98 protein-coding genes, 3 rRNA genes and 3 pseudogenes (2 of these 104 running past the window's edge) are annotated in these 115343 nt (G+C 54.7%); 47 read left to right on the forward strand and 57 right to left on the reverse strand.

The annotated features are described in order from the left end of the window. From QTO31_RS13880 to QTO31_RS13900, 5 genes are all read right to left on the reverse strand, one after another. Nucleotides 1-962: the 5' portion of an alpha-amylase family glycosyl hydrolase gene (locus QTO31_RS13880; RefSeq protein WP_301429651.1), read on the reverse strand. It extends 943 nt beyond the left edge of the window; 962 of the gene's 1905 nt are visible here — the first part of the coding sequence; its start codon is at nt 960-962; its stop codon lies off the left edge, out of view. 639 nt (nt 963-1601) lie between these two features. Beyond that, complete coding sequence (locus QTO31_RS13885) at nt 1602-2702, reverse strand: sugar ABC transporter permease (protein ID WP_301429652.1); 1101 nt, start codon at nt 2700-2702, stop codon at nt 1602-1604. After that, nucleotides 2695-3774, reverse strand: coding sequence for a carbohydrate ABC transporter permease (locus QTO31_RS13890; protein WP_301429653.1), 1080 nt, complete (start codon nt 3772-3774; stop codon nt 2695-2697). Before QTO31_RS13890 ends, QTO31_RS13885 begins: the two co-directional genes overlap by 8 nt. 290 nt (nt 3775-4064) lie before the next feature. Next, nucleotides 4065-5303 (reverse strand): extracellular solute-binding protein, encoded by a 1239-nt coding sequence (locus tag QTO31_RS13895; RefSeq protein ID WP_301429655.1) that lies wholly within the window; start codon nt 5301-5303, stop codon nt 4065-4067. Between the two features lie 58 nt (nt 5304-5361). Next, on the reverse strand, nt 5362-5805 hold the full coding sequence (locus QTO31_RS13900) for a MarR family winged helix-turn-helix transcriptional regulator (protein ID WP_301429656.1): 444 nt from the start codon (nt 5803-5805) through the stop codon (nt 5362-5364). Between the two features lie 195 nt (nt 5806-6000). Between QTO31_RS13900 and QTO31_RS13905 the strand changes: the two genes are divergently transcribed. From QTO31_RS13905 to QTO31_RS13920, 4 genes are all read left to right on the forward strand, one after another. Then, a complete protein-coding gene (locus tag QTO31_RS13905) occupies nt 6001-7554 on the forward strand; it encodes a PucR family transcriptional regulator (RefSeq protein ID WP_301429657.1) in 1554 nt (517 codons plus the stop codon). A 365-nt stretch (nt 7555-7919) separates the two neighbouring features. Next, complete coding sequence (locus QTO31_RS13910) at nt 7920-8873, forward strand: decaprenyl-phosphate phosphoribosyltransferase (protein ID WP_028459022.1); 954 nt, start codon at nt 7920-7922, stop codon at nt 8871-8873. Nucleotides 8874-8879: 6 nt separating this feature from the next. Then, nucleotides 8880-9689, forward strand: a complete 810-nt coding sequence (locus QTO31_RS13915) for an isopentenyl phosphate kinase (RefSeq protein ID WP_301429659.1) — start codon at nt 8880-8882, stop codon at nt 9687-9689. Further along, nucleotides 9683-10633: a stage II sporulation protein M gene (locus QTO31_RS13920; protein WP_301429660.1), complete on the forward strand. Its 951-nt coding sequence runs from the start codon at nt 9683-9685 to the stop codon at nt 10631-10633. The genes QTO31_RS13915 and QTO31_RS13920 overlap by 7 nt, the downstream gene beginning before the upstream one ends. 871 nt (nt 10634-11504) lie before the next feature. On the opposite strand, the gene QTO31_RS13925 is transcribed toward QTO31_RS13920, so the two are convergent. From QTO31_RS13925 to QTO31_RS13940, 4 genes are all read right to left on the reverse strand, one after another. Continuing rightward, nucleotides 11505-12254: an amino acid ABC transporter ATP-binding protein gene (locus QTO31_RS13925; protein ID WP_031459934.1), complete on the reverse strand. Its 750-nt coding sequence runs from the start codon at nt 12252-12254 to the stop codon at nt 11505-11507. Between the two features lie 75 nt (nt 12255-12329). After that, entirely contained in the window at nt 12330-13562 is a 1233-nt protein-coding gene (locus tag QTO31_RS13930) for an amino acid ABC transporter permease (RefSeq protein WP_301429661.1), read from the reverse strand. Nucleotides 13563-13572: 10 nt separating this feature from the next. After that, complete coding sequence (locus QTO31_RS13935) at nt 13573-14775, reverse strand: amino acid ABC transporter permease (protein WP_301429662.1); 1203 nt, start codon at nt 14773-14775, stop codon at nt 13573-13575. 160 nt (nt 14776-14935) lie between these two features. Beyond that, a complete protein-coding gene (locus QTO31_RS13940) occupies nt 14936-16096 on the reverse strand; it encodes an amino acid ABC transporter substrate-binding protein (protein WP_031459931.1) in 1161 nt (386 codons plus the stop codon). Nucleotides 16097-16863: 767 nt separating this feature from the next. Here QTO31_RS13940 and QTO31_RS13945 point away from each other — a divergent pair. The 6 genes from QTO31_RS13945 (at nt 16864) to QTO31_RS13970 (ending at nt 21486) form a co-directional block, all read left to right on the forward strand. Then, nucleotides 16864-17424, forward strand: coding sequence for a PadR family transcriptional regulator (locus QTO31_RS13945; RefSeq protein ID WP_301429664.1), 561 nt, complete (start codon nt 16864-16866; stop codon nt 17422-17424). Between the two features lie 9 nt (nt 17425-17433). Beyond that, nucleotides 17434-18213, forward strand: coding sequence for a molybdate ABC transporter substrate-binding protein (modA, locus tag QTO31_RS13950; protein ID WP_301429665.1), 780 nt, complete (start codon nt 17434-17436; stop codon nt 18211-18213). 9 nt (nt 18214-18222) lie between these two features. Continuing rightward, nucleotides 18223-18927, forward strand: a complete 705-nt coding sequence (modB, locus tag QTO31_RS13955; RefSeq protein WP_301429666.1) for a molybdate ABC transporter permease subunit — start codon at nt 18223-18225, stop codon at nt 18925-18927. Beyond that, on the forward strand, nt 18896-20059 hold the full coding sequence (locus tag QTO31_RS13960) for an ABC transporter ATP-binding protein (protein ID WP_301429668.1): 1164 nt from the start codon (nt 18896-18898) through the stop codon (nt 20057-20059). Before modB ends, QTO31_RS13960 begins: the two co-directional genes overlap by 32 nt. Beyond that, nucleotides 20056-20715: a cyclase family protein gene (locus QTO31_RS13965; protein WP_301429670.1), complete on the forward strand. Its 660-nt coding sequence runs from the start codon at nt 20056-20058 to the stop codon at nt 20713-20715. The genes QTO31_RS13960 and QTO31_RS13965 overlap by 4 nt, the downstream gene beginning before the upstream one ends. 141 nt (nt 20716-20856) lie before the next feature. Beyond that, complete coding sequence (locus QTO31_RS13970) at nt 20857-21486, forward strand: haloacid dehalogenase (RefSeq protein ID WP_031459923.1); 630 nt, start codon at nt 20857-20859, stop codon at nt 21484-21486. 232 nt (nt 21487-21718) lie between these two features. Here the strand turns inward: QTO31_RS13970 and QTO31_RS13975 are convergent, their stop codons facing one another. The 5 genes from QTO31_RS13975 to QTO31_RS13995 form a co-directional block, all read right to left on the reverse strand. Further along, entirely contained in the window at nt 21719-22879 is a 1161-nt protein-coding gene (locus QTO31_RS13975) for a histidine kinase dimerization/phosphoacceptor domain -containing protein (protein ID WP_301429672.1), read from the reverse strand. Nucleotides 22880-22997: 118 nt separating this feature from the next. Next, nucleotides 22998-23303, reverse strand: coding sequence for a circadian clock KaiB family protein (locus QTO31_RS13980; protein ID WP_031459921.1), 306 nt, complete (start codon nt 23301-23303; stop codon nt 22998-23000). 276 nt (nt 23304-23579) lie between these two features. Next, nucleotides 23580-24866, reverse strand: coding sequence for a response regulator (locus QTO31_RS13985; protein ID WP_035419389.1), 1287 nt, complete (start codon nt 24864-24866; stop codon nt 23580-23582). A 51-nt stretch (nt 24867-24917) separates the two neighbouring features. Next, the gene (locus QTO31_RS13990; RefSeq protein ID WP_301429673.1) at nt 24918-25652 is read right to left on the reverse strand and encodes a prolipoprotein diacylglyceryl transferase; all 735 of its coding nucleotides are present in this window, start codon (nt 25650-25652) and stop codon (nt 24918-24920) included. A 57-nt stretch (nt 25653-25709) separates the two neighbouring features. Beyond that, a complete protein-coding gene (locus tag QTO31_RS13995) occupies nt 25710-26252 on the reverse strand; it encodes a TlpA family protein disulfide reductase (protein WP_031459918.1) in 543 nt (180 codons plus the stop codon). A gap of 311 nt (nt 26253-26563) precedes the next feature. Between QTO31_RS13995 and QTO31_RS14000 the strand changes: the two genes are divergently transcribed. The 11 genes and pseudogenes from QTO31_RS14000 (at nt 26564) to QTO31_RS14045 (ending at nt 38021) form a co-directional block, all read left to right on the forward strand. Then, on the forward strand, nt 26564-27571 hold the full coding sequence (locus QTO31_RS14000) for a DNA-directed RNA polymerase subunit alpha (protein WP_031459917.1): 1008 nt from the start codon (nt 26564-26566) through the stop codon (nt 27569-27571). A gap of 11 nt (nt 27572-27582) precedes the next feature. Beyond that, entirely contained in the window at nt 27583-28845 is a 1263-nt protein-coding gene (rho, locus tag QTO31_RS14005) for a transcription termination factor Rho (RefSeq protein ID WP_031459916.1), read from the forward strand. 33 nt (nt 28846-28878) lie between these two features. Further along, nucleotides 28879-29646 (forward strand): molybdenum cofactor guanylyltransferase, encoded by a 768-nt coding sequence (locus QTO31_RS14010; protein ID WP_301429675.1) that lies wholly within the window; start codon nt 28879-28881, stop codon nt 29644-29646. 304 nt (nt 29647-29950) lie between these two features. Beyond that, the gene (locus QTO31_RS14015; protein WP_301429676.1) at nt 29951-31267 is read left to right on the forward strand and encodes a WD40 repeat domain-containing protein; all 1317 of its coding nucleotides are present in this window, start codon (nt 29951-29953) and stop codon (nt 31265-31267) included. A gap of 2 nt (nt 31268-31269) precedes the next feature. Beyond that, nucleotides 31270-32133 (forward strand): class I SAM-dependent methyltransferase, encoded by an 864-nt coding sequence (locus QTO31_RS14020; protein WP_301429678.1) that lies wholly within the window; start codon nt 31270-31272, stop codon nt 32131-32133. A 55-nt stretch (nt 32134-32188) separates the two neighbouring features. After that, nucleotides 32189-32731 (forward strand): acyl-CoA thioesterase, encoded by a 543-nt coding sequence (locus QTO31_RS14025; RefSeq protein WP_031459912.1) that lies wholly within the window; start codon nt 32189-32191, stop codon nt 32729-32731. A 406-nt stretch (nt 32732-33137) separates the two neighbouring features. After that, nucleotides 33138-33812 (forward strand): response regulator transcription factor, encoded by a 675-nt coding sequence (locus QTO31_RS14030; RefSeq protein WP_031459911.1) that lies wholly within the window; start codon nt 33138-33140, stop codon nt 33810-33812. A gap of 555 nt (nt 33813-34367) precedes the next feature. Next, nucleotides 34368-35093 carry a hypothetical protein gene (locus tag QTO31_RS14035; protein ID WP_301429681.1) on the forward strand — a complete coding sequence of 242 codons (726 nt, stop codon included), beginning with the start codon at nt 34368-34370 and terminating at the stop codon, nt 35091-35093. 34 nt (nt 35094-35127) lie between these two features. Beyond that, on the forward strand, nt 35128-35703 hold the full coding sequence (locus tag QTO31_RS14040) for a transposase (RefSeq protein WP_301429683.1): 576 nt from the start codon (nt 35128-35130) through the stop codon (nt 35701-35703). A 342-nt stretch (nt 35704-36045) separates the two neighbouring features. Further along, nucleotides 36046-36672, forward strand: a pseudogene (locus tag QTO31_RS19330) (IS607 family transposase); the annotation flags it as partial. A gap of 8 nt (nt 36673-36680) precedes the next feature. Then, complete coding sequence (locus QTO31_RS14045) at nt 36681-38021, forward strand: RNA-guided endonuclease InsQ/TnpB family protein (protein ID WP_301429685.1); 1341 nt, start codon at nt 36681-36683, stop codon at nt 38019-38021. 88 nt (nt 38022-38109) lie between these two features. Here QTO31_RS14045 and QTO31_RS14050 read toward each other — a convergent pair whose 3' ends face one another. From QTO31_RS14050 to QTO31_RS14080, 8 genes are all read right to left on the reverse strand, one after another. Then, nucleotides 38110-38700 carry a tubulin-like doman-containing protein gene (locus QTO31_RS14050; protein ID WP_160173283.1) on the reverse strand — a complete coding sequence of 197 codons (591 nt, stop codon included), beginning with the start codon at nt 38698-38700 and terminating at the stop codon, nt 38110-38112. A 75-nt stretch (nt 38701-38775) separates the two neighbouring features. Beyond that, on the reverse strand, nt 38776-39345 hold the full coding sequence (locus tag QTO31_RS14055; RefSeq protein ID WP_301429687.1) for a hypothetical protein: 570 nt from the start codon (nt 39343-39345) through the stop codon (nt 38776-38778). A gap of 29 nt (nt 39346-39374) precedes the next feature. Next, nucleotides 39375-40013: a hypothetical protein gene (locus QTO31_RS14060; RefSeq protein ID WP_301429688.1), complete on the reverse strand. Its 639-nt coding sequence runs from the start codon at nt 40011-40013 to the stop codon at nt 39375-39377. A gap of 641 nt (nt 40014-40654) precedes the next feature. Then, a complete protein-coding gene (locus QTO31_RS14065; RefSeq protein WP_301429690.1) occupies nt 40655-41221 on the reverse strand; it encodes a hypothetical protein in 567 nt (188 codons plus the stop codon). 16 nt (nt 41222-41237) lie between these two features. Further along, nucleotides 41238-41366 carry a hypothetical protein gene (locus QTO31_RS14070; protein ID WP_301429692.1) on the reverse strand — a complete coding sequence of 43 codons (129 nt, stop codon included), beginning with the start codon at nt 41364-41366 and terminating at the stop codon, nt 41238-41240. Between the two features lie 24 nt (nt 41367-41390). Continuing rightward, nucleotides 41391-41750, reverse strand: coding sequence for a nucleotidyltransferase domain-containing protein (locus QTO31_RS14075; RefSeq protein ID WP_301429694.1), 360 nt, complete (start codon nt 41748-41750; stop codon nt 41391-41393). Continuing rightward, a complete protein-coding gene (locus QTO31_RS19335) occupies nt 41729-41818 on the reverse strand; it encodes a hypothetical protein (RefSeq protein ID WP_367620641.1) in 90 nt (29 codons plus the stop codon). The genes QTO31_RS14075 and QTO31_RS19335 overlap by 22 nt, the downstream gene beginning before the upstream one ends. Before the next feature lie 65 nt (nt 41819-41883). Beyond that, nucleotides 41884-42120, reverse strand: a complete 237-nt coding sequence (locus QTO31_RS14080; protein WP_301429696.1) for a HEPN domain-containing protein — start codon at nt 42118-42120, stop codon at nt 41884-41886. 107 nt (nt 42121-42227) lie between these two features. On the opposite strand from QTO31_RS14080, the gene QTO31_RS14085 reads away from it, so the two are divergent. Continuing rightward, the gene (locus tag QTO31_RS14085; protein ID WP_301429698.1) at nt 42228-43523 is read left to right on the forward strand and encodes a hypothetical protein; all 1296 of its coding nucleotides are present in this window, start codon (nt 42228-42230) and stop codon (nt 43521-43523) included. A gap of 173 nt (nt 43524-43696) precedes the next feature. On the opposite strand, the gene QTO31_RS14090 is transcribed toward QTO31_RS14085, so the two are convergent. The 11 genes from QTO31_RS14090 to QTO31_RS14140 all read right to left on the reverse strand — a co-directional run bounded on the left by QTO31_RS14090 (nt 43697) and on the right by QTO31_RS14140 (nt 49718). Further along, nucleotides 43697-43918, reverse strand: coding sequence for a DUF2283 domain-containing protein (locus QTO31_RS14090; RefSeq protein ID WP_031460328.1), 222 nt, complete (start codon nt 43916-43918; stop codon nt 43697-43699). Between the two features lie 37 nt (nt 43919-43955). Next, on the reverse strand, nt 43956-44144 hold the full coding sequence (locus tag QTO31_RS14095) for a type II toxin-antitoxin system HicB family antitoxin (protein ID WP_035419501.1): 189 nt from the start codon (nt 44142-44144) through the stop codon (nt 43956-43958). After that, nucleotides 44116-44367 (reverse strand): hypothetical protein, encoded by a 252-nt coding sequence (locus QTO31_RS14100; protein ID WP_301429701.1) that lies wholly within the window; start codon nt 44365-44367, stop codon nt 44116-44118. Before QTO31_RS14100 ends, QTO31_RS14095 begins: the two co-directional genes overlap by 29 nt. An 11-nt stretch (nt 44368-44378) precedes the next feature. Continuing rightward, nucleotides 44379-44594 (reverse strand): hypothetical protein, encoded by a 216-nt coding sequence (locus tag QTO31_RS14105; protein WP_301429702.1) that lies wholly within the window; start codon nt 44592-44594, stop codon nt 44379-44381. 25 nt (nt 44595-44619) lie between these two features. Continuing rightward, nucleotides 44620-45810, reverse strand: coding sequence for a hypothetical protein (locus QTO31_RS14110; RefSeq protein ID WP_301429703.1), 1191 nt, complete (start codon nt 45808-45810; stop codon nt 44620-44622). A 144-nt stretch (nt 45811-45954) separates the two neighbouring features. Then, nucleotides 45955-46092, reverse strand: a complete 138-nt coding sequence (locus tag QTO31_RS14115; protein ID WP_301429705.1) for a hypothetical protein — start codon at nt 46090-46092, stop codon at nt 45955-45957. A gap of 167 nt (nt 46093-46259) precedes the next feature. Then, nucleotides 46260-47072, reverse strand: coding sequence for a hypothetical protein (locus QTO31_RS14120; RefSeq protein ID WP_301429706.1), 813 nt, complete (start codon nt 47070-47072; stop codon nt 46260-46262). 75 nt (nt 47073-47147) lie between these two features. Next, nucleotides 47148-47879: a carbon-nitrogen hydrolase family protein gene (locus tag QTO31_RS14125; RefSeq protein ID WP_301429707.1), complete on the reverse strand. Its 732-nt coding sequence runs from the start codon at nt 47877-47879 to the stop codon at nt 47148-47150. 96 nt (nt 47880-47975) lie between these two features. Beyond that, a complete protein-coding gene (locus QTO31_RS14130; RefSeq protein ID WP_301429709.1) occupies nt 47976-48221 on the reverse strand; it encodes a GlsB/YeaQ/YmgE family stress response membrane protein in 246 nt (81 codons plus the stop codon). A gap of 152 nt (nt 48222-48373) precedes the next feature. Continuing rightward, the gene (locus QTO31_RS14135) at nt 48374-49390 is read right to left on the reverse strand and encodes a hypothetical protein (protein ID WP_301429710.1); all 1017 of its coding nucleotides are present in this window, start codon (nt 49388-49390) and stop codon (nt 48374-48376) included. An 82-nt stretch (nt 49391-49472) separates the two neighbouring features. Continuing rightward, the gene (locus tag QTO31_RS14140; protein WP_301429709.1) at nt 49473-49718 is read right to left on the reverse strand and encodes a GlsB/YeaQ/YmgE family stress response membrane protein; all 246 of its coding nucleotides are present in this window, start codon (nt 49716-49718) and stop codon (nt 49473-49475) included. Nucleotides 49719-49945: 227 nt separating this feature from the next. Here QTO31_RS14140 and QTO31_RS14145 point away from each other — a divergent pair, with 227 nt between their 5' ends. The 3 genes and pseudogenes from QTO31_RS14145 to QTO31_RS14150 all read left to right on the forward strand — a co-directional run bounded on the left by QTO31_RS14145 (nt 49946) and on the right by QTO31_RS14150 (nt 52629). Continuing rightward, entirely contained in the window at nt 49946-50905 is a 960-nt protein-coding gene (locus tag QTO31_RS14145; protein WP_301429711.1) for an integron integrase, read from the forward strand. Nucleotides 50906-50959: 54 nt separating this feature from the next. After that, a pseudogene (locus QTO31_RS19340) lies at nt 50960-51253 on the forward strand (transposase); the annotation flags it as partial. Nucleotides 51254-52344: 1091 nt separating this feature from the next. Next, nucleotides 52345-52629, forward strand: coding sequence for a hypothetical protein (locus tag QTO31_RS14150; protein ID WP_301429712.1), 285 nt, complete (start codon nt 52345-52347; stop codon nt 52627-52629). On the opposite strand, the gene QTO31_RS14155 is transcribed toward QTO31_RS14150, so the two are convergent. The 5 genes and pseudogenes from QTO31_RS14155 to QTO31_RS14175 form a co-directional block, all read right to left on the reverse strand. After that, nucleotides 52626-53426 (reverse strand): HAD-IIA family hydrolase, encoded by an 801-nt coding sequence (locus tag QTO31_RS14155; protein WP_301429714.1) that lies wholly within the window; start codon nt 53424-53426, stop codon nt 52626-52628. The genes QTO31_RS14150 and QTO31_RS14155 overlap by 4 nt on opposite strands. A gap of 25 nt (nt 53427-53451) precedes the next feature. Further along, nucleotides 53452-54675 (reverse strand): MFS transporter, encoded by a 1224-nt coding sequence (locus QTO31_RS14160; RefSeq protein ID WP_301429716.1) that lies wholly within the window; start codon nt 54673-54675, stop codon nt 53452-53454. Beyond that, on the reverse strand, nt 54672-55835 hold the full coding sequence (locus QTO31_RS14165) for an amidohydrolase family protein (RefSeq protein WP_301430294.1): 1164 nt from the start codon (nt 55833-55835) through the stop codon (nt 54672-54674). Before QTO31_RS14165 ends, QTO31_RS14160 begins: the two co-directional genes overlap by 4 nt. A gap of 2 nt (nt 55836-55837) precedes the next feature. Beyond that, nucleotides 55838-56302, reverse strand: a complete 465-nt coding sequence (locus tag QTO31_RS14170) for a tetratricopeptide repeat protein (RefSeq protein WP_301430296.1) — start codon at nt 56300-56302, stop codon at nt 55838-55840. Between the two features lie 37 nt (nt 56303-56339). Then, nucleotides 56340-57683: pseudogene (locus QTO31_RS14175) on the reverse strand (tetratricopeptide repeat protein); the annotation flags it as partial. A 193-nt stretch (nt 57684-57876) separates the two neighbouring features. On the opposite strand from QTO31_RS14175, the gene QTO31_RS14180 reads away from it, so the two are divergent. Beyond that, nucleotides 57877-61071 carry a tetratricopeptide repeat protein gene (locus QTO31_RS14180; protein WP_301429718.1) on the forward strand — a complete coding sequence of 1065 codons (3195 nt, stop codon included), beginning with the start codon at nt 57877-57879 and terminating at the stop codon, nt 61069-61071. 23 nt (nt 61072-61094) lie between these two features. Beyond that, nucleotides 61095-62342, forward strand: coding sequence for an AAA-like domain-containing protein (locus tag QTO31_RS14185; RefSeq protein WP_301429719.1), 1248 nt, complete (start codon nt 61095-61097; stop codon nt 62340-62342). A gap of 604 nt (nt 62343-62946) precedes the next feature. On the opposite strand, the gene QTO31_RS14190 is transcribed toward QTO31_RS14185, so the two are convergent. The 3 genes from QTO31_RS14190 to QTO31_RS14200 all read right to left on the reverse strand — a co-directional run bounded on the left by QTO31_RS14190 (nt 62947) and on the right by QTO31_RS14200 (nt 64978). Next, the gene (locus QTO31_RS14190) at nt 62947-63624 is read right to left on the reverse strand and encodes a polysaccharide biosynthesis C-terminal domain-containing protein (protein ID WP_301429720.1); all 678 of its coding nucleotides are present in this window, start codon (nt 63622-63624) and stop codon (nt 62947-62949) included. Then, nucleotides 63621-64448, reverse strand: a complete 828-nt coding sequence (locus tag QTO31_RS14195; protein ID WP_301429722.1) for an oligosaccharide flippase family protein — start codon at nt 64446-64448, stop codon at nt 63621-63623. The genes QTO31_RS14190 and QTO31_RS14195 overlap by 4 nt, the downstream gene beginning before the upstream one ends. A 119-nt stretch (nt 64449-64567) precedes the next feature. Beyond that, the gene (locus QTO31_RS14200; RefSeq protein ID WP_301429723.1) at nt 64568-64978 is read right to left on the reverse strand and encodes a hypothetical protein; all 411 of its coding nucleotides are present in this window, start codon (nt 64976-64978) and stop codon (nt 64568-64570) included. A 654-nt stretch (nt 64979-65632) separates the two neighbouring features. Here QTO31_RS14200 and QTO31_RS14205 point away from each other — a divergent pair. Genes QTO31_RS14205 through QTO31_RS14215 form a run of 3 tightly spaced genes read left to right on the forward strand, consistent with a single transcriptional unit; the run spans nt 65633 to nt 67050 of the window. Further along, a complete protein-coding gene (locus QTO31_RS14205) occupies nt 65633-66016 on the forward strand; it encodes a hypothetical protein (RefSeq protein WP_301429725.1) in 384 nt (127 codons plus the stop codon). A gap of 57 nt (nt 66017-66073) precedes the next feature. Further along, complete coding sequence (locus QTO31_RS14210; protein WP_301429726.1) at nt 66074-66730, forward strand: class I SAM-dependent methyltransferase; 657 nt, start codon at nt 66074-66076, stop codon at nt 66728-66730. A gap of 29 nt (nt 66731-66759) precedes the next feature. Beyond that, nucleotides 66760-67050, forward strand: coding sequence for a YkoF family thiamine/hydroxymethylpyrimidine-binding protein (locus QTO31_RS14215; RefSeq protein WP_031460232.1), 291 nt, complete (start codon nt 66760-66762; stop codon nt 67048-67050). 484 nt (nt 67051-67534) lie between these two features. On the opposite strand, the gene meaB is transcribed toward QTO31_RS14215, so the two are convergent. The 5 genes from meaB to QTO31_RS14240 all read right to left on the reverse strand — a co-directional run bounded on the left by meaB (nt 67535) and on the right by QTO31_RS14240 (nt 77734). Then, nucleotides 67535-68671 (reverse strand): methylmalonyl Co-A mutase-associated GTPase MeaB, encoded by a 1137-nt coding sequence (gene meaB, locus QTO31_RS14220; protein ID WP_301429727.1) that lies wholly within the window; start codon nt 68669-68671, stop codon nt 67535-67537. Between the two features lie 19 nt (nt 68672-68690). Beyond that, entirely contained in the window at nt 68691-70892 is a 2202-nt protein-coding gene (scpA, locus tag QTO31_RS14225) for a methylmalonyl-CoA mutase (protein ID WP_301429728.1), read from the reverse strand. Beyond that, nucleotides 70889-73042 (reverse strand): methylmalonyl-CoA mutase family protein, encoded by a 2154-nt coding sequence (locus QTO31_RS14230; RefSeq protein WP_301429729.1) that lies wholly within the window; start codon nt 73040-73042, stop codon nt 70889-70891. Before QTO31_RS14230 ends, scpA begins: the two co-directional genes overlap by 4 nt. Nucleotides 73043-74019: 977 nt before the next feature. Beyond that, complete coding sequence (locus tag QTO31_RS14235; RefSeq protein ID WP_031460228.1) at nt 74020-75198, reverse strand: thiolase family protein; 1179 nt, start codon at nt 75196-75198, stop codon at nt 74020-74022. 115 nt (nt 75199-75313) lie between these two features. Next, complete coding sequence (locus tag QTO31_RS14240) at nt 75314-77734, reverse strand: 3-hydroxyacyl-CoA dehydrogenase/enoyl-CoA hydratase family protein (protein ID WP_031460227.1); 2421 nt, start codon at nt 77732-77734, stop codon at nt 75314-75316. Nucleotides 77735-78119: 385 nt separating this feature from the next. Here QTO31_RS14240 and QTO31_RS14245 point away from each other — a divergent pair, with 385 nt between their 5' ends. Next, the gene (locus QTO31_RS14245) at nt 78120-78560 is read left to right on the forward strand and encodes an RrF2 family transcriptional regulator (protein ID WP_031460226.1); all 441 of its coding nucleotides are present in this window, start codon (nt 78120-78122) and stop codon (nt 78558-78560) included. A gap of 38 nt (nt 78561-78598) precedes the next feature. Here QTO31_RS14245 and QTO31_RS14250 read toward each other — a convergent pair whose 3' ends face one another. From QTO31_RS14250 to QTO31_RS14265, 4 genes are all read right to left on the reverse strand, one after another. After that, the gene (locus QTO31_RS14250; protein WP_031460225.1) at nt 78599-79450 is read right to left on the reverse strand and encodes a DUF2085 domain-containing protein; all 852 of its coding nucleotides are present in this window, start codon (nt 79448-79450) and stop codon (nt 78599-78601) included. Next, a complete protein-coding gene (locus QTO31_RS14255) occupies nt 79447-80043 on the reverse strand; it encodes a TlpA family protein disulfide reductase (RefSeq protein WP_301429732.1) in 597 nt (198 codons plus the stop codon). Before QTO31_RS14255 ends, QTO31_RS14250 begins: the two co-directional genes overlap by 4 nt. A gap of 303 nt (nt 80044-80346) precedes the next feature. Then, nucleotides 80347-80748 carry a hypothetical protein gene (locus tag QTO31_RS14260; protein ID WP_301429734.1) on the reverse strand — a complete coding sequence of 134 codons (402 nt, stop codon included), beginning with the start codon at nt 80746-80748 and terminating at the stop codon, nt 80347-80349. Between the two features lie 94 nt (nt 80749-80842). Next, nucleotides 80843-81664 (reverse strand): type II CAAX endopeptidase family protein, encoded by an 822-nt coding sequence (locus QTO31_RS14265; RefSeq protein ID WP_301429735.1) that lies wholly within the window; start codon nt 81662-81664, stop codon nt 80843-80845. A 414-nt stretch (nt 81665-82078) separates the two neighbouring features. On the opposite strand from QTO31_RS14265, the gene QTO31_RS14270 reads away from it, so the two are divergent. The 7 genes from QTO31_RS14270 to QTO31_RS14300 all read left to right on the forward strand — a co-directional run bounded on the left by QTO31_RS14270 (nt 82079) and on the right by QTO31_RS14300 (nt 87637). Then, nucleotides 82079-83506, forward strand: a complete 1428-nt coding sequence (locus QTO31_RS14270) for an amidase (RefSeq protein WP_301429736.1) — start codon at nt 82079-82081, stop codon at nt 83504-83506. 18 nt (nt 83507-83524) lie between these two features. Further along, a complete protein-coding gene (locus QTO31_RS14275) occupies nt 83525-84613 on the forward strand; it encodes a hypothetical protein (protein WP_031460222.1) in 1089 nt (362 codons plus the stop codon). Further along, nucleotides 84603-85280, forward strand: coding sequence for a class II aldolase/adducin family protein (locus QTO31_RS14280; protein ID WP_031460221.1), 678 nt, complete (start codon nt 84603-84605; stop codon nt 85278-85280). The genes QTO31_RS14275 and QTO31_RS14280 overlap by 11 nt, the downstream gene beginning before the upstream one ends. Before the next feature lie 17 nt (nt 85281-85297). Then, nucleotides 85298-85579: a DUF507 family protein gene (locus QTO31_RS14285; protein WP_031460220.1), complete on the forward strand. Its 282-nt coding sequence runs from the start codon at nt 85298-85300 to the stop codon at nt 85577-85579. Between the two features lie 94 nt (nt 85580-85673). Then, the gene (locus QTO31_RS14290; protein ID WP_301429740.1) at nt 85674-86327 is read left to right on the forward strand and encodes a DUF6962 family protein; all 654 of its coding nucleotides are present in this window, start codon (nt 85674-85676) and stop codon (nt 86325-86327) included. Further along, a complete protein-coding gene (locus QTO31_RS14295; RefSeq protein WP_301429742.1) occupies nt 86324-86722 on the forward strand; it encodes a FixH family protein in 399 nt (132 codons plus the stop codon). Before QTO31_RS14290 ends, QTO31_RS14295 begins: the two co-directional genes overlap by 4 nt. Before the next feature lie 12 nt (nt 86723-86734). Continuing rightward, nucleotides 86735-87637, forward strand: a complete 903-nt coding sequence (locus tag QTO31_RS14300) for a TlpA family protein disulfide reductase (RefSeq protein ID WP_031460217.1) — start codon at nt 86735-86737, stop codon at nt 87635-87637. Here QTO31_RS14300 and QTO31_RS14305 read toward each other — a convergent pair. Next, the gene (locus QTO31_RS14305; protein WP_051871153.1) at nt 87621-88625 is read right to left on the reverse strand and encodes a CaiB/BaiF CoA transferase family protein; all 1005 of its coding nucleotides are present in this window, start codon (nt 88623-88625) and stop codon (nt 87621-87623) included. The two genes, QTO31_RS14300 and QTO31_RS14305, sit on opposite strands and share 17 nt — an antisense overlap. Nucleotides 88626-89056: 431 nt before the next feature. Here QTO31_RS14305 and QTO31_RS14310 point away from each other — a divergent pair. From QTO31_RS14310 to rrf, 3 genes are all read left to right on the forward strand, one after another. Then, nucleotides 89057-90544 (forward strand): 16S ribosomal RNA (locus QTO31_RS14310). A 177-nt stretch (nt 90545-90721) separates the two neighbouring features. Then, nucleotides 90722-93663 (forward strand): 23S ribosomal RNA (locus tag QTO31_RS14315). Nucleotides 93664-93753: 90 nt separating this feature from the next. Next, nucleotides 93754-93868: ribosomal RNA gene (rrf, locus tag QTO31_RS14320) — 5S ribosomal RNA — on the forward strand. The 16S, 23S and 5S rRNA genes sit together here, the layout of an rRNA operon. A 466-nt stretch (nt 93869-94334) precedes the next feature. Here rrf and QTO31_RS14325 read toward each other — a convergent pair. The 5 genes from QTO31_RS14325 to QTO31_RS14345 form a co-directional block, all read right to left on the reverse strand. After that, nucleotides 94335-97448 (reverse strand): PA14 domain-containing protein, encoded by a 3114-nt coding sequence (locus QTO31_RS14325; protein WP_301429745.1) that lies wholly within the window; start codon nt 97446-97448, stop codon nt 94335-94337. Between the two features lie 23 nt (nt 97449-97471). Next, nucleotides 97472-101698, reverse strand: coding sequence for a kelch repeat-containing protein (locus QTO31_RS14330; RefSeq protein ID WP_301429748.1), 4227 nt, complete (start codon nt 101696-101698; stop codon nt 97472-97474). 268 nt (nt 101699-101966) lie between these two features. Continuing rightward, the gene (locus QTO31_RS14335) at nt 101967-105236 is read right to left on the reverse strand and encodes a clostripain-related cysteine peptidase (RefSeq protein WP_301429750.1); all 3270 of its coding nucleotides are present in this window, start codon (nt 105234-105236) and stop codon (nt 101967-101969) included. A 906-nt stretch (nt 105237-106142) separates the two neighbouring features. Next, a complete protein-coding gene (locus QTO31_RS14340; protein ID WP_031461014.1) occupies nt 106143-107297 on the reverse strand; it encodes an MGDG synthase family glycosyltransferase in 1155 nt (384 codons plus the stop codon). A gap of 3 nt (nt 107298-107300) precedes the next feature. Then, on the reverse strand, nt 107301-108440 hold the full coding sequence (locus tag QTO31_RS14345; protein WP_031461013.1) for an MGDG synthase family glycosyltransferase: 1140 nt from the start codon (nt 108438-108440) through the stop codon (nt 107301-107303). Between the two features lie 417 nt (nt 108441-108857). Here QTO31_RS14345 and QTO31_RS14350 point away from each other — a divergent pair, with 417 nt between their 5' ends. From QTO31_RS14350 to QTO31_RS14375, 6 genes are all read left to right on the forward strand, one after another. Further along, nucleotides 108858-109484 carry a hypothetical protein gene (locus tag QTO31_RS14350; RefSeq protein ID WP_301429752.1) on the forward strand — a complete coding sequence of 209 codons (627 nt, stop codon included), beginning with the start codon at nt 108858-108860 and terminating at the stop codon, nt 109482-109484. A 1-nt stretch (nt 109485) separates the two neighbouring features. Beyond that, nucleotides 109486-110397 (forward strand): alpha/beta hydrolase, encoded by a 912-nt coding sequence (locus QTO31_RS14355; protein ID WP_301429753.1) that lies wholly within the window; start codon nt 109486-109488, stop codon nt 110395-110397. Next, entirely contained in the window at nt 110394-111782 is a 1389-nt protein-coding gene (locus tag QTO31_RS14360) for a sensor histidine kinase (RefSeq protein WP_301429754.1), read from the forward strand. Before QTO31_RS14355 ends, QTO31_RS14360 begins: the two co-directional genes overlap by 4 nt. A gap of 223 nt (nt 111783-112005) precedes the next feature. Further along, on the forward strand, nt 112006-112926 hold the full coding sequence (locus QTO31_RS14365; protein ID WP_301429755.1) for a DUF1338 domain-containing protein: 921 nt from the start codon (nt 112006-112008) through the stop codon (nt 112924-112926). 331 nt (nt 112927-113257) lie between these two features. Beyond that, nucleotides 113258-114112 (forward strand): DNA-methyltransferase, encoded by an 855-nt coding sequence (locus tag QTO31_RS14370; protein WP_411278404.1) that lies wholly within the window; start codon nt 113258-113260, stop codon nt 114110-114112. Then, nucleotides 114109-114903: a hypothetical protein gene (locus QTO31_RS14375; protein ID WP_301429759.1), complete on the forward strand. Its 795-nt coding sequence runs from the start codon at nt 114109-114111 to the stop codon at nt 114901-114903. The genes QTO31_RS14370 and QTO31_RS14375 overlap by 4 nt, the downstream gene beginning before the upstream one ends. Before the next feature lie 419 nt (nt 114904-115322). Here the strand turns inward: QTO31_RS14375 and QTO31_RS14380 are convergent, their stop codons facing one another. Further along, a protein-coding gene (locus tag QTO31_RS14380) for a hypothetical protein (protein ID WP_301429760.1) crosses the window boundary here: on the reverse strand, nt 115323-115343 show its 3' end. Its footprint extends 933 nt past the window's final position; only the last 21 of its 954 coding nucleotides appear in the window; the start codon falls outside the window, past its right edge; it ends in the stop codon at nt 115323-115325.

Consider the following 115343-nt stretch of genomic DNA (forward strand, 5'->3'; position numbering starts at 1 on the left):
CGTTCTGGACTGTGCGGGTCGCTAATAGCCCGACGGAAGATAGGATGCTGGTTTGAAAAGTGATTGGCCGTGTAATCCAGAATGACTCGCATCCCACGATCATGGGCTGCTGCGATTAGGTGCTTCAGGTCGGCCATTGTTCCCAGACGAGGTTCGACATCGTAGTAATCAGTCGCGTCATAGCCATGGTGTGAAGGTGAAGGGAACAGTGGCGATAGCCAGATCGCCGTAGTACCTAAACTGGCGATGTAGTCAAGATGAGAGGTGATCCCGGCCAGTGTACCGCCGTAGATACCCATCGGTGTCGGTGGACTGGCAAACTGACGACCAGGGCCAGGATGAAACCGATCGATAAAGATATGGTAGATCAATGTCTCACCGAGCCAGTCGGGTGCTCCCTCATCACCCACGCGATACGCGCACGTCCGAGGACGACGGAAGAAGGTCAGATGAAACTCTGCGCCCATCTCGTGAAGATAATGATCTCCTGGCCCAGGATGACCAACCACACTTCCATCGCCTTCGGTAGCACCGATCACTTCACTATACCAGACCGACTCGGTTCCTTCGCGCAACCAGGCTTCGATCCGGTAGCGAACAACGGCGCCGTTTGGTTGTGGTGGCAAATCAATCGCCCACTCTTCCGCATACCCCCAGAGCAGAGTGTCCCAATGACTGGCAATGCGCTGACCAACCGCTACCGCACTCCCCAGTGCTGGCTCACCACGTTTCCCATTTGGCTCACTCCCATCGGTGGTATAGTAAACGCATACCTGATCGGCGGTAATCGATGGCCCTAATGTAACCAGGAGCCGGACAGGATCACCAGCTTGTGGTACCGCCGGTATCATCCGATAGCGGTGAGAAATACCCGCTATCTCTGCCCGCACATACCCTAATCGACGACTATCGGTCGCCATTGTTCCGAAAATAAAGTCAGCCGAGACGTGTATCTGTTCCACGGTGAACAATCCTTTTGATTTCAACTTGCGGGAATTATACGATCCGTTGTTCCTACAGGAGTGATCGGTCTCAAACATTCCCTCACCAGAGAATGTCTCATTCATGCCGCTACCAGATTATGTCAAGTGCAAAAAAGCATGTGTCCGATGACACACCAGACGGTGTCAGAGCACAATAGTCCTGCGGCAAAGTTGTTTACCCGCCGTGCAGAGGAGTATAGAACATTTGCTCTGCTACATTTGTTTTGGTTTGTGCTTGTAATGCATCCATCTGCCTCCCTGGCAAGGCATTGGTAACATCGTGCGACGCACCCATCCCAATGCCATCCTGATGCTCGCGCGAACGGTGTATCGCAGATGTTTGCAACTTACCGCTGACAGGAGCGAGACCGGCGAAGTGATAACATCGTGTCCGCAGAGCACCCATCGTTGTGCAAACATTTTACCTATGCTGAATCTCTGCCTGGCGCGGCAGCAAAAAATCATCGCACGTCAGCGCGTATCTGCAAACGTCTCCCTTATTGCCTGCGCATGCATTGCTGACCGGCACACCAACGGGCACGGACAGCATCCGATCTGCACTGTTTCCTGACCGCATTCGGCAGCGCAAGATTTGCCGTTACCCCGGCCACCTCGCAACTATCCCTTCACACCACCTAACGTCAGGCCGCCAATGATATAGCGTTGCAGCAGAAGATAGACAATCGCGACCGGTAATGAAAGCAAGATCGAGAAAGCGGCAAATCGCGACCATGGAATCTGGCCTGCATACTGACCGGTCATATTGTAGAGTGACATCGCCAGCGTGAAATCTTTTGGATCGGTCAAGAATTGCCAAGACAGAAAGAACTCAGTCCAACCACCGGTAAAACCGAGAAAACCCGTAACGGCCAGTGCCGGTGTTGCGAGGGGCAAAACTATCTGGAAAAAGACTTGATTGGGTGAAGCACCATCAATAATGGCAGCCTCTTCCAGCTCCTTTGGAATTGTATCAAGATAGCCCTTCAAATTCCAGATCGCAAATGGGAGAGCACCGGACACCATCGCAATACCAACGCCGAGCAGCGAGTTCCGTAGCACGAAGACATCGCTGCGAGCTGGAGTAAGACCACTGACGATCAAGCCAATGCTGATCGTCAGCCCAACCGCACCGAAGAAATAATTGCCTGGCCCGGCAGAACCCATGCGAATTGCGGGAGCGACCGCAAAAATGGTCAGGCCGAGCAGCATCAACCCGGCAATAATCAACACAATGCTCATAATGGCACTACTGATACGTACACTGTTCAGTAGCGCGAAGAGAGGTGCGATGGTCGCTACACTCGGCAAGACAGTAATTGCCAAGACCGCAATCATCATAAACTGCCGACCGGGAAACTTAAAACGTGAGAAGGCATAGGCAGCACTGACACCGATCAGCAAAGCGAATGCCGAAACTCCACCAGCCAGCCGTAGACTGTTAAACGCTAGTTCGGTAAACGTCACCGGATTAGCAGTTGGGCGATCAAGTACTTGCAAATAGGCCTGAAATGATGCACCAGGGGGGATAAGGTTCAGCTCTGTCGGTCGCGAAATATTACGCGGATCGAGGGACATACTAACGATCCAAAGTACGGGGAAGAGCACAGTGGCTGCAATAAACAGACAGATGGCCTGTAATACAAGCTGCTGCCACCACTTCAAGCGGCGGCCAGCAGTTGTGCTGCCCGAACGGCGCGAGGGAACGGTGACACTAGACATCGTAGCTCTCCGTAGCACGTGAAATCTTGTTCGTTATCAAGAAGATCGGTATTAGGACCAGCGCAATAATCACTGAGAAAGCGGCTGCAACCCCGTAAAGCTGATTGACATTGATCAGTTTGAACGCTTGCGTCACCATAATCTCAGTCCGACCAAGTGGACCACCACCGCTCATAAAGTAGATAACATGGAATAAGTTGAAGGTGGTAACAATACCGACCATTGCTGCCGGTACCATTGCCGGACGGAGCAGTGGGAGGGTTATGCGCCAGAATTGCTGTAATCCGGTGGCGCCATCGATACTGGCCGCTTCATACATCTCTTTTGGAATCGATTGCAAAGCGCCGGTTGCCACAATCGTCATAAATGGCCATCCAAGCCAGATGTTCGCGATCAGCATTGCGTAATAGCTGAGTGGCAAACCAATGCCGGGAATCGGGTCTTGAATCTGGTTAAACCAGCGAATTTGAACCGGATCGAAGCCGAATGGTGTGATGAAAAGATTGATCAACTGATTTATCGAGCCATACTGATCATCAAACATATTGCGCCAGACAGTGGCAACGACGATATTCGGTAGCACCATGGGTAAAATATAAATGGCCCGATAAATCTTACGTCCCCACAACCCCTCAACATTTAACAACACGGCAATAATGACGCCTAAAGCGACGTGGAAACCGACGTTTGAAAACGTCCACCATAGATTAAAAGCCAGTAACCGCCAAAAATCAAAATTCCCCCCCAGACGAGCGACAAACTGAGGGTTGTTCGTAACAATATCAAGATAGTTTTTGAAACCGACATATTGAGCCGGTCGGTAATTTGGCGGTGTAGTGCCATTAGGGCCAAAGGGATTGAGCGTTTGCTTGCCCTCCTCTTTAATAACCCCATAATCGGTAAACGACATCCAGACCTGAAAAGCCAGCGGGTAAAAGGTGATGAGCATCATGATAACCAACGCTGGCAGCAAGTAGATCAATGGGGTGCGCAGTTGTTTCCACCCCTCGGACAGAGCTGAACGCGGTACCCGAACCGGTTGTGAGGTCAGCTCTGGATTTGTGGTTGCCATGCGGCTTCCTCCCCTTCGATTGGACTGAAAGGCATGAAGCAGTTTGTTGCCGTATCACTCAACGATACCACTGAATGCTGATGATGTTATATGGAGTGGTGACTGATCACTGGCGGGAGCATCAGAACCTGCCATGCTCCCGCCAGATGATCCCTGTCACTCCTGAAACCGCTGCTCATCCTCATTTCGCTCTGCACGTTGCCACTATCACAGAGACGCGCAGCAAAGGTTTATGTGACAGAGGGACAGGTTTGAAACCTACCCCAGCGTTTGGGCAACAGCGTTCAGGCTTACTTACCATTCGCCGTATTCATCAATGCACAAGCTTCGGTAACTGCTGCCGCCGGATCGGCCCCACCATCCAGCACTTTGGTCATCGCATCACCAAATGGCCCCCAATAGTTGTCTAGTTCAGGAATCTGGGGCCGCGGTACGCCGGTAGCAGAGGCTTGGGCAAAGGCCTGTACTAATGGGTCGCTAATCTCAACCTTCGTGCTGACAGGGACATGACCAGCTTCATCAACGTAGACCTTCATCGATTCGGGACTGGTCAAAAACATCGCCAACGCCACAGCACCTGCGACATTCTGGCTGTTAATGCTGACATAGAACCCATCAACACCAGTGAGCGGGCCAGCCGGCTTTACTGCACCTGGCATAGGCGCGACGCCGAGGTTATCACCGAGGACGGCACGGTAGTCACCCAAAACCCATGGGCCGTTGATGATCATATCGGCTTTGCCATCCTTGAAGAGCGAGTCAGCCTGACCTCCATCGGTGGAGAAAGTGACGGTCGGAACTTCTTTGAGTGCCTTCAGGTAAGCAAACCACTCGGCACCACCTGCCTGATCAGCGATGCACTTGCCGCTAGCATCCATCAATTGACCACCGAATGCCTGTAGCCAACCGAAATTGTGGTAGGCATTCTGGTTGAGTACGAGCGTATTACCTCCCTTCACCAGGGCTAGCAGCTCATCGGTCGTCGTCGGTGGGTTAGCAACTTTGCTCTTGTTGTAATAGAGAGCAACGGCCTTAAACGATTCGGGAATACCGTACAGCTTGCCGTTGAGCGACATCCCGGCAACACCGGTTGGGGCAACATCGGTTAGGCGACTTTGATATTCGCTCAGATCAGCTAACACACCGGCCCGAATCTGACTGCCCAGGCTGTCATTGGGAGCAACGAACATATCAGGTCCACCACCCGACGAAACTTCATTATTGAACTTGTTGAATATCTGATCAAACGGAATTTGTAGAACATTGATTGTAGCATTCGGGTAGGCAGCGCGTGCCCGGTCGATCAGAATGTTAATCGCTTTTTCCTCGGCACTTCCGGTACCATACGCATGCCAGAGGGTTATAGTACCGGTAATGGCCATTCCATCGGTTGTCGGTTGTGCAGGAGCAGCAGTAGGTGCGGCAGGGGCAGCCGTCGGTTGCGCAGCGGGGGTTGCCTGACCACAGGCGGATAGCAGGGTGGCAAACAAAGCCAGCAAAGCAATGAGCGAGAAGGTTAACCGCTTCACAAGAAACTCCTTTGTCTAGTGCATCAATGCTTCATACCAGATACGGGCATATGTGTTTTCAATCGCGGTTAGACAGTACGTCACCTCCTTTCGCTGTACCGTGTTGCAGTATCGTTAATTCGCGACGGAGCTTAAGGAGTAAGCGGGTTATCGTTTCGCGTTCGGTATGATCAAGGACAGCCCAACGTCGTGCGACCGATTCGCTAAACGCAGCCCGTACCAGCCCCAAATGCTCATAGCCACGCTTTGTCAACACAATCCGTTGCACCCGTCGATCATTGGGATCGGCCATGCGTTCAACAAATCCAAACGCACTGAGACGATCAACCAGGCGAGTGGTGCTACTCTTATCGATCAACAAATGCTCACTCAAATCTGACAACCGCACACCGTGATGCTCGGCCAGTAGCAACAGCGCCGCGTATTGGGTTGGATTAAGCTGGAATTGACGCAACAAGCGACGGTCGCCATCATCCAGCAAGACATACACTTCTTGGATCATACGGTATTGCCCTGGCCCAGATGGCGTCATAGAATTGCAAAACACTTCGTTGTTTCAAAAATAGTTGTATTTTAAACTATTGTGTCTGAGATTGTATCAGATGCGACGAAGTCTGTCAAGTACCTTACCCACTACAGACAAGAACAATGTATAATACTAACGGTTTTCGGTGATAAACGATTGTGATTCATCACTATGGTAACCATCACCGTTCGTGATGTCGTTCGTCTAGCACTGCCAGAAGGAACGACGATTGTAGCTGGCGCTGCCGGATTGGGGCGTCAGGTTAGCTGGATAGCCACACTGCGCGCCACATTACCGGCCTTTGCCGAACTGCGTGGTGGTGAGCTAGCCTTACTATCGGTTGAAGCCGCAATCGCCCTCGACCCACGACTAACGCTGGCAGTGCTGGTACGCCGCCTGGCTCAGGCACCGGTACCAATTGCCGGTGTCGCCGTTTTGGGCACTATTACTGCCGAAGATCAGCAAGCAGCCGAAGATGCGCGTCTGCCGTTGTTGAAGCTCCCGGAAGGGGTTGACTTACGTGAGGTCGAGCGGGAGATCACTCGGCTAATTACCGATTACGAAGCCCAATTCGAGCGGCGCGCCGCTCGCCTCTACGATCTCTTGACCCAGTGTTCATTGCAAGGGGGTGGAATCGGTGGCTTGCTCGACATTTTGTACGAGCGTACCGGGCAGAGCGTTGCTTGCTACGCACCGAACGGCGCGTTACGAGCCCAGCGTGGGCGTGGGCAGGCACGGCTGGCCTTACAAGCACTACGCCCAAGTGGGCGCGGTGAAATAACCCTACTCAATCAGCAGATTTGGGTAGAGCCAATCGGTAATCCAACCCTGCCGACCGGTTATGTCGCTATTGCCGGGACAATGCTTGACGCATGGGATCGTACCGCGGCGCAACGCGGTGCCCTGGCGCTGGCGCTCGAACTGGCAAAGGAGCAGGCAGTACAGGCGGCTGAAGAGCGATTACGCGGTGATTTTATTGCCGGTATTCTAGCCGGTTCAGCCGGTGATCTGGCAGCAGCAATTCAGCGTGGACAAGAATTAGGGTATACCCTCAATGTGCCCCACACCGCGATGCTGGTTCATATCGACGACGCCGGCCCAGCAACACTGGCACGTGCAGCGACGAATGTTCAGAACGAGTTGAAACGACTGGGCATTAACGCACCGATCTCCCGTCGCGAGAGCAATGTGCTCTGTATGCTACCAACCACAAGCGTAACGCGCATACGCGAACTGGCCGAACAATTGCGTGAACGATTACGGATTGATCACCCGAACGTAGTCATCGCCATTGGTATGCCAGCCGCGCAACTAAACGAGTGGCGGCGTTCGGTTGAAGAGGCTGAACAATCGTTGAGTCTCGGTCGGCAGATTTTTGGCGATGACCGGGTATTGGCGTTTGGTGATCTTGGAGTATATCGCCTCCTGATTCGTCTGCGTGAAACGCCGGAGTTGTGGTCGTTTTATCGGGAAACACTCGCAAACCTGGCTGAATACGACAAACGGCAACATTCCGATTTGATCAAAACCCTTGAAGCCTACTTCAACAACCTTGGGAATTTGCGTGCTACTTCAGAAGCCCTGCACGTGCACCGCAATACCCTGCTCTACCGTCTCGAACGGATTAAAGAGATCAGTGGTATGGACCTCGATAATGCCGAAGAGCATTTTGCGCTTTGGTTGGCTGTGCGGGTACATCGTATCCTGGCTACCCTGGAAGAGTAAACCTTTTCAACGTTTTATCCGCCTCGACAGCGGTGAGGAGAGAGGCTACTTCCTGTTCAACAGTGGTTTTACGTGTTCTCGTTGATCATGCCCTCAGCGCACAAGAGAGACCGGTTCCAAACCCGTTCCCGATGGTGTGCACATGCGCTAGCCGATGCCTTCGATGTTCACACCCAGGTTTATTGACAGCGGATGCGGGCGTTTTGTCGGTGTACCTCCACTGTGTATTGTCCGGTTATCAAAAGCGTCTTGAAACTGAGCACGCTGAAAAGCTCCACTTCCAACACCCTCGCATTGACGATTGGTACCGTTGTCGGGTACAATCAAGGCAGGTTTGCAATGGATGAGGACACAACAAACGAACAATGGATAATCTTTCACGTTCTCAACCCATCGAGCGTCTTGCCCCATTTAGTGCGCAATCATTACGCGCTCTGCTGCGCACCATGCGTCCACGGCAATGGATCAAGAATGTGTTCGTGTTTGCGGCGATTGCCTTTTCTGAAGGGCGGCTCTGGTATAACGAACCACTGCAATTATTGCGGGTGATTGGCGCATTCATTGCCTTCTGTATGGCTGCTAGTGCCATCTACTTGATTAACGATCTGGTTGACATGGAGAAAGATCGGGCCCACCCGAAAAAACGTCATCGGCCACTGGCTGCCGGTATTCTCAGCCCGACTCTGGCTGCAATCACTGCCGCAATATTGATCGTGAGCGTCTTTCCGCTGGCGCTATGGCTCGATGGTGATAGTGATTTTGCAATTGTTTTGGCCGTGTATGTCGTTGTACAAGGATTTTTGTACAGTTACTGGCTGAAAAATGTCGTCATTTTTGATATTCTGATCATTGCCGCCGGTTTCATTTTACGAGCGATTGCCGGGGCAGCGGTGATTGATATTGTTATCACACCATGGCTGATCGTTTGTATGGGATTACTGGCGCTTTTCCTCGGGATTGGGAAGCGCCGTCACGAGTTGAAATTGCTCGAAAATGGAGCCGGAAACCATCGCCGTATCCTGACCGAGTATTCGATACCGTTACTCGATCAGATGCAATCAATCGTTACTGCCAGTATTGTTATGGCATATAGCATGACAGCGTTTTCAGCACCGGTTGCCCCGCAAAAACCATTTCCGATGCTCATGATCACTGTTCCGTTTGTGGTGTATGCAATTTTCCGCTATCTGTATTTGATCTATCAGCGTGATGGCGGCGGCGCACCCGAAGACCTAGTCTTGCAAGATCGTCCGTTAGCGATCAGCATTGTATTGTGGGGTATCACTGTACTGGCTGTCTTGATGTTCTTTCCGTCATAAACGGCTGTGTATACCTTCATTAAATTTGGTGGTTCAGTTATCACCGACAAAACCGGTCGTGAGTCAGCTAATCTGGACGTTATTCAGCGGCTGGCACAGGCTGTTGCAGCGGCACGTGCCGCCAATCCGGCGCTGGCATTGGTGCTGGGGCACGGCAGCGGTTCCTTTGGTCACCACTATGCAGCACGTTACGGGGTACACCGTGGTATACCGCTCGATGCCGATCATACCGGCTTCGCCCTGACTGCCGCGGCAGCGCTACGACTCAATCGCATTGTTGTTGATACACTTCTAGAGGCTGATGTACCGGCTGTTAGCCTACAGCCATCGGCCTCACTCCGTAGTGCGAACGGTCAAATTACTCATTGGGAGACCACGCCGATATACGAAGCGTTACAGCGTCGGCTGATACCGGTCATTCACGGCGATGTTGCCTTTGATGAAACGCAAGGGACAGCGATTATTTCTACCGAAGCCCTGCTGAGCTTCCTCGCCCTACGGAGTCCGCTGCGTCCACAGCGAATCATTCTGGTGGGGGAGCAGGCGGTGTACACTGCTGATCCGCACCGAGATCCAACCGCCCAACCGATCCCGTTGATTACGCAGGAAAATATTGCCCAGGTATTATCACAGACCGGCGGTTCACGGGCAGCCGATGTGACCGGTGGTATGCGCAGTAAGATCGAGTTCATGTGGCAACTGGTTGAGGCCATCCCTGATCTGGAAGTCTGGCTGATCGGGCCGATACCCGAACGATTAACCGCCGTCCTGCTCGGTCAATCACCTGCGGTAGGAACCCTGATGAAGCAATGCTGAGACCTGACCAACACATTCAGCAACGTTCAGCGTCATGGAAGCGGCTTGAGGAGCTTATCAATCGCGGTAGTGGTGGTATTAGCCACTTATCAGCCGCTGAATTGCGTGAACTTGGGCAATTGTACCGTCAAGCCTGTACCGATCTGGCCATAGCTCGCCGGGATTATCCCGATCACATGGTCACCGATTACCTTAATCAGATTGTTGCCCGTGCGCATGGGATTATCTACCGCTATAACGAAACCCAACGCATCATCACCTTTTTTCAAACCACACTCCCACACACATTCCGAACAACCTGGCCGATGACGCTGATCGCCGCGTTGTTGTTCTTCTTACCGGCAATTGCCGCCTTCATCATAACGTTTCGCGATCCAACGCTCGGTGAGGCCCTTGTTCCCGACGTAGCGATGCTCACCGAACAGATTCGGGCCGGCGAAGAGTGGTGGCAGCAAATCAATGAAAGCCCGGCGGCAGCTTCTGCCGAAATTATGACCAATAACATTAATGTTACAATCAGAGCGTTTGCCGGTGGTGTAACATTAGGATTGTACACAGCGTACATCTTGATATTTAATGGATTACTTTTTGGTACAGTAACCGCTATTGCGCAACGTTTTGATTTTGCCGATAACCTCTGGAACTTTATCATTGGTCATATTACACTTGAGTTCAGTGCGATCTTTATTGCCGGTGGTGCCGGGTTGCAATTGGGCTGGGCGATCCTCCGCCCCGGCACGCTCAGTCGGCGTGGGGCACTGGTTGTAGCGGGTAAAAGGGCCGTTGTGCTGGTGATCGGCTGTGCCCTCATTCTGGTCGCCGCCGGTATGATCGAAAGTTTTATTTCGCCAACGAATCTGCCATTTCCGGTCAAAATGATAATCTCAATCGGTTCAGGGATGTTGTTGTACGCCTATTTGCTGCTCAGCGGGCGCAGAGCGTAGCTGACACCTGTCAGCAGTCGGCACCTTGCCCCCGTTCTCTCTGCCACCAGCCTGCTCTGTTGGGAAACCCGATACGATGATTCGAGGAGACGTACCAGAGTTTTCAGCGTTCTTCATCACACCTGGGTACGCGGGCCTCTGGCTCAACTCAGCAGTCGGCACCTTGCCCCCCATTCTCTCTGCCACCAGCCTGCTCTGTTGGGAAACCCGATACGATAATTCGAGGAGACGTACCAGAGTTTTCAGCGTTCTTCATCACACCTGGGTACGCGGGCCTCTGGCCCGCATTCTGTGACAGGACGTGCACGTGATCAGCATTGCCACAGGAGAGCCATCTCGGTATGCACATGCTGCCGGCCCCCATCCCATATGTTTGGCGCATCGGCGGCACCTAAGTGCACGCGCTGCTGGCCCGCGTCACATAATGGGGGAAGCATCGACTGGTGCATGCGCAAACTTTGCGGGGAAAAAGAAGCGAGAAGATAGGGCAGAGGAGTGAGAGGAACAGACTCTCTCCCCCTACTTCCTCACCATTTAACCACAAGCCAGAGAAAAGGGGTGGAATCCGCCGCTACACACGAGAACGAGTGTAATCGGTGCACAACTATAGCACCTGGTCGCTAATTACAGTTGGAACCGGAAACTGCCGCTTCTGCGTATACTGCTCAGCCCATTTCACGTTCCTCGCCGCGATCTTCTCATCGGGATAGGTATAGGTTCGGAAACGCTCCATTTCGCTTTCCTCACCTGCTGCCAGATTGGTTGAAAACGTTGCCAGACCCTATCCCACACCCGACAATATTGACGGGGCGACATATACATCGCCCCGCCACGATAGCAACTGACGCCCAGAATGCGCCTGATCAGGCGCTCACAGTATCTGGCTCAGGAACAGTCTGGTGCGCTCATTACGTGGATTACTAAAGAACTGATCAGGAGTGCCCTCTTCGACAATCTGGCCCTGATCCATAAACACAATCCGGTCGGCAACTTCACGAGCAAACCCCATCTCGTGAGTAACACACAGCATCGTCATTCCACTTCGCGCCAGCGTTTTCATCACGTCAAGGACTTCCTTAACCATTTCGGGATCGAGTGCCGATGTCGGCTCATCGAACAGCATAATTCGCGGCTCCATTGCCAATGCGCGAGCAATCGCGACTCGTTGTTGCTGACCACCGGAAAGCTGGCCGGGATATTTATGCGCCTGCTCTTTAATGCCTACCCGTTCGAGTAATTCGAGCGCCTTCGCTTCACTCTCCTTGCGCGTCTTTTTACGTACCCAAATCGGCGCCAACGTTATATTTTGCATCACCGTCAGATGTGGAAAAAGATTAAACTGCTGGAACACCATCCCCACTTCGCGTCGAATAGCATCGATGTTGCGAATATCGTTAGTCATTTCAATGCCATCGACAATAATACGACCTTCCTGATGTTCCTCAAGCCGATTAATGGTACGAATAAACGTACTCTTACCACTTCCCGATGGCCCACAGATCACCACAACCTCACCTCGCTTCACGCGCAAGCTGACATCTTTGAGCGCGTGAAAATCACCGTACCATTTATTAACATTTTCACAGATAATAATATAATCATTACTGCCATTCCCACTCATATAATGATCCTTTCACGAATCAGGTAGAACTTACTTGCCACACTATAACGGTATTTATGCAGAAATGAAGTAAAGCTAGTGACGACTCCGTGCAATCTGATCTTCGATCCGTTTGCTGATCCGCGACATTGTAAAGCTGAAAACCCAGTAAATAGCAGCAATGACCAAAAACGTCTCGCGCCAGACTCCACCGGGCGTACCGAGCCATTGGGGTTGACCAACGATATTCTGCGCAGCACCAAGCAGATCGACCAGACCGATAATCACGACGAGCGATGTATCTTTGAAGAGCGCAATAAATTGACCGACCAGCACCGGCACGACTGCTCGCAACGCCTGTGGCAGCGTAATCAATAAGGTCGTCTGAAAGACATTCAGACCCAACGCACGGGCGGCTTCTATCTGTCCTTTGGGAATCGACTGTAACCCACCCCGCACATTTTCGGCCAGGTAGGCGGCACTAAACAAGGTTATTGCGACAATTGCACGTACCAGCGCATCAATACTCTCACCACCGGGGAGGAAAAGGGGGAGCAAGAGTGCACCCATGAAGAGTACGGTCACCAGCGGCACACCACGGATCAACTCAATATAGAGCACACAGAACACACGAATAACCGGTAGCGTACTGCGGCGACCTAGAGCTAGTAGCACTCCTAGTGGGAATGAGAGCACAATTCCACTGATCGCCAGCAGCAGCGTCAGCATGAGACCGCCCCAAAGCTTCGTCTCAACGATTGGTAAACCAAAGCCGCCCCGCAGTATCACGATCGCAACCGGGTAAGAAAGCAGCCAGGCAATAATCAGCGGCCAGCGTAGGTGATTGCGCAACCGACGTGCTATTTGATCACCACCGATTAGTAACCCCACACAGAGGAAAAGAAAGAGCCAGCCGGGAAGTGACGTCTGACCGGGTAGGTCGGGGAACGTAAAGGCAACAATACCTAATCCGGCGTTGATTGCGGCCGCGCCAAACGTTACCATCCGAACGATTCCTCCCCATACCCCGCTACTCAGACCGAGGAGCAGAAAGACCAGTCCGGTTACTGCCTGTGGACGCCAGAGATGCTCGACCGGGTACGTCCAGGTCAGCAGCAGCTTGATGTTCGTAAACGCCGCCGGCCACCCTGGTGCAGTGATCATCCATGAAACAAAACTGGTAACTGCCTGGAAAATGACGTAAAGGAGAACAAGGGTAATAATAACGTTGTACCAGGTCGAAAAGAGATTTTTGCGCAACCACTCGATCAAACCAATTTGCTGACGTGGTGCGCGGCGCGAACTTGGACGACTCACTTCAGTTGCCACAGGCGTCTCCTTAACGCTCGACAAGTTGGATCCGGCGGTTATACCAGTTCATAAAGAGAGACGTCAGTAGACTAACCGAGAGATAGCTGGCCATCAACATCAAGATCACCGGTATCGCCTGACCCGTCTGATTGTTAATCGTGTTAGCGACATAGAAGAGATCGGGATAGGCAATGGCAATCGCCAGACTACTATTCTTGGTCAGGTTGAGATACTGACTGGTGAGCGGGGGAACAATAACGCGCAGTGCCTGGGGCAGAATGACAAGCCGCATCGTTTGACCAGGCGTGAGACCCAATGCCCGCGCAGCTTCACGCTGACCTTTACTAACTGCCAGGATTCCACTTCGTACAATTTCACCAATAAAAACAGCCGTATAGATCACTAATCCAATCAACAGAGCGGCAAAGCTATTCGTGATCGTTATTCCACCCTCAAAATTAAATCGTTGTAACACCGGTACAGACAGGCTTACCGGCCAGACGCCATTCATCAAATAGGTCACCAGGAAGCCAAGCAACGCAATCCCCAACGCAATAAGGAACGCATACGGCAAAGCGACTCCTGGCCGGTCACGACGGATAAACTGAATCCGCCGCACCACGTAAAAAACGCCGCCAACCACAATTCCGCCATAAACCCACAGCATCCAGGTATCGAAATCGTTACCGACCTGCGGCCAGGCCATTGTCACGCCACGGTTATGCAGAAAGATGAGACCACCAACATCGATGCTCTCTTGAATACGGGGAAAAAGACGAGTGAGCGAAAACCAGAAGATCAACTGCAAAAGCAACGGAATGTTACGAACAATTTCCACATACACCAGAGCTACATTTCGCAACAGCCAGTTATCTGAGAGTCGGGCAATACCCAGTATTAAGCCAAGGAGTGTCGCCAGAATGATCCCAATAACGGCAACTCGTACTGTATTCAAAATCCCAACAACAAACGCCCGTCCATATGTCATTGAAGGATTGTATTCAATAACACTTTCAGCAATTGGAAAACCGGCAGGAACTGACAAAAACGAAAAAGTAGGTAACAAATTAGCCTGCCGTAAACCATTCATCATATTTGAGTAGAGATACCAGATTCCAACAGCAACCAAAAAAGCAAAAACGATTTGGACAATCACTGCAATAATGCGCGTGTCACGATAAAAAGGGATATTTACTTTGCCCGGCGGGATCGATGGCGAGCCAACGGCCATAATGTTCTCCTTGAAACGAGACTGTCACCCCGACTTCAAAACAAGCAAACTATTTTATTCGGAACGTACCTTTACGAAGTCCGTTGCAAATATGCTTTAACCTCTCCTACCAGATGCACACGGCGGAGGTGTTCTACCTCCACCGTGTGTCGTTTACCGTCTAGCGGAAAGGTGGTGAGTAGAGCAAACCGCCGTCGGTGTAAAGTGCGTTCAAGCCACGAGGCAGGTTGAACGGCGTATCAGGGCCGAGATTACGATTGTAGATCTCGGCATAGTTACCGACGTGACGGATAATCCGCACTGCAAAATCGTTCGGCAACCCAATACCAGCCCCCAGTTCACCTTCAAGTCCAAGGAAGCGGCGGATCTCCGGCACGTCACTGTTCAGGAACTGATCCAGGTTCTGCGAAGTAATCCCGTATTCTTCGGCCTGGAAGGTCGCAAAGACGATCCAGCGCACCGCATCGAACCACTGTGGATCACCTTGACGTACAGCCGGGCCGAGCGGCTCCTTTGACATTGTTACGTCCAGAATCTTATGATCTCCCGGATTCGACAGCAGCGTCAGACTGGAAATCAGACCCGACTTGTCGGTAGTGAAACCATCACACTGACCGGCATCATACGCGGCTCGCGTCGAATCACCATCGGGGAAAACGACCGGCGTGAAGGTCAGACCGCGGGCACGAAACTGGTCAGCCAGATTCAACTCAGTGGTCGTACCCGTCTGCACACAGATCGTTGCCCCGTTCATGTCTTCAAGCGTCTCGATACCACTATCCTTGCGTACCATCATGCCCTGACCATCGTAGAAGGTGGTTGGTGCCCAATCCAGACCAAGTGCACCGTCACGTCCTAATGTCCAGGTACTGTTGCGGATCAGCACATCAATTTCACCACTCTGTAGTGCCGTAAAACGCTCTTGGGCACTCAGCGGCCGGAAGTCGATTTTCGTTGGATCATCGAATAGAGCTGCCGCGACGGCACGGCAGAAGTCGATGTCGAACCCACGATAGACACCAGCCGAGTCGACCGAGGCAAAACCGGGTAAGGGGTTGTTGTTTACACCGCAGATCAGTCGGCCACGGCTGAGAATCCGTTCAATCACCCCGCCGGCTGCCGGTTGGGCCGACGTACCACCTGCTGGGGCAGATGTCGCTGCCGGGGCAGCGGTTGGCGCCGGTGCAGCAGTTGGTTGTTCCGGCGCAGTCGTTGCCGGTTGCGCCGGCGCAGTCGTTGGCGCCTGCTGAGCTTGCCCTCCACAGGCCGCCAATACGAAACTGAGAATGCCTGCTAGTACCAAAATGATGTGTTTGCGCATGTTTACTCCTGTATCATCTGTACGGTTACACAAATACACCGGACCCTCCGGTGATGTCTAACCGTGCGGTCCCATTGCTACCAGGCACGTTACCCTACTATGGCGTCGTCGCACAACATTGACTTCACGTCTACTGGATTGCGAAAATGATACCATGGGTAAACCGATCACGCAAGTTGAATCGGTCGTAGTTAACGAGTTTCTCTGCCGGTGAGCAGGAGTACGTGGAGAGGAGAGTGTTCAACGATGCCTTAAGCATTCCCTACATCTCCCACAAGTAAGGTGAGGGAGCCGGACGTCCTCGGTAGCACAGACACCGAATATGCTGAAGACTCACCTGGGTACGTGGACCTCTGGCCCGCATCCTGCGGTGTGCGGCTAGAAGCCGCCATCTGGCGTAGGAGCATATTATCAGGTGCGAGTTCGGAACTTTGCCGCTACCGTGGCAGTGATGGACATCATCGCTACAACAACGGTGATAGTTAGCCCTTCTCACCTCATACCTCACCGTTTCTCCGCTGTCAACACTGCCTGGCAGGCGCTAAAACTGCTCATCAGTAGCATCCTCTTGACTCTGACTGGTCATTCAGCTAGAATACTCACATTCTGAATACTCAAGAGATGATAATTTTGTCTGAAAATAACCCGTCGGATATTTACGGTACCTGACAATTGCTCATCCCTGACATCGAATCTCATCAGATAAAGCGCCGTCAGGGTCTATCATTGCACCGGATAATGAATATTCCGGCACCTAGCAGGTCACAATGGCTTCAGCTAAACAATCGCTCACCATCGAGCTGGCTTTACTCGGCCTATTACGCCGACAGCCAATGCATCCGTATGAATTGTTCCAGCAATTGCAACGAAAAGATACACTCGGCTTTATCTGGCAGGTAAAGCAGAGTCACCTCTATGCCTTACTTGACCGGCTTGAAGCAGATGGCTACCTCAGTCACCAGCTTGAAACACAGGGGAGCCGACCACCGCGCAAGGTGCTTTCGCTGACCCCTGCTGGCGAGTCACGTTTTGTGGCCTGGGTCACGACTCCAGTTGCACATGGGCGTGATATGCGGCTTGAGTTTCTGGCGAAGTTCTATTTTGCACGTCTTGAAGGTTCGTCAACGGTCGTCCAATTGCTTGAACGCCAGTTGGCCTGTTGTCGGCAATGGTTAGCAGACAACGAGGAACGCATTGCCCGGCTAGCTCCCGACTCGTTTGAGCGGCTCGTGTTGCGGTACCGTACCGGGCAATTGCAGGCTACGATCCACTGGTTGGAAGCGTGTTGGCGTGAGATAGCGCTTCAAGACGAAATTGAGCAGAACTGAGAGGGAGGCATGACGCGCCCATGGTTTATCGTCTTGTTCATTCTGCCATTTCTAGTCGCATGCGGTACGATACGCGCCGATACCGGTGAGCTGACCGTTGCCGCAGCGGCTGATGTAACGCTAGCTTTTCAGGAAATTGGGCCACTCTTCACCGCGCAAACCGGGATTCCGGTGGTATTTAATTTTGGCTCGACCGGTCAACTAGCCCAGCAGATCGAACGGGGCGCGCCGATTGACCTCTTTTTCGCGGCTAATAAGCGTTTCGTCGAAGATTTAGCAGCCAAAGCGATGGTCGATCCGGAAACGATGAAGGTCTACGCTCAAGGTCGGATCACCATCTGGACGCGGGCCGACTCTGCGTTGCGGCCTCAACAGATCACCGATCTCGCCGATCCGGTGTACCGTCGAATTGCGATTGCCAACCCCGAGCACGCACCGTATGGTCAGGCGGCACGGGAAGCGCTGGAACGAGCTGGGATTTGGAAACAGATCGAAGATCGACTGGTGTTCGGTGAAAATGTAGCTCAGACATTGACACTGGCCGATACCGGGAATGTCGATGTTGCAATTGTCGCGCTCTCGCTTAGTATACAAAGGGAGGGGTATTGGGTACTGATCCCGTCCGAATTGCACCCTGATCATCCGCTCATTCAGATGGCAGCAGTGGTGAACGGAACACAACACGCTGAATCGGCACGTCGCTTTGTGGAGTTTGTGCTTGGCCCAGAAGGTCATGCCATTATGCGGAAATACGGCTTTCTGCTCCCTGGAGAGATCATCGAACGTTGAGGATAGCCTATGAACTGGTCAGCATTCTGGCTTTCGCTTCAGGTAGCGGCGGTTGCAACCGTGTGTATTATGTCCATCGGGCTACCGCTGGCGCTGTGGCTGGCACGAACGAACTTTCCCGGTCAAACTATTCTTGAAACCATCCTTATGCTGCCGTTAATCCTGCCACCCAGTGTTGTCGGGTATTATCTGCTCCTTGCCTTGGGACGTGGCAGTCCACTGGTCGAATGGTTTCACATACGACTGCTCTTTTCGTGGCCAGCGGCGGTCGTAGCTGCGGTCGTGGTCGGTTTACCACTGATGATTCAGAGTAGTCGGGCTGCTCTGGCAAACGTTGATCCGCGACTAGAACAGGCAGCGCGTACATTAGGCGCCGGTGAGCTGCGGATTCTGATGCAGATCACACTACCGTTGGCACGAAGAGGGATCATCGCCGGTATTGTATTGGGTGCAGCACGAGCATTGGGTGAATTTGGCGCGACCCTGATGGTAACCGGGAATATCCCCGGTCGTACTCAGACGCTACCGATTGCGATCTACGATGCCGTGCAGGCCCAACGGTACCAGGATGCTAATCTGATGGTGTTGGTAATGACGGCAATTGCGTTTGTCGGATTATGGTGGGTGAGAAGACTGGAACGTTCACCAGAAGCAGTAACTCCACTGTCAGAGGTGTTACAGAATGACCAGGAAGCAACCGCAATTGTACGTTGATATTCGTCGTCGGTTTCCCCATCTGACCCTGGCAATCCAATTGCAGGTCGGAGCCGAAATTCTCGTGTTGTTTGGCCCTTCGGGAGCAGGCAAGACCCAGACTCTGCAAGCGATTGCCGGTCTGATGACGCCTGACGAGGGGCAAATCATTCTGGATCAGACGATCTTCTTTCAACGACGCCCCGGCCTCCCGTCGATCAACCTGCCGCCCCGCCGTCGACGGGTAGGTTACGTGTTTCAACATTATGCGCTGTTTCCCCACATGACAGCGCTGGAAAATGTAGCATTTCCGACAGGTAACGATGCGCAGGGACGGCGACATGCCTACGAGCTGCTTGAACGGATGAACCTGGCCCATCTGGCCCATCGGAAACCGCATGAATTATCAGGTGGACAACAACAACGAGTGGCGATTGCACGAGCACTGGCAACCGAGTCACCAATTTTGCTACTCGATGAGGCATTCTCGGCGCTTGATCAGCCGGTGCGCGATCAGTTGCACGCCGATTTGCGTACACTCCAGGCCGAGCGTGGGTTGGTTGTGATCTACGTCACCCATAATCTTGATGATGCGTTTGCCGTCGGGCAGCGTATCGCCATTCTCCGTGAAGGTCAGATTGAACAAATTGGTACGCTTGATGCCGTATGTCGCTTTCCGGCGAATACACGTGTGGCCCGCATGTTGGGTCTGAGTAATATGATCAAGGGTCAGGTAGTTGCCGTGGAACTGAATCGGCTCTGGCTCGATTGGAATGGCGTGCGCATTGAAGCGACGTGTCCTTCTCCGGAGCCAACAGTCGGATCACAGGTAACGGCGTTTGTCCGTTCAGAAGAGATTCGTCTGGTCTATCCTGATCGACCGATGACTCGTTTCGTCGATCATAATCTTCTGTCAGGCCGGATTGTTGAACGACGGCCCGGTCGTCGGCTCTATCATGTATGGGTGGAGGTTGGAACAACAATGATCGAGATTGCCCATCCATATACCGCATATACCGGTCTTGATACGAGTATTGGTCAGATTGTGCAGATTGGTTTTCGTCCCGAAAGTGTTGTGATTATCCCGGAGGCTGGGAGATTGATAACCACCCAGCCGCCTGTAGCACAGCCGATCAGTGAGTATCATCGATGATCTACGATTTGACACGTTGTATCAGCTCAGGAATGCCGGTCTATCCGGGTGATCCGCCGGTAGCGATCACGCCTTTACTCGCACCACCATGGCAAATCAGCACGCTGCGTCTAGGCAGTCACAGTGGTACCCATCTGGATGCACCGCGACACCGGTTCACCAACGGAATCGGCATTGACGAGATTCCTCCAGAGCGACTCATCGGGATGGGGATCGTTATTGATGCCCGTGGTTATGCGGCAAACACACCGATTGGGCCAGAGGTCTTAGCAGGCAACCGGCTTCAAGCCGGAATGATGGTGATGATCCGTACCGGTTGGGAAGATTTCTGGGGAAACGACGACTACTTCCGCCACCCTTACCTTAGCGCAGACCTGACCAGCATGTTGGTAGCGTGTGGCATTACCCTGATCGGGATCGATGCACCAAACGTTGATTCAACAGTGGATGGCAGCGACACAGCCCACGTTATTCTCTTGCAAGCCCATTGTTTGATCGCCGAGAACCTCTGTAACCTCGCCGCCCTGCGCTGCGGAGTACAGTATACCTTTGCCTGTCTACCCCTTAAAATAGCCGATGCTGATGGGGCACCAGCACGGGTACTAGCCTGGGATGCGAACGAAGATACTGTGCTTCGCGATGCGAAGCATACCTGAAGCAGGGCATTTTTGTCTGGCGACGTGCACCGGCGGTCAGTGAGTAAAAGCTTGCGATAGGTTGGAAACTCGCTGCAATCGCTCACTCATCACGCGGCTTTGCTATAATAGCTGCCACACAAGAAATGGAAGAGGTCTGGTATGAGTATTGAACAAATCGTCGCCGGATGCGTCGTGCAGCTTGAGAGCATTCACAATGCACGGGAACGAGCGATTACTGCGACCCGAATATTAGTACGACAAAGCGCCAACAGCATTCGAGCGGCGCATCGCGGAGACTTCGCGACTGCTCGCCAGCTTTTGGCAATGGCCGGTGAAGTAGCAGCCGAGCTTCATGACGCTACGGTTGGTGCACCTGAAGTGCGCTATGCCGGTTATACGCAAGATGCGTTGAAAGAGTACGCCGAGGCCCACCTAGTCGTTGCGTTTCTGGCCGGTGAAGAGCCGCCGACCGGTGAGATGATCGGGGTTGAACCGGCTGCCTACCTCAACGGTCTGGCCGAGGCCGCCAGCGAATTGCGACGCGCTATCCTCGACGGTCTTCGGCGAGGCGAGGTGCGACGGGGCGAACAGTTACTGGAGATCATGGACGATGTCTACAGTGCGTTGATCACGGTTGATTATCCCGAAGCAATTACCGGCGGGCTTCGCCGTGCTACCGATGCGCTGCGGGCCGTGCTTGAACGTACTCGGGGTGATGTCACGGCTGCGATTCGTCAAGAACAGTTGATGGCAGCCATGCACTCATTAGAGGTGCGTCTGCGAGAATGACCGGCTAGGCAGGTGAGGTTCGTACAGCGCTGCGCTAGAATCAGAACGGTGCTGCGTGTGCATCCCCCTGCTCGTATGGATCGCTATCGTCAATTCCCGGTGTTCCAACTGTATCAACTGCACTTAGTGCCTATCCGAATAATCGTCTCACGGTACGGCGAATGAAACCTGATAGATGTACGGGCGCAGCGCTGCTGTGCCCCAACTGATCTGCTTCTTGACCACAACCAGGTTATGCCTTATGAGTTTGTGGCTCCTCTAGCCGAATGGGTAGACGAATAGTAACCGTTGTTCCCTGGTCGGTGAGAATATTCAGCGTCACACCGAGTTGCCGACAGAGACCATGAACCAATTGCATGCCCAGACTACCACTGCTGGCAGCTTGTGGTGGCATGCCAATGCCATTGTCAGCAACCTCAATTTGCAGAACGTCGGCCTCTTTTGCTACCCGCAGTCGGATAACACCATCTTTACTATGCTCGGGAAAAGCATGTTTTACACAGTTTGAGACCAGTTCGGTCACAATCAAGCCCAGCGAAATAGCCTGGTCGATATTAATACTAACCCCGTGACAGACTTCGCTCACCAGCCGAATCGAGCTACCCCGCATACTGAGCGAACGCCAGACGCTGGTCGAAATATTGTGCAGGTACTCACCAATATCAATGTGGGCCAGACTTTCTGAACGGTACAATTGCTCGTGAACGAGGGCCAACGCTCGAATCCGATTTTGACTATCTTGCACTGCTGCGCTTACCCGTTCATCGCTGATGTTTTCTGCCTGTAAGCGCAAAAGACTGGACACAATCTGCAAGTTATTTTTCACCCGATGGTGCACTTCTCGTAAGAGTAATTCTTTTTCCGCCAGGGCTGCGCGAAGTTGCGCCGCCACGGCTTGCGGCCCGGAGAGATCGGTTACAACCGCACACATATTCGCTTCGGTCTCATTCTTCAAGGCACGGAGTGAAATCTGAGCCGGCCGTTGGCCGCCATTCACATCCTGCAAGGTAATTGGCCCCTTGCTTGATCCGTTGGCACCGGTAGCTAACAGCTCGGCGCAGAGCAATCGATCAGTTGGCGCCACCAGATCAAGCAGCGAGCGTCCGGTAAGTTGATCTTGCGACAGACCAACCATCTCGGCAAACTTACTATTGCAGTAGAGGATCGTCCCATCGGCGAGTAGGGTCAGGGCACCTTCATTCATTGTCTCCACCAGGACGCGGTACGGATGTTCGGCGCCTTTCAAGGTATATACGAGCGGTCCCCTTGGGCCATCAATCACTATTGCATCAGCTTCCCCCATCTGAAGCGCACGCATCAGCTCTTCAAGTTCGGCCAGGCGCGCTTGCAGACGGGCGATCTCTGATGGATGCATCTGTGGTTCGTTTTCCATAGGTACTTCCCGGTTATGCTCAGGTTCTTTACGCTCATGCAGGCTCAGGAACGATTGTATGGGAGTCCATCTTTTGCCAAACCACTCCTGAATCTGCTTGAGGAAGTACAATAGACCATCATTCTTCGTCGGTCAAAATATTCAATGCCGCAGCGATGCGCGGCCAGTCTGACGGACGTAACTCGCCGATAAAGGCAGTTGGTGGACCGGGGTGAACGATCAGGAGAGTCGGCGTAGCAATGATATGATCCTCACGTGCCCGCTCAGGTTGTTGATACACATCTATCACCTCAAGCCGATAACGTCCGGGGAGATACCGTTCGCACAATCGTCGTACCGTTGTAATGGCACGGGTCGAACGGTTGGTGGCCCCGGCGACGTATAGCCGTAACAGCGGTACTACTGGTTGATCAGTTATGTCCATTGGCTCAACTCCCTGCTGATCGCCGGGGTATTAATCTCGTGCCAATCCAGAGTTCTGCTGCCTGAGCGTGCGACGGCGATCTTCTGCATCGGCAGTAGCAATGTTTGACCAGGGATGCGATAGTCAATATCATAGGTGACGTTACTGCAAACAGATAATCTTTATCACAGAGAATATTGATATATCTACCGAGTGACAAAAGCGATTAAAGATACTAAGTCTTTTACCCATACCGTAGATGCGATCTTCGTACTTTCGGTACGCTCTGTCTTGAACTCAGGCATCATTCGATGATAACGAATCGGTTCCAGGGCAGTCGGCAAGAGCACTCAGACCCAAACTGGCCAGATCGGCAACAACAGCCGCCAACTGATAACTACCACCATCGCTGGGATCGGGATGATACAGACTCAACACCCCAACAGTTTCGTTCTGTTGATGAATCGGAAGACACATTCGCTCACCAAGCAGACCGTTTGGGATGAAATGACAGACATGGTCATCTTGAGCCATACTCAACGCCCAACGCCGTTCTCCCCAACAAGAGCAACGCGGCACCGGTCGGTGAACCAGTGGTTCACCCCAATGCCCCACAGGATGAACGAGATCGGTATCGCGCTGGTAGATGAGAAGTGTCCCACGGTACGCAGGCAGAAGCGTTGCGCCAGCCGTGATCACTGCTGCATAGACTTGCTGAGGTGAGCGGGATTCCCGCAGCCTATACGCCAGCGATCCCAGGGTAGTAATTGCCTGCCGATACTGATCGAGCTGAAGTTGCGTCTGATGCAACTGTCGGCGCGCTTCTTGCAATTGATCAATGGCGCGTTGTCGTTCGCTCACGTTGCGAAACACAATCACCACACCCTCGTTAACCCCATCATCGCCAGTAATTTGCGTAACCGTGTGTTCAACCAACAACTGTTCACCATGGCGGGTCAACAACGTCACTGGCATTGGGAGATCGCTCATGGCATTGTTCGCGGCGCTATCTGCGGGTAAGCCGGTATTGGTGACGACCAGGGTATAGACACGGGCCAGCGGCCAGCCAATAGCTTCCTCGGGACTGATACCGAGCATGCGAGCGGCTACCGGATTGACGAAGGTGATACGACTCTGCGGATCGGTGACAATCACCCCATCGCCAATACTGGTCAGTGTAGTACGCAGATGGCGCTCACTTGATCTGAGACGGCGTTCCAAGCGGTGTTTATACGCTGCCACCGTGATAGCAACTTCGAGTTCGCGTTCGTCGAAGGGTTTCAGGAGATATGCCCATGGTTCGGCCAGTAATGCTTCACGTACCGTTTGATCGTCAGCGTGAGCGGTGAGAAAGACAACTGGAATCCCCCAGCGGTTGTATATCCGCCGGGCAGCTTCAATTCCGTCCATGCTTCCGCTCAAACGAATATCCATCAAGACGAGATCGGGCATCTGACGTTCAACCGATCTGAGCGCATCCTCACCACTTGTAACGACGTCGATCACCGAATGGCCAATGCGCTTCAGAGTATGGCTGAGGTCTTGAGCGATAATCAATTCATCTTCGACGATCAGTACTCGCATGGGTCTTTTCTTACTGGAAAGAAGAGATTATATTGCTGTTAGTATATCGTGTTATTGGATCTTTGGTTGCAGCGTTATTTTAGGCCGAACCCAGATAATCAAGATAAGGACTGCCAGCGCAATAACTTGTGATGCTCTCACCCGACCCGGCAAGAGCCAGTCGGCTGCGCTGAAGCCATTACCAATCAGGGTACCGGCGGCCAGGATTGCACAAACGTTGAGAAAAAGACTCCCGGCGGGTTGCGGCTTGCGATAATTCTTCCGCCAGACGATCAGCGCTATTAGCGCAGTAAGCGCGGCGTACAGTTGGGTTGGATGACGGTATTCGCCCCAAAGTGGAATCGCCCATGGTACTGTTGAGGGTAAGCCGTAACCATCACCACTGGCGAATTGCATGAGGGCATAGGTGAGGGCAGCCAGGGCTACTCCCGGCGCCAGAGTATCGAGAACGACCCATAGTGGCCAACGTTGACGCCAGAGCTGCCAGCTACCAACAATGACACCAGTGACAATTCCATACGGCAACGAAAACGCTTGCAGATCACGAGATAGGAATGCCCAAGGATCGTTTACGTAAGCCGGCCATGCGGCAAGGGCATAGCCTACACGAACGCCAATTATCCCGCTGACGAGGACAATGACGACAATGATTTCCATTCGCTCACCGTCGAGACCCCGGGTAAATGCAGCACGCCGAACTGCCTGTACGATCAACCAGCTCCCCAGCAAGAAGATCAAGCCAGGCGTGTATAAGGCAAATGGGCCAATGTTTACGACTGGAAGCATAGATGTACATTGCTCGCTCGTGGTCAAGCGAGCATCGTTAAGAACGAAACAACCCGATCACTCTTCACGCAGGAGCGGTTCAACAGCGTTCCGTAAGCTCGCCTCGCTCAATGGCCCACCAAACAGAACTTGCCGAATCACCCCTTGCCGATCTATGATAAAGGTTGTCGGTAACATGCGCACACCATAGCGATGACCGACCGTACCCTCGTAGTCGAGCAGAATTGGGAAGCTCAGACCTAAATCGCGTCGCATTTGCGCTACATTCGTCTGATCGTCCTGGAAGGTACTGTTGACGGCTAGCACTGTCAGACCACGTGTCTGTTCGATCTGGTATAATCGTTCGAGTGTTGGCATCTCGGCACGACACGGGCCACACCAACTGGCCCAGAAATTGACGATCACCACCTGTCCCTTGAACGCATCTAAGCTGACCAGCTCACCATCGAGCTGTGGCAAGACAATCGCAGGCGCGATAAAACCCGCTCGTGGACTAACGGACATGGTATGATTATCCGGCGGACGACTGATCAAAATCCAGCTCACACCACTCATAATAAGAGTCGCTATAAGCCATTCACGGCGAATGCCTGTCAACATAGCAACTCCTTGTATTGCCACGTTTATCACAATTTGTGGTATTATATAACGAGTCTGTGACCATCACAGTGTGTAACTCTCACCGGTACAATAAGGTCACGCGCACATTGGGGAGCATTTCTGCCACCAACTGCGCTACAGCGCCGCCGAACAGGCGCTCTGTAAGCACAGCTTCCCGTTCTCGTTACTGTGGTTGAGTTGATGGAGCCGAAACGCCTTGGGCTGGCGAGGCGCATCATTTGTTGAACACGCCAGACCGGCAGATGTGAAACCGGTGCGATCCAAGCTGCGGAGTCTTCTGGAACAGGAATATGGAAACACTTGAATTATCGCTTATCACCCCTCGCGTTACCCTAATCGCTGCGGCTGAAAATTACGGTCGATTTGCAATTGCACCATTACAACGGGGACATGCCACCTCGCTTGGGAATGCCCTCCGTCGGGTACTGCTCTCGTCTATCCCTGGTGCGGCCATTACCCGAATTAAGATAACAGGTGTTATTCATGAATTTACCAGCATCCCCGGCGTAGTAGAAGATGGGACACAACTGGTCCTCAATATCAAAGGAATTCGCCTCCGTTCGTACAGTGATCGCGCCGTTGCGCTCCAACTGGTCAAACAAGGTCCTGGACCTGTGTTCGCCAGAGATATTGATACGCCCAGCACCGTAGAAATTGTCAACCCGCAACACTATATCTGTACGATTGACGACGAGCACACAACCCTTGAGATGCAACTTACTGTCGAGCGTGGACGTGGCGTGCAGTTGGCGGATACGGTGAGCGGGATGCCGATTGGCGAAATCGCCGTTGATGCTCTCTTCAGTCCAATCCCACGGGTGAACTTTTTGGTCGAAGAGGTTGGTGACGATCCACTCACCGGCTACGACCGCTTGATTATCGAAATCTGGACCGATGGCACAATCAAGCCGGGTGACGCTCTGAGCCATGCCGCACAAATCCTGGCTCAGTATTTCGGGCGTATTGTTAACCTGAGTCAGCCGGAAGAAGTGGAGCAACCAGCACATTTGCCACCACCTATCCCCGACGAGATCGCCAGTCGTTCAATTGATGAGTTGGGATTGAGCACTCGTACTTACAACAGCTTGCGGCGAGCGGATATTCACACCATTGGTCAGTTACTGCGCCTTGATGATCGTGGATTGATGGGCATCCGCAATCTGGGCGCCAAAGGGATCGAAGAGATTCGTCAACGCCTTGAAGCGCTTGGATATCGTGAACGTCCGGCAGATCGTCTACCGGGTACATTATCTGGCGAAGCTGCACAGTCGCCTGAACAATCCCACAAAGAGGAGTAATGTATCACAAGATGGAAGAAAAATCTATGACTACAGGAACTTCTGACACAACAGACAGAACTCGTCGCCGTCGGCGACGGGTAAATGGTGACGCGGTGTCATCTGGTGAAGGTGACATCACCACTACATCAACCGTAGCAACCGCTGTTCTTGAAGAACCGGTGACCACCCAGGGCGCTGGTCTGCTAGAAATTGTCCCGGATGGGCATGGCTTTCTGCGCAATGCGCGACTCAGTCCCAGCACAGATGATGTGTATGTCGCTCAATCGCAGATTCGGCGCTTCAATCTGCGTACCGGCGATATGATTGAAGGTCGGGTTCGACCACCAAAAGAACTTGAGCGCTACCCATCACTGCTGTACGTCGAACGAATCAACGGCCTACCAGCAGAGATGGCGCAGAAACGTCCCCTCTTTGAACAGTTGACCCCTATCCACCCGAATGTGCAGATTGTGCTCTCTACAGAGCCAAATATTTTGCCCACGCGCATTGTTGATGTTATCGCACCGATTGGACGTGGTCAGCGTGGGTTGATCGTCGCCCCACCCAAGGCCGGAAAGACAATGTTGTTGAAAGCGATTGCAAATGGGGTGACGACCAATGCCCCCGATATTCAGCTTATTGTGCTCTTAATTGGAGAACGTCCCGAAGAAGTGACCGATATGCGTCGTTCGGTTAAAGGCGAGGTTGTTGCCGCTACCTTTGATGAACCGGTTGAACAACATATTAAGGTTGCTGAACTGGTGCTCGAAAAAGCAAAGCGCCAGGTAGAGCATGGCCGCCATGTCGTTATCCTGATGGATTCACTAACGCGCTTGACCCGCGCCTATAATATTGCCATGCCACCAAGCGGACGTACTCTCTCTGGTGGAGTTGACCCGGCAGCACTCTACCCGCCGAAGCGTTTCTTCGGTTCGGCACGTAATATCGAAGATGGTGGTTCACTGACCATTATCGCAACATGTCTGGTCGATACCGGTTCACGGATGGATGACGTAATCTACGAAGAGTTTAAGGGTACCGGCAACATGGAGCTTCACCTCGACCGGAAACTGGCCGAGAAGCGTATCTTCCCCGCCGTTGACATCCAGCGCTCAGGAACACGCCGTGAAGACCTTCTGCTTGATCCGGTAACGTTGCGCCAGAGCTGGATGTTACGCCGGATGGTCAGTATGCTTGGCGAAAATGAGGGCGCTGAGCTGATGTTGACCCGTATGGCCAAGACTAAGAGCAACGCCGAGTTTCTGGCCTCACTCGGTAAAGTTGGCTCCTGATTACCATCTGTCTGTGTCTGAACATCCGCTGATATGTCTGATCATCCGTTAAGTGGCATTGTGATAGCCGGCGGGCGCAGTCGTCGTTTTGGCACCGACAAGCGGCGATTACGATTGTGGGGAGATCAGGGACCGCATTTGCTTGGGCACGCCGTTGATTTGCTCAAACCACTCTGTGTTGAGACTATCGTCGTGATGAACGACGGCGCCGCGTGGTCCGATCTACCGGCTCGCATCGTCGCCGATGAAGAGCCGGGAAGTGGTGCCCTTGGCGGTCTGATCAGCGGTCTCCAGGCAATGCACACACCGGCAGCTCTGGTTATTGCCGCTGATATGCCACTCATTGAACCAGCACTGCTTTCAGCTCTGGCACACTGGCCGTTTGTTGGTGATGTGTTGGCGCCAACTGATCCTGGAGCACCAGGATCACCGCAACCACTTCTGGCTATCTACCGGCAGAGTGCCCTCGATCCGCTACGCCGGGCTTTTGCCGCCGGTGAACGCCGCTTACAAGTAGTATTAACGACGCTGCGTTGGGTTGATCCTGGCCCTGAACTCTGGCAGCAATTTGATCCGGAGTGCCGCTCTCTGGTAAATATCAATACGCCAGAGGATCTCGTGACGGTATCCAGGTGGTTAAAAAATCTTAAGATTGCTATCTTCGCCATTTTCCTCGCCAACAGGGTAGCACTGGATATGCATGCCTCCGGTACTGAATGGCGAGACAGCCGGGAATCCGTTTCTCTCGTAGCTCCAAGAGCAATTTCGTGCCTAAGTGGTATCCCGAATCAGGCGCGATGACCGCTCATTATCTTCGTCGGCCTTCCCCATTGCAGGCTGGATCAAGGCAATGACCATCGCGCGTACCGATCTGGCACAGGCAAATTGTCATGACACCACGCTCTTACTATTACTATTATTGAGTGTGTTGTTCGCTTGTCGGCATGTCGTACATCGATCATGTGATACTTCAATGTTCATCCACTTGAAAGAAAAGTTATTTTGCCAATCGGTCGTACACAGCCGTAGTTTATCTATGAGCACTATCCTGATGATTACCACGTGGGAACAGTGCCGTTTTGTATGATGGAAGTCCGACACGACAATGCAGCAGCAATCATTTCCTGGCCGATTCCTCGCTACACCAGCCGACCCCGCTTCGTCGGCACTCGATGTTTTGTGGCGTGAATTGTTGGTTGCTTACCATGGAACCTGTGCGATTAGTGGCTGTCAGGTTCGTGCTGTCTTACGACCAACGTTAATCGATCCCCAGGGGCCACTCGAACCGCACAATGCGCTATTGTTGCGCGCCGATCTGCAATTACTCTTTCAAGCCGGTTTACTCACCGTCGATGCCATGACTCTTGAGGTGCTGATTGCGCCTGAATTGCGCGATAGTGAATACGGTTTGTTGGTTGGACGACGGTTACGCCAACCAGAACGATTGGCGCTGCGACCGAGCCGACAGTTGTTAGCCGTCCATCATCGGCTGTTTCAGCTTGAACAACCGATTCCACCGGCAAGGGTATCGCAACAGCCGCTGTTATATCAGATACTGGCGGTGCAAAGCTGGGTAAGCAGTGTGGCGTTCAGCCCAGATCAACAGATACTGGCAACCGGATCATGGGATGGGATGCTCCGGCTGTGGAATTTACCCGATATTGAGTTGCGTCAGGCGATCAACGGTCATATCGGTGAGATCAACGCGATAGCGTTCAGCCCCGATAGTCAACTGGTGGCCGCAGCCGGTCGGCTCCATGGGGTACGAGTCTGGCGTGTGGCAGATGGAACGTTTCTCTTCCACCTTGGTGACCCAAAGCGCCATGGTGCTTGTTTCAGTGTGGCATTTCAACCGCAAGGTCATGTGATTGCCACTGGTGGTTGGGATCAGGTGATCTACCTCTGGGATCGCACTGATGGACAGTCAATCGGTACTTTCGTCGGTCACGAGGGCCTGATCAATAGTCTTACTTTTAGTCCTGATGGATCGTTACTATTTTCGGCCGGCTATGATCGAATAGTTCGCATCTGGCGAATGGCGGATCGCTCGCTGATGTACGCTCTACGCGGTCATGGTGATACTATCTTTAGCGTGGCAGCAAGTCCAGATGGTAGTCTGGCAGCAAGTGCCAGCGCCGATGGTATGATCTTTATCTGGCGTGTTACCGATGGTCAACCACTGCAAGTTCTGTCCACACCTGCCGGTGCATGTTTTGGGCTGGCATTCAGCCCCGATGGTCGTTACCTCGCCAGTGCCCACTACGGTCGGGTTGTTTGCGTCTGGCAAATCAGTGATGGAACGTTACGCTGGGAACTCGGTTCCCATAATGAAAGTGTTACCTGTGTTGCATTTACCCCAGATGGTCATCTGCTGGCCAGCGGTAGTTATGACTCGACAGTGCGTATCTGGTCATTTCGATAGCCATGTCTGCTCATCATCAAGCTGTTCGTGCCTTCTACCGTCAGACCGACTGGATGTTTCGCGTGTTCGGCTGGATTCGTGGGTCGCAGGCGATGCATGCCGGGTTATGGCAGCAGGCGCGCAGTCATCGAGCTGCACTTCGTTCCATTGATGAAACGCTCTTGGCGACCGTTGACCTGAAACCGGGTGAGTGTCTGTTAGATGCTGGCTGTGGCGCCGGGGCCAGTGCCAACCGCATTGCAGCCAGCCACCAGGGGCCGGTCATCGGCATAACGATAGTACCCGAACAGGCAAAACGTGCCCGGCGTGCTGGTCATGCGCAGTTTCTTTGTGCCGATTACGCTGCCACCCCTTTACGGAGTGGATGTTGTGATGTGATCTGGATGCTGGAGAGTATCTGCCACGCGCCCGATAAACCAGCGCTCCTTACCGAGATCATTCGCCTGCTTCGTCCGGGCGGACGGTTGATCGTTGCCGACCGCTTTGCCGCTCGTTCCACGCTGACATCTGCCGAGCGTCAGCAACTACGGGCCTGGTTGCAACCGTGGGCCATGCCTGATCTGCTGACTGCCGATGAACTGGTTGCGTTAGCAGAGCATACCGGTTTACGGTTACGCCAACGTGATGATCTGACGCTCAGCGCCGGGCCATCGTTACGATTCCTCGGTCATTTTGCGCAATTAACTCTACCTGCGGCCCTAATCCTTCACGCCCTACGCCTACAGTCTAATCTCCAGATAGCCGCCATGCGAGCCTGTATTGCCCAGACCAGAACACTGAATGCCGGTCTATGGCGCTACTATCTTCTGCTCTTTGAAAAGCCGGCACCAGGCAACATGAACACGACCGTCTCGTATCTCGGATGAGTATACTTGAAAAACAGTAGTAAACTCATACCTGATCCAGGGAGTGGGATGGTGTATGCAATCCTCTCATGAGCAGTCACAGACTGAACAATTTCGCACTCTGCAAATGACTGTGCTGATGACACCGGATATGGCCAATTTTGCCGGTAATGTGCATGGCGGTCATATTCTGAAACTGCTCGATCAAGTGGCATATGCCTGTGCTTCACGCTATTCTGGACGCTACGTTGTCACCGTTTCAGTAGATCAAGTCATCTTTCGGGCCCGGATTCATGTCGGCGAGCTGGTTACATTTTTGGCTTCGGTCAACTATACTGGAAACACCTCGATGGAGGTTGGGATTCGAGTGGTCGCCGAAAACATTACCGCTCGGACGCAGCGTCACGTGATGACCTGCTACTTTACGATGGTTGCCGTTGACGAGGAGTTTCGTCCGTGCCCGGTGCCACCTCTCCGGATCGAAACTGCCGAACAACGACGGCGCTGGATGGCAGCCCGTCTACGCCGTGAGTTACGACGAGAGATCGAGCAGCGTAGTCTGGAGATTCGGCAGCATCCAGAGGATTTTCTCAACGAACTGGATAGTGAGCCGCATTAGGATGTGCTGGCGAGCCACACCTTATTCCTTCCCGATCAAAAACGACAGGAAGGATAAGGTGCGGCAGCCCCCCCACTGAAAAGGGACGTCCAATTTCCGTCTTCTTCCGTTCCTCATCTATGAGCAAGACGTGATACGAGTAGGATGCAGTCATATACCTTACAGCATAGATCGTGTCTGAAAAACACTCTTACTACCTCCGGGAGTGCGGGCCACTAGCTCAGGTCTTGTGGTGCGTGACCAGGAACTATCGCTCGCCGCATCAGTATGTCGCTATCCAGAGTGGGTTGCCCCTACCACTTACCCCTATCCCCGCTCCTACCACTGTCAGGCGGGAAAAAACTTTGAAAATCCCACACAACCTTACCGCATTGACGAGCCTGCTCTGTCTGCGTATACTACGAGTATGATACGAATTTTAGTTATTGAAGATGAGACTGAAATAGCCTCATTTCTGCGTCGGGGCCTTAGTCTTGAAGGGTATCAGGTCGATGTGGCCTTCGACGGCACACGCGGTTTAGAGTTAGCAGCTACGATTGACTACGATCTGATCGTACTTGATCTGATGCTGCCGGGCGTTGATGGTTTCGAGGTCGCTCGTCGACTCCGTGCAGATTCAAATGTGCCTATCATTATGCTCACAGCACGCGATGCCGTGCGCGATCGGGTAGCCGGCCTTGAGGCCGGGGCCGATGATTACCTGGTAAAGCCGTTTGCCTTCGAGGAATTACTGGCACGGATTCGGGCCCAGTTGCGCCGTCGGCAAGCTGCTCAATCGCAAGATGTGTTGCGTTTCGCCAACTTAACGCTCGATACCCGCTCACGGGAAGTACGTATCGGTGAACGACGGGTAGAACTGACTGCGAAAGAGTACGATCTCCTCGAACTCTTTATGCGCCATCCCAATCAGGTCCTCACCCGCGATATTATTTACGACCGGGTATGGAATTACGATTTCGGGGGTGAGAGTAATATCCTCGAAGTGTATGTACGCTATCTGCGGCAAAAACTCGAGGCGAATGGTGAACCGCGTCTGATTCATACAGTGCGTAGTGTGGGTTATATTCTCCGCGAAGAGTAGGCAACAGGTGAACAACCTATCTCAATTCGAGGGGAATGGTCAGTTAGTATTTCAAGTAGGGCAAACGCTCTGTATAACCTCATGTATCGGAGCGACTTGCCATCATGTTGCTGTGAGTACACGGTAACCACTAGCGTTTGGTCAGCAATCCTGTTTTTTTATTCTTCATCTCAACCACCTACGCATCGGGTATTTTAACTAATGACTCCACTGCAAAAACGAGTCGACAAATTTTATCCGAATACCCTCCTCAAAATGGGCAAACCTTAATATAATGCGGGCAACCCAAACTCTCGGAGAGCCGTCATGTTCCGCAAGAACAGCCGTCACCTGCACATCCCTCTCCCCAGCCATGTGGATGAATTGCCTGAGCCGCTGCGCAAACGCTTGCACAACTCTTGGGCGGAAACCTTCTCCCAGCACTTCTTTTGCCGTCTGGATGAAACGCCCTGCGAAGGGTGGTAGGCAGACCTGCCTTCGCGTCCGCATGTGCCAGTCACCGTGCTGGTATCGCTGGAATTTCTCAAAGCAGCCAACGGTTAGACGGATGCAGAATTGGACGATAACGCCTGCTTCGACGTTCTGGTGCGCTATGCCATTGGGTATCGTCAGTTGAGCGCGGGGGATGTTGACCTGCGCACCTTGTACTCCTTCCGCGAACGTCTCAGCCGCTATATGCAGGAAACCGGCGTCAATCTCCTTGACCAGGCCTTCGCGCAGGGGACTGACGCTCACATCCATGCCTTTTCGCGCAAGACGGGCAACCAGCGCATGGACAGCACGCTGCTGGCTTCCAACATTCGGCGGATGGGACGCGTGCACCTGCTGGTGACGGTGTTGCAGCGGGTGCATCGTATGGTGGGGGAAGCCGACCAGCGGCGCGATGCGGAGTTGTTGGCGCCAGATCTGAAGGGGCATGCCGGGCAATACGTCTATCGCCTGAAGACGGAAGACCTGGCCGAACAGCTTCAGCGCATCGGCACGGACATGCGCCGCCTGGTGCGCGCATTGGAAGCGGAGGATCACACCCACCCGACCTACGCCGTACCGGCGCGGGTGGGCGTGGAACACTGTCGGGTAGTCGCCGAGCGGTTGGAGGGCAAAAAGGGAGACGAATTGAGCGCTTCCCGTCCGCAATCGCCTGACGACCTGGAGGCGGCCTACCGCGCAAAACACGGACAACGTGTGCCGGGGTTCTCCGCCCACCTGAGCCAGCCTGGCGACCCAGACAATCCCGTTCAACTCATGACGCATTCCGCACGTTGCACCGGCCAACACTGACGACCCCCAGGTGCTGCTGGAAGCCGCTCCCCGCTTGCAAGCACGCACCGGCTTGCGGGCTGCCATCACAGACGGCGCCTCTGCCAACGAGCAACCCGATGCCTTGCTGCATGCCTTGGGCATCACGCACATTCAGACGGCGCTGCGCGGACGCACTCCCGATGAACATCGTCTGGGCCTGCACGACTTCGCGGGTGCCTGCGCTGCAGACGGTCAACCGCAACAGATGACCTGCCCCAACGGGCACACGGTCGAAGGCACGCACTCGGCAGAGCAGGCCTCCTTCCTGGCCCGCTTCCTGCAAGCGACCTGTCAGAGCTGTCCACTGCGCGAGACATGCCCGGTGACCCCGTACAAGCAACAACCCGACACCCGGTTGCGTTTCGACCAGGCCGCTCTGCGGCGTGCACAACGGCGGAAAATCGCCCAAGCCGACTGTCCCCTCGGACACCATCTGCGTGCCGCTATCGAAGCCATTGTGCGCAGCGTCAGGCATCCTTTTCCGGCAGGCACGTTGCCGGTACGAGGGGTGTTCCGGGCTGCCGGGATGGTGATAGGTTCGGCCACCGTGAGCACCATGCGGCCAATGCACCGTTACCTGCTGGCGTAGCAAAAGGCGGAATGGCCTGGAGGACCGAAAGAACAGAGCAGCCGTCAAGCAGAAAATGCCTTGGCACCGGCGGCAGATATGATTGGTTCGCTTTTCCGGTGCTTCTTCCTTGCCCCTGAGCGGCGTTCCATCTCATGTTTCAGTTGGTAACGTTCAACCTTTTTGCACAGGAGTCGATCTTGGAACGATAGAGACTATGAGATTCTCTTACGGCAAGCGGTAAGACCAAGGTCGTAGTTTCACTCATCACCAAAACAACCTCTTGAAATCATCTGTTTAGAGCCCCATAGGGAGCCGGACTCTAGTTTGACTTATAGTACGCGATAGTGTATAACGGTGCTCATGGAAAACACCATGCGCACAGGGAAAGCCGCAACACTCCTTGGTGTCTCGGTCAAGACGTTGCAGCGTTGGGAACGCGAAGGAAGGCTGATTCCGGTGGCCCGAACGGACAGCAACCGCCGTCTCTCCCCTGAGACGCAAATCCGTGAGTTCATCGGTTTGCGGCAGGCGAACCATGCGCCAACCACGCTGGTCGCCTCCTGTCGGGTATCGCGTGCGGCACAGCAGCCGGACCTGGCGAATCAGCGCAACGTGCTGGAAGAGGTCGTGGTGGCGAAGGGATTGGCGGGGGTCGAGTGTATCGAGGAAGTGGGCGGCGGGCTGAACGTCACGCGCAAGCGGTTTCTGGCCCGTATGGACGAGATCGGGCGACGGGACGTCACGATGCTGATCCTCGCGCACCGGGACCGCCTCACCCGTTTCGGCGTTGAGTGGTTCGAACATGACGCCAAAACCCATGGCTGCGCAGTGCTGGTGCTCACCCAGGAACGGCTGTCTCCCGAACCGGAAATGGTGCAAGACGTGATGACCATCGTGCACGGTTGTTCGTCTCGGCGATACGGTGTGAGGAACGATCGAAAGCAGGTGGATGCAGCGCTGAAACAGGATGCACATGGCGTCAAACAGGCCCAACCATGCAACGAACCCACAAGATCGCTCTTTGTCCGACTCCTGAGCAGGTGGACTACGTCAAGCGCGCCTGCGGCACGGCGCGGCGTGTCTGGAACTGGGCGCTCAATGAGTGGAACAGGCAATACGCAGCAGGCGGCAGGCCAAACGCCATGGCGCTCAAAAAGCAGTTCAACGCCATCAAATACACCGACCCACAGTGGCTCGACGAGAAGGGACGGCCGTGGTTGCGAGACATTCACCGGGACGCACACGCCCAGCCGTTTGCCCATCTCGCCAAAGCCTGGGAAAGATTCTTCACCGACCTCAAGGCTGGCAAAGAGGCGCACGCACCGCGCTTCAAGAAAAAGGGGCGCTGCCGCGACAGCTTTTACGTAGCCAACGACAAGTTCCGTCTGGACGGCAAGACGATCCGCCTACCCAAGATCGGCGACGTCGCCATGACCGAGGAACTGCGCTTCAAAGGAAAGATACTGGGCGCGACGGTCTCGCGCACGGCGGATCGTTGGTTTGTGGCCATACAGGTCGAAGTGCCTGATGCGCAATGCTATCGGCGTCGCACGGCGCACGATGTCAACGGCATCGACTTGGGCGTTACGGCTGCCGCAACGATCTCCAGCGGCGAAGTCATCGAAGCGCCAAAGCCGCTCAACGCAGCGCTGCGTCGCCTCAAGATTCGCGGTCGGCGTCTCAGCCGCAAGCTGCAAGCCGCCAAAGAGATGGCGGGGTTTGGACGCCATGCCCGCCTGCCCAAAGGAACGCGCCTGCCGGTATCGAACAACCGGCGAAAGTCCGCTGCGACATTGGCAAGGCTCTATGCCCGCCTTGCCAATCTCCGAGCGGACGTTACTCATAAGCTCACGACCCGACTCTGCCGCGAAAACCAAGCGGTAGTGATCGAGGATGTAAACGTCAAAGGGATGCTCGCGAACGAGAGACTCGCCCGCGCCATCTCTGACGTGGGCTTTGGTGTGTTCCGCTCGCAGGTGGAATACAAGGCGAAACGCTACGGTACTCATCTCATCATCGCCGATCGTTGGTATCCAAGTAGCCGACTCTGTTCCAAGTGTGGCTGGAAGAACGAGGCGCTGACGTTGAGCGATCGAGAATGGGTGTGTGCGCAATGTGGCGAGCGCCATGACCGTGACCTCAATGCGGCGCGGAACCTGAAACGGCTGGCAACCGAAACTGCCCTACCCGTGGCGAGTCCGACCAGTAATGGCGGCGCTGCAGCGGGGACCGTCCCCGCCGCAGCCGGGAAAGTCACGCCTGTCAGAGACGACGGTGGTCATCAAGACACGTCGGGGCAGGAAGAGAAGTGTGCGCACTTTTGCGCACTTTCTTGATAGCAGATAAGCAGCCTAACGGCTTGCGCTTCAGCCGCCGCGAAGCGCAGCGGAGCGGCGTCAACTGCAAGCCGGTGTTATGCCGCTTTTATTCAAGTTCACGACTGATATAAAGCGAAAAATCGCCGTCGCTCATAACCTTGTGAAATGATTGCTCCCAAGACTTCCAATACTGGATATGTTCTGATAACGGTAAATACACTGCTTTGTCATCTAAAGAACCTGATAATACAACTTTTTCAGTCATAATTCGTGCAATTTCTGTAAAATAGGCTGATAAATCAGATTTTGAACCAGCGAACTCTTCGTTGCCAACTACCCAGTATTCGGAAAATGGATTCACACCGTCAAAAACAAGACGATAATTTTCGGGACCAAATTCGTAATGGCTTCTGGAAAAATGTTCTAATTCCCTTATCGCTGCATAAGCATTGCCCCTGAAGTAATCTGAGAAGTGGGATGCAGACGGATATATTTCGGGAACGGTCAGGATGCAAAGTGCTAGCGATTCAGGAAACATATTCTTCAAGAAATAACCAATATCAAGAAATAGTCCACTACCAGTATCACCGCATAACAAAGCAATCACAAATATACGCTCGGGTTGAAACCCACTTCCAAGAAATCTATCAATATTTGCCAATCGCCCGTTCTTGCCTTGCAACAAATCGTAGTACAAACAAACGCACCGAATGCGTCTGTTTAAATTGGGGAATAACAAGGTGCTTGAACGATCATCGCTATATGTTCCTATCTAGACCGGCAAACCTGACGTGAGAAACTGCTGCTCCAGGCCGCGCACATAGGCGTCCGGATCGCGGCGGAAGCGCAGACCCTGCGCACGGGTGGCGAAGCGTGCCCACACCGCCTGGCGCACCTCGCGCCAGGCAGCGACATTTGATGGCGCCAACTCAGCGGCCGTCCAGCGCTGCAGCCGGCTGGCGACACTCGTTATCAGGCGCACTGGGCCACGCAACACCGTGTCGGGCGTCCCCCGTTTCCGCCCAGTCGTACGGCGCTCGTGATGACGATGCTGCCCGAAGCACTGCTCCAGTCCATGATTTGTGCGCGGGATGTCCAGATGCGTATCGCAGTGGAACAACCCCGGCGCGTAGCTGCGCGTCACCTTCAGGACGTGCGTCAGCGCACCTTCCAGCGTGCCACCGTGTCGCTTCACCAGTCCCATCCGTCGTCGCACCCGCAGGTAGGCGGCCTGCACCTGGTCGGCTGGCAGTCCCGCCCCAGTGTTGAGCACCGTCGCCGCCTGCCAGACCAGTGTGTCGGCGCGTCGGATTGGCGCCCACAGCGCGGCGGTCTCGTCCAATGCTCGCTCGACCAGTCGGAGCAGTGTGGTCAGCAGCGGACGCGATCCCCCTGTTGCGCCATCGCCTGCATGCTGCGCTGGATCTGGCGGAGACGCTCCTGCAACCGCAATCCGGGCCCATCGAGCGGGGCCAGCCCATCGTCGCTGAGCGCGCTGCGGATGGCGACCGCATCCACGCCCTCCAGGGTCGCCGCTGGGTTGTCCTGCTCCGCCCCAGCGCGCGCAAGCGGGCGCACTCCGCGCAGGCGCTTCTTCCGCTCCTGCTTCGCATGCCGGTCAGCCTCGGAGACCAGCGTGGCCGCCGCTTGCAGGTAGGGAACCTGGCAGCGCTGATGCGGCACATCCGGCAGCGCCTGCGCCATCGCGTTGCGCACCGACGGCTGACCATCCGAGATGACCCCGACGATTGGGACGGCAAGCGCCTCCTTGACCGCAGTCAGCAGCGGCGCGCGGTCGTCAGCGGTGGCCGCCAGCAGGCTGCGCGCCAGCAGGATGGCGCCGGACAGCCAGTCGCGCACTCCCCAGCGGACGTCGTTCCCCACCGTCGGCTGCCGGCCATCGCGTGCCAGCACCACCTTCCCAGCCGCCTGCGTCGCCGCCCTGAGCCGGGCCGGGTCGTTCAGTTGCAGCGCCACCAGCGCATCATCGCGGTCGCGCACGTTGGTCACCCGGCGCTCGCTGATCGGCAGGTGGCGGGCCTGGAGTCGCTGGTGGATCGCAGGGACGCTGGCGTGCGCCTGGGAGCGGAGACGGCCGACTTCGGCGATGACATCACGGCCAAACGCGTGCTGCGGCAGGCTCTAGCGCCCCTCGGCCTCGGGACGGTAGGGTGTGTGAGCGCGTGGGCAGGTCGACGTGCGGCACTGCTGCATGCGCAGGCGCAACTCGACCACCCCCTCCAGCGTGACCACCCGTCGGCGATTGGGATCCGGTCGCCAGGTCGGTCCACCGCAGAGCGGACAGGTTGGCTGCAGGCACTGCAGCACCTCGCTGCGCACAGCCGTCGGGCGATTCAAGCGTTTCCTGCGCGACTCCTTCACGAAACAGCGATGTGTCGCTATCCTACGTCTTCAGTGGGGTCACGTCAAGCTGACTTTGCCGGTCTAGAGCACATTGGAGCGTAATTGGTGCGTATTGTTTGAAAGCTCTTGCTTTGCCTGCTCAAGCGCTTGCTGATATGCTTGCTGTGCTTCTAAGCTTTGCATTTCGGAACGCTGAATAATCAATTTTAACCAATTTCGATAAGAATAACTCAATTGCTCGATACAGTGTGATCTTTTTGCTAAGGCTGCTTTGCGTCGTTTACTGTTTATATAGATCCCTGTTGCAGTGAGGAAGATGGGCAAAATACACCAAGTCGCTGGCATAGGATTAGATTCTGGTGAAAAAAGACTAATCTGATTAAGAGACCGACAAAAATCAAAAATCCTATTGCTAGCAAAGTAGCACCCAGAAGGCTTTCTGAATCCACTGATTTTTTGCTAATTCTGCCAACTTCTCGAATTTGCTCCTTAATTGAAGACATATCACCTGACTCAAAATCTGCTTTTACTGTTATATGTTCATTTTTCTCTATCTCTGAAAGCATCTGAGCGCGCAATTTTTCTCTCGCTTGTTCTCTGCTCGCCCTATGTTCTTCCTTAACTCCACTCATGGGCAATTCTGCATCCAGGATTGTGGTGATGTATTTGTCCCTTGCCTGTTCGTACTCCCGCTTTGCTTCTTGCTCGGCGGCGGCCTTGTCTGCCTGGATTTGCTCCAGGGTACGCTCCAGGCGCTCTTGGGCCTCGGCGATTTGCTGCTGATACTGGCTTACTGCGCTATGGAGCGTGTGCAGGATTTGGCGTTGCTGTTGGATCAATGCTGAAACGGTCATTGTACACCTCCTGTGTTTATTTTATGCGCGTTTGACTTTGCCATTGGGCATCGGCGGTGGTGGTGAGTTGGCTATGGTGCGCCGTCGTCTGGCGCAGGCGTCGCAGGATGACGCGTTGTTCTTGAATCAGGATGGGTTCGGACATGGAAACATTCCTCCGACAGATCTTTCAATCAGCCGTCCGATTCGGCCTCATTGCCGCTTGAGCGAGAGGCACAATGAGGCCCTCGCGACGGGCTATCTCAATGAGGGCACTGCTGTCATCCTCTTCAAACTGGCGCTGTCCAACCGCAACAGGTTCGATGCGACTATCGGTGCGGGCCGCCACTCGCCATAGCAGGTTCACGTCATCCCGCCGGCGTTCGTTGTCAAACCGGGGTGACACCACCAGCACATCAATGTCGCTCCAGGGGTCGGGATGACCACTCGCCTGAGAGCCAAACAGTACACCAAAGCGAACAGGAATACCATGCCGCACCAGGGCTTGCAGGTACCGCCTGACCACCTTTACAATCGCTTCATCAGCCATCGGTATATCTCCTGTGCCCGCCGCAAATAGCCTTCTGCTTCATCTTGGGAGGGTGGTGGAATCAGCACATCGGGATAACGGCCTTCGATGTGAAAGGCGTTTATCTCCGCCAGGACATCTACCTAGGCCTGACTCAGGGGAAGTGCGGCCAGTTCAGCCAGGCGTACCAGGTTATGGACAGGTTATGGAGCCTGGGAGCCAAATCCTGGGTATGACGGCATACATGAGCTTTGAGCAACTTTTCCAGGCTCAAATGGACAAAGAATAGTCCATGGCGTGTTCTGCCGCGTTCGATCAATTCCTGAGCGATTTCCCAATCTTCAACCGCTCCGTCTCGCCAATAAGCCACCTGTTTTTCAATATTGATCATGACCTTTAGTTTCCGCTAACTGATGTTGATAAAAAGGTTGGTAATGGGTTCAATGCGTGGTAATCTTGTGTTACCCAACATAAGACCACAGCAAGGAGCCCATTACCATGACAAATCATACCACAAGTGTTTTGGTTACGTTGCTTCAACGTCTTCTGGTGGGGACCAATCTTGCCCTGTTCCATTTCATGGGGATGATGGTGAGCGGGGCGCGCTTGCCGAACCGTGGAGCCATGTTTCCGGCGCTGAAAGCAACGGGATTGTCGGATGCGGCCATTCGCAGGGCGTGGGTAGCCTTTCGCAAAGGCACCTGGCAGATAGACGTGCTGTTGCATCTGTGGCGGGAATATGTGATGGGATTGAAAGGCTGGCAGGAGCATCGTTACGAAGGATATGTTCCGGTGACGGTGGATATCACGGTGTTTTGGCGTCCAGCGCTGAAAAGATGCCCCAGCAAGCACGATCACCCGGCGGCCAATCGGGCTTTGCCGGCGGTGATTTGTGGCATCAGCGGGGAAGTAGGTGAACTGAATGGGCAGCGGATGGCCCTGCCACGGGCTTTTGAACGGGTACATCCCAAAGACACGAGCGAGAACGGTTTGTGGCAGATGACGCTCGAACACGTCCAGAAAGGTCTTCGGGAAGACGAAATGGTGGTGGTGGATGCCGGGATGAAAATCAGCGTTCTGCAAGAGACGGGGATTGAGGGCTATGTCATCCGCCTGGCGACCAATTTCACGGCACGGCGCAACGTTCTCCCCGACCATCACCGCGGGCGCAAGGCGAAGGATGGTAAGCTGGTGCGACCGTTGCCGCGCCAGTATAACGGCAACACGCTGGCAGCCACCCCACCCGACGAAACATACACCTGGGAGGAGAACGGACGTCGGCTGCGCGCCGAGATTTGGCGCGACCTGGTTGTGAACGAGGTGACGCCTGACCCGCAGCACCGGGTTTTTGACGTGTACGCCATCTCCGACCCGGCTTTCAAACAGCCCTGGCTGTTGGCGACACCTGTCAAACTCAAGCCAGAAAGTGTGCGGGCCATTTCCAAAGACCGCTGGCCGGTGGCGCACATCCCGTTGAGTGCCAAGCACATGGTCGGCGCCCACCGTCAGTTTGTTCACAACCCGGAACGTGTCCAACGCTTGCCCGCATTGGCGCTCCTGGCTGGCTCAATGTTGAGTTTCCTGGCGGCCACATTCCCCGCTCCCCCAACCGGCTTCTGGGATCGTAAACCCCACCGAACGCCAGGGCGCTTCCGCCGCCTGTTGATCGGCCAGCCATTTCCGAAAGATGTCAATCTTCCGGGGCACCTTCGCGAAAAGAAGTCGGTGACGGGGCATGTGCCCAAAGGAAACCTGGCGCGATGGCTGAAAACGGCCAACATGGCGGCAACGTAGGCCGTCTGGCACGCACAAACAGGTTATGTTGTAAGGCTCAAACCTGCCGGAAGCCAATTCCAGCGCACGAGGCTGGCAACTTTTAGCGGAAAGGAAAGTCATGACTCGATTTCCCTAAATCTACCAGGAAAGTTCTTGGTTTTGCGTCTCGGCGGTGAAAGCCCGGCATCCTCCTACCCAATCATCGGGATGAGATTCTCCAGGGCAATCTTGCGCTCCGTTTTCAGGCCAGAGATGTATTCGGAGGCATCCAGAATCTCGATGCCCACGATGCGCCCGTCGGGAGCGTCGTTGATAGCGACTTCTTCGCTCAACCGCTGGGTGGTCACCTCGACCGGTTCATCGCTCAGGCGGATATACAGGGCATCTACTTCGGGATCATACGTGACTTTCATCGGTTTCTCTCCTGACTAAAACTCGAAGCAGAGAGCGTCAGAGTTTGACGGCGTTCTCGGTTTCCGGCCCGAAGGTCTCTATGTGAAACTCGATTGCCGATTTCACATCGGCCAGGGCTTCTTCGTAAGTATCCACCTCTCCTACCACGACACCCTTCAATCCAAGCGGATAGGCTACATAGCCATCAGGATGTTTCTCAACGATTATCTTGAACTGCTTGACCATTTCTGCCTCCTTCAGGCAAGGTATCGTTCGACATAGGCTTTCCAAAAGTGATAACGCTGGGCGTAAGGGTCGGCCACGTGGGCCTGACAGACACGCAAGATTTTTCCAGCACGGCGCGATCGGCCAGGGCGGCCTTGCGCAACTCGGCCCAATCCTGCCGCTTGCCGCGGGCGATGATAGCGGCCAGGGTATATTGCTGGTGGGTAAGATGGCGGTGCAACATCTGCCCCTCCTCTACTTCACACTTCTCCTCGCCTCGGCAATGACCTGCGCCAGGCGTTCCATCTCACGCTGGACGGCGGGCGGCTGGGGCACCAGCACTTCCCAGTATTCCTTTTCAAAATCGCGGCGCACCAGGTCGGTCCACACCTCTTTGGTCTCCTCCCAGCGCAGGGCGAGGGCTTTCCACTCGGTCTCCAGTTGGGAAATGGCAGTGTTCAGGTTGGACATAGTTCTCTCCTGTTACAGGTGGTTCTCATCCTCGCTCCGGGCTGCCCATCATCCCTTCAATGGACTCGGGACCACACTCCCTCTCCGGGCTGCCGGCGGCTTTGGGATGGCTGCCCGCGCCGCTTGCTCCAGCCAGCGCTTCAGCCAGCGAAACGCCCTCCCGCAGCGGCTGCCAGGCGTCGCTGCCGGAGGGACGCACGTACACGCCTGCCAGCCCCGTCTCGCTCTGGATGACCATCGCCACGGCAGGGATGTTCTCCGATCCCAACTCCTTCACCAGAGCGGCGATGCGCTCGTTAGTCGGACTCCACTGGGCCGAAGTCGGGTCACCCATCTTCTCTGTCTGGGCGGCAATCCATTCAGGCGAGCCTTGCTCACCGTGCCGGGTCTGGCCAGGGTGGAAGGGCACACGGCCGTGCGCCCCTACAACTTTGGATTCTAGCACGATGAGCGGCAGTCCAGGTGCGGTGAAAACGCGGTCGAAGCCGTGTTTGGGTTGGTCGAAGGGGAGTTCCTGGAAGCCGGGCTGCTCACGCACCAGGCGCGCCGAGAGTTCTTCGCCCACTGCGCCCAGCGCGTGGCGCACGTCGGTCGCCAGCCAGCGGGTCACGGCGATGGCGGCAGCGGTCAAGCCCACGCCCAGCGCGGCCAGCCCGACGGCTGCAACAAAGGTCTCGCCTGCAGCCTGCGCCGGCGGAGTGGTCACGTAGCCGCCGGAGGAAATGCCCATTGCCACGTAGGATTGCAGCGTGGTAATCTTGCGTTCCAGGAAGGCGTTGGCTTTGGGCAGTTCGCCATCCAGCCAGGCTTTGAGTCGCTGCGCCTGACGGTGGTACTCATCAGCCTGTCTTTCTACCAGGCGGGTCCACTCCTGGACGGTACGCAGTTCGGCCTCCGCTTCGGCCAGATGAAGACGCGCGCGCTGGACAGCAGCTTCTTCTGCCGGGCAGGGGTGTTGGATGACGTTGCCGTTCTTATCGCGCATACGGCGGCTTTCCAGGCAACGCTGATAAGCCGCCCAGGCGCGGTTATAGACTTCTCGCCGACGGTTGATCTCGTTGCGCCAGTAGTTCAGCCGTTCCTGCAGCCAGTCCAGTGTGCGGCGGATTTCTATTTCGGCGGCGTTGAGGATTTCCTGCGCCTGCGCGTTGAAGCGAGTCAGATGTCCCTTGAATTCTTCCAACGCCTGGATAGACAGGACGTGAGCCGAAGACATCGCCCCTCCTTAACGTTGTTGCAGGTACTCCTCGATCCGCTGGGCTTTGCGCAACAGGAAGGGGATATGCTCATCGGCGGTGCGCATAAAGTGCGCAAGCACGCGCATCGTCTGCTCAAACTCCTGGGCGAACTTTTGGTGTTCCTAGTCGCGCCAGGTATCGCCCAGGCGGACGAACTGGGCCTGCAGGCGTGAGGTGCTCTCGCGTAACTGGTTGTTGAACTGCTTAAGTTCAGCCGCAAAACGTCGCAGGTCTTCAGGATTAGCAATGGCTTGGGGCATAAACAACCTCCAAACGGCTGTAAATGTGATAGGGCTGTGCCGCCCAACGGCTCGCGCATCAGCCGCAGCGCGGAGCGAAGCGGAGCAAGCGGAGCACTGTCGGCTGGATGCGCAGGTTAGCCCGCTTTCATCACAAACTTGAAATCAACAAGCCTAAACGTTTTCTTTTAACGTACTAAGCCTTGTGCTCTAAGATCTTCAAGAGTTATTGGTGGAAGTGGGTTGTTGCGATAATTTTCACGTACAACACTTTCACATTCTATTGGCCACTGCCAAGCCGAGCCACCACCTAAAAGAGTTCGTGGATCATTTGGACCAAGTAGAAGCTTGTGTTCTGTTTGGTCAACCCCTGGCTCATTAGACCAAAAATTGACGATTATCCAACCACCACTGGGAAGAATCCAGGGCTGGCCAACAACTGGTGCTCTGTGCGGCAGGGGAGTGCCCATTCCACAGTTTAATGGAGGGGCTGCAGTTCGTTGTGTAGGGATAGGCTGGTATATTGGTGTAGGTTGAGTGTTCTGTTGCATTGTTCCACACCCCAAATCCCGACTTGAAACTTGCTCCACCGAAACAGGGATACGCACTTCATACGTCCCACTCTTGCCATTCACCTGAACGTTTCCAGCCCGCACATCATCAGACCAGCGTAACACAAACTCCATATTCGTCCCAGGCGGCGCAACCAAACGCTGGCTTCCAAATGTATTTCGGTACTCGCTGTACTTAGCGGAAAGGCTACCTTGTACAATGGATTGATAACCCGCAGAAACGCCCGCTCCAAACTCAACAGTGGTTGCAAAGTCTCGTAACTTGGTTTGTTCGCTATCGCCTTTGCCGCCGCAGTTGTTGATGCGCACTATCTCATCATAGACAACAGTGTTTTTGCTGAGTTCAACAACTTGAACATCAGGGTTGGAAGCACATCCGCTCAAGAGCAGTAATACTAATGCGATTCCGCAAAGGATATGTTTGCTCATTCCACGTCACCGTAGCGGGCTAACGATCTGCGCTTGAGCCGCAGCGCCGAAGGCGCTGTCGGCTCAAAGCGCGGGTTAGCCGCCGTTTCTGTCAAACTCCCACATCAGAACAGTATCTGTGCCGTGCGGTGACTCTGCCAACAATTCTCCGTCGGCGCTGACAATCATTGCACCGCCAAAAGATGGGTCGTCGGTGTTTATCTCAAGAGCATTTACGATCAGCGTGGTAACACCCACTGCTTTGACGGCTTCTATATACACCTGTCGCTCTTCGGAAATCCACCGCTCAACATCAGGCGAGCGTTTATTGAAACTGCGTGCCATTGGCACGATCAACAAGTTCAGTGAGGGCTCCAATTCCCGTATCACATCCCCGTTGAACAAGTCACCGCAAATCAATAGACCCAGCCGTCCCAGTTCGGTATCAACGCTGCTTACAGTATCACCATTTACAAAAGGCGGCTTTTCTTCGATCTTCCGGTGCTTGAGAATGATTTTGCCCTTTCTATCTAACAATACGGCCGAATTGTACACGCCAGATTCTGCAACTTCCAACAATCCGAAGCAAAGATAGGTCGTATATCTCCTGGCTGATTGTCCCATTCGTTCAGTAATAGGCCCTGGTATGGGTTCGGCGAATTGCTTGAAGTCATCTTCCTCGTATAAGTAACCTGTGAAAGTACATTCGGGCAGGCAAATCAAATCAGGCTGATAATGGGCTATCTCTTCAAGGCATTGCCCCAGGCGGTCCAGGTTTGCTGAGGGATTACGAGGTTCGGTTTTGAGCGGGATAAGGCAAACACGCATAACTTACAGCCCCTTGATTACAGTGAGTAAGACGGCTAACGTTTGAGTTGAGCGGCGGCCCGAAAGGGCCGTCCGCTCGAACGAATGGTTAGGCCGCTACGCTCGCTTAATGGCCCGAGCAATGACGAGAAGCACCACCGCGCCGATGGTGGCGACCACGATGCTGCCGATCAGATCGCCATTGGAGCCGAGGCCAAGGAGACTGAACAGAAAACCGCCGATGAAGGCGCCGACTACGCCAACAACGAGATTGCCGATAAGGCCGAAGCCGCCGCCCTTAACCAGGACGCCAGCCAACCAGCCGGCAATGATCCCGACGATAAGAAACCAGATGAAGTTCATTGCGCTCTCCTTGCGTTGAAAAGGTGGCCACTAGCAGAACACAGTAACGGATGCTCGAAATGCCGACTGCTCAAAAATTCCTAGCGGCCTAACGATTTGCGCTTCACCTGCGCCGCGTAGCGCAGCGGAGCGGCGTCAGGTGCAAGCGCGTGTTAGGCCACACTATTTTCATCGAAAAGCGACATTTGCAAGGAATCTTCATCTTGTATTTGAGCAACTGGCACTTCTTGGAAGTTAATTCCGTCTTTTGTAAATGTAACCTGTGTTATTAAAAAAGACCTGTAATGCCCACTATATCGAAAACCACCGCCACGTTTCTTTTTCTCGAGCATCTCTTTCACTGGTTGGGTAATCACATCTCTTTTAGCACACTCTTCTCCAATTTTCGGCAATGTTCTGACGGATTTAGCCCCAACATAGCAGGCTCTCATTATGGATCCTAATAAAAGATCAGCAATTTGGAGAAAATTCGCATGCATATAATCTTCGGTATCAGGCTGATGCTTATTGTGATCAGATGGTAAGTGAGTAATAAGGGCATCTGGAGAAAAGGCAACATACTCCCGTAAAGGGCTTTTCCCATCATAGGTCAATCGCCAAACAATTCTGTCTTCATCCAACTGCCTGTGAGCAGAGTCACCATCGGAAATTATCCTGAACACTTCAACAGGATTAGAAGCATCATAGAGATAATGACATGCGCCCTTAAGCAATATTCGCAGAAGTGTCTCATCGTGCCTGAGTTTTTGCTCTTTGCGCGAATCACCGCCATATATATTCCAATCGGCGCCTTTTGGATAAAAAATTGTAGCAACTTTGCAATTTAGTGGACGGGGAAATATCTGAGGAGATTTACTGCGCAGGGCGTCTACAGCAAGAGTGATGGCTTTTTGGTATGCGTAATCATATTTCTTCCAAGTTCGACCGCTAATTTCAGTAAAATGTAATTTTCCATTGCAAGCAAACTCTTGGCGACAACGGATCAGTTCGGTTAAGAACATTTTCTGAGGGCGGTATTCTTCTTCGGCAATCCCAAGAAGTGGTGTCTCACTTCTAACTGATAATGTGACAGGCACGAAAAAGAGAACATGCCCCTTGAAATTTCGACCAGGCACATCTTTGGTCTCATCGTGATAAATGACAACATGGTGAAGCGAAGTGTTGCTCATCTGTCATCTTCGAAATGTGGCCTAACGTTTGAGTTGAGCGGCGGCCCGAAAGGGCCGTCCGCTCGAACGAATGGTTAGGCCGCTACGCTCGCTTAATGGCCCGAGCAATGACGAGAAGCACCACCGCGCCGATGGTGGCGACCACGATGCTGCCGATCAGATCGCCATTGGAGCCGAGGCCAAGGAGACTGAACAGAAAACCGCCGATGAAGGCGCCGACTACGCCAACAACGAGATTGCCGATAAGGCCGAAGCCGCCGCCCTTAACCAGGACGCCAGCCAACCAGCCGGCAATGATCCCGACGATAAGAAACCAGATGAAGTTCATTGCGCTCTCCTTGCGTTGAAAAGGTGGCCACTAGCAGAACACAGTAACGGATGCTCGAAATGCCGACTGCTCAAAAATTCCTAGCGGCCTAACTTGTACTTATCTCGACTCTCTATGTTATCTTGCGTGACTCTCTATGTTATGCCATACGACAGCCACAGTTGATTAGGGGCTTACGCGCTCATGCTATCATCAACGGATATTTCCGTCAACGTAGGGGCACCATCATGCCAGAGAGAAAACCGGCCGATCGCATCCGCGACGCCATCCGCCTACGCGGCTATTCCATCCGCACCGAGAAAGCCTATCTCCATTGGTACGAACGCTTCGTTCGCTTCCACAAACTCCGCCACCCCGCCACCATGGGCGCGCCAGAGGTCGAAGCCTTCCTTACCCATCTCGCCGTACATGAGCAGGTCTCTGCTTCTACTCAAAACCAGGCCCTCTCCGCCCTTCTGTTTCTCTACCAGGAAGTTCTCGCCATCCCCCTCGGCGATGTGCACGCCCTGCGCGCCAAGAAAAGCACCTACGTCCAGCCCTACCTCAGCCATGACGAATGCCTGCGCATCCTCGCCGAATTGGACGGCACGCCTTACCTCGTCGCCTGCCTTCTCTACGGCAGCGGACTGCGATTGCTCGAAGCGCTGCGCCTGCGTATCCAGGACCTCGATGTTGAGAACTCCCTCATCACCGTTCGCAACACCAAGTCCAACCGCGACCGCGTGACCTTCCTCCCAGACGAGGAGCGGTTTCTCCAACGCCTCCGCGCCCACCTGGAGGGGGTCCGCCGCCTTTATGAGGTTCACCTTGACGTTCCGGTCTCCATGCCGCCAGCGCTGGCGCGCAAATATCCGGGAGCAGCCACCTCCTGGGAATGGCAGTACGTCTTCCCTTCCCGTGACCGCTCCGTAGACCCCCGTACCCTTGTCGTCAAGAGGCATCACCTCCACCCCAGCGGTGTTCAGAAGGCCATCACCGCCGCTGTCCATGCCGCAGGCATGACCAAACGCGCCACCGCCCACACCCTGCGCGCTGCCTTCGCTCACCGGCTTAAAGAGGCCGGTTACCAGCTCGACGATATCCAACACCTCATGGGGCATGCCGATATTCGCACCACTCAGCATTCCCTTGAAGGCCAGGCGCCTGCCTGCAAACGCTTACGCGGTCCCCTATCCTCCAGAACCTGAGGCTGCCCTTTGGCTACAGAGACGGGATGACCATCCAAATCTCCACTTCAGGGGCGCTATCGGGTGCATTCCTCCCGCGGGATGGTGCGTGCCATCGTCTCCATCTTGTCACGTGGGTTCGCCTGGCGGATGCTTCCTCACGACATCCCGCCACGGCAGACGGTCTATTCTTCCGTTCGTCGCCAGCGGCAGGACGGGACCTGGACATGGTACACTGATGCGCTCCGAACGGAGGTGTGCCGTGCATCGGGACGTGAGGCGGAACTGCGCGTTGCCATGCTGGTCTTTAAATACATAATCCGCCATAGCCCGTACAGGCGGGCTTCGCCTTGCACAGCCGAGGGCTGATCGTAGCCGATAGCCAATGGTTGATGGTCGATGGGGTTGCCGTTGGAGTTCGCGTTATGCGCAGACAGGCTTTGCCCCAGAAGCTGGAATAGAACACGGATCGGCACGGATACGACGGAGCAACGCGGGTGGAGTTTTGTCTGGAATAGCCCGCGCCAGCGAGCTTCGCCTTGCATAGCCGAAGGCTTTAGCCCGACGGCACGCAGCGCATACGGGGAGCACAGCGCTGTTGCGCCCGTACAGGGGGCGCGGGGGCGCAGCGCACCTCACATGGACTTTGAAGAAATACTCCGCTCTCGCCCGCGCCGGCGGGCTTCGCCTTGCCTGGCCAAGGGCTTCAGCCCCACGGCTCGTGCGGTAGGAGCGGATTTCTAGCAATTCCCATAAAGGTTGAACCAATTATAGATGTTTATCTCCTAATAAGCTTTGCTTACGCAGTTTACCTTGATTGCCAGTTGACGACCACCGACACCACTGGCACGATCGCGGGTGCCAAACCACCATCATCGCCAGGAGGAGCCGATGGACGCCTATTGGATGATACCTGCTGTTGTCGTGATCGACATGCTGATGGAACACCTGGGGCAGCGCCGTGATGGGCGGGCGCAGGTGCCCGACTCCGCGATGCTGACGATTGCGGTCGTCGCCGCCACGTATGTTGGCAGTCATCACGAACGGGCGGTGCAGATCATGCACGGGTGCGGCTATCTGTCGGGGCGGATCAGCGTCTCGCGCTTCAATCGTCGTCTGCATCAGCTCGCCGATTGGATGGCCTGGATTCCGGAAGTGTTGGGGGAGGTGTTCACCACGGGCGACGGGTTCATTATCGATAGCCTCCCCCTGCCAGTCTGCCGTCGTGTGCGCGCCCGGCGCTGTCGGAAGGTGCGCGGGCGCGCATGCTGCGGGTCGTGCGCCGCCAAACGGGAGACGTTCTTTGGATGGCGCGTGCATCTCGTCTGCCGCCCGGATGGCGTGCCCGTACGCGTTCAGATGCTGCCCGCAGGGGTGCACGACCTGACGACCCCCCCGAACCCCCCGCGCACGGGGGGGACTGGGGGGGTGCGTATGGCCTGCCCGCCGGGGCGCGGCTGTTGGGCGATACAGCCTCCAACAGCGCGGCTGATGAGGCCAGCATCCTGGCGGAGACGGGGGTGCGCAGCGGCGCTGCGCCCGTACAGGTGCGCTGGGCGAACATGCGTCCACACGCCTGGGGTATGGACGCCATCGAAGTGCGCGCGTATCGTCATCCGATTGAGACGGTCAACCGTCACCTGGAGACGATGGGCATTGAGCGGCTTGACGCACGTCCCAATGCCGGGTTTGAACTGAAGGTGCACGCAACGCTCATTGCACTCATCTGTACGAACATGAACTAGCAATCAAGGTACTCTGTTTGTCCTATCAGTTCGCCAACCGATTCGATGACATAATCTGGTTGAACAGGCGAATCGATCAGCGCACGGCGATCGGTTGCGCCGGTGAGGGTCAGCGCAGTCGCCATGCCAGCGGCGCGTCCCATCGCAATATCGGTTTCGAGTCGGTCGCCGACCATGAGGCACTGTTCAGGCGGCAGTTGCAGGATATCGGCGACGGTTTGCGCCATGATCGGCGATGGTTTGCCGACCACCACTTCGACCGGATGTGAGGTGCACGCTTCAATGGCGGCAATGATTGCTGCGGCATCCGGTTCGCCGCCGGTTGGCGTCGGACAGTAGCGGTCGGGATTCGTGGCGACGAAGCGCGCTCCGGCGCGAATGGCATCGAATGCGATCTGCAACTTGCGATAGGTGAAGGTGCGGTCGAATGATGCAATGACGAATTGAACACCGCCAGCATCTGTCGCCAGGTCGAAACCGGCGGCAGCCAGTTCGCTGCAGAGCGGTTGTTCTCCGATAACGAAAATCCGGCTGCCCGGCGCTTCTGCCTGTAACCAGCGTACCATCACATACGATGAGTTGATCACCGCATCCGGCGTGGTCGGAATGCCGAGCGCAGTCAATTTTGCCGCGTATTGGGCGCGCGTGCGGGTCGGATTATTGGAGAGGAACAGAACCTTCGACCCGCTGGTGCGCAGACGGGCGATGGTTTCGGCAGCGCCGGGCAGGAGTGCGTCACCCAGGTACATCGTTCCATCGAGATCGAAGATGTATGCGCTGTAGCGTAGAAGTGGCATCGTGCTGTGTTCCCCGCGTTTACCCTCAACCTTCCGCCTTCAACCCCTTCTGCACCGCAACCGGCGTCAGATACCAGAGGAAGACGGCGATGTTGATCGCCAGGGCCGCACCAAAGGCGGCGATGTAGGCTTCCACAGGATAGCGTCCTGCCTCATCCGGCGTGAATGCGCCGATAATGACACCCATCCCCCACTGGATCGCCGTGGCGCCGGTGAAGCCGAACAGGTTGACGGCCGTCACGGCGCGCCCGGCCATGGACGGCGGAAACAGGATGCGGACTTCGGTGAGCATCAGCAGGTTGAATGCGCCAGTGAACCCGAACATGAAGAATGCGACCGCAAGCGCTGGCGGCGGCAGCGGTACAGGTAACAGCAGAGGTGTTTGCAATGCGAGAAAGAGCACCATGCCTCCCTGCACGGTGCGTCGCACGCCAAAGGTGTCTGCCAGTGCGCCGCAACTCGCATACCCAGTCGCAACACCGGCGCTGATGAGCAACAGGAGGTTGCCGGTTTCGATCTGCGGCAGGCGCAACACATCGAAGAGGTAGGGTCCCGCCCATAGAGTCTGGACAGAAAGCATCGTCCCGAGCCAGACAAAGTTGAGCGGCGCAATGCGCCAGAACTGGCTGTTTCGGAAAATCCGGCCAAATCCATCATCGGCGGCATCAGACGTTGCACACCAGGGCACACCTGGCGGTGCGTTCCGGGCGCCGAGGGCGATGCCAGCTGCGCTCAGCAGAACGACGCCAGCGCCACCGAGAAACACAGCCCGCCAGCCAAACTGCTGGTTCAGCCACGCGAGCGGTGTTGCCGCCACCAGTGCACCCAGCGCCCCAATCCCCACCATCAGGCCGGTGAATGTCGCCACCCGGTGTGGTGGAAACCAGACGCCAAACGCCTTGACGGCGCCCATCAGGTTGCCTGCCATGCCGATACCGATCAGGGTGCGCCCAACTGCCACCTGTGGCAGCGCCGTTGCAGTGGCGAATAACAGGCATCCGACGACTGTCATCAGCATCAGGGACGGCACTGCGATACGCGGACCGATGCGATCCAGAGCGACGCCAAGAGGCAGCTGGACCGTAGCAAATCCGGCGTAGAACAGACTGGTCATCATTCCCAGGTCAGCGGCGCTCAGTCCCAGGTCACGCATGAGGTCGCCGGCAATGACCGCATTGGCGGCGCGGAAGAAGTTCGAAAGGAAGTAGCCGATGCCAAAGAGGATAAAGACCGCAAGTGCGCGATTCATGGCGTCTCGTTCTCATGGCGAATGGCGGTATCGAGGTCGTTGATCAGTTGCGCCAGACGTTCCGGTCCGATACCACGCGCTGCCGCCGCCTGATGCAGCGGTTCCCAGAACGGAACCTCGACCGTTTCCCACGGGATGCCGTATGCGTCAAGGATTGCGCGGGTTGCGGGCCATGCTGCGGCGATAGCGGCGACTGGCGTGGTTGCTGTGATAGGAAGATGCGGCAGAGGCAAGGTTTTCTGGTGTGGTGCGGGGTTTTCTGGTGATCCCCCGGCGGGCGGAATCAATCCCAGCAGGCGGGCGGCATTGCGTCCGAGAATGTCATCGCGAACGTCTGGGACGATGTCCAGCGCAATGATTTCGTTGAGAAAGGCGGACATATCGGGTTCACGCGATCGGCGCGGATAGAGCGGCAGCGGATAATCACTGCCGAACAGGATTTTATGGGACGACAGGCATCGCAGCGCCACCGCCATAACATCGGCGGTCAGATAGAGAAGCGGCGATGCTGCCGTATCGTACCAGACATTGCGCAGTGCGCGGCGTACCGACGGCATCAGTTCGTAGAAGAGCAGCCCGCCGCCCCAGTGTGCCAGGATGAGTTTGAGTTCCGGATAGCGCACTGCCAGGTCGTAGTACTGCACCAGTGGCGTGACAGCTTTACCAGGGTAGTAGCGTCCAACCGGTTCGTTCACGTGGAGCAGGATCGGCAGGTTGAGGTCGATACAGCATTCCGCCAGGCGCAGGAATGCTGGTGAGTCGAGCCGAAATCCCTGCGCATATGGGTTGAGTTCGCCGATGCCGACTGCGCCTGCTGCAGCGCAGCGTTGCACTTCATCAAGCGCGCGTTCATCGGTGGGCTGTACGGTTGCAAAGACCAGCAACCGTTCAGGGTATCGGCGTTGCAGCGCCAGTGCGCGATCATTGGCAGCAACGCACGACTCATGCTGACGGTAGTATTCGCCCTGGATCACGGCACGATCAATGCCAGCGTGATCCATATCGACGAGCATGCGATCGGCGTCAGGAGCAACAGGGGGGCGCCCCGTTGTCGGGTCGGGCGCCAGCAACAGCGCCCAGTAGGGTTCACGTCCTGCGTGCGTTGCCAGGTACGCGATCAATTCAGGCGGTTGAAAATGGATGTGGATGTCGATGCGCACGGCTACCTTAATGCAGCAAGCAACTTCTCCACTTCCGCAAGGTCCTCGGTGCGCCGCTGTGTGCGGTACAACTCGGCTGCACGCTGATAATCCGCCCGCGCTTCGGCGACGTCGCGCAGCGCCTGGTGCGCTCTGCCCCGTTCTCGATAGGCATCGGCGTTGTCGGGGTCGCGCGCAATGACGACATCGAGATCGGCGATGGCGGTGCGATAATCTCTGAGGGCAATCGCCGCTCTGGCGCGGCAGAGGTAGGCGTCGATCTCGGTGGCGTCGAGTTCGATAGCGCGCGAACAATCGCTGAGCGCGCCGCGTGCATCGCGCTGTTCCAATCGCAGCAGTCCGCGCCCAACGAACGCCAGGCGATACTCCGGTGCAATGGTCAGTGCACGGTCGAAATCGGCGCGCGCGGTCGAATTCACCGGTTGCCTGGAACAGCAGCGCCCGGTGGTAGTAGGTAAAACTGACATCCGGGTTCAGTTGCAGCGACTGATCGAAATCTGCCAGCGCCTCGTCGTACTGTCGATTGTCGCGGTAGGCAACGCCACGTCGCATCAGAATGACATCATTGTTGGGGTCGCGCTCCAGCGCCTCGGTAAAGTCGCGAATAGCTGCATCGTACTGGTTCAGACGGTAGAACGCGCGAGCACGCTGATGGTACGCTTCGACATTGTCCGGATCGAGAGCAAGCGCTTTGGTGAAGTCATCGATGGCGCTCTGAAAGAGCGACAGGTTGAAGTTGACCTGCGCGCGTCCGAAGTATGCCTCGAAGGGGGATGGATCGGCACGGATCGCCTCGGTGTAGCGTTCGACTGCCTGCCCAAGGCTACCGCTTGCGGCAAGTTCATTGGCTTCGCGGATCAGTTCGCGGACGTCTGCTGGCGTTGGGGTTGGAAGGGGCGTTGCCGTTGGAATGCTCGTCGGAGTGGGAACCGGTGTGGGTGAGGCTGGTTCGGGTTCCGCAGTTGGTGCGGACGCTTCTTCAGGTGATCGCAATGGCGTGAACAGTTCGGGATACAGATACACACTGCCGACGATCAGGAGCGCAACCACCACCAGCACACTCAAAAGGGCGACAACGAGGGTGCGCGAGCGTTTCTTCGGCTGAACGGTCGTTGTGTCTGTCGGTGTTGCGCTGGTCTCAATCTTGCCGGGTACGCCGGGACGACGCAGCAGCGAGCTGCGTTTTGCGCCTGAACCGGGACGCAGCGATGCCAGCGGATCGACGGGTGACGCCGCAGGGGGCGACTCTGGCAGGCGTTGCCGTGGTTCTGCTGGCTTCGGCGTTGCAGGGGGAGCGCTGCCAGGAAGGGGGTGCGTGCTGGCAGCGCGTCTGGCGCTTTCTGCCGACTCTGGCGTTCCGGTTGCAGCGCTGCCGGTTGCCTGAGCAGATGGTCGCGGCGCGGGGGGAGGCGACGAAGCAACGGATGCAGCTGGCGAGGGCGCACTGGTTGGTCGGTCGCGTTTCGCCGTAACATCTGGCGCGAGCGGGTCGAAGACGGGTTGTGAGCGCGGAGGCGTGGTCGGTTTCGATGCGCTTGCAGACGGCGCTGCCGGTGGAGCGGCGGACGTAAGGCTTGCCAATCCGCGTTTTGCCACTTCGTTCTGCGGATTAATGGCAAGCACGCGCTCCAGGCAATAGCGGCGCTGGGCGGCATCCGGCAGTGCACCGGAAAGCCATAACCATCCACGTTCGTTCTGTGGGTCAAGTTGCACTGCCTGACTGAGCAACTGGCGGGCACGCATCTGGTCGCCAGCGCGGATCGCCGCAATTCCTTCGTCGATCAACTGCGCGGCGCGTTGGCGGGGGTTCGCAGGTTCACTCATGGTCGTTCGGACAACAGTGGGCATTCTTCCGCCCAGGATCGGATCGCAGTATAGCACGATCCCGGCAGTGAAACAATAGTACAGGGGGTTATGCTGACGTTTGACCACGCCTTGAACATCAGCTACAGGCCATGGTATAATTGAGCGTTACCATTCTGTACTCCTGCTCACTACACTCTTGGGTAGTACAGGAGATCGGCATACATCGTCGAACATCATGACCATGCCTGTGAACCCTTACATTGCAGGAAAGCCGGTTGGGAAGACACAAAACTTCATTGGCCGTGAGGCTGTGCTGCGCCAGATCGAGCGTTTTCTGCGCAATCCGCACCAGCACGCGATAACCATCTACGGTCAGCGTCGCGTTGGCAAGACCTCAATCCTCCAATATCTGGAGACCAATCTCCCGCAGCAGGGAGCGTACATCCCTGTCCTCTTCGACCTGATGCCGCTGGCTGATGTTCGGCTCGATCGTGTGCTCCACGAGCTGGCCCACAAAATTGCTCACCACCTCAAGTTGTCTGAACCAAACCTGGCTTCACCCCTGACCGAGTCGTTTCGCACCACATTTTTGCCCGGCCTGCGTGAACACCTCGCACCACAGGCAATGCTGGTGCTATTGTTCGACGAATTCGATATTCTGGCCGATCCGCAAGACAGGAACGAAGACAGGAACGAAGGCAGGAGGCGAATTCTCAGATATCTGCATGAACTCTTCCAGCTTCAGAGCGAACAACCATGGCTGAAGTTCGTGCTGACGCTCGGACGTAACATCGAAGACCTGGACATCTTCGTCCACGGGTTGTTGAAGGATGTACAGAATATACGGGTGTCGTTCCTGACAGAACAAGACACCATTGCTCTGATACGTATATCCGAGCGGGATGGTAGCCTGCAATGGAACGATGATGCGGTTCAGGCGGTCTGGCGGCTCACCGGTGGTCATCCCTTTCTGACGCAGGCGTTATGTAGCCAGGTGTGGGAAGCAGCGTATGAACGATCTGATACACCACAGCCGGTCCGGGCATCTGATGTGGCAGCAGCAGTCGAGCAAACGCTCGAAGCGAGCACCCATGCGTTTGAATGGATCTGGGGTGGCCTGGGTGCGGCGGAAAAGGTTGCTGCGGCTGCGCTGGCTGAGTTGGGAGCAGACTGTGTTGATGAAACCCAATTGGTGAAGAGGTTAAATGACAGCGGCGTCCGCATTGTGTTACGCGAGCTGAGTGACGCACCGAAGAAGCTGGAAGAATGGGATATTCTCACAACGGCCAACGGTGGTTACCGGTTTCGAGTGGAGTTGCTGCGCCAATGGATTGCGACGCGCAAACCACTTGACCGAACCTGGAATGAGCTGGATCGGATCATTCCTTTGGCTGACAATCGGTACGAGGCGGCCCGTCTGCTGTATCAAAGTCAACAGTATCAGGAAGCTGAGACAGATGTACGTCAGGCCATCAAGCTCAACCCCAACCATACGGGCGCCCTGGAGTTGCTGGCCGAGCTGTTGCTGATCGATAACCGTCTTGACGAAGCGCAACAGACGCTAGAAAGGCTATTTGACATCGCGCCCGGACGAGCATATCCCCGCCTCAAACAGGTCTACCTGGATCAGCTTCAGCGTGCCGCCAACTCGGAACAACGACGGGCAATTGTTGACAAAGCCGCAGAGCGAATACCAGACGACTCCGATATTCGTAAAGAACGCAGCAACCTGTACCGGCAGATCGGCGCCGACCATGAAGCGCAGGGTCGGCTAGACGAGGCATTGCAAGCGTATGAACAGGCGGCGGACGAGCAAGCTATTCTCCGCGTCCGCACCCGCATCCGCCAGCACGAAGTTCAACGGGCACTGGTCGAACTTGCACAGCTCAAGGTAGTCCGCGACTACATTACGGCTAAATCGCGGATACAGGCGTTGATGGAAGCCTACCCTGCTGATCATAACTGGCAGCACGAGCTGGACACGGTGGAACGGGCGATACTTCTCGACGAGTATTACCGACAGGCATTGGGTGCGTTGCAACAACACGACCCTGTTGCTGCCAAACGGCTGCTGGCCGAAGTCGTTGCCCTTGACCCCGATTACGAAGAAGCCAGTCGGTATTTGTACCAGGCAGTCACCGGTAGCGATCCAAAAGCGGAACGAGAGCAGCGCGATGCCACCATCGCCCGCCTCCAGCACGACCTGGAGCAGCGCGATGCCACCATCGCCAGCCTCTGGCGCGACCTGGAGCAACGCGATACCTCCATCGCCCGGCTCCGGCACGACCTGGAGCAGCGTGATGCCTCCATCAGCCGACAGCAGCACGACCTGGAACAGCGCGATGCCACCATCGCCCGCCTCCAGCACGACCTGGAGCAGCGTGATGCCACCATCGCCCGCCTCCAGCACGACCTGGAGCAGCGCGATGCCACCATCGCCCGCCTCCAGCACGACCTGGAGCAGCGCGATGCCATTATCAGCCAAAAGCAGCGCGACCTGGAGCAGCGCGATGCCACTATCAGCCAAAAGCAGCGCGACCTGGAGCAGCGCGATGCCTCCATCGCCAGCCTCCGGCACGACCTGGAGCAACGCGATGCCACCATCAGCCGACAGCAGCGCGACCTGGAACAGCGCGATGATACCATCGCCAGCCTCCGGCGCGACCTGAAACAACGCGATGATACCATTGACCGGTTCAAATCACTCCCCCAACTCTCGCGCTGGAACCCTTTCGACTGGCTGCGCCTGCTGTGGTGGATTTTTATGCGGCCAGCAACAATTGACGATTACGAGAAAACCTACGGCAATACAGAACTGGTAGGAAGTCGATTGGTCTACCTGCTATCCTTCGGTCCGCTGTTCATCGTGACTCTGGGGTTCAGTTTTGGGTTGATGGGAGAGCCGTCGGCTGCATTCCTTGAACAGACGCAGCGTACCTGGATATGGCAGTTACGAGGCTGGATGCCCCTGTTGACCGGTCTGGTCTGGTTACTATTCTGGCTGCTGAGCGATCTTCTCGATGACGTGAGCGAAGTGTGGGGTTTCATGGCGGGCATCGTGGCGGGCGGCGTGACGGTCGGCGTGGCGCTCGGCGTGGCGGGCGGCGTGGCGCTCGGCGTGGCGGTCGGCGTGGCGCTCGGCGTGGTGCTCAGCGTGATGGCCGGCGTGGCGAGCATCGTGGGCATCGTGGCGGGCGACTTGGCGGGCGGCGTGGCGGGCGTCGGGGCGGGCGGCGTGGCGGGCAGCGTGACGTTCGGCGTGATATCTCGTATGTTGGATCTCGCAGACAAGATGAAATCTGAACGACAAGCCCGTCTCTGGCTGTTCTTGATGCTCATCATGAGCTGGCTCTACCTGCTCTTCGCCAGCAGTGGCGGGCTAGTCTGGCTGAGTAGTGGGCGATGGCCGCGACCGGTCTGGCCCTATTGAACTGAGACCTGGAGGCAGTGCGCATGGAGAACCCATTCGTATTCGGCAACCCGGTGCGTGGCGCCTCATTCATTGGGCGGCAGCGCGAGCGACAACGGTTGCGCAGGGCGCTGCAACAGGGGCGATCAACGCTGATAACCGGTGAACCCCGTATGGGGAAGACATCACTCCTGTTGGCTGTGAAGAACGACATTGAGGGCTTTCCGGAGTCGGAGCGCTCTCATGTATGCTACCTCGATGCATATGCTCTGACGGGGTGGCGTGTACCGCAATTCTGGCAGGCAGCACTGGAGTCGATCAGGCATCTCCCATCAGTGCGCCAGGCTTACGATTCGGCGAAGCGCGAACAATTCGGCACCTTCTTGCTCGAACGCCTGTTTCTGCAACTGGAAAAGGAAGACCGGAAGCTGATCCTGATCCTTGATGAATTTGATCGCATCCTGCACGAACCGGGCTTAAGCCGTGCTGAATTCTACGGTGGGCTACGCTCTCTGGCCTCCCGCTACAACTCGCTTGTGCTCATCATCGCTGCCCGTCAATCTACTGATACGCTTAACTCCAGCACCCAAGAGTATAGTCGTACCGGCTCGCCTTACTTCAATTTCATGGAGGAGATCACGGTCAGCACCTTTACCGACAAAGATGTTGAGCAGCTCTTAGCGAAAGCTTCTTTCTCTGAGAAGGAACAGCAGTACCTGGCCGATCTGAGTGGCGGGCATCCGTACATCTTGCAGGTTGCTGCACACTTCTGGTATGAGATGCACGCCGAACAACGCGACCCTGCGCAATACTGCGAAGCGGTCGTTTGGCAAGCGTTTCACCAGGTTGAAAGTATCCTGCGCGATACCTGGCGGCTCTGGTCGCCGTACCAGCAAATGGCGTTTACAATGGCTGCGCTGGAAGCAATGCCGGGTCTGCTTTCGCAGCGTGAATTTGATGTGAACCGTTTGCTCGATGATCTGCCCGACGTCGGACCTGAACAGCGTCAGATCATACAGCGCGGCTTCCTCCGCGAGGATGCTACAAAACGTTGTGGCGCCACCCCAACCAGCGCCATGATGACGTGGTTTCTGGCCGAAGAACTGACTCGTCTCCTGCGACCTGCCAACCCCGATATAGCGGCGTGGTTACGGGCGCAACAGTGGGAAGGTTATCTGAGACAGAGTGAACGCGAAGCGATCGGCAAAGCGTTGGCAGCGCTTAAGCCACTGTTGCAGAATGGAATCAGCACGTTTGTGAAGGCGGCAGTTGAGGCATTTATCAGGATGTGAGGGACTGATCAAGAACCCATTGCCGCTGCCATGTATGGCCCTCAGCTCGCGGCATGCGGGCTGGAAGCCCGCGCACCCAGGCGGTGCAGGGGTGATGGGGTGTATCGCTGTATGCGGGCGCAATGCCTGTGCACCCGGCATGCGGGCTGGAAGCCCGCGCACCCAGGCGGTGCAGGGGTGATGGGGTGTATCGCTGTATGCGGGCGCAATGCCTGTGCACCCGGCATGCGGGCTGGAAGCCCGCGCTCCCAGGTGGTGTATCGCTGTATGCGGGCTGCAAGCCCGCGCACCCAGCATGCGGGTGCGACGCTCGTGTTCTCAGAGGAGATGTGAGATCGTGTGATCCGGCACACCACATCCAGCAGCGTGCCGGACGCCCTGTGATGTCACAACGAACATTTCGGGCATTCTTCGTCGGCATATGGTCCGTGATCGGGGCAATCGCCACCCGGTGCATCGTCTGGCAGATCGTCGTAGTCCATGGCGCTGAGTCCTCCCTTTGACTAATCACATGTGGGAGTACCATACGCGCCGGGGAGGATTACGACCAAGATCAGGACATGACCGGAAGATTATCAGGACATGACAGGAAGATTAATGGTGGTTAACTGGAAGATGTCACGCTTCTTCCCATCATTCGTCGCATAAGCGCCCGCTCTTCAGGTCCAAACGCACCAAGCGCCCAGAGCGCCGCGAAGTAGACCGGCATCCCGACTACGATCGCCGCTACTGGCGAGAAGGGGAGTGTCACCCACATTGACGCCCCCATCACGCATGAGGCGACTGCCGGGCGCCAGGCAAGGCGCAGCAGTGGTGGTGCAACGCCTTCGCGTCGCAATGTGCGCAAAAACGGCAACAACAGGACTGCCTCGGTTGCCACTGTGACCGTCGCAGCCGCCAGGTAGCCATACACGGGGATAAGCGCCAGGTTCATGCCCAGATTGAACAGCGCGCCGATCGCAAATGCAACCGTGATCGATTGCTGGCGTCGGAGGGCGATCAGGACGTACTGGGTCACGCCGTTGGCATACGAAAGCGGCAGATACCAGATGAGGATCGCCAGCGCCAGCGCCGCCCCCGGCAAAAACGCCTGCCCGCCGATAATGGCGATAATCGTTGGCGCCAGCAGCGTTCCGCCGACTGCGCCGGGCCAGGCGAGGAGTTGCAGGAAACTGAGCGCGCGGTGATACATCCGTTCGAGTGCAGCGCGATCCATCACCGCATACCGCGCCAGCAGCGGAAACAGTGCTGCCACGAAGTATGGTGGAATGATCTGGGTCATATTGATGACTTTGTAGGCTGCATCGTACAAACCGAGCGCTTCGGCGCCAGCCTGCGCCCGGAGCAGCACGACATCGAAACGAAAAAAACCGCCAGCAGCAGACTGTTCAACAGCAGTGGAAACCCCTCGCGCAGCAGTTCGCGTCCGGTAGGCCAGTCCCACACCAGCGACGCGCGAAACAGCATGCGCCGTTGCAGGGCGAAGAACACCGCAGCATTCAGCATTGTCGCTCCCAGCGCCACTGCTGCCAGCGCCACCACTCGCGTGGGGATGTCGGGCGCGATGATCAGCGCCCCGACGCCGACGAGCGTCTTCACCACATTCGTCAACAGCAGAACCAGCGCCGTCACTTCCATCCGCTGATATGCCTGAAATGACGCTGAACACGCTGCGGCGAGCGCTGCCGGGTAGAGGTGGATCATCAGCAGCGCCAGTGCGAGCATTTCAGCACTGCTTAACGGGCGTTCGATCAGCGAGTATCCGATCACCAGGATCGCAGCAACCGGCATCAGCAGCGTGGCGATGCCAAGGCGGAGGAGGAGCGTGATGCTGAACAGACGCGGCGCGCGTGCAAGATCAGGCGCTGCCTCGCGCACCGCCAGGTCGTTCAACCCCCAGTTGGTGATGGTTAAAAAGTAGAGACCGGCTATCAGGGCGACGAACGCATACGCGCCATTTCCTTCCGGTCCCAGAAAGCGGAGTGCGATGACCGCAAAGCCAAAGTCGACGACCTTGTTGATCAGATTTGCGGCGATGGGCAGCAGGCTGTTTTTAGCAACCGTGCGCGCGGTGTCGGTGTGTCGTCCTGGTAGAATCGACGCCATAGCCAGGCTGCAATCAGGAGCAGCGGGAGCAGGGCAGCGACGACGATCAAAAAAATCCGGGCATTGGCACTCAGCATGCGGCATATGATACCACACCCAAGCGCCTGCTCCCGATAGCATCATCGCCGCACGACGGCAACTGCCAGAAAGGTTGCGCCAGCAGCGGCATCCTCGGTATGGGCGATTGCGAGGAGTTGATAGCCGTTGCGCCACTCGGCGTAACTGATCGTATCTCCTTCGACCAGCAAGCGGGCGTCGGCGCGCCACTCGTTGGGTTCGAGGCGTCCGGCGTAGAACTGTTTGACCTGTTCCCATGCAATACTGCCCGGCGCACGGAAGAGCCGGATTGCGGCAGCGTCGCGCTCGCCGACGATTTCGGTTGTGAAGCCGCTCATCATCGCATCTGCCAGCGGCGACTCGCCGCGCGCGGCAGGTGTGGCATCAGGATAGACAGGCGGTTCCGCCAGTGGCGCGCTGCCGCACGCAGCCAACACAAGCGCCAGGAACACGAGAAGTAATCGAGCGTTCATGATCGATCCCGGAATGTATGGTTATCATTCGTGTGAACTATACGCAGGCGGGTGGAAGGAGGATGTTGGCTGTGTTGGACGAGTGCAATACAGCTCTCGCCCGCGCAGGCGGGCTTCGCCTTGCCTGGCCGAGGGCTTATGGTCTTTGAATAAATAATACCTTGATTGCCAGTTGACGACCACCGACACCACTGGCACGATCGCGGGTGCCAAACCACCATCATCGCCAGGAGGAGCCGATGGACGCCTATTGGATGATACCTGCTGTTGTCGTGATCGACACACTGATGGAACACCTGGGGCAGCGCCGTGATGGGCGGGCGCAGGTGCCCGACTCCGCGATGCTGACGATTGCGGTCGTCGCCGCCACGGATGTTGGCGGTCATCACGAACGGGCGGTGCAGATCATGCACGGGTGCGGCTCTCGGTTGGGGCGGATCAGCGTCGCACGCGTCCATCGTCGTCTGCATCAGCGCGCCGATTGGATGGCCTGGATTCCTGCGAACGTCGGGGGAGCGTCGCCACGGGCGACGGGTTCATTATCGATAGCCTCCCCCTGCCAGTCTGCCGTCGCGTGCGCGCCCGGCGCTGGCGGAAGGTGCGCGGGCGCGCATGCTACGGGTAGTGCGCGGCGAAACGGGAGACGTTCGTTGAATGGCGTGTGCATCTGGTCTGCCGTCCGGATGGCGTGCCCGTGCGCGTTCCGATGCTGCCCGCAGGGGTGCGTCTGGCCTGCCCGCCGGGGCGCGGCGGTTGGGCGATACAGCCTCCAAGAGCGCGGCTGATGAGGCCAGCATCCTGGCGGAGACGGGGGTGCGCAGCGGCGCTGCGCCCGTACAGGTGCGCTGGGCGACCATGCGTCCACACGCCTGGGGTATAGACGCCATCGAAGTGCGCGCGTATCGTCATCCGATTGAGACGGTCAACCGTCACCTGGAGACGATGGGCATTGAGCGGCTTGACGCACGTCCCAATGCCGGGGTTGAACTGAAGGTACACGCAGCGCTCATTGCACTCATCTGTACGAACATGAACTAGCAATCAAGGCAACTTAGAAAAATATCCGCGTCTTTACATGTGCATAGAGGCGAGGCTGTGACGGTTGAAAACTGGGTTAATCCTTTTGATAACCCCGAACTGGTTGCCGGTTATGAAACCTGGTACGAGACCGACGGACGTTCTGCCGACATCGCCGAGCGTCGTTTGATCCGATGGTTACTGTCGGGGCTACCACAGGCGCAGAGACTGTTAGAGATCGGTGTCGGAACCGGTCACTTTGCGCGCTGGTTGGCCTCGGAAGGGTATCATGTTACAGGTGTGGATCTGTCTGCGCCTATGATTGCTGAAGCTAGTCGCCGTGGCGGTGTGTACCTGGTACGTGCCGATGCGGAAGCACTGCCTTTCTCTGATGATACCTTCGATGGGGTGCTACTCATTACTGCACTTGAGTTTCTGCCACATCCTGAACGTGCGTTGCAAGAAGCAGCGCGTGTCACTCGCCACGGGATCGTCTTAGGTGTACTCAACCGCTGGCATCCAATGGCCTGGAAGCGAAAACGTAGTGGTTTGCCGGTCTGGCAGATTGCACGTTTTTACTCTCCATTTGAGCTTGAACGCCTGGCCCACAAGGTGTTGTCTCTCCACAACCCTCAGACGACGTGGCGCACCACATTGCTTCCCGGTTTGTGGTGGTATTATTCGCAGCTACCGCTGGGTGCTTTTATCGGAATGCGTGTGCTTTTTTCACAGTAAAATATTCTCATAATAAAAGGAGTGAATTCATGGTGAATAAAGAATTGTCATTCACATCTGGTGGTCTGACAGCGCAGGTCAGTATTTACCCCTTGCGACAGCAGCACCTTGGCCCGGCTATTGATACGGCGCTAGCGATCTGGCGTGATCGCGGCTTGGATGTGCAACCAGGTGCGATGAGTACTCTAATCGCTGGTGATGAAATGACAGTATGGGAAGCACTGCGTGCGGCGTTTGCGGCTGCAACTGCACTCGGTGAGACAGTTATGGTAGTTACAGTATCGAATGCCTGTCCCTGGTCACCATCTACGCAGGGGTAACGACTGCTACGACAGCAACACGTTTGTTCGTTCATCAATATCTTGATCTAGCTCACAGATAGAGAGTTTTCTTGGCGCCATCTGCCCATAATGAAAGTATCAAGAAGTATTACATCTTTACCTCTGTCGTACAAGGGATCAAAGAACTGCTCTCAATGAGAGGCTTTTTACTGCGCTGATTGTGAAGAATAAACCGGCCGGATCTGAACCTAATTCGCAGTGCCCATCTGTGCCGATAATAGCTCGATATACCTCTCCTTCCTCGTACCTCTATCATCTCTGTCTGCTACGTGGTGGGAATAGCCAGCGCGAGACTCATCAGCACATCCTTAAGGGCGACTTCCTAACCCGTCTTTCCTTGTTTGGCACCTATCCGAATGATCGTCTCACGATACAGCGGATGAAACCTGATAATAGAGGTACGGGCGTAGCGCCGCTGCGCCCCGACCGTTCTTCTTCTGCGACAGGGTACTCCGGACAGGCACTAAGCCGTTTTCCCCGCCTGCACCTCACCGAGCGCGGCAATCAGTTGCTGGACTGCACTGACAACTGGCAGCGTACCCTCAACGACCGCCTGTTCAAGGGTCGGCAGACGCTCACGCACGACCGGATGAGCAAAGAACAGCGTTCGTAATTGTTCATCGATTAATGTGTACAACCAATCGCGCGCCTGCTCACGACGGCGATTGGCGAATACACCACTGGCAGTTAGTTCATCACGGAATCGCTCAATCTCCTGCCAGATTTCGGTGATACCGGCGCCGGTGAGCGCCGAGCATGTCCGTACCGGTGGTTTCCAGCCCGGTGTAGCCGGAGTAAGGTAGCGTAGCGCGTGGCGATATTCAGCTTGCGCAGCCAATGCCCGTTGTCGATTGTCGCCGTCTGCTTTAGTGATGAGGAGCGCGTCAGCCAGCTCAATGACTCCTTTTTTGATCCCTTGCAGTTCATCACCGGCGCCTGCCAGCATCAACAGCAAGAAGAAGTCAACCATGCCGCGCACCGCAGTTTCGCTTTGACCAACCCCCACCGTCTCAACCAGAATGATGTCAAATCCGGCTGCTTCACATAGCAACAGCGTCTCGCGTGTTTTACGGGCTACCCCCCCTAGACTACCGCCACTCGGTGAGGGACGAATGTAGGCATTAGGATGTCGTGCCAGCCGTTCCATACGGGTTTTATCACCCAGGATACTGCCACGCGAAATGCTACTAGAGGGATCGATGGCCAGCACTGCGACTCGATGCCCTCGTTCACAGAGCATAGTACCGAGTGCCTCGATAAAGGTGCTCTTGCCAACTCCGGGCACGCCAGTAATGCCTACTCGCAGTGAATGACCCGTGAAGGGTAACAGCGCACGCAATACCTCTTGAGCCTGTGCAATATGAGCTGGGGCATTGCTCTCGATCAGGGTAATAGCACGGGCCAGAATAGTTCGATCTCCGTTACGCACACCGGCAACGTATTCCTCAACCGTCAACTGCCGACGACGTGGGCTAGCAGGTGGTATCGATGCAGTAGAAGCGCTACCGGGTAAACCGTCGTGACGGCTGGCTATTCCGGCCAACACCGATAGCGCAAATGGTAATTCGTCAGAATTGGTAGGCCGATGTTCGTTGGTCATGTTCCTGCTTTACCTCTGCTCATGACGCTGGGGCGGCAACGCTATCACCGTGAAGGCGCTGTTGCAACTCGCGCAGCAATTTTTCAGCAGCTATTGGAATAATGGTACCAGGACCAAAGATTAGGGCTGCGCCATGAGCACGGAGAAACTCATAGTCTTGCGGCGGGATAATACCACCAATCACAACCATAATGTCCTCACGACCCAGTTTGCGCAACTCTTCGACCAGTTGCGGTAAAAGAGTTTTGTGACCGCCGGCCAATGAACTGATGCCGACTACGTGCACATCATTTTCCACTGCCTGGCGCGCCACTTCTTCTGGGGTTTGGAAGAGGGAACCAATATCCACATCGAAACCTAGATCGGCAAACGCAGTTGCGACGACTTTTGCCCCCCGGTCGTGGCCGTCCTGACCGATTTTCGCAACCAGAATACGCGGTCGGCGTCCTTCGATAGCGGCAAAGGCATCGGCCATCGCCCGCACATGGTGTATCTGCTCGACATCACTGTATTCGCTACTGTATACACCCGATACAGCACGAATCTCAGCCTTGAAACGCCCAAAGACCTTTTCCATCGCCAGCGAAATTTCACCCAGCGTAGCACGGGCCCGCGCTGCTTCGATTGCTGCCTCTAACAAATTACCCTCACCAGAAGCTGCAACCCGCGTTAGCTCGTTTAATGTTGCCTGCACTCGTGCCTCATCACGTTCAGCCCGTAGTTTTTGCAAGCGTTCGATCTGCTTCTGGCGCACAGCGGTATTATCGACTTCCAGAATCTCAATCGGCGCTTCGTAGTCGAGGCGATATTTATTGACGCCAACAATCGTCTCACGCCCTGAGTCGATGCGTGCTTGCCGACGGGCTGCTGCCTCTTCAATTCGTAGTTTGGGTAGGCCGGCCTCGATAGCTTTAGCCATACCGCCCAGCTCTTCGACTTCCTGAATGTGCGCCCAGGCGCGGCGGGCAAGCGCATCGGTAAGCCATTCGAGGTAGTACGAACCTCCCCACGGATCAATGATCTTGCAAATACCGGTCTCTTCCTGGAGATACAACTGCGTATTACGTGCAATACGGGCCGAGAAGTCGGTTGGCAGCGCGATTGCCTCATCAAGCGCATTGGTGTGCAACGACTGAGTATGACCGAGAGCGGCAGCCATTGCTTCGATGCATGTGCGGGCAACGTTGTTGAATGGGTCTTGTTCGGTCAGGCTCCAGCCTGAAGTCTGGCAATGAGTGCGCAGCGCCATCGAGCGCGGATCTTGGGGATTGAACTGTTTGATAATCTTCGCCCAGAGCAAACGTGCCGCACGCATCTTGGCAATCTCCATGAAATAATTCATGCCGATTGCCCAGAAGAACGAGAGACGGGGGGCGAAGGTATCGATTGCCAGTCCTGCTTTCAAACCGGCACGTACATACTCCAGACCATCGGCCAGCGTGTAAGCTAGCTCAAGGTCGGCGGTGGCACCCGCCTCTTGCATATGGTAGCCCGAAATGCTGATGCTGTTGAACTTGGGCATGTGTTTGGCCGTGTAGGCAAAGATGTCGGCAATGATGCGCATCGATGGTTCAGGGGGATAGATATACGTATTGCGCACCATATACTCTTTCAAGATGTCGTTTTGGATCGTACCGGTAAGCTGTTCTGGGCGTACTCCCTGCTCTTCGGCAGCAACAATATAGAAGGCCATAATGGGGATCACGGCCCCATTCATTGTCATCGAGACCGACATCTGATCGAGCGGGATGCCATCGAACAAAATTTTCATATCGAGCACCGAGTCGATAGCAACCCCTGCCTTGCCGACATCACCAACAACCCGCGGATGGTCAGAGTCGTAACCGCGATGAGTCGCCAGATCAAAGGCAACCGATAACCCCTTTTGACCGGCAGCAAGGTTACGCCGGTAGAAGGCATTACTCGCTTCCGCAGTTGAAAATCCGGCGTACTGGCGGATCGTCCATGGTTGAGTAACATACATGGTTGGGTATGGCCCCCGCAGATAGGGCGGAATTCCGGCTGTGAAGCCCAGATGTTCAAGGCCGGTCAGGTCAGTGGCGGTATAGAGCGGTCGCACATCAATCTGTTCCATCGTATGCCAGACCAGCTCACTCAGTGGTTGTCCAGCCTCTTGTTCAGCCCGATCCTGCCATTGGCTCAGGGTCGGCACAGGCCATGTATCGCGGTATGATATGGTCGTAAAATCGGGATTTTTCACGCGGCTACTCCTTTCAAGTGTTGCAGCCGGGTCAGTATCTCGTAGCAGTTGGCACGCAGGTGGATAAATTCATCAACTCCGGCAGCACGATACATATCGATCAGATCGGTCGGATAACCCGCCAGCACTACCGTTGTGGTCGGACTTTGCGATTTAATGGCGTGGGTGAGTGCTGGCACAATATCGGGATATGTTTCATCTGTCGAACAGATTGTTACGATCCCAGCACCAGATGCCAGCGCAGCCGCTGCTGCTTCCTCAATACTGGCGAACCCATCATTGCCGATTACTGCGAAACCGCCGGCGTTGAAAAAGCCGGTGGCGAAGTCGGCGCGAGCCTTATGCTGGCTGATCGGCCCCATATTGGCGAGGAAAACGGCTGGTCGCTGACCGGTACGGGCGGTGTAAGCATCAGCAGTTACTCGTAAGGCTTCAAATTGTTCGGCGGCCCGATGCGCTGGAAGTGGTTCGACCTGCGGTGCGGCCGTGTCGGCTGCGGCCAGCGCACAGCTCAGCTCACCCAGGGTTGCTCCTGCCCGTACTGCTGCCAGGACGGCGGCTACCGTGCGTTGCTGTGCAAGTTCGGTCAGGGCAGTTTGACAGGCATCGGCATCGCGAATCTCGCGTGCATGACGCAGATCAACGGCGCGGGCCGTATGTAACTGAAGATGATCGATCTGACGAATGTCCGGTAATTTTTCCTGAAGATTGGGATACATATTCACACCGACGATCACTTCACGACGATGTGCAATTGCCGTAAAGCGTTCGCTCCGTGTCGCCGCAATCGCTTCTTGAGGCTTCCCGGCCTGTAAGGCGGCTGCCATGCCGCCGTGCCGCTCAATCTCCTGGAAAAACGCCCAGGCTTTGGCTGCAATCTCGTCGGTAAGTTTCTCGATGGCCCACGAACCACCGGGTGGATCGATCAAGCGGAAGAAGTTACATTCCTCTTGCAGAATGATGTGTAGGTTACGGGCAATTCGGCGCGAGAATTCGTCTGGCAAGCCCCAAGCCTCATCGAAGTGGCTGATATGCAGGCTTTGGGCTCCTCCCATCACGGCAGCCATAGCCTCACCGGTTGCACGGAGCATGTTATTGTATACATCATACCGTGTTTTGGTCCAAGCTGAAGTCCGTGCGTGGATATTCATGCGTTGGGCTACCTCATTGCCATCGAAAGCAGCGACGATCCGTGCCCAAAGCATACGGGCTGCTCGTAACCGGGCAACTTCGAGAAAGAACTGCGATCCAATCGAGAATGCAAACTGCATCCGTGGTGCAACATCATCGACCGTCAAGCCACGCTCTTGCATTGCCCGCAAATAAGCAACGCCCGTCGCCAGGGCGCATCCCAGTTCTTGCACTACATTGGCACCGCTGTTATGGTACACGTGCGTACTGACAACGATAGTGCGTAGTCGGGGCGTATGTGTCAACGCCCACCGTGTCCATTCAGCCAGTCCGTCGTAACAGCGGTCGAGTGATGCGGGCAATGAGCCATCGGCTGCCAGCGCACCGAGTGGATCGGCGCCAAGTGTGCCCTGCCACCGTGCAGGAGTCAGTCCGCGCTCTTCGGCGACAGCCAGGAGTAATCCTACAACCGGCAATACTTGCGAGCCGGTATTGATCAGCAATGGCAGATGATCGAGATCGAGCCGATCGCACAACCGTCTGGCGTCATCAAGTGTGGCAAGCGAAAGCCCACCTGCGCCAACGTGACTAGGAGCGGCGACATCAGGATCGATCCCCTGCCGTGTCGCCTGGTCGAGTGGTACGTTGAGCGTCGTTAACCCACGCGGGAGATCGGCATGCGCTGCTTGATTCACTTCGGTCGCGGTAGGGTACGGTAATTCCTGCGCCACCTGCCAGCGTTCACAAACCGGCCCTAATGTGCGGGTATCGCGGACAAAAGGCGCAAAACCGGGGAGTGACTCAAGATGCGGGAGATCGGCAATATCTTCGGCATTATAGATCGGCTGGAGCAGAATCTGCTCGTAGGTCTTGGTAATCAGACGCTTCTCGAACGGTACGCCCTTTAAGGTTTTTTCTGCTGCTGCTCGCCACTCAGCGTATGTTGACGGGGCAAACATATCAAACAAGCGTGGAGGCTCTGCCGACTCCGTCGTCGTATTTTGGGTGTCGTGCGCCATGACCTTACTCCTTGCGACAGCACATGACAACACGTTGCTATCGTTAGTATACCGCAAATCACCTGACCAAACGGCCTGATGTATTGCCACAAAAGGAATACATTCGTCACTTCCCGGAAAGAATATGCTGATCAACTGGTGATTTCAAGGGTTTATTATATATAGGTGGGTTACAGCACGATAACCGCCAGGAATTGTAGCGGTTTTCAACGTTTTTCCCTGGCCGGTTATGGTGATGGCGAAGAGAGGGGCAGGTTCGCCCGCCTCGCGAGCGGGGGCTTAGGGATGCCGCTGGCGAGCGGTCTTGGAGCATGATCAAAAACCCGGGTTTCGCATGAAGTTCGTACTGTGCATATCCGACCATATACATGCGCAGACCAACGTTCGTTCTCGTCAGTCACCCCACGTTCTCCCTTCCTCTCCCCGGGTAGGAGAGGAAGGGGGCAAGGGGAAGGTGAGGAAGCGCCAGCCGTACGTTGCAGCACTGGTACGTAACACGTTGAACACTCTTGCCATCGCGGAAGGGCGACGCATGCCCTGCCTGCCAACGGTTCTCATCCGCAACGATCCGGTACCTATCGTTTGGAATGCCCTTGGAGAACCGCATCAACCGTCCAGGTTTTTGATCATACTCTTAGGAATGATAATGTACGAATGCGTCAGGCAATGGAGATTCCACATACCACAAACGCGGGCCAGCGGCCCGCCCTCCCAGGCGACATCGTGGATCCATGCAGTACATAACGTTCGTCAGCGGCTCTCCGCTCACTCTTTTCGCGCTCCCGTTCAGAGTTCCTCACTCTCCCACAGTTTCTTTCCTCGTCCAAAAGGAAAGAGGAGGAATCTGAAGCAGGGAAGGAACCTCCCTCCCCGCTTATTCCCCCTCTCACCTCGCTCGTCTGTCAACACTGCTTGGCAGGAAAAACCTTGAAAGGCGCTTGACTGATATGCTTGCAGAAGTGGCTTGAGCGACTCAGTTAGCTGATCCGCTCAAAAATGCCGGCTGCGCCCATCCCACCACCAATACACATTGTCACCATACCGTACCGACCACCGCGGCGCTCGAGTTCATCGAGGAGTTGTACCGTTAATTTAGCGCCAGTACAACCAAGCGGATGACCGAGGGCAATTGCTCCGCCGTTGACGTTAACCCGTTCTTCGTCGAGTTCGAGTCGGCGAATAACGGCGATGGATTGGGCGGCAAAGGCTTCGTTCAGTTCGATCAGATCAATATCGGCAAGGTTGAGGCCTGCCAGTTTCAGTGCCTTGGGGATGGCGACAACCGGCCCGATACCCATCACTTCCGGTTCGACCCCACCGACTGCAAAACTGACAAAGCGTGCGCGAGGCTTCAATCCCAATTCGGCAGCCCGCTCGGCGCTCATCACGACAACGGCTGCCGCGCCGTCACTCATCTGCGAAGAATTACCGGCAGTAACGGTTCCCTCTGCGGCAAAGACCGGTTTCAATTTCGCCAGTGCTTCCATCGATGTGTCGGCACGCGGCCCTTCGTCGCGATCAAAGACCTGAACTCGTCGTTGTGGCCGACCGTCTGGACCAATCTCGACCTGCTCAACTTCAACCGGCACGATACTGCGGTCAAACAGGCCGGCAGCTTGTGCTGCCAGTGCCCGCTGGTGAGAACGCAGGGCAAAGGCATCCTGCTCGGCGCGGTCAATTTCAAAGCGTTGGGCCACCTTTTCAGCCGTGAGACCCATGCTCAGATAGACTGCCGGATCGTGTTGGGCTAGATAAGGGTTGGGCGAAAACTTATTCCCACTCATGGGGACCATACTCATACTCTCGGTGCCACCCGCGACAACAACCTCGCTCTGGCCTGACATGATCTGATAAGCGGCCATTGCGATAGTCTGTAACCCCGAGGCACAGAAGCGGTTGACCGTTACTCCACATACACTATCAGGAAGACCGGCACGCTGAGCGGCGATGCGAGCGACATTCAAGCCCTGCTCACCTTCAGGCATTGCACAGCCCATGATCACGTCTTCTACCAGTGCCGGATCGATTGCAGCCCGTTCGATGGCCGCTTTCACCACGATTGCTGCCAGATCATCGGGCCGAACGGTACGCAATGCACCACGACCGGCTTTCCCGACGGCTGTCCGTACTCCAGAAACAATGACTGCCTCACGCATTGTGATACTCCTTCGTTTATCGTGAGCGCTGCTATGATGCTAACCACCGGCTCCGCGCCGTACCGCGGAGCACACAATCGTCCCTTACCCTTCGATTGCTGTTGTTCGATGGTGTTTAATTCCGTAGCGGTTTACCGTGTTCGAGCATATGACGAGCACGCGCCTGTGTCCGTGGATCCTTCAGGAGTTCGAGCACCATTGCCCGTTCCAGTGAATGCAGGTAAACATCATCAACCCACTGTGGACTTGTTAGTTCCCCGCCGCACAACACATAGGCGAGTTTTTCGGCGATAACCGCATCGTAGGGCGTGGCAAAACCGCCTTCGCGCATCTGGTAAATTGCAATGCGCGCTGCTGCCAATCCATCGCGACCAAGTGCATAGCACGGTTTGGCAGTGATAGCTGGCGTATACCCTTCTGCAACTAGACGCAAGACCTCACGCTTGGCTTCGCCGATCAGATAATCTGGATTAAAGACGATGCGATCAGTCGGACGGAGCAGGCCCAATTCTTTCGCTTCATGAGCGCTAGTCGCAACTTTTGCCAGCGCAATCGTCTCAAAAACATGCTGGAAAGCCTTAAGCGGATCACCACCGTTGCGGACGGCTGCTGCGATAAACCGTCGATTCATCTCGGTACAGCCACCCCATGCTGGAATAACACCCACTCCGAATTCGACAAAGCCCATATAGGTTTCAGCAGCGGCAACCGAGGCCGAGCTGTGCATCGCAAGTTCAACACCACCGCCTAGCGTCTGCCCAAACGGCGCACTTACAATCGGTTTGGCGCTATCACGCATGCGACGGAACGTCTGCTGAACCAGCGCTGCATACTCGTCAATATCGTCCCAGGCGCCGGTCATGACAGCAGCGCCAACATCATTGAGATCAAGACCGGCAGAGAAACGAGGACCCTGATTGCCGACGACCATCCCGACCCATGGCCCTTGCTCCAACTCATCGAGAGCCTTAATCAACATCTCGATGACTTGACCACCAATTGTATTCGCCTTCGAGTGCAACTCGAAGCACAGCACACCATCACCGAGATCGATGACACTGGCGCTCTCGTTTCCATGCACTTCACGTCCGGCAGCTTTCAACGCCGCCAGATCAATCGCTCTTGGATCACGAGCAATCGGTTCGAGCTTGCCGGTAGCAACATTGTACGCTGCCGGTGTTCCGTTCACTTCGCCGTAGAACTTGCCCTCAGCGGCAATCAGTTGATCGACCCAGGCTGGAAGGCTCTCGCCAAATGCACGCATACGGTTGGCCGTTTCGGCGATACCCATCGCCTGCCAGAGCTGGAATGGCCCTTGTTCGTGGGCAAACCCCCAACGCATCGCGTTATCTACATCGGCGACGCTGTCGGCAATCTCTGGCAGCCGACGCGCAGCGTAAGCCATCATCGGATAGATCGCTGCCGCAACCAGCTTGGCCCCGCGATCGCCTTCTTCAGCCTGACCGAGAATATAGCGCAGCCGTTCGGGGAGTGATTTGATTTTGCGGGCTGCTGCTACCAATTCATCGACAGTTGCAGTACCTTGCGGCGGTACATACTCGAGGGTCTGTAGATCAAGCGGCCAGAATTCACGCTTGCCATCACGCTTAACCTCCTTGTAAAAGCCCTGTCCGACTTTCTTCCCCAATTTCCCTGCTGCCACCAGTTTTTGGGTGAGATCGTTCTGGCGGTAGACCTCACGACTCTCGTCGTCGGGAATGGCCTCGTACAGATTACCGGCAACGTAGGCCATTACGTCAATGCCGACCTGGTCGAGTAATCGGAAGGTGGCAGTGTTGGGGCGCCCAATAAGTGGGCCGGTGAGCGCATCGACCTCTTCTACCTGATAACCGTGCTGTATGGTGTAATTGAGCAGGACCTGCCCGGCGTATACAAAGATTCGGTTGCCGATAAAGTTAGGACGATCTTTGCACATGACCACCCCTTTGCCCAGACGTTCTTCGGCAAACCGGCGGAAAGCGGCTACGACGACCGGGTCGGCATCATCACCGGGAATGATTTCGAGCAAGCGCAGGTAACGCGGAGGATTGAAGAAGTGGCTCCCGAAGAAGTGGCGGCGAAATGCTTCGCTGCGTCCTTCTGCAATGATACGGATAGGAATACCAGAGGTGTTTGTGGTGACAATAGCGGTTGGTTTGCGTATCGTTTCGAGACGGGCCATGAGGGCTTGTTTAGGGCCGATCTGCTCGACAATCGCTTCAACGATCCAATCACATTCGGCCAACCGATGAAAATCGTCCTCGGTATTACCTAACATGATAAGTTCGGCGCTCCGCTCGCTGTACAGATTGGATGGACGAGCCTTGCGCATGCGCTCAAACCCTTGTTGCACAATCCGATTGCGAACCTGTGGGTGATCGAGGGTCAGCCCTTTGGCTTCTTCTTCGGCGGTGAGTGACGTTGGGGGAACATCGAGCAATACGACCGGGATACCGGTGCCGGCCACCAGTGCAGCAATTGCCGCACCCATGGTACCGGCGCCAATTACGCCAACGCGCTTGATCTGGTAGGTCATTGGGTCCTCCTTGACCATTCGAGACGGCACGTTATCCAGGTAAACGCGCCATACACGGATCGACGCACAAGTCGGGTTCGCTAGGTGGTTCCGACGAAACCCTTAGACGCACTGCGTCATGGAATGCTCTTATCATACCATAAGTTGCTGTTTGTTGGGAAGTGCGAAGCAACGTTACCGGTTTGCCTTCGTCTCCGCGATGCAGCGCTTCTGGCAGTGGGCAGAAGCATTGCCGTGAGTGAGCGGTACGCGACCGGACACCTCACTTTTTACAGCCGCTTCCTCTCACTTCTCTGGTTTTTGATCTGAGCAAATGGTACATTGACGCATTACCAGCTTATTGCTACAATTGTTAAGCGATCTACTTGACTATTGGGAGGCAAAGATGCGCATCTCAAGCAAAGGTGATTACGGACTGCGAGCATTGTTCGATCTCGCACAGCACTACGGCGAGGGGCCGATCCAGAGCGAAGCCATTGCCAGCCGTCAGGGTATTCCGGTCAACTACCTCAATCAACTGCTGATCACCTTACGGCGAGCAGGGTTAGTCGAAAGTCTGCGCGGGCCACAGGGTGGTCATCTCCTTGCTCGTTCACCCGAAACAATCACACTGCTAGAAGTGCTGACGGTTCTGGAAGGCCCCATCTTACCTACCGAAGGCGGTCGTGACGATCTTCAGCCCACAGAGCCGGTTGATCGCATGGTTATCGATGAGGTCTGGAGTGAGATACGAACGACTGTTGAGCGTCGGCTCGCCGCAATCACCCTTGATGATCTCTGTCAACGCAAACGGAGCAGGGATGGTGCAGTAATGTATTACATCTAAAGGAACAGGGCAAAAGGTACAGTTCGATGTCGGCCACATCACAAGATCAGTCCCATGCTCTCCATCCAAAAACGGAGCCACGACATCACGCCGGCAATCAAAAGGGTTGGAATAAGCGCAATCGTTGCCGGTTGAGCAAGTTGCCGCAGATGGGTCACTTTCCCTTCATAACCCATGAACAGACTTGTCAAGAGCAAACAAACCAGATAGAGCACGCCAAGAATGCCGAAAAAGGCGAGAAAAGCCAGTGGCCAGAACGTAATGCCCAGATTACCGTAGATCGCCGCCAGTGCCAGCAAGTCTACTGCGATAATGCCGAGCAATTCTGACCAGCGGGAAAAGACCGGTTGTTGCGGATCAACGTTTTGGCGCAGGGTATTGTTGAGCACAATGTGCAGCATTGTTGCGATAGTGATCCCCATTCCCATGCCGGTAAGCGTGCGTAAGAAATTATCCGGCTGATACCAGTTGGGTAAGCCTAAATCGAGCAAGAGTGAATTGAATCCATCAACGGCCATAATCCCGACAAACGCCAACAGCGTAAGAGAGATATGCCATGGAGGAAGTTTGCCAGCCCGTCCCCGCCCTATCGCGTACAAATAGATAAATGTCAACATAAAGCTCAGGTAAATACCGCTGTTTCTGGCGCAGAGTGGAAATTGTAGTCCGCCGACAAAGATGTTGTGTTGCTGAGCGCAGATACCATGCACTACTGCGTACATCTTCCATTCCAGCGGCATCCCCGGACTAAACAGCAATGCCAACAACAAGGCGCTAAAGCTGCCGAGAAAGATCGCTCCCCACGGTAATGAGCGTCTAGTCGCTACCTTACGCGCAGCTATACGCTCCTGGGCCATGCGCAGAATATCGTCTGGAGTGTACTCGCTCATCGTACCTCCGCTAGTCGTTCGGCCAATCGCTCGGCGGTTAGCGCCCCGACGTGACGCACAGCAATCGTTCCATCACGATTGATGAAGAACGTGGTTGGCAGATTAACCACTCCGTAGCGTTCACCGATTGCACCGTCACGGTCGGTGATCAACGGGAAACTTACTCCGACTTTTGGTGCAAAGGCGCTGATCGCCTCGGTTGACTCGTTACGATTCACCGCCAGGATGACCAGATCGGGGTTTGTGCGGCGTGCTGCATCGAGAGTTGGCATCTCTTCCACGCACGGTAGACACCAGCTTGCCCAGAAATTGACAATAACCAGTTTTCCTCGTAAATCGCTCAATTTATGAGTCCCATCCGCTAGCGTATAACTGAAATCAGGCGCCATTTCACCGGGAATAGCTGCCCAATCAGGTCGTGCATCAATAAGACGGCTTTCTGAAGCTATGGGTGTTTCACCCACCACGAGCGGCTGACCGGTCGTCGAACCATTACTACATGCGGTTGCTGTTAAACCGAAAATCAGACTGAAGAGAATGATAAGACGTTTCATATCGACCATGTGTAACAGTACGATTTCTTTTTCTACCATCTGTTCATTGTACCACGTTAGCAAGGTGATTGTCGCTTGTTCGGAGCACGTCTGATTTCCATCTCCCTGCTGGTCCCTTAAGAAGATCGCAAGCCTCACCTACCTCTAAATTTCTTCATCTCCCATGATGAGGATTAGCATAAGAATCCGATGCAGCGAGGAACAACGTATGCGTAGACACGTTTTTCAGTGTAATAACGGTTAATTTCACCATTGAGAAAGGAGAAATGAAGGCAATGTCATGTTTTCGTCTATCCCTTGCAAGATTTAACTTGTATTGTAATATGGGAGAAACTTGTTAGTTCATGATTTTTCAATCGCCAACCTGAAAACTAATAAAGCTACTACTATACTAACAGGTAGGAACAACAATGTTTCGATAGAAGAAATTGACAGAAAGTTTCCTATTATATTAAGGAGAGCGTAGATAAAAATAATCCATAACAGGATGTTAAAGACTTTTTTAAAACGACCAACCTTGATATAGTCTACTTTTATAGCTATTGTAACAGCAAAAAACACTACTGTTATCAAGGCAATCATCTCAAACACAACCAGCTCTGTTGGCGAATCACCAATTTGCCCTCCCCACACAATGTCAGGTGGAATCACCTGGGCCAGCACAAGAAGATGAAAGATAACTAAAAGGCCATAAATAGCCAACAGAATATTAGCAGCGAGTTTTGTGCTTATGAATTTTTTCACTTTTGACCTCCATTTACACGCCAGTATTACTTTCTGGGAGCTAGTTTGGAATGACTTGTATGATCCGTGCAACGTCTTCGTCCCGATACCAAACTCAATGACACACTACGAACATCCCTTTACGTGATAAGGTTTGCGGCTTATACAGTAATACCACGATCACTGCCCAAATTATAACCATCGTGCTTACGATTGCTGCAAGTAATCCATTACCCGCACTAGAGGCGGATATGTAATTGAAACAGCCGTGAAATATGGCAACAATAAGGATACTTCCTTCCGTATTGTTAAACAACCATGTGAACACAATCGCTCCAGCAAAGAGGCCAATGAGCCATCCAGGAGCGATTGACGCTTCAAATACGTAAAAGAATTGTGGCAAATGCCACAGCGCCCAGAAAAACGTCAATATGGTAGTTGCAAAAAATGCATTGTAATCTTTTTGTAAACGAGGAAGTACGAACCCTCGCCAGCCAATTTCTTCACCTAAACCAAAAGTGAATATCCAGAGAAACAATGCCCCTATACCTAATGGTGGTAGAAAACGAACGGTTCCTAAATCAAAGATGGATATACAGTCGTTGGTTAACATATTTATCACTATAGCAACAAGGAACCCCATGATAAGCGGTGATAAGGCAACAACCCACCAGACAACCCCGACTCGCCATTTGATAATTCTTTTCCAAAGTTCTTGTAGTCCTGACTGCCCCTGAGTGACGAACGTCATGATCAGAGCGGCTAGCATCGGCCCGTAGGCTACGAGGTAATGAAACCATTTTGGAAAGATAGGTTGGATCATTCCCTGTTTGGCGAGTGCTAGAGGAATACCGAGTGCCCACGAAATACTATAGGCGAGGAAAAAATACCCGATAAGGTTGCTTTTATTCTGTGAGAGCGGTAACTTACGCATCATGCTCTCCTTCGGAGCGACGTTGATTTGATACGACACCTAGCTGAACGGCGAAGCAGTGGTGATCGGAAGCATCACTTAGTTTAGTAAACCTTTGATGCTTACCCGTCCCAAATATCGACTTACCTAGCGATGATGGAGTGCTGTATTAAAAAGCGGAAGATATTCGTAATGTTCGTTATCTGTGAGCATGCAATACTGGATGCAGTTTACATCAAAATATTCTCCATGTGAAGACACTTTTGCAAATTCTAAAGATTTTCCACGTTTCTGCCCGTCTAGCCAAATAAGTAAGGAGCGGTGAGTGGTGGAGACGAGTTCTCAACAACCTTCAACCTCGCGTTTCCAATCACCGTGTGGAAGAGAATTAGTAATATAATATCATCAACCAATCGATTAGGATGAGAGATACAGCATATGTCCGATACCGACTTGTGTCTGCAACCAGCAACCGTGATCGCCCGCTTAATTCGTCAGCGTACCGTTTCAGCAAGCGAGGTGTTAGCCGCTCATCTGCAACGCATCGCAGATGTGAATCCACAGGTGAATGCTATTGTCACGCTCGACATCGACGGTGCACAGGCACGGGCGCGGGCAATTGACGAGGCACTAGATCGCGGTGAAGACCCTGGCCCATTGGCAGGCTTACCGATAGCCCATAAAGATCTGGCCGAGACCAAAGGCATGCGTACAACGTATGGTTCACCGATCTTTGCCGATTTTGTCCCTGATTTTGATGCGCTGATTGTTGCTCGTCTGAAAGCAGCAGGTGCAGTCACCCTGGGCAAGACAAATACGCCAGAGTTCGGTGCCGGTTCGCAAACCTTTAACCCGATCTTTGGCCCGACCCGCAATCCCTACGATCTGAGCAAAACTTGTGGCGGCAGTAGCGGTGGTGCTGCTGTCGCACTGGCCTGCGGTATGATAGCAATTGCCGATGGCAGTGACCTCGGTGGCTCATTACGTAATCCGGCCGGTTATTGCAATGTCGTCGGTTTTCGCCCTTCACCAGGCAGAGTACCGGTCTGGCCCGATCCAACGCCTTTTCTGCCCTTTGCGGTTGATGGCCCTATGGCTCGTACCGTGGCCGATATTGCGTTGATGTTACAGGCCATTGCCGGTCCAGATCCACGGGCGCCACTCTCGATCAGCGAACCGGCCACTCTGTTTACGCAGTCGCTCGAACGAGACTTTCGTGGTGTACGCATTGCCTGGAGTCCTGATCTGGGTGGGTTGCCGGTTGATCCTCGCGTCAGTGAAGTGCTTGCAGCCAAACGTGATATTTTCATCCAGCTCGGTTGCCGTGTTGAGGAGGCAACACCCGATTTACACGATGCAGATGAAATCTTTCAGGTCATGCGGGCTTTCCGCTATGAACTAACGCTCGGCGAGTTGCTCGACCGTGAACGACATCGGATGAAAGACACAGTTATCTGGAACATTGAAGCCGGACGTGCTTTAAGTGGGCCGCAAGTCGGTCGCGCCATGCGACTCCACGCTGCGCTGCTCGGCCGCTTATACGATTTTATGCAAACGTATGAATTTATTGTGGCACCAGTGAGTCAAGTACCACCGTTCCCGGTTGAACAACCGTATATCACCGAGATTAACGGTGTACCAATGAGTAATTATATTGAATGGATGCGATCGTGTTACTATATATCGGTTTGCAATGTACCGGCTATTTCCGTACCCGCCGGCTTTACTCGTGATGGCTTACCGGTCGGTATCCAGATCATCGGACGTCCGAGAGCCGATCTGGAAGTGTTACAATTAGCTCATGCATTTGAACAGGCAACGCAATACTGGCGACAGCATCCAAAACTGGTTATTGGTTGCAATTGAGAGTGCTATAATGCAATTGTGCAAACGACATCACTGCCAGTTGGAATACCACCTGTCTTAGGGCGGCCACAGATCATCTTCTTCTGTGAATTGGAAGGGCCGTCTCTGTTAGAGTTGCTAGCTACACCAGGATTGCTCTCATTTCTGGCAACCGGAGGATACGGTGTTGCCGTTGCTCTTCACAACCTCGCTACAGAGACAGCCCAGGCGATTGCAATCCTGAACAAGCATCATATTCCGGTAATTGCATGGCTACTCTTACCGGCTGAAGAGGGCTTTTGGTTCAATCTTCAGAACTATCCCCAAGCTATCGAACGTTATCGTTCGGTACGGCAGTGGGCCATTAACCATCATGTGCAATTTCAGGCTATTGGTCTTGACATCGAACCGCCGCTAGCTGAAGTGATTGCCAGTCGGCGACGTGGAATTCGCGACATTGCCCGTCGAATCTGGCTGGCCCACGAAAATGTTCTCTACGAGAGTGCCCGTGCAGCCTACATGGATCTTATTGCTGAAATACACCATGACGGCTACGAAGTGCATACATACCAATTGCCATTGATTGTCGATGATCGGCGGGCAGCGACGACAACCCTTCAGCGTGCTCTTGACATTGTCGATCTGCCGGCTGATGTCGAAGTATTACTTTGTTTCAGCAGTATCCCGATCAGTCAGTTAGGCAATGATCTGGGTGGTGCCCTGATCGACAGTTACGGTCCCGCTGCTGATGCTATTGGCGTGGGATGTATCGTTGGTAGTACGGTACGAGCCAGTAGTGCTGAAGATCTTCCACCATTGACATGGGATGCGCTCGAACGGGATCTCCAACTGGCTGCCCATCATACAGATACAATTTATCTCTTTTCACTGGAAGGATGTGTTGAACGCGGTTTACTGCCACGTCTTAATCAAATCGATTGGACGGTCGTTCCGCGTCCAGATGTCACCAAACGTCTCCTCGTCAATAGCTTGCGTATATTGCTTTTCATTGTCATGCTGATCATGCGCTTCAGTCGACCACTATTAGCCTGGTCTGGGTGGATTGTCGCTGCGTTCTTATTCTTCCGTTTGCGCCAACAGAGCCAACAGAAACGCTATGACAATTAATTCTTATGCTGATATTGAAGCTGCGTTGCGTGCCGAGATGGTGCTTTGTGGTCGTTTACTCTACGAGCGTGGCTTAATCGTGGCCGGTGATGGAAACTTATCTGCTCGCCTCCCTGATGGTTCGATCCTCATTACCCCGGCAGGATTAGCCAAGGGGATGTTAAACCCTGAAGACCTGGTCGTCATTGATCATGATGGTCAATTGATCCGTGGTTCACCAGAACGACAGCCATCTTCAGAACGATATCTGCACCTCTTTGTCTATCGTCATCGCCCCGATGTTATGGCTTGTGTGCATGCCCACCCGCCAACGGCGGTAGGCGCAACACTGGCTGGGGTCAGTCTGGCCGAACCGATCTTACCAGAAGCGTTGATTGCCCTGGGACCGATTCCAACGGCGCCATATGCACGTACTGGAACAACCGAAATGGGTGCAGCAATTGCCCCATTTGTCGCCGATCACGACGCAATTCTTCTGGCGTATCACGGCGCACTTACCTACGGTTCGAGCCTACTTCAGGCGTTTCATCGTATGGAGCAGATCGAGCATTGCGCTCGCACCCTGCTCGCTGCGCACTTGTTTGGTGGTGCCCGACCTCTCCCCCCAGAACGGATTGCTGAATTAGCAGAAGTGCGTCGTGCTTTTCGCGCTATGGGACGAATTTAATGAGAAGGGAGGAGGACATGAAACTTTCACCAGCAAAAATTGATCAACTGGCAGCAATGTTAGTTGATGTACTAGCCGAGACAGAGGGTGTCTTGTTTCAAGCCAGCGATCCGGAATTACGTGCAGCCATTCGTGAAATTATGACCGATGAGCTAGAGGTAGAAGATCGGCTGAATGCCGAAGTTCATCGGATGTTACAGGCGTATAAATACGAAATTACGCAAGGGCGTCTCGATTATGATACGCTTTTTCGTCGTTTACGTCAAAAATTGATTGTTGAACGCAAAATTGTTCTCTAAAATTCGTTTGCTACGAAGCAGTGGTGTGCTGGCAAGGTGTTTTCACTCGTATTCACTAAAGCAACACCTCTCTTTTATGACTGAGGTAGCCTCTATGCTGCAAATCGAAACTGACAAACGCGAGCAAACAACGGCTGTGACCGATCTGATGTTGGCCGGAGCAGCATTAGGCGCTATCTGGCGTTTACGAACGGGTAGAGGTTGGCGCGCTCGTCTCTGGCAGCTTGCGTTTGGATTACTGGTCATAAGCAGTTTGCTGGGGGCAATTATTCATGGCTTACGGCTTTCAGCATCTACTCGTGAGCGATTGTGGCAACCCTTGAATGCACTGCTCGCGCTCATTATCTCGTTTTTTATCACGCTGGCTATAGATGATCGCTGGGGGGTAAACGTTAGCCGTCGTGTTTTACCTGTGCTCGTCAGTACAGCACCTGCTTTTGCCTGGATCAGTCATCGTTTTCGACGTGGTTTTCTCACATTTATCATTTATGAAACAGTGGCGATGACCATAGCCCTGGCCATTTACATCGATTTGGCTTACCGTTATCGCTTCCCCGGAGCTCCTAAGATCGCATTTGGTATTCTCGTCACGATACTGGCTGCTGCTATTCAAAACAGTTCCATGGAGTTGCATGTCGGAGGTGTCGTGTTTGATCACAATGGCCTTTTTCATCTCGTACAAATAGTAGGACTATTATTTCTGATGGAAGGTGCTCAAGCCAGCATAGTGGTGGACAGCAATGTATGATACGTTGGCTTCACGTCATTGGTATATTAAGCAGTTTATTGTTAATCATAGGGTGTGATAGTCAATCGGTACCGTTACGAGAAACCCAGGTGATTGATGGACTGGCAATCACCTTGGAAACACTTGAACGTCCGCAAATGAACACTGCCGTCGATTTTATTGTTGTGTTGCAAGATGATCAGGGCAATCCGGTATCCGATGCGAATGTCTATCTCGATCTCGATATGCCGGCAATGCCGATGGGAATAACTCGACCGGTAGCCGTACCTGAAGGTTCGGGTCGCTATTGGGCACGCACTGCGTATACGATGGAAGGTTTGTGGGAAATCACTGTTGTTGTGGAACATGCAGAAACCACCTATCGTGCCACCTTTCGTCGCGATGTACTGAAATAAGTGGGGAGAATTATGCTGAACCCTCGCCTCTTTTTGACGCTGATCGTCAGCATTGTAACAATTGTTATGGTTGGGTGTGGTCAACCTGCGACTGCCCCTACGCCTGCCGCATTACCAATTGCACCCGTCATTGCAGCGTCTGAGCTGGTGATAGGGCTTAATCGTCTGCCCTTTGGTCTTCTTCAAGGTGGTGTCCCGCTCAACGATCCAGATTTGACTCTGGGTGTGACCCTATACTATGTTGGCCCTGATGGTGATCGAACCAAACCCGTTTCCACAACGCAGGCTGTCTATCGCGGACAGGGTCTACCGGTTGGGCTGTATGTTGCCTACGCGACGTTTGATCGGGCGGGTGGTTGGGAAGCTGAAATTACCGTTCCACAGCCGAATGGGACCCAGACAAACCGGATTCGCCTCGACGTGAGCGAGCGTGCTTTTGCACCTATGGTTGGTGATCGTGCAATCCCATCACGAAATCTGACGGCAGCCGACGTGCCTTCCCTCGATCAACTGACATCAGATCCACGCCCTGATCCGGATTTTTACCGAATGACCATCGCCGACGCCATAAATGCTGGTAAACCGTTCGTTGTCTCATTTGCAACGCCAGGCTATTGCCAGACCGCAGTCTGCGCGCCAAATATGGCTGTCTTGAAACAGCTTAAAAGTGAATTCGGGGATCAGGTCAATTTCATTCACGTTGAAGTCTACCCGTACCCTTTTGGCGAGTCATTCCAGCAAGCCAGAACTGTCGATGCCATGAAAGAATGGAACTTACGTACTGAACCCTGGACGTTCCTGGTTGACCGGCAAGGCATTATTCAAGCTCGCTACGAAGGGGGAATTACGTTTGCCGAATTGCGACCGGCGATTGCTCAACTCGCTGCTGGTCAGCCGATTAATCCAGTGCCGTAGTCGGATGTTCAAATCCGAACCAGATATTGAGTGGGCCATCACGTGCTGCCTCAGTTGGCGTCAAAACTGGCGAGACACAAGCATCAAGCGGTTCAAAAATGGTCATCCATTCGTGTAATGACCGTTGGCGAAAAATATCGGCTAAGGTTGTTATCAGGGTAGATTGAAGGGAACGTTCATACTGAAGAGGAATAAGATCAGGTCGTTCTAATGCCAGACAGACCCGTTGCCAGAAATGCGGTTCTAGCGCAGCCACTGCCAGATAGCGGTCATCAGCCGTCTTATAAAGACGATAGCAAGCCAGATGTCCATTCAGCGTATCATCACTACTTTGCAGACCGGCGAGCGCCAGGGCAAGGGCAGGAGCATTAAGCCAGCGTGCGGCTGTTAGCATAGAGGTTTCAATGCGTCCCCCGCGACCTGAAAGACTGCGCGACAGTAACCCGGCCAGTACGCTTGTTGATGCCATTAGTCCGCTTATCATATCGGCAACGTGCACACCTGGAGTTTGTGGAACGCCGGCACCGGAAGCAAGAATCCCGGCCAGCGCTTGAGCGTTCAGATCGTGCAACGCTTCATACTGACGCGGATGGCCACTCGGAGCACCTCTAATTGAAACGATGAGTAATCTTGGGTTCATTACCAAGAGGTCGTGGTCGGCAAAACCTAGTTTGGCCAGTGCGCCGAGGCGTAAACCGTCGATCAACACATCGGCAGATCGAATCAAATTGTTCAACACTGCTCGATCTGCTGGTTGACGCAGATCAAGAGTACGAAACTGCTTCGACCGATTTAGAAATGCGAACAGCGGATGTTCGCCCGCTGCATTCAGCGGAGGCAAGGTACGCATCGGATCGCCGCCAGGACGCTCAATCTTTACCACCGTCGCCCCAAGTTGAGCGAGAATTGCGGTACAGAGCGGCCCTGGAATGTAACTAGCGATCTCGATGACCGTTATCCCATTGAGAACATGCGAGAGTTGAAGCATAAGACCTCGCTCTCGTTTTTATTCGAGTCGGTGGTATCGTACCACAACTACACGTGCTTGAAAATGTCGCAAAATCATGAAGCATGACCTTCAGTTAAAAGTAAGATTTAGCTCTTCAGAAAGCAGTAAAACAAAATTTTTAAGACCCTCTTGACAACCTACGACCAACATGCTATACTACGCGAGCTGGAACGAACGAGGTCTCACTCGTGAGTAACGAGGCAGACCAAACAAGTGGAGAGAAAACCGAGCGAAACGCGCTGAAGACAATTCAGAGACGTCGCCAGGAAACTTCAGTAATACTGGATTTTCCTGGTTTTGTTTTCTCCCTCGTTCCGCAAAAGCACCTTCACAACTGAATGACGAGAATAGCCAATAGACGCCACGTCAATTCGGTGAAGGGAGGCAGCGCAAGCTGCAACTCAACACCAAGCATGTAGAGTTTGATCCTGGCTCAGGACGAACGCTGGCGGCGTGCCTAATGCATGCAAGTCGAACGCAGCAGCTTCGGCTGGCTGCGTGGCGAACGGCTGAGGAACACGTGGGTGACCTGCCCCAGAGTGGGGGATACCCCGTCGAAAGACGGGATAATCCCGCATACGCTCTACGGAGGAAAGCCCCTACGGGCGCTCTGGGAGGGGCCTGCGGCCCATCAGGTTGTTGGTGTGGTAACGGCGCACCAAGCCACTGACGGGTACCCGGTCTGAGAGGACGGCCGGGCAGACTGGGACTGCGACACGGCCCAGACTCCTACGGGAGGCAGCAGCAAGGAATTTTCCCCAATGGGCGGAAGCCTGAGGGAGCAACGCCGCGTGGAGGACGACGGCCTTCGGGTTGTAAACTCCTTTCGGGTGGGACGACCACGACGGTACCACCAGAAGCAGCCCCGGCTAACTCTGTGCCAGCAGCCGCGGTAAGACAGAGGGGGCAAGCGTTGTCCGGAGTTACTGGGCGTAAAGGGCGCGGAGGCGGTCTGCGGCGTCGGCGCTGAAAGCGCCCCGCTTAACGGGGCGAGGCGTGCCGATACGCGCAGACTTGAGGCGAGCAGAGGGTGGTGGAATTCCGGGTGGAGCGGTGAAATGCGTAGAGATCCGGAGGAACGCCAGTGGGGAAGCCGGCCACCTGGGCTCGTCCTGACGCTGCGGCGCGACAGCGTGGGGAGCAAACCGGATTAGATACCCGGGTAGTCCACGCCGTAAACGATGCCAGCTCGGCGTGTGGCGCACGGTTGTGCGCTGCGTGCCTTAGCTCACGCGATAAGCTGGCCGCCTGGGGACTACGAGCGCAAGCTTAAAACTCAAAGGAATTGACGGGGGCCCGCACAAGCAGCGGAGCGTGTGGTTTAATTCGACGCAACACGAAGAACCTTACCTGGGCTTGACATGACGCTGCACGCCGTCGAAAGACGGCCGCCTGCGAGGGTGCGTCACAGGTGCTGCATGGCTGTCGTCAGCTCGTGTCGTGAGATGTTGGGTTCAGTCCCGCAACGAGCGCAACCCGCGTCGGTAGTTACCCGTGTCTACCGAGACTGCCGCCGTGACCGGCGGAGGAAGGCGCGGATGACGTCAAGTCAGCATGGCCCTTACGTCCAGGGCGACACACACGCTACAATGGCCACGACAATGCGTTGCCAAGCCGCAAGGCGGAGCTAATCGCTTAAACGTGGTCTCAGTGCAGATCGGGGGCTGCAACTCGCCCCCGTGAAGGCGGAGTTGCTAGTAACCGCGTATCAGCCATGGCGCGGTGAATACGTTCCCGGGCCTTGTACACACCGCCCGTCACGTCATGGGAGTGGCCAATGCTTGAAGTCCGTGTGCTAACCCCCAACGGGGAGGCAGCGGCCGAGGGCAGGGGCCGCGACTGGGACGAAGTCGTAACAAGGTAGCCGTACCGGAAGGTGCGGCTGGATCACCTCCTTTCTAGGGAGTCACTCCCAATCTAAATTGTTGTGGTGTCCAGCTTCTCGTCATTCAGTGTGGGTGCGCTGGTCGTACCTTAACAACTCACGCGATTGCAAAGAGTTATTTGCTGCCGGTCAGCGGTGTGTGCGTCCACCCGCACCGTGTGACCGGGTCACGGTCGGTTGGCCGTGACGGAAGGAAGACATGATGAGCACACGATGGATGCCATGGCGCTGCGTGCCGATGAAGGACGGGGCACGGCACCGATATGCTCCGGGGAGCCGCGTGCAGGCTGTGATCCGGAGGTCTCCGAATGGGGCAACCCGCTGCCAGCTGGCAGCGCTCCGCTGATGCGGAGCGGGAACCCGGCCAACTGAAACATCTCAGTAGCCGGAGGAAGAGTAAACCACACCCGTAGTAGCGGCGAGCGAACCGGGTGCAGCCTAAACCGCGTGCGTGTCCAAGGGAGCAGCCGTTGCGCACGCGGGGTTGGAGGACGACCCCTGACCGACCTGCTCGTCGGTCACCCAGGCGACCGCGCTGCGCCGAAGCAGTGTGGAACCCTGCACCGCAGAGCGTGAGAGTCGCGTAGGCAAGCGCCTTAGCCGGGTGGGTCGCTCCTGAGTAGGTCCGGGCACGAAGAACCCGGGCTGAAGCCGGGCAGACCACTGTCCAAGGCAACCTACACGCAGTGACCGATAGCGCACAGTACCGTGAGGGAACGGTGAAAAGTACCCCGGTGAGGGGAGTGAAAGAGACCCTGAAATCGTGTGCTTCCACGCCGTGGGAGCCGGAAACACCGGTGACCGCGTGCCTTTTGGAGTATGATCCGGCGAGTTATCCTCGGTGGCGTGGTTAAGGCAGTGCCAGCCGGAGCCGGAGTGAACGCGAGCCTGAAACGGGCGACCGTCGCCGGGGATAGACCCGAAACCGTGTGAGCTACCCATGGCCAGGCTGAAGCGTCCCTAACAGGACGTGGAGGGCCGCACCGGTGTCTGTTGCAAAAGGCTCGGATGAGCTGTGGGTAGGGGTGAAATGCCAATCGAACACGGAGATAGCTGGTTCTCCCCGAAATGTATTGAGGTACAGCCGCGGCTCTGGTTCCCCTGGAGGTAGAGCCCTGTTGTTGTGCGGGGGCTTCACCGCTTACCAAGCGACGGCAAACTGCAAATGCCAGGGGTGGGCACCGCGCGTGAGACGGCGGGTGCGAACATCCGTCGTCGAGAGGGAAACAACCCAGACCGCCAGCTAAGGTCCCCAAGTCATCGCTGAGTGGGAAAGGTTGTGGCGCCGCTCAGACAACCAGGAGGTTGGCTTAGAAGCAGCCATCCTTGAAAGAGTGCGTAACAGCTCACTGGTCAAGCAGCGCTGCGCCGACGCTGTAACGGGGCAAAGCGATGCACCGAAGCTGCGGGTTTGCCATCGGCAAACGGTAGGGGAGCGTCGTCGTCGCAGCGAAGGCGGCGCGGAAGCGTCGCTGGAGTGACGACGAGTGCGAATGCCGGAATGAGTAACGGAGAAGCGATGTCGCAATCATCGCCACCGAACGTCTAAGGGTTCTGCCGCACGGGTGCACCGCGGCAGGGTAGTCGGGCCTAAGGGGACGGCACACGCCTGACCTGATGGACAACAGGTTGATAGTCCTGTACCGTGGAGCGGTCGCTTGACCAATGCCGGACGCTGAGGGGTAGTCGCCGCGGCGAGACGAGCGCCGTCCAAGCCGGTAGGGAGCCGCACGACGCAAATCCGTGCGGCGGTGACCGAGAGGCGAGTGAAAGGGGGGCGGACCTCCGCCTCCCAATGGCGAGGCGCCTGTGCAGCCAAGAAAGGCCGGCTCGGGAGACCCTCCACGCCCGTACCGCAAACCGACACCGGTAGACAGGTCGAGGAGACCAAGGTGGACGAGTGACCCCCGGTTAAGGAACTCGGCAAATTGACCCCGTACCTTCGGAAGAAGGGGTGCTGCGCGTAGCGTGAAACCCCTGGCGGGTGGAGCGCGAGGCAGCCGCAGGGTCCAGGCCCGGGCGACTGGTTACCAGAACCACAGCTCCCTGCTCAAGCCGAAAGGCGACGTATAGGGGGTGATGCCTGCCCAGTGCCGGAAGGTTAAGGGGCGGGGTGCAAGCTCCAAACCGAAGCCCCGGTAAACGGCGGCTGTAACTATAACAGTCCTAAGGTAGCGAAATTCCTTGTCGGGTAAGTTCCGACCCGCACGAAAGGCATAACGACCTGGGCACTGTCTCGACCGGGGGCTCGGTGAAATTGCAGTGGCCGTGAAGATGCGGCCAACTCAGAGCGGGACAAAAAGACCCCGTGGAGCTTTACTACAGCTTGCCATCGGGTAGCGGAGGCCGATGCGGAGGATAGGTGGGAGGCGGAGAAGGCTGGCTTGCGGGCTGGCTGGAGCCGACGGTGAAATACCACTCTTCGGTCTGCGCTGCCCTCACCCGCTGCAGGCGGGGACGGTGGCTGGTGGGTAGTTTGACTGGGGCGGTCGCCTCCTAAAGGGTAACGGAGGCGCGCAACGGCGCCCTCAGGCGGGATGGTCATCCGCCGTGGAGTGCAACGGCAGAAGGGCGCTTGACTGCGAGGCAGACCGGCCGAGCAGGGATGAAAGTCGGCCGTAGTGATCCCACAGGACCGGGTGGAAGGCCTGTGGCTTAACGGATAAAAGCTACCCCGGGGATAACAGGCTCAGACCGCCCAAGAGTTCATATCGACGGCGGAGCGTGGCACCTCGATGTCGGCTCGTCGCATCCTGGGGCTGGAGTAGGTCCCAAGGGTTGGGCTGTTCGCCCATGAAAGCGGCACGCGAGCTGGGTTCAGAACGTCGTGAGACAGTTCGGTCTCTATCCGCTCTGAGCGCCTAGAGCAGTGCGCGGGGCTGGCCCTAGTACGAGAGGACCGGGCTGGACGGACCGCTGGTGGAGGAGTTGTAGGGCGTCCTGCAGGCTCCGTAGCTATGTCCGGGAGTGAGAACCGCTGAAAGCATCTAAGTGGGAAACACGCCGCAAGACGACTGCTCTCACAGCGCAAGGCTGGTAAGCCCCCCGCGAGATGAGCGGGCCAAGCGGCCGGAGCTGGAGGCGGGGTGACCCGTAGAGGCGACCGGTGCGCAGGGGCGAGGGCTTCCTTCCGTCACGGCGAACCGACCGGCAGCAGGAAAACAGGGTGCACGAGCAAGCAATCGCGTGAGGGGTGAAGGGACGACGGTCTCTTCTCCCAATGGGTGTGTGTGGAGCGCGGTGGACCCACCCCGTCCCATCCCGAACCGGGTCGTGAAACACCGCAGCGCCGATCCTACTGGCGGCTCACCGCTGGGAACCTAGGTCCATGCACCCTTCGACGGCCCCGCTCGGATACCGACTACGGTACCGAGCGGGGTTTTTTGTGTTCAAAATCCCTGAACACAATAACGGCAGAAGCTGGTTCCAAGCTGCCCGCCGATTACCAGGGCCTTTCTGTGTTTTTCAGCTTTAAGTTGTATGTAATGACCGAACGGCTCAACAAAGGAGCGATACTGACGAACATCGCGTAGCCACTAACGCCGATCCGTGATCCGCACCGTTCCTCGAAGAACAAAGGCTGCTGACCCGCATCTTGCGATGGACGAGTGAAACCATCACATATTGCATCAGCAGATTATCGGGGACAGGTTTGGAACCTGCTCCTCTATCACTGCCTCTTACCGCAAGATAAATGACTCAATTGTTCAGCACCGCTACGTTACTACCCACGAGACGTACAAGAGTACCAACAAAAAAATCCTCGCCGTCTGAATTGGTACAGACGGCGAGGGAAATGGTAGCTAGCGTTGTACGAGGGGAACGCGCACAATGAAGGTGGGTGATGGCTCTTGCTGCTCAGCTTCTAATCCCAAACCGAGCGTACCACGTTCATGGAGAAGTTGGAAATAGGCTGTAACTTCATCAACCGGTTGATCCTGGGTTAGTGGCTCGCTAGCCACAGCCGATGATGCAGAAGGTTGCGCTACGCCGTACCACGCGCCATCAGCACGTCCCCAGGTAACTTCCAGGTACGCCAGACCACCAGCTTCGTAGTGTTCAACCTGGAAGGTGCGCCAGCCTGCACTAATGTCAATGTTCGCACATGTCTGACCGACACTATCACGCCAGCGTTCAAATCGAACCGTTCCGTCAACCTTAAACCTGAAACCATCATCGGAGTTTACACAGATACGATACGTACCGCCACGTAACGATACCGGCCAGGTAAACCGCGATGAAAAGTTATCTTGCCACCAGGAATTATGAGGCCCTCCCAACCACCATCGTTTGCTAACCGAATTGAGAACTTCGCTTCGGTAATTGCCGGTAAAGTCACGCTTGTCCCAATATTCGGCCCACACCCGAGGCCAGAAGGCAAATTCCATCGAAGCTACACCACCACGCTCGTAGAAATCAACGACTATATTGTGTGTACCAGCATTGAGGGATTGATAGTTCGAGTAAGCTGATTGAGCAGGATGATCCCACCACTGATCAAGAACCTTCTGACCATTCACAAAGACCCGACTACCATCATCACTGCGGGTATAGAATTGCCAGGCTCCACCCGGCAGATACAGTGAGCGGCGCCAACGTACTGAGAAGTTGTCGGCTGGAATGGAACTATCTGGACTACCCAAACCCCAGTCAAACTTGATATTTTGATCGTTGCGGAGGAAGGCAGGTTCACCTGACAGGTTCGGGTTGCGGTAGTAAGCCCCTTCCCACACCATTGATGGTGTGTGATATTGCAAGTCCACTAGGACGATAGCACGATCGATGATGTCATAGTACTCAACTTCGATCAGATGCTCACCAACCGAGATATAGACATCGGTTGTCGAACGAGTAAAAGGGCGATTGTACCACTGGTTCAGGATCGTTCGACCGTCTATCCGAATCCGCAGGCCATCGTCAGAGCCGGTAGTGAAGCGGTAGACACCACTCCGGTCAAAACGCACCATTTTCTTCCAGCGAACTGAGAAGTTATCAGCAGCTACACCAGATCCAGGCGAGCCGGTGCCCCAATCAAAGTCGATCCTATTATCGCTCCGCACAAGCACCGGTGTACCCGACAGATTTGTGTTATTGTAGTATTCACCACGCCATTGACCTGGCAAGACAGTATTAGTACCGGTGGCAACAGCGTTGACTTTGAATCCCCACTGGAAACGAAGTTTTTCCCAGGTGTAAACAACACCGGCACCATTGCGCCGCGAGCCATTGTATGGAGAAAGGTTGGCATTTCCAAACGGATCGTTAACAATCAGGCGAACTTCAGCACCGGCTCGTTCGTAGCCAATAATCACGACAATATGACCGGCGCTAGTTAAAGCGGTTGCCGCGATAACAGCATGACCACGTTCAAGAGCATCAACGATTTGTTGGAGATTGAAGACGTGGTGCTGTCGTGTCTCAGCATTGTAGGGTGGTCCTCCTTTCTGATCGATACCATAGACACGGAGCGCCTGTTCCATCCACTCGCGTCCACCATAGCTCCGGGACGGGTCGGAAGTTTGGACCCAGCGGCCGTTATGATTGTGACCGTTATGGAATTTTCTAACCTCTTCGCCGAGATTATTACTCTCTAGCTTTTGGAGAGCAGCCAGCACCATGACTGTCGAGGCCGCACCACAGGCATTATACTTACGATCAAAGTTAGTAGGCGTATCGAGGACTTGATGTACATACGGCTCATACGTCGTGGGATTGAAACCGGGAACGATATAGCGTGCGTAGCGCGTATTTGCTGTGGCCTGCGTCTCAATCGAGGCCAGAGTGGTACTATCCAGTCCGAATACAACTAACCCCTTCGTAAAGGGATTCGTCGTGCTATCGAGTGCTGGTAATCCGATCAACGCAGTGCCATCCTCATTCCACTGGAGACCCGTGGATTGCACCGAGACTGCCAGCGGTTGCGTTGTTCCCTGGTTCAGATCGTGGATCAACACTTCACCGGTTGAATGACGCACGATTGCCACCTTGTCGCCTTGTGGCGACCAGACTGCCGCACCGATGTCAAGTGGGTCACTGTAGATAACCTGCGCACCGCTACCATCAAGATTGGCGGTCAGCAGTTTTGTGCCATCTCCAGGCAGTGTAGAAAACAGCGAATTTGCTGTCACTGCCGCAATGCGCATCGTATTGGGAGCGGTCTGTACAAGATCGAAAGCGAGGTAGACAGTATTATCAGTCTTGCGGAAAAGGTCATTGACCGTCTTATCGTCAAGATCAATGCTGTTTAGCCCTATGAGGTCCTGCGTTTCAGTGTTTACCACCGTGTAGAAGAGAGAGTTGGAACCGGTGATACCACCGATTACCTGACCAACCCCTTCACCCACAATCTGGTCATGGGTACTACCATCGGCACTGCTCAGCCATAATTCACCGGAATAATTGGCCTGAGCAGCTTGCTCCAACCGATTAATTACCGTGCCATCTGCCTCGCCAGCAAAAGGTCCGCGGGCCAGAGTGTAGGCGATCTGATCGCCATACCAGGCAAACGAGGTGGCAGCTAACGCAGGATCATCACTAGCGTAGATCAGGGTGGTGTCGAGACCATAGAGATCGGTAACGAAGATCGCACTATTTCCGGTCTCGCCGTCGATGATCATATAGGCCACACGCTGACGATTCGGCGATAGTTTGGCAATCACCCGATCTACTGTAACCGAACTAACCGGTACGGCTGTCACTAACCGCCAGGTATCATTTTCAAGGAAATAGATGCCGTAGGTTGATGGGTTGAACGCCAGGACATAAACACTCGGCGGTAGATTCGGATCGCCTGACATAATCAGGTTTTGCTCTTGATTCTGCGCCACGGTCGGTGCGGGCGGCTGGCCCATACTGAGCAGAAGCAGCAAAATAAGGCTTAGCGGGATGAGCCATCGTTGTAGTGTACGGGCACGCATAGAACACTCCTTTCGCGTTTGAATCATCGTTGTACGAGTGGCAGATAGACTTGAACTGGTTGGTTCACGTCATGCATCTCAAAGGGAAGGGCCGGTGCTGTCGTTACTCGATAAAAGCGACCTCCGTTGTCTTCAACACTCCCATCCATCGCAATCAGACGGAGCAGATACGTAGTTTCTGGCTTCAAATGACGGAGTACTATCAGCGTCTCTCCGGGAATAGTGCTTGATGTTCCCGTCTGACTTATCCATGGACCTCCTTCCTGTTCGGCATACTCTAAACGGGCAATCCGACCATCGGGTGCCATCCAGCGCACAACCATGCTGTTTGCGGTGCGATGGGTGATAAACGGATGGCTCTGGCGTAACACCCTCTGTATTGAGAGACTCACGGGAATTCGGATTTCGGCAGCGGTCGGATCATTACTTTGAATAACAAGCTCGGCCCGATACGTTCCCATCGTCATCCCTCGTCCATCGAACTGGATGGGGAATGAGAGGGTTTGACCGGGCTGAACCACGCCACTCGTTTGCGGAAGACGGAGCCAGCCGAGACCGGTTTGGGCCGCCTGTGCAGCAGCGTATACGTCAAGCAGACCGTAACCGGTCTGTGCATCTGGACCCGGTGCAGCCAGATCACGGGCTGTTGTACGGAGTAACGTCTCGATTTGATCAACATTTAGGCCAGGACGTAACGAGAGGAGCAAAGCGACAGCACCGGCTGTATGGGGACTTGCCATAGAGGTGCCATTTTGGGGAATAGTACCTCCGTTAAGAGCTGCCGACTCGATACTTGCACCAGGAGCAACCAGGTCTGGTTTTACATTCGAGGTCAAACGTGATGGACCCTGGCTGCTAAATGGTGCCAGTGCGTCTTGTGAATCTGTCGCACCGGTGGCAAAGCTTTCGGCATAGTCACCGGGAGAGCTGATACTGCCACTACCAGATATGGGGCATCCTGGGCGGGCCTGACCACAGTTCCCAGCAGCAAAAGCTGGAAAGATACCGGCAGCCCGCCATACCGCCACCATCTGCTGGAATAGGGGGCGTCCACCCGGCCCACCCCAGGAATTATTGACAACTTGTGGACGCATATCGGGATTGGCAGCCGTCGGACCAATCGCTGCCGGATATGGCGCCAGCATCCATTCCATAGCCCGCAAGATGTCGAAATCCCGACATGACCGATTGCTACAGGCACGGGCGGAAATCCAGCGCGCCCCTGGCGCAACACCAATGCCATCGATGCCGACCATCGTACCGATGGTATGCGTACCGTGTCCGTTATCGTCGCCGGGCGCATTCGGAAACGAGCCGGTCGGATCAAACCAGCTATAGGTGTGATCGTAGGTGCCATCGGGATTGCGACCACGATACGTCGGATTGAGGAGAGGATGATCGAGGAGGGCACCAGTATCAATACTCCCCACGACTACCCCTTCGCCCCGCACACCGAATTCGCCCCAGACCCGATCGGCGCCAATGCGTCTGATATTCCATCTGACGCCAGTTGTTGATTGGGGCAACGGTACTTGTGATACATCGTTCAGGGCGTAAACTTCGCTGATTGTGATACCAACCACTCGCGGTTGCGCTAACAGGGTACGCAATGTCTCTGCGTTCCCACGCACGACAATTGCATTGACACTGTAAAGCGACCAGTAAAAACTCACTGCCCCATTGCGTTGTTGCTCATCCAGATAGCGCAATGTATCGGCCTGACTGCGTGTAGCAACTTCCTGCAATTGCTGCACGACTGCTCGACCTCGCTCGCGCCAATCCTGGATTTGCGCAGCAGCCCGCAAATCGGCGACTTCGTTCATGTAGACTAGGTACGTTTCCTGGCGATTCGATGTCGTTTGGGCGAAGCGGGTAAGCCGCGCATCGAGACGTTCGTTAGGGCGGTACGGACGAGGGATGGTTAAAGATGTACTCTCTCCTGACAGAGATGCCGTCGGCAAAGATGAGAACGATGAGACAGACTCCGCACGGAGATTCACCAATAGCGGACTGGCTCCCTGATTGGCGATGGTTAGTGTTCGTTCGGTGCGGTCACCACTCACGAGGGTTACGGTGATAGGATCGGTTGACACCACCAGTCTGGGGTTATCAATGATGGTTAATGTTTGGGTTACCGGTAATGACCAAATTCCCGCATCGTCACGCACTGCCAGCGAGACTTCATAGACCCCCACTGCGAAATCAGATGCGTTCACGGTAAGCGACGCACTCGTGCCGAGCAGTTGCGTGCCGTTGAGGAGCCAGCGATAGGCCTGAATCTGCCGACCGCTGCCAGACGCTGCGTTACCACTGCCGATGAGTTGAATACGGTCGGTGCTGCGATTGGCCGGATTCGGCGATACACTGTCGATGCGGGCTGTTGGGAGGGCAGAACACGACGACTCGCGCTGTTGCCACGTGTTAAGACGCTGAAATTCTGTCTCCCTACTCAGGATGAGCGCACGACAGCTTACCAGTTGATAGACTGCGGTATGGAAGGCTTGCGTCGGCGGGCGCAGCGTATCGGGGCGTTGCGTCCATGACAATCCGTTCCAGGCCCAGATCGTTGAGTCAATGGAGGTTGATCCAATTCCACCGAAGAGGACGGTCTCGCGACGCACAGCATCGTAGAACAGGGTGTGACCCATCCGGCCAGCCGGTCCACTCGCTACCACACGTTGCCAGCGCTCGCCATCCCATTCCCACGTATCGTCGAAATAGATCGGTGTCTGCCCGTTAATGGCATAACCGCCGAACACAACTACTCGTCCGCGCACAGAATCATAGGCGGCAGCATGGTTTCTGCGGGCAGGGGGCTGGGTGGTCGGAGAGCGGGCAATCCAGGTCTGACCATCCCATTCCCAGGTGTCATTGTAGAAACCGATTGTGCTTTGTGCGCCACCGAACAGGACAATCCGGCCACGCGCTGCATCGTAGGTGAGAGTGTGACCCCAACGGGGTGGCGGTGATACCGGCGGATTACGCAGGAGCCACGTACTCCCGTTCCATACCCAGGTATCATTACGGCTACTGCCACTATAACCGCCAAAAAGGACAACCTCATTGCGAAGGGGATCATACGCCATCGCGTGACCATAACGCGGGGAAGGTCGCGTGGCGGGTGATGCCATCTGCCAACCCTGTTCTGCCGTCCACAACCAGGTATCGTCCAGAACTGCACTGTTCACCCCACCGAAAAGAACGATCGTGCCCCGTCCAATATCATCGGCCAGTGCAGCCTGCATACGAGATGAAGGTGCAGTAGGATCGGGGAAGAGTCGCCAGTTGCTCCCATTCCAGACCCAGGTATCAGCATAGGTGTTGAACAGACCACTCCCACCAAACAGGAATATGTGCTGATGTGTGGCCGAGAATGCCGCGGCAGCTCCGCTGCGAGCAGTCGGTGACACTGCCGGGGTCAATCGCTGCCATGTACCACCGTTCCACAACCAGGTATCGGCAAGGATGTCGTCTTCATTCTCACCACCGAAGAGCAAGACCCCATTCGACGTTGTTACCAGAATGTGATCGCTTCGCGCCGGAGGGGTCGGATCAGACGTTTCTCGCGTCCAGTTGGCACCGTCCCAAACCCAAACATCGTTCAGGAACCTGGTATTGAGACCCAATACGATCTTTCCGCCAAACAACACGACGCGATCGGTCGTTGTATCGTAGGTCATTGCATAGGACTGGCGGGGTAGAGGTTGGGTTTCCGGTTCCAGCTTGATCCAGATCGTCCCATTCCAAACCCAGGTGTCGTTGAGCGATTGACCGTTACTGCCTCCGAAGAGCACAATTTGCCGCCGCTGGGTGTCGTAGACCATCGCATGAGATCGGCGCGGCGATGGTGATTGGGCTGGCTGGAGTTGCTGCCATGTCCCGTCTCGCCATACCCACGTATCACTCAGGAACGAAAGCCCATCCCATCCGCCAAACAGCACTAATTCCTGCCGACGGGCATCGTATGCGAGCGCAGTATCACGACGTGGTGTGGGACCGTCATTACCAATCCACTGCCAGCGTTCGTTGCGCCAGATCCAGAGGTCGTTAAGCAATCGGTTGCCATTGGCCGCTATGCCACCAAAGAGGAAGACAGTATCCGCACTGGCGGTCATAGCATGATACTGACGAGCTGGTGGAACATCTGGCTGCCAGCCGAGTAGTTGAGTCGCGCCAACAGTGGGAGTAATAGTAAACCAGGAACTACACAACGTGACAATGAGCAAGCACTGAAACATCAGTCGCGTCATACGCTGCTCCATTCACCTACTGGTGAGCATGTGCTCTGCTATTGTGAGAGAGTGTGGAAGAAGTCTTTTTTTGGCAGCGAAGACACGAATAAGAGGTATGTGCTATCGTTGTAGGGGATCGTAAAAGCTCATAGTCTAGCAAAGAGAAAGCAGGGGCGGATCTGCACTCGCCCCTGCTATGACGAGGTAAGGAGAGGAAGCCTCCCTCCCAGTTGAGGGAGGCACGTGATGGGAGTCAGATTTGAAGAGGGTTTCTGCCAACGTACCGCTACCGTACCACCAACGGCACGTACACTATATCTTTCGGGCGAAGTAATGGTAAGAGACCTGCTGGTCCCAGATCAATAATCGGTAAAGTGGTCACGGTAAAGTAATTGTTCAGGAAATCGTCCCACTGGCTGTTGGCAGTGAATTGGAACAGTCGGTGAGAGCTATAGCTTTGGAAAGCATTGCCGCCTGACGAGAGTGGGAAATAGATACTGACCCCATTGGCGTTATCAAGATTGATAGAGAGATTGTCAATATTACCACTCTCTCGACGCGAAACGACGACCAACTGATTGCGTACCCGATCCAGCACCTGCTGCGCGGCAGCATTGATGGACGAATTGGGGATCGACTGTACCAGACTCGCCCAGTGCACGAGATCGATATACTCATCCTCCTGGGTAATCTTGTACAACGGCTCGCGGGAGTCGAACTTCTGCACGTTCTGACGCGCTCGTTGGAGATCGGTCTTGACGCTTTGCAGGTTATTTTGTAATAGGGTTAGCAGTTGATCGAGCGCCTGCCGAACCGACTCAACCTGCTCCAGATCGAGCACGGAGATGGTGCGTGGGGAGCCGACCAGGGCTACATGCCCGAAATAGCGTTCGGCAATCTGCGTTGCCAGGCTGCGGGGCGTACTTTCGGCGCTTACCTCTGCAATCACCTCGTTGAGACCTACCAACATTGGAACACCCTGGAGACTGACCTGTTCCGCATAATTTTGATACGCAAAGACCGACCAGGCCAGATACTGTGACGCAATCAGATACCCGGCATAGTTCCGCAGCTCGTAGGCATGCTCGAGAAGCGCCATCGAACAGGCATCGTAATGCACAATATCTATCTTGCGCTGCCCATTGTTCGTCGCCGCTCGTAGAGCCTGGCTGATTTCCCATGGCTCCAAAACATCGTTCCCACTATTCTGATCCGGTCCAATACCTACCAATCCATTGCCATGTCCGGCCAGAGCCAGATAGGAATATCGAGCCGGATAGCGATCCCGTGCCCACCGGACAAACTCCTGGAGGGTCTGGGGGTTCCCCATATTCAGTTCACCTAGCAGCTCTCGCTGTATACTTGTTGCCTCAAACACCAGACGCTGCGTATCACCGTTTTGATCGCCATCGACCAAGACCACGATCTTGACATTAGGGTTCGCCGTTGCCCGTTCGAGGGACTGAAGAGCGCGGGCTATATAGCGATAAAGGTCATTATCACCGTTGAGGTAGAGCATAAAGAGGAAGAGTGTACAATCCGCCGTCGTTGCCGTTACCGTATTGCTCGGTGCCGATTCCCCGGCATTGCTGTAGGCGCTAACCCGATACGTATACGACTGCCCGCACTGCAAATCGGTGATAGTGTGCGTGGTTGCATTCGCGCCCAATGTGGCAATCCGGTTCCAAGTATTGCCATTCTGAACGTAGATGTAGAAGCCGGTCTCATCCGTGGAGTTATCTTGCCAGGTGAGCGTAATGCTGGTAATGGTTCGTCCGATCTGGCGTAAATTGCTAGGAGGTTCAGGGGCAGGCAATTTCGTCCACGAGAACTCAAGGCAGGCATGACCTGTTAATTCAGTGAACTCGGCCAATACATTATGGTAGCCTGCACTGATGTAGCGATCAACTACGTATTCTTCATTCACCTGACTGGCATCCTCATCGAGAATCACCGGGTTCTGGTTAATATAGAGGTTGATGACATCATCAGCCCGAGCGCGGAAGCGATACACGCCCTCCTCGAAGTAAAACCGTCCACTCATCCGTACCGTGAAATAATCTGCCCAAACACCCCACTTACCATCAAGAGGAGAGCCATTACCCCAGCACAGGCTATTTACGGGATAAAGGGCTCCATTCCTGACCCAGGTCGGTCCCATCTGAACGTTTGAGGGATTGGAAACATAATTGCGATACTCGATGCGCCACTGCCCGTCCACGGGTGTCGGCCACGGACGTGCTTCAACATTTTCCGATGAGTGATAAATAAGAATACCGTTACGAAAGTTCTGTTGCGGTTTACCATCGGTATTAATGTATTCATCGCTCGTAGGTGGACCAAGCCACGAATCCCACGCCCCTAAGACGTGTCTGTAGTGATGCCAAATTCCCCCACGAATGATATAAGCTGGTGTCCCACGAACCTGCTCATCGCTCGGGCGGTCAAGCACGATAAACAGTGCACCAAGCTCGCCACCGTCGAACTCCTGCAGCATCACTCGGTTCGTGTTACCATGCCAACGAACTGGCCCAACAGGATAACCAACCTTCGCCGCTCCACCATTGCGGTTGTAAGCCTGCTCAAACACCTCCACCCGATCACTAGGTTGACCAATGGTGTACCCTGTACCAATAGCACCTTCGTTCACAATCAGACTGTTGACACAGCGGCTCAACCCATCGCGAATGCGCACCATACAATTCCCGGATACCCGCCAGCCACCAATATCAATTCCGTCAATTGCCAGGTTTTGTCCATTCACTTTGATCCAGAACTGAAAGTGAGCACCGGTCACCCACCCCCCACAGCGTACCTTCGTGCCCTGCACCCCAATCGGCGCCCAACGACTCACCCACTGACCATTCGGAACAGAGATTGAGTCCAGATGATAGTAATGGCTCTCCACGCCACCGCCGTGATCGATCCGCACGTAAGTATCTGCTGCACCAGGACATGCGTGGTAGACGACCCCACCACGTGCGGCGTGAACCAGCGCTCCAGGCGAACCGGCAAAGTCGAGTGCTGCCAGTATCGATCCGCCTGGCGCATGGGGACCCTGGGTTAGATACCGACTCTCGCCGACCGGCCAGGGTAACCCCATAGCCAACCCAAGGTCATCTTGCAATGTTACCGCTTCATCGGCTGCAAGCGTAATCGGTTGGTCTGACGTGAGGGTAGCCCACTGCTCAGGGGTGAGTAATAGGCGCGGAATAGTACGCAAGGCAGTTGCAAAATGCGTGGTATGTTCAATAGCCACTGCCCAGGTATCGCTCTGCTGTTTTGCCAGGAAGAGAACGATGTCTGGAGCCGCATCTGATTCGGGAAAGACACTGACCGAACCAAAGGACCACTGCTCGTATTCGGAAATTCGGTTGACAAACAGCGTGGCGTTAGTCGGTATTGTTGCCTGATCGCGAATTGCTGTCTGCACCGCTTGCTCAAGCGTACCTCGATATTTAGGAATGTTTGGTTTTGTTTCGGCTTGAGCAATTGACAACGAGCCGATAATAACGAGGATACCGGTCATAAGAACAAACAGACGATAGCGTAGCATAAAGGTGTTCCTCCACGATAGTGTCAGGTCGACGAACAGCAATTAATGTTTGCTTGAGAGGTCTTCTTTTCATAAGAGATGCTCAGATGGGGGCAAATTTGGCAGGGTTGGAGATGTCAGTTGGGAACAATAGCGATGTTTCTCCTTCGCTCGAGCAAATTAAAGGCTTAAATGGTGAGGGGAACGTTGACAGGCAACTGGCTCCCCTTCCTCGCACCGTGTGGAAGCGGAAGGATGGACAGAGCGTGGCTAGCGCGAAAGCATGTTGGCAATCCCTCACGCAATGGTTGTGCGGGCACAGTACGTTCCCAATAAGAAATCCGGGTTTTTGATCAGGCTCTGCGAATCCGTGCCTGGCATGAACGAGGGGTACATACGCCAGATGGGATGGTGTTCGGTGTTGGCAGCCAACTGCAAAAAAATGGGACTACGGTAACGGTGCGTTGCTGCGAGTGTTACCACTCGTCCTCTTGCACGCCGGCAGTGGTAGACGGTTATCGAGAAGCCTGGAACACTGCTGGCAATTGTCTGCGTAGGACACCTAATCAGGCGCGGATGGAGCTTGCAACAGACAAGTCCGACACCTAGTGAGGGAAAGGGAGATGTGATCGGTACGCTACATTCGGCGCGCCGGGCAACTGCTTAGCGTACTGGTTATGTGTAGATCGTGCGTCGCAAACAAATACGATACCGGTACAACTGACTGCTACGCAGACGGTTGTACCGGTATTCGTTATGACTTACGGGTATTCCTGGATTCTGGCGTCAGCAATTGCGTAGTCAAGTGTTGTTGAACCGATTGCTGCTCTCAGGTAATCGCCATGAGATTGATCGCACGAAGCTACGCTATACCTGCTGTGGTGCAATCGAGTCGCCGATACTCTGTTCCAGAGTGCGAAAGATCCTCTACACCTGACGTATCACCGATTGCAGGTTTAACTGTTGATGAATAATACGGGCAATCTGGATAGCGCCATCACGTGGCACGGCATGCTTAAGCCGTTCTACCGTTGCCGCATAGCGCTCTGGGTCTTCAAGACTGGCAATAGCTGCTACAATTCGTTCATTCGTTGGGCAGAAGAACCCCAATTCGTAATTGAGAACAAAATCTATATTTCCGTGTTCCTGCAAACCGACCGCTTCGGTAACGATCACTGGTTTGCGCATCACCAGAGCTTCCATCAATGTTCCTGGACCGGCTTTGGTCACCACAACATCACTGGCCGCCATTAACTCTTCCATGTTGTGAACAAAACCAAACAGATGGGTATAGGGCAACCGTGGCCCATTCCGCAACTCTTCGTAGAGCGCACGATTCTTGCCGGTGACAACCAGAAACTGTTTGTCGGGCATCTGTTGCTCGAGCATTTGCACCAGTTCACCGAGTCGACCAGAACCAACCCCACCGGCAGTCAAGAGCACGGTAAACCGATCCGGATCAAACCCTAGATCGCGACGGGCTGTTGGTGCATCGCGATTCTCGGCAGCGAACTTCGGATGTACCGGAAAGCCACAACGCTGAAGCTGGCTGGGTTTCATGCCACGTTTGTGCATCAATCGGTAGGCTTCATCGGTTGGCGTGAGCGCCAGATCGACACCAGGGTAGCTCCAAGAAGCGTGCAACGAAACCAGATCGGTGACGACGGTCAGCACACGAAATGCATGCCGACGGCGGCGACGAGCGGCACAGACCAGCCGATGAACAAGCGGGTGGGTGACGACGACTAAGCGCGGCTGTCGTTCACTGAGGAGGCGATCTAGATTCTGGCGAGCGATAAGATAGACAATCCGCGACAGAAAACTCACGGTCGATTGAGAGTCGGTCAGGCGAAACGAGAAATTGTACAGCTTGAGCCAGCGGGTTGATAACTGATCGTAGATACCAGGGGCACTACGAATACCGGGCACATTCGTTGCCTGTAAGAGGTCTTCGATAGCCCAGGTAATACTCTTCCCTGACATTAGTTCGAGCGCAGCACTGATCGCCACCGCAGCACTGCGGTGACCACCTCCAGTATCAGAAATGGCAAACAAGACATCAATTGGTTGTCGGTTCGTCATAACTCAATCGTGAACATGATGGGCAAGATCGGCAATCACCTTTTCAGCAATATCGAGTGCAGCACGTGGATGGGCCGCAGCTTGGGCACAACGCCGCATTTCGGCCAACATCGTTGGGTGGTTCAACAGCGTCAAGACAGCTCGTGGCGCCGAATCACACATTCGCAACTGGATGCCGCTACCGGTGCTCACCACGTAGTCAGCATTCCATTCCTCCTGACCAAGGATTGGATCGACGATAATCATCGGTGTGCCACGTGCCATGACTTCACTTACAATCAAACCACCAGCTTTGGTAATGACCAAATCGCTGGCCGTAATCAGATCATCGACGTAATCGATAAATCCCAGTACCCGCAATTCAATATTGGGTGTGGAGATAAAGTCACTCAGCGATTCGACTAATGTCGTATTGCGACCGGCAACCACGATCAGTGTGGCCTTTAGTGGACTCTGCATTAAACCACTCACCATCAGCCGCACGTGTTCATCGTCAATTCCGCCACCGAAGAGGGTAACGACCGTTCCTTCCATGGGCAGATCGCGACGCCGACGTGCCGACAAGCAATCGTTTGGCTCGGCAAAACAGGGATCTATTGGAATACCACTCACAACAATTTGTTGTGGACTTACCCCACGCTCGATCAATTGATTGCGCGTCTGTTCATCACCAACAAAATAGCCATCAATCTCGGTGTAGGTCCAGAATGTATGAGCTGCGTAATCGGTGATGACACAATAAATCGGCTCAGTCAGACGGGCACTCCGCTTATACCCAACCAGTAGCTCCATCGGTAGAAAGTGGGTGCAGATAATCACGTCTGGCTGAAATGCGCGTAACACCTCTTTAAGACCGTTGGTACCGATGCTCTCAACTAGTTTGCGAATATTGTTGGTGATTTCGGCCAGATTCGGATCAGCATTGGTCTGCGTGTAAAAATACCCCCATACCAGCGGCGCCCGGTCGGTCAATTCAAGGTACGACCGGGCATATGCGAGGCGAAAGAGCCGTGAGGTGTGGTCGAGGACATCCTCGACTCGTACTTCACCTGGCTGACGACGGCTAAACGCCGCAGCCAGCGCCTCAGCCGCACGCTTGTGGCCGGTTCCTACCGATGCGTGTAAAATCAGGACTCGTGGCATAGCACTATCTCCGACGAGGCACCGTTCCGAGAGGGCCTTTCATCCTGTACCGAAATTGCCAGGCACTACTCGTTGTGATGCAACCGATAATCCTTTCTCGTTAACGGTATGGTACCATGTTTCGCCGCGATCTGTTTTACGTAGCACCAGTATTTTAGAAACGAGTCGGAAAAGTGCTTCTGTTGCAGCCTTCACTTGCTGTACCATTGGCGTCCCTCACCTTCCCCTCCAGCCCCCCTTCCGTTCCCACAAGGGGCAGGGACCGCTTCCTTCTCTATTTCGGCCACCGGAGAGAGAAATTCCCGACATCTACCATCGCCCCTTTTTCAAGAATATGCAGAACCCATTTGCCTGCAAGCGAACCTTCACGCACAATGAACATGGTATGCTGCAAGGAATACATCTATCGGAGCATATATGCGAGGAATCGGTCGCTTGTTGAGGGTGCTTTTTCGGAGTCCGGTGCGTGCATTTGGCTGCCTGGTGTTTATCCTTGGAGGAAGTAGTCTGGCAACCTGGTCATTGTTCACCGTCGGCACTATCGTAACACTCATCACCCTGTTCACAATTGTTGTCGGGCTAACCCTCTTCTGGCGTAACGCGGACTGGTGGCATCGTCTCTGGGTAGGTGGCCTGATGTTGGCGGTAGCCGCATCCGTGATCGCACTGCTCAATCTCAATACGCCACGAGGGTTGGTGTTTCAAGTGGTAGCGGGCCTGGCCCTCTTACCATCACTTATCGCTGCCACCGGCTACGTCTGGCAGCAGCGCTTACGTGGTCGCTATGACATGCCGGCTCAGTCGCTGCCCACATCGCCACCAGCACCTACCGATCTGCCCCCACCATTACAGTGGCAGAGACCGGTTATCACCGATTTGCCGCCACCGTTACCGTGGCTGAGAACAGCTATCACCGATCCGTCAACACCAGCATCCCGGCAGGTGTCTTCGCCCGATGACCTGCCAATGCCACTGCAACACGAGAGCACAATTCCCGCGACTGACTTGCTTGACCGGTTATTGAATACACCGCCAGAGAAGTGATATGGAGATCGATCCACGTGCTCAATTGATTGAATGGCCCAGCACCAGCCTGGGGGTCAACGGACGAATGTATATCTATACGCCGCCAGAGTACGATCCTGATGGTCCAGCGCTACCGGTTGTCTATCTTTTGCGCGGTCACGAGCGTGAGTGGATCAATCGACGTGAAGATGATAGCCGGATTGGAAGCGCCATTGATGTTTACGAGCGAGTACGCGCACGGGGTGAGATTGGCCCGATGTTGTTAGTTATGCCCGGTTTAGCCAGTACTGACAACCGCATTCCCGGTTTACTGGCCGATTTCATTGCGCCACAATTGACCGATGCGCCGGGCATTGGGCATGGTCGCTTCGCTACGTTCTTTTTCGATGAGGTACTGCCTCTTGTTGAACACCAATTCAACGCTCATCCGCGTGCCAGAGCGATTACCGGATTTTCACTTGGTGGTTATATGGCGATCAAAGCTGTTGCCATGCGCCCGGAGCTGTTCGTAAGCGTCAGCGCCTACGATGGCTCCTTCCCATACGCCAGTGATTGTGGTCGCAGACCGCGTCGTTACGATACGCTCTTTACGGCACCGATGTTTGATCCGGCACTGGGTCGTCCACGCAACTGGCAACAATTGCGCGATCACAATCCGATTTGCCTGCTTATGCAGGCCGATAGAACTGCACTGCGTCGAATTAGCTGGATGATCCAATATGGGCCAGAGCACATTGAACCATGGGGTTCAAATTTTTATCGGGGTGAGTACCTACTACGGGCACTAGCTACGCTGGGTATCGCCAATGCCGCCCCGCAAGCTGCTCTTCCTGATGGTGCGCATACCTGGGCAGTCGCTGATCGTCATCTCGAACAGGCTCTACCATTACACTATCGGGCTTTTGAACACATTATCAAGAAAGACCCATGAAATCACCGCCATCCAATACAATTGAATTGCTGATCCGCTTACGCTGGCCGCTCGCCGCAGTTGTAGGATTGCTGTTTGCGCTTACCCGGATGGTAGAAGGTATCTTCTTCGACGCGGCGATGGAAACACCGACTGGGCGAACCCTTGATCCAATTGTCTGGGGTATTCTCGCCTTTGGTGCTATCTGGGTGGTGTTCAGTTGGGCCATTCGTCAAGAGCAGATCCGTAGGTCGAATGAAGCGCGGATGCTTGAGGCACTGCGCGAAAGTAACGAACGGCTGGAATTGCTCTACGAAATAAATCAGCGCGTGGCATCGAGTGCGACTCTCGATGAAGTCCTCGATTACGCTATTACTCTGCCGGCCAGATTAGTCCATGCGGCTGCTGCCACGATCGTTCTTATCGATGAACGAGGACAGCCGTATACCGCACGAGTGACCGGGATAGATGCCGCCTCCCTCGAACGCACCAGAACTGCTTTCCATCAGCTTTCGATGAGCATCCCTCCGAGTCAACCGGTTATACTCCAACCACAACAGCCATGTGCCTGGACAGCATGTCTGATTTTACCGTTGGTTGAACGAGCAGTACAACCAATTGGCTGGATTGAAGCATTTTTGAAAGAAGACAAGGCAGCCGCGACAGAAAGCCGACAGCCATTGTTAGCAACTGTAGCCGCTGAACTGACCGAAGCAATCATCAACTGTCGGCGCCGTGACCGGGTTATTGCCAGCATAGCTGCTGTTGAACGCGCTATCAGCGCCGAGCGTACTCGCATTGCTCGTGACCTCCACGACGGTGTTGCCCAATCGTTGGCATTTATGCGGATGCGGATCGATTTGTGGGAAGACTGGCTACAACAAGAGCCAGAACGTCTACGCGCCGAGTTTGCCGATTTCAAGAGGAACCTGCGGCGCCAGATTGAAGAGTTACGACGGGCAATTTTTGCCCTGCGCCCGATTGAAATCGGACAGCTCGGCTTTGCCGGTGCGCTCCGGCGCTTCGTTCAGGAGTTTGCCGAACAACATGACTGGAATGTTGCCATCGATTTCGCCGAGTTGCCCCCTGATATACCGCCAGTATTGGAACTAGCCGCCTTTCGCTTTGTTCAGGAAGCGCTGAACAATGTTGCCAAACACGCGCAGGCTCGTCGGGTTTGGGTCAAGCTAGGAGTGCGTGACCAGGGACTGATCATTCATGTACGTGATGACGGAATTGGGTTTAATCCGGGCGAAGAACTGCCAGCCGGTCACCTGGGTTTGCGTCAGATGCGGGAACGGGCTGCGGCTCTCGATGGTCATGTAACTATCATTTCACGTCCTGGCGATGGCACTGAAGTGCGAGTCTGGTTGCCATTGCTCTATTCATCAACACCGGTGGCCTGAAACTGGGGGGCAACCAGTATGCTGATGCGTCAAACGATGGTTTCCAGCCACGTACTGCAAGACGCAGGACAGCGGCCCGCACATCCAGGGCGAAAATCCTTAAAAGCTCTACCTGCAACCAAATCCAACTTCTGGCGTATCCCATGATCGCCCGTTTGTCGAGTATGATAGAGACGCCGGTATGACACCACGCTGGCGTGGTGCACAATACATGTGAGGAACTATGACAACAACTACTGACCGTATCCAAATCTTCGAGCACGTCCTGGAAGGTTTAATGCGCCGTTACCGCGAACGGGTTCCAGACGTCACCGCAATTGCTCAGGCGATGGTCGGCGAAGGGATTATCGCAACACCTGATCACATCGAGAACGATCACATTGCATTCCGTACCCTGGGAGTGCCACACCTAGGAATTCGCTCACTGGAAAAGATATTTCTGTACTACGGCTACCAACGTCGTGATCGCTACCACTTCCCGGCCAAAAAGCTCGACGCATTCTGGTACCATCCACCACGTCCCGATCTGCCGCGTATCTTCATCTCTGAACTGCGGGTGAATGATCTCTCAGCAGAAGCGGCAGCCATTATCCATAGCTACACTGCTGAAGTTACCGCCGATCCGGTTGATTCACTTGACTTGAACGATGCCAATCAGGTTGACGATTTTCTCCATCGTCCACTCTGGCGATTACCAACCTGGGCCGACTATCAACGTCTGGCTGCCGAGAGTGAATATGCGGCCTGGGTGATTTACAATCGCTATTACCTCAATCACTTCACCATTACCGTTCACAACTTACCGACCGGATACAATACGATTGCCGATTTTAATGCCTTCCTCGAGCGGCATGGTTTTAAGCTTAACGATGCTGGCGGGAAGATCAAAGTTAGTCCTGATGGGAAATTACTCCAGTCGAGCACAGTCGCTGAAATGATCTGGGCCGAGTTTGCCGGTGGCGAACGGCATCAGATTGCCGGTTCGTATGTCGAATTTGCCGAACGGCGACCACTCGATGAATTTGCCCATCTCCCTCCACACGAACTGCGCCGTGAACATCGTCGTGAAGGGTTTGAGGCTGGGAACGCCGATAAAATCTTCGAGAGTACCTACAGCACACAAACGGCGAAACGAGTCGGTTAGATGCAGAGATCGACGGGGCGAAGCATGCTTCGCCCTGTTATGATAATTGCTTCACGAAGTACCTGACGAGAGCATCTCATTCTTGACAGTCAAAGACCTCTTTGCTACATTATACACTCGATACACTTTCAACTCTCTAAAACATTCTCATTAAGGAGATATGATAAAGCGTATGGAAGAATTTCATGATCAGATTTCTCCACCCTCTGAAGTGAAAGAAATCTCTGGATCGTATATCCGTAACAAAGAAATTCCTACTTTTTTCGGTCAACAAATACTCAAAGGAGAAATTTTTGACGTTGAAAAAGATTGCATCGTTCCTGAAAGACCTATGCTTTATTACTCACATCCTCATGGCGAGATATGGATTGGAGACGCTATTGCCTGGCTGCGGTCACTGGAAACCGAGTCGGTGGATATGATCTTTGCCGATCCGCCATACAACATCCAAAAAGCGGCATGGGATACATTCGAATCGCAAGCTGCGTATGTTGAATGGTCATTGCAATGGATTGCTGAAGCGGCTCGTGTGCTGAAACCAACTGGTACCCTGTATATTTGTGGATTCTCTGAAATTATTGCCGATCTGAAACTACCCGCATCTCGCTTCTTCAGAGGATGCCGCTGGCTGATATGGCACTACAAAAATAAAGCAAACCTTGGCAGAGACTGGGGGCGTTCACACGAAAGTATTCTCCATTTTAGAAAGGATCGACAATTCACATTCAATATTGATGATATTCGCATTCCTTATGGGAATCATACATTAAAGTATCCCGAACACCCACAAGCCGAGACCAGCCAGTACAGTAGAGGGAGACGACGTCATCAGATGTGGCAGCCGCATCCACGAGGTGCCAAACCCAAAGATGTTTTGGAAATACCGACAACCTGCAACGGTATGCACGAGAAAACACCACATCCTACCCAAAAACCCGAAGAGCTTCTCCGCAAGCTGGTTCTGGCTTCGTCCAACATTGGTGATGTCATCGTTGATCCATTTCTTGGTTCTGGAACGACTGCTGTGGTGGCGGAACAACTGCAACGGCGCTGGAAGGGATGTGATATTTCGCTTGAATATTGCCAATGGGCTGTCCGTCGTGTCGAGCTGGTCGAAGATTGGCCAATTGAGAAATGGATCCAATACGATTTTGAGAATGCGAAGCGAAGGAAATCTCTTCGATGAGCAATATTACATTGCAAGATCTGCAATTCAGAATTCAAGATAAGAATTATCTCCGTAAACTGGATGATTTCTATACACTATGTGATTCATTTTTGGCATTTATATATCACCAACCACCAACCCGAATTACCTCCCCTAACCGCCATCATTACATCTTTTATCAGTTTGATCAGTTGCATGGCTATAGAATCACTCGGCCACTAAATACAAACCTTTTTATCGATAGACCAGACCAATTTCAGGAGGAGCAAAAGCGATTTACAGATTTTCTTGGTAAGCTAGCGAATGCCAGGCATCATGCTATCAATCAACCAGACATCCAGACGTATATACAGTCTCGAGGGATCCACAAAGTTATCTACACAATACAGCAGGCAATTGGCTGTATTGGCGATTCGCTCACAAACACCAATCAATCACGGAAGCGTATCGGACAACTCTTCGAGATATTCATTAGACTCATTATTCAGAAATTAGGATTACATTGCGAGTCAAGAACGCTTACTATCCGGCTGCCTGATTATCCTGAATATGAAATGTCTTATGAATTAGATATGGTATTTTCGCAAGGCAGAGCTATTATCGTCTCCGAGACGAGAACGCTCCACGAAAAAGAAATTGTTGCATCGGTAAAGACGACAAGTAAGGATCGATTGGATAAAATCTTTCTTGATAAATATCTCCTTAGTAAGCTTCTTGGAAGAGACATTCCAGTAATAGCAATCTTCTTGCATGACGTTCAGCGATCTATGAAGATGCATTTAGTTTTTCCTGATTCTCATTTAGAGTAAAGTGTTCGATCCTGAGACCACGCCCATAGTCCCGGATATGCCAATCGCCTCGTTCGTCTTCATATATTTCTATGTTGTCGCTCCCAGTTAGGATCTGTTCATCAAGAGCATTAGCGATAATTTCTCGTAAAGCATGTTCAACTTCCCAGTTTTCCAGTACTTTTTCGATGTTTAGATCAAATGCTCGTAGAGCCATAAACCTCTCCCACTCGAAATTATTGTTAATCTGATTGTAGATAGGTTGGGAACAGTACTTATCCAATCCTACGAGAACCAACTACTAGGTTAGACTATACTACAAATTTGCATCTAGCCTAAAAATGCCAATGTCGTACCGAAAGCGATCAATACTAGCTCAATTGCTAGCAGTATCTACCATTGATTTGGACGCTTAATGTTTACTGGGAAATACTTACTGACTATGATACCGCCCACGGTTG

Source organism: Chloroflexus sp. MS-CIW-1, assembly GCF_030444705.1.
Classification (GTDB): Bacteria; Chloroflexota; Chloroflexia; order Chloroflexales; family Chloroflexaceae; genus Chloroflexus.

Coding starts and splice junctions, on each gene's coding strand:
- QTO31_RS13885 (WP_301429652.1), bottom strand. CDS start 2,702: ATGTCTAGTGTCACCGTTCCCTCGCGCCGTTCGGGCAGCACAACTGCT.
- QTO31_RS13890 (WP_301429653.1), bottom strand. CDS start 3,774: ATGGCAACCACAAATCCAGAGCTGACCTCACAACCGGTTCGGGTACCG.
- QTO31_RS13900 (WP_301429656.1), bottom strand. CDS start 5,805: ATGATCCAAGAAGTGTATGTCTTGCTGGATGATGGCGACCGTCGCTTG.
- QTO31_RS13905 (WP_301429657.1), top strand. CDS start 6,001: ATGGTAACCATCACCGTTCGTGATGTCGTTCGTCTAGCACTGCCAGAA.
- QTO31_RS13910 (WP_028459022.1), top strand. CDS start 7,920: ATGGATAATCTTTCACGTTCTCAACCCATCGAGCGTCTTGCCCCATTT.
- QTO31_RS13920 (WP_301429660.1), top strand. CDS start 9,683: ATGCTGAGACCTGACCAACACATTCAGCAACGTTCAGCGTCATGGAAG.
- QTO31_RS13925 (WP_031459934.1), bottom strand. CDS start 12,254: ATGAGTGGGAATGGCAGTAATGATTATATTATTATCTGTGAAAATGTT.
- QTO31_RS13935 (WP_301429662.1), bottom strand. CDS start 14,775: ATGGCCGTTGGCTCGCCATCGATCCCGCCGGGCAAAGTAAATATCCCT.
- QTO31_RS13940 (WP_031459931.1), bottom strand. CDS start 16,096: ATGCGCAAACACATCATTTTGGTACTAGCAGGCATTCTCAGTTTCGTA.
- QTO31_RS13945 (WP_301429664.1), top strand. CDS start 16,864: ATGGCTTCAGCTAAACAATCGCTCACCATCGAGCTGGCTTTACTCGGC.
- modA (WP_301429665.1), top strand. CDS start 17,434: ATGACGCGCCCATGGTTTATCGTCTTGTTCATTCTGCCATTTCTAGTC.
- modB (WP_301429666.1), top strand. CDS start 18,223: ATGAACTGGTCAGCATTCTGGCTTTCGCTTCAGGTAGCGGCGGTTGCA.
- QTO31_RS13960 (WP_301429668.1), top strand. CDS start 18,896: ATGACCAGGAAGCAACCGCAATTGTACGTTGATATTCGTCGTCGGTTT.
- QTO31_RS13965 (WP_301429670.1), top strand. CDS start 20,056: ATGATCTACGATTTGACACGTTGTATCAGCTCAGGAATGCCGGTCTAT.
- QTO31_RS13970 (WP_031459923.1), top strand. CDS start 20,857: ATGAGTATTGAACAAATCGTCGCCGGATGCGTCGTGCAGCTTGAGAGC.
- QTO31_RS13975 (WP_301429672.1), bottom strand. CDS start 22,879: ATGGAAAACGAACCACAGATGCATCCATCAGAGATCGCCCGTCTGCAA.
- QTO31_RS13980 (WP_031459921.1), bottom strand. CDS start 23,303: ATGGACATAACTGATCAACCAGTAGTACCGCTGTTACGGCTATACGTC.
- QTO31_RS13985 (WP_035419389.1), bottom strand. CDS start 24,866: ATGCGAGTACTGATCGTCGAAGATGAATTGATTATCGCTCAAGACCTC.
- QTO31_RS13990 (WP_301429673.1), bottom strand. CDS start 25,652: ATGCTTCCAGTCGTAAACATTGGCCCATTTGCCTTATACACGCCTGGC.
- QTO31_RS13995 (WP_031459918.1), bottom strand. CDS start 26,252: ATGTTGACAGGCATTCGCCGTGAATGGCTTATAGCGACTCTTATTATG.
- QTO31_RS14000 (WP_031459917.1), top strand. CDS start 26,564: ATGGAAACACTTGAATTATCGCTTATCACCCCTCGCGTTACCCTAATC.
- rho (WP_031459916.1), top strand. CDS start 27,583: ATGGAAGAAAAATCTATGACTACAGGAACTTCTGACACAACAGACAGA.
- QTO31_RS14010 (WP_301429675.1), top strand. CDS start 28,879: ATGTCTGATCATCCGTTAAGTGGCATTGTGATAGCCGGCGGGCGCAGT.
- QTO31_RS14015 (WP_301429676.1), top strand. CDS start 29,951: ATGCAGCAGCAATCATTTCCTGGCCGATTCCTCGCTACACCAGCCGAC.
- QTO31_RS14020 (WP_301429678.1), top strand. CDS start 31,270: ATGTCTGCTCATCATCAAGCTGTTCGTGCCTTCTACCGTCAGACCGAC.
- QTO31_RS14025 (WP_031459912.1), top strand. CDS start 32,189: ATGCAATCCTCTCATGAGCAGTCACAGACTGAACAATTTCGCACTCTG.
- QTO31_RS14030 (WP_031459911.1), top strand. CDS start 33,138: ATGATACGAATTTTAGTTATTGAAGATGAGACTGAAATAGCCTCATTT.
- QTO31_RS14045 (WP_301429685.1), top strand. CDS start 36,681: ATGCAACGAACCCACAAGATCGCTCTTTGTCCGACTCCTGAGCAGGTG.
- QTO31_RS14065 (WP_301429690.1), bottom strand. CDS start 41,221: ATGACCGTTTCAGCATTGATCCAACAGCAACGCCAAATCCTGCACACG.
- QTO31_RS14070 (WP_301429692.1), bottom strand. CDS start 41,366: ATGTCCGAACCCATCCTGATTCAAGAACAACGCGTCATCCTGCGACGC.
- QTO31_RS14075 (WP_301429694.1), bottom strand. CDS start 41,750: ATGGCTGATGAAGCGATTGTAAAGGTGGTCAGGCGGTACCTGCAAGCC.
- QTO31_RS14080 (WP_301429696.1), bottom strand. CDS start 42,120: ATGATCAATATTGAAAAACAGGTGGCTTATTGGCGAGACGGAGCGGTT.
- QTO31_RS14085 (WP_301429698.1), top strand. CDS start 42,228: ATGACAAATCATACCACAAGTGTTTTGGTTACGTTGCTTCAACGTCTT.
- QTO31_RS14090 (WP_031460328.1), bottom strand. CDS start 43,918: ATGAAAGTCACGTATGATCCCGAAGTAGATGCCCTGTATATCCGCCTG.
- QTO31_RS14095 (WP_035419501.1), bottom strand. CDS start 44,144: ATGGTCAAGCAGTTCAAGATAATCGTTGAGAAACATCCTGATGGCTAT.
- QTO31_RS14100 (WP_301429701.1), bottom strand. CDS start 44,367: ATGTTGCACCGCCATCTTACCCACCAGCAATATACCCTGGCCGCTATC.
- QTO31_RS14105 (WP_301429702.1), bottom strand. CDS start 44,594: ATGTCCAACCTGAACACTGCCATTTCCCAACTGGAGACCGAGTGGAAA.
- QTO31_RS14110 (WP_301429703.1), bottom strand. CDS start 45,810: ATGTCTTCGGCTCACGTCCTGTCTATCCAGGCGTTGGAAGAATTCAAG.
- QTO31_RS14115 (WP_301429705.1), bottom strand. CDS start 46,092: ATGCCCCAAGCCATTGCTAATCCTGAAGACCTGCGACGTTTTGCGGCT.
- QTO31_RS14120 (WP_301429706.1), bottom strand. CDS start 47,072: ATGAGCAAACATATCCTTTGCGGAATCGCATTAGTATTACTGCTCTTG.
- QTO31_RS14125 (WP_301429707.1), bottom strand. CDS start 47,879: ATGCGTGTTTGCCTTATCCCGCTCAAAACCGAACCTCGTAATCCCTCA.
- QTO31_RS14130 (WP_301429709.1), bottom strand. CDS start 48,221: ATGAACTTCATCTGGTTTCTTATCGTCGGGATCATTGCCGGCTGGTTG.
- QTO31_RS14135 (WP_301429710.1), bottom strand. CDS start 49,390: ATGAGCAACACTTCGCTTCACCATGTTGTCATTTATCACGATGAGACC.
- QTO31_RS14140 (WP_301429709.1), bottom strand. CDS start 49,718: ATGAACTTCATCTGGTTTCTTATCGTCGGGATCATTGCCGGCTGGTTG.
- QTO31_RS14145 (WP_301429711.1), top strand. CDS start 49,946: ATGCCAGAGAGAAAACCGGCCGATCGCATCCGCGACGCCATCCGCCTA.
- QTO31_RS14155 (WP_301429714.1), bottom strand. CDS start 53,426: ATGCCACTTCTACGCTACAGCGCATACATCTTCGATCTCGATGGAACG.
- QTO31_RS14160 (WP_301429716.1), bottom strand. CDS start 54,675: ATGAATCGCGCACTTGCGGTCTTTATCCTCTTTGGCATCGGCTACTTC.
- QTO31_RS14170 (WP_301430296.1), bottom strand. CDS start 56,302: ATGTCAGTTTTACCTACTACCACCGGGCGCTGCTGTTCCAGGCAACCG.
- QTO31_RS14180 (WP_301429718.1), top strand. CDS start 57,877: ATGACCATGCCTGTGAACCCTTACATTGCAGGAAAGCCGGTTGGGAAG.
- QTO31_RS14185 (WP_301429719.1), top strand. CDS start 61,095: ATGGAGAACCCATTCGTATTCGGCAACCCGGTGCGTGGCGCCTCATTC.
- QTO31_RS14190 (WP_301429720.1), bottom strand. CDS start 63,624: ATGACCCAGATCATTCCACCATACTTCGTGGCAGCACTGTTTCCGCTG.
- QTO31_RS14195 (WP_301429722.1), bottom strand. CDS start 64,448: ATGGCGTCGATTCTACCAGGACGACACACCGACACCGCGCGCACGGTT.
- QTO31_RS14200 (WP_301429723.1), bottom strand. CDS start 64,978: ATGAACGCTCGATTACTTCTCGTGTTCCTGGCGCTTGTGTTGGCTGCG.
- QTO31_RS14205 (WP_301429725.1), top strand. CDS start 65,633: ATGGCGTGTGCATCTGGTCTGCCGTCCGGATGGCGTGCCCGTGCGCGT.
- QTO31_RS14215 (WP_031460232.1), top strand. CDS start 66,760: ATGGTGAATAAAGAATTGTCATTCACATCTGGTGGTCTGACAGCGCAG.
- meaB (WP_301429727.1), bottom strand. CDS start 68,671: ATGACCAACGAACATCGGCCTACCAATTCTGACGAATTACCATTTGCG.
- QTO31_RS14230 (WP_301429729.1), bottom strand. CDS start 73,042: ATGGCGCACGACACCCAAAATACGACGACGGAGTCGGCAGAGCCTCCA.
- QTO31_RS14235 (WP_031460228.1), bottom strand. CDS start 75,198: ATGCGTGAGGCAGTCATTGTTTCTGGAGTACGGACAGCCGTCGGGAAA.
- QTO31_RS14240 (WP_031460227.1), bottom strand. CDS start 77,734: ATGACCTACCAGATCAAGCGCGTTGGCGTAATTGGCGCCGGTACCATG.
- QTO31_RS14245 (WP_031460226.1), top strand. CDS start 78,120: ATGCGCATCTCAAGCAAAGGTGATTACGGACTGCGAGCATTGTTCGAT.
- QTO31_RS14250 (WP_031460225.1), bottom strand. CDS start 79,450: ATGAGCGAGTACACTCCAGACGATATTCTGCGCATGGCCCAGGAGCGT.
- QTO31_RS14255 (WP_301429732.1), bottom strand. CDS start 80,043: ATGGTAGAAAAAGAAATCGTACTGTTACACATGGTCGATATGAAACGT.
- QTO31_RS14265 (WP_301429735.1), bottom strand. CDS start 81,664: ATGATGCGTAAGTTACCGCTCTCACAGAATAAAAGCAACCTTATCGGG.
- QTO31_RS14270 (WP_301429736.1), top strand. CDS start 82,079: ATGTCCGATACCGACTTGTGTCTGCAACCAGCAACCGTGATCGCCCGC.
- QTO31_RS14280 (WP_031460221.1), top strand. CDS start 84,603: ATGACAATTAATTCTTATGCTGATATTGAAGCTGCGTTGCGTGCCGAG.
- QTO31_RS14285 (WP_031460220.1), top strand. CDS start 85,298: ATGAAACTTTCACCAGCAAAAATTGATCAACTGGCAGCAATGTTAGTT.
- QTO31_RS14290 (WP_301429740.1), top strand. CDS start 85,674: ATGCTGCAAATCGAAACTGACAAACGCGAGCAAACAACGGCTGTGACC.
- QTO31_RS14295 (WP_301429742.1), top strand. CDS start 86,324: ATGATACGTTGGCTTCACGTCATTGGTATATTAAGCAGTTTATTGTTA.
- QTO31_RS14300 (WP_031460217.1), top strand. CDS start 86,735: ATGCTGAACCCTCGCCTCTTTTTGACGCTGATCGTCAGCATTGTAACA.
- QTO31_RS14305 (WP_051871153.1), bottom strand. CDS start 88,625: ATGCTTCAACTCTCGCATGTTCTCAATGGGATAACGGTCATCGAGATC.
- QTO31_RS14325 (WP_301429745.1), bottom strand. CDS start 97,448: ATGCGTGCCCGTACACTACAACGATGGCTCATCCCGCTAAGCCTTATT.
- QTO31_RS14330 (WP_301429748.1), bottom strand. CDS start 101,698: ATGACGCGACTGATGTTTCAGTGCTTGCTCATTGTCACGTTGTGTAGT.
- QTO31_RS14335 (WP_301429750.1), bottom strand. CDS start 105,236: ATGCTACGCTATCGTCTGTTTGTTCTTATGACCGGTATCCTCGTTATT.
- QTO31_RS14340 (WP_031461014.1), bottom strand. CDS start 107,297: ATGACGAACCGACAACCAATTGATGTCTTGTTTGCCATTTCTGATACT.
- QTO31_RS14345 (WP_031461013.1), bottom strand. CDS start 108,440: ATGCCACGAGTCCTGATTTTACACGCATCGGTAGGAACCGGCCACAAG.
- QTO31_RS14350 (WP_301429752.1), top strand. CDS start 108,858: ATGCGAGGAATCGGTCGCTTGTTGAGGGTGCTTTTTCGGAGTCCGGTG.
- QTO31_RS14355 (WP_301429753.1), top strand. CDS start 109,486: ATGGAGATCGATCCACGTGCTCAATTGATTGAATGGCCCAGCACCAGC.
- QTO31_RS14360 (WP_301429754.1), top strand. CDS start 110,394: ATGAAATCACCGCCATCCAATACAATTGAATTGCTGATCCGCTTACGC.
- QTO31_RS14365 (WP_301429755.1), top strand. CDS start 112,006: ATGACAACAACTACTGACCGTATCCAAATCTTCGAGCACGTCCTGGAA.
- QTO31_RS14370 (WP_411278404.1), top strand. CDS start 113,258: ATGCTTTATTACTCACATCCTCATGGCGAGATATGGATTGGAGACGCT.
- QTO31_RS14375 (WP_301429759.1), top strand. CDS start 114,109: ATGAGCAATATTACATTGCAAGATCTGCAATTCAGAATTCAAGATAAG.